The following is a 115,343-nucleotide window of genomic DNA, read 5'->3' as shown; positions in this document are numbered from 1 at the left end:
ACGCTCACCACAGCTTCAGCACTGGGAACGCTGGTTGGGCTTGGCGTGATCTCCCTGCTGGGCGAGATTACACACAGGCGCCTGGTCATGCTCGGCAGTCTGGGCACCATTGGAATCATTACATCCATATGGGGGCTAGTCCCCAGCTTCCCCTTCGCGCTTGCTGCCGTATTTGTATCCGGTGCCCTGGGGCCCTTCTTCGGATCGTTAAGCTCCTCCCTGCACGGGCGGCTGGTTCCCGGAAATCTTCAGGGACGGGTGAATTCCATCCGGTTTCTGATTGGCGGCAGCCTGACGCCCTTAGGCGCTTTTGCCGGAGGGGCCATTGCCGAGGCCTACGGCATCTCTGCCCTGTTTCTCGCCGCAGGACTGCTGCCGGCTGTATTTGCCGGAACCGCCCTGCTTCTCCCCGGCCTCCGGATGCTCGATGGTGACCTGTCAATGCTTGAAGCCAGACATTTGCCGGACCGCAGGCCTCCCGCCGCGGCTTCAGGCGTTTTAGCCAAAAGGTAAGCCCGCCTCCACGGGGACACAGGATATGACTTGATCCGCCCAGTGTTCGGGGCGATCCATATTTCCCACACCAAACAGGCGATACCCGTGTCATTGGAGTATCGCCTGCAGGCTGGAGCTTTTTAAGCAACCAGGGTTATTTAGGACTAATCAAATAGTTCATCTTCCGTGCTTCTCACATAATGGCTTGTATCCCCGTGCAGCAGGATCTCTGCGGTCCCGTCCGTAAAATCAATCCGGCACAGGCAGGTAGGATAAATATAGGGCAGATCCCATAGCTTCTCCATGGCCCTCTCTTCAAAATAAGCCATCAGCACTTTGATAACCACCGTATGGGTAACAATCAGGATGCGCTGCCCCTCATGTGCGGCCACAATTTCCTGCAGTTTGTCCAGCGCACGCTTCTGCACACCGGCAAAGCTCTCGCTGCCTTCCACCCTGAATTCCTCCGGGTTCTTCCAAAAATTAAAGTGCTGCACCGGGTCCCTGGCTTCGATCTCGCCGGAGTCGCATCCTTCCCAGACCCCCATGCCAATTTCCTTGAATTCATCGCAGGCAGTTAGCGGGATGTCCCGCTCCCCCCGGATAATCTCCGCCGTCCGGTATGCCCTTGGGCTTGAGCTTGAGTATACGAGGTCCAGCGGCTCCTTTTGCAGCCCCGCGTTCAGCCACTGTGCCTGCTGCTCGCCAAGCGGCGTAAGCGGTGAATCGAGATGCCCCTGCATACGGTTCTGGACATTCCATTCTGTCTGACCGTGCCGGGTAATAAATATTGTTGTTACAGTCAAGAGTCCACACTCCTTTTATAGTCCGTCCTATAAGGTATCAGTCACATTTGGTCTCCTAATTTCAAAAAATTGCCCGTAACTGTGCTGAAGAACTGCTCTTCCCAGCCGCATACGCAACCTGATCCATTACCCCCGCCTCTGCTCCAGCCATTTCACCGCATAGTCCACGATCTCCCGCTGCGGAATGAGCTGGGCTTCTGCTGCGGCAACTTTTCCATATGTAATCTGTCCCGTCTCTTGTCCAAAGTCCCTGCCAATGGCGGCAAAATCATCCGAATTCCAGTTATAGTCCCTGAACTCTACCCATTGTCTGGCCCCGTCAACCAGCATGGGTGCTCCCGCAGTTACTTCCTGTTTCCCGGCATACTCCGCCCGGTATTCGGCCAGATGCAGTGAGGTATTGCTGAGGCTGTCTATGCCGAGCAGCAGTACGCTTCCTTTCAGATCATAGATCCGGGCCAGAGGCGATTGTTCACCAAAAGCGTACTCCAGCGCATGCCCATCGATAATCTCATCCCTGTGTCTGCCCCAGGCGGCAAAAGAGCTTATCGGATGGCTGCTGCGCTTCACACCTTTTTGCTTGCGGAAGGTTTCGGGAATCACGCCCATCCCCCGCAGCAGCGTGAGGTCCGGGTCATAGGCCGGCATATGTTCCCGGATGCCCTGCCACCATGCTTCCGGAACTGGCGGGTTGCTCCAGCCTGACGGATCGGTCAGGTCCGAGGACTGGGTCGGCATCACCAATGTCCCTTCATCCCCAAGCACCTGCTCCAGCGCCAGAATAACCGCCACCGGCCCGCCTGCCACCCACTGTCCCAGCGATTTGAAGGACGAATGCAGCAGCAGCGTCATCCCCTCCTGCACCCCCAGCTTCCGAAAATCCGCAGCCAGCGACTCTACAGTTATTAATTCTCCTTGAACTTCCTCCACTCGAATGTTCCACCTCAGCTTTCTATACCTGTGAATCTACTCCTCTGCAATTTGAGAGGATAGGTGGAATTTCTCCCACTAATTCTTCTCATAACAAACTTCATCCGCATTTAGTGGGAATTTGTCCACTTAAATTCTCTGTAATCGTTAAAATATCTCCAAATTCGCTGTTCGCTGAAAATTTAAGCTCCCTTTTTCCACCTAATTCAAAAAAAGAGCACAATTCCGTCAAATTAGTTGTACTAATTCCCACTAACAAAAAGTTAGTTAAAGTAACAGCCGATTTCCAGAGGCGAAGCGGACATTATTCGGTGCCAAAGAGGTATCTAGATTCGGCGAGTTCCCCATCATCAGCGCTGCCGTCAGCAGCGTCCCCCTGGCCTCAGCCAAACTCTGGCGGCCCCGGCTTCTTACAATTCCTTATCTCCCGTTCGTCCCGCGTCACGCTCCAGCAGCAGCTTGGCGCGGTATTCGCCGGGGGAGATGCCTTCCAGTTCCTTGAATACACGGGCGAACTGCTTGCTGTTCTCGAAGCCGACCGCTTCGGAGACACCGGCCAGCTTGATGCGGTTCTCGGAGAGCAGCGCTTTGGCGTGGCGGATGCGGACTCTTTTGAGATACAGGACAAAGCTCTCTCCGGTGTAGGCCTTGAAGGCCTCACTGAAATAAGAATAATTAAGCGACACATAGTTGCTGACCATCGCCATATTCAGCGGACGGGCATAATTTGCCTCAATATAGGCCAGCGCTTCCTCCATATCGGTATGCTCGGTGTGAGCGGATCTAATTCCTATAATATATTCGTTCACCGTAATGAGCAAATGCTCAAGTGTCCGGTAATAGTCGTGAAAATGGCGGAAATTATACAGATTGCCGACTGTGCGGTACAGCTTCAGCACCTCTACCGAAGCCTCCCCGTGCAAACGGAAAACTTCGTCCAGCACCCGTTCATTGATGCTCCGGCCCACATGCTCAAGATACGCCAAATCCAAATGCTGCAAATGCTCCAGCTGAAAAATAGCGCCCAGCAAGCTTTTGATCTCCTTCTCGCGTTCGGTCCCCAGCATGTTCAGCAGCTTGCGCAGCTCCTCCTCCGGCGCCGGAAACTGCAGCCGCCCTTCGCGCAGATCCGCATAGTCTATGAAGCTGGCCTGTGGCGGAAGAAAGGTATACTGCAGTGCGCGGCAAGCTTCCTTGTATCCGGTACGGAAACCGTCCGGATTCAGGACTTCGCCGCCGATGCCAAGGAGCAGCTCCTGCAGGCCCTTTGCCGCAGCCTGCCGGGCCAGCTCCCGGAATGCCTCCTTGCCGCTTCCGACCAGGACCAGCTTTCCTTCCCAGTCCGTCAGAATCTCAGTAAAACGTCCGGAGAGCGGTCCGCTCATCCGCTCAATCAGCCCTTGCACTTCCTCCGGCTTCATCCGCGTCCCGTCGTTATAGTAGAAGTTCAACACTCCAACCGTAAAAGGAACCGGCAGCTGTTCCAGTTCCTGCTGCTGCTCCAGCGACGGCTCCACAGGCTCCTGCATCAGCAGACCGCGCAGCCGGGCGGTCCGCAGCTCCCGGCGGTAGCCCTCAGCCTCCTGCGCAAGCCTCCGGGAGCTGGACTCCTGCTCCTTCCACTCCCGGCTGATCTGCTCCAGAACCCCGAACAGCTCCTCGCGCCGGATCGGCTTCAGCAGATAATCCTTAACGCGGTAGCGGATCGCGCTTTTGGCATATTCAAAATCATCGTAGCCGCTCAAGATCACGACCGCCGGCCCTTCACTGCCGGGCTCCGCTTCTGCGGACAGCCGCTCCAGCAGCGTAATGCCATCCATCACCGGCATGCGGATGTCGGTAATAATGATATCTCTGCGTTCCTGCTGATACAGCGCAAGCGCCTCTGCACCATTTCCCGCGAGCGCGATGCTGTAGCGGGACGGGTATTCCCGCTCAATCATGGCCTGCAAGCCCTGGCGGATCATCTTTTCATCATCTATAATCAGCAGCTTCTTCATGTCTGTCTATCCCCTGTCAAAAGAACTTTGGGCAGCGTCATGAACACTGTCGTCCATTCCCCCGCTTGACTCTGCACTTCCAGCCCGTAGGCTTCCCCGTAGAACAGCTGCAGCCGCTGATGCACATTCCGGAGCCCTATGCCTCCCCCTCTGTAACCGCCAGTTGAAGCACCTGAAGCATCTGCCCCCGGCTCCTCCTTGGCATATATGGAGCTGTGCAGCTCTGTCAGCCGTTCCGGAGTCAGCCCGAACCCGTTATCGCGGATAGCGATAAAGATATCCCCATCGGCCTCCGAGATCTGGATGCGGATCGAGCGGTTCTGAAGCTCTTCCTCTCCTGCTGCCCAGGCATGCTTCACACTGTTCTCCACCACGGGCTGCAGCGACATCTTCAGCACCTCCAGCTCCAGATAAGGAGCATCGACCTCCAGTTCCAGTAGAATCGGGTACTCAAACCGGATATTCATCACTTCAATGTAATTCTCGATATGGCGGATTTCATCCCGCAGCTTCACATACTCCCCAGACCATTTAAAGTTATAGCGCATCATGCCGCCAAGCGAAGTCAGCGCATCGGAGATGCCCCGCTGATTTTCGATTTCGGCCAGCATTTTAATATTTTCCAGGGTATTATAGAGGAAATGGGCATCGATCTGGTTATGCAGCGTGCGCAGCTCAGCCTCCTTGGAGAGAGCCTCCTTGTTCACAGCCTGGGCTACCAGCGTATTAATCGTGTTCATCAGCTTGGAGAAATGATGGGCCAGCTCCCCGACTTCCCCGCCGCCGCGGATGCTGAATCCCGTATACGCTTCCCCTCTCCGCGCTTTTTTCATCGTCTCGGTCAGCCGGCGCAGATTCTTCAGGATAAAGGCATTCAGCACATAGGCAATAGCTGTAACCAGAACAATAAAACCGATATTGAGTCCGATAATCAGATTCCGGGTATGCGATATATCCTTCATAACCCCTTCCATGGATACCACGTTGACCAGTGAAGCACCGATCTCCGTCAGCGGGGTATGAATCAGCAGAAAAGAGTTGCCCTTCTCCTTATAGTGGATATCCCACTCCCCGGTCTCCGCATACTGCTGCAGGCGTCCGGCAATCGCTCCGGTCAGCTGCGGATTATCCTGCACAAAAGAATGGTCAGCGCGGGTAAACAACTGCAGATCTTCGCCCGCGATGAACATCTGCGACTGGTTGTCGCGCACATCGGTATAGGTTTTCGGCGTGAACCGGCTGAGCAGCATATCCACCTGGATCATCCCGACATGATGGCCGGCCGGAATGCTGATCTCGCGCAATAAAGAGACCTTTGGCTGCCCCTTCGGGGGATCGCCCGAATAACGCTGCATGAGGTCAGGGTCTTCATTTTGAAAAGACCACAGCTCCTGCCCCTCCAGCTTTAGGGCTTTTTGGAACCATGGCTCCATGGATACCCGTTCCTCCCGGAAAATAATCGGCCAGAGCTCGTGAACCTCCCCGCTTCCTGAATAAAGGCGCAAATGCTCAATATTGGGATTGTTGATTTGGATTCTGCTCAGATTCATAAAAGTCGTCGTATTGAAATCAATCAGTTCTCCGAGGGAGGGATCATGCTCATTGAGCAGATAATTCTGGACCGCCTTGTCGGAATAGGCCATCTGCGCTGCCCGCTCCATGGCTTCGATCTGGTTGAGAATATGCAGCTTTTCCATTTGCAGCAAATAGCTGTTTTTGTCCACGGCATCGCGGACATACGTATTGTTGATCGATTTGTAGGAATAGAGGGAGACCAGCAGACACGGACCCAGAATAATAAAAATATAGGCCGCTACCAGCCGGCTTTGCAGCGATCTTCGTCCCCACCAATAATTGAAGGAGCTCCATAATGCCCCTGTTTGTTTGTGTATGCTCACCTGTGCCCTGTACACCTCACCCGACGTACATCCTTATATTTGAAGAAAATAACCCAAAAGCCCGCGGTCAGCGGGCAATTGGGCATCTGTATAGAAGTTACATTCCGAGTTTCTTTTTGTTCTCTTCATATTTCGTCTGGCGGTAAGCGTCGAAGGTCGCCTGGCCTTCCTTTTCCTTCTTCGCCAGATAGTCGCTCCAGAGCTTATCGAACTCGGCATCGGAGGACGCCATCAGCAGCTTCGGCAGCGTTTTACCGCGCAGGTTTTTGAGCTTGGTGGCAATTATGCCTTCAGGCGAGTTGCCTGTAGGATCAATTTGCTGGAATTCTGAAGTGTTTTTAGTTTTACCGCGGGTCCAGTCTTCCAGCTGTTTGAACGGCTCAACGGACTTCGGCGCCCATTGGTCGGTGATATTCGTATTTTGCAGCATCCAGAACGTGAAGGCCGAACCGTATTTCTTATCAAATGCCGAGCGGTCCTTGTTCATCAGATCAAAGGCTTCGGGAAGAAACTGGTCTTTGCCGTCAATTGTATCATAGCTGACCCCTTTTTCGCCCAGGTAAAGATCCTTATTGCCTTCTTCACTGTTTAGGTAGCTGAGGAATTTAATGGCACGGGCTTTGTCCTTAACATCCTTGGAGATCAGGGTTACGGTCCAGCCGGCGATGCTCGGGCCGTTCAGCGCCGGAGGGTCCAGCTTGGTATTCGCAGGTCCGTCTATAGCGATATAGGTTTGTTCAGGGTTCTTTTGGAAAATAGTACCGAGCTGGGAAGCAAAGTCCGTCCGCTGATAGAGCATGGCGAAATAACGGCCTTGCGCAATCTTTTCTTCCATTTGAGCACGTTTGTCGATAAAGATATCCTTGGCCAGCAGTCCGTCCTGGTTGGCCTGGCGGAGCGTTTTCATCCAGCGTACATATTCAGGATCGGTTTCGCGGTCATACACTTTGCCGTCCTTTTCCCAAGGAATGTTCAGGAAATTCTGAATGTAGCCTTCCAGCGAGTCGTTGCCGTTCTCAGTGAACTCATGCAGACCGAGCGGAATAATCGGCTGGCCGTTGATCTCAGGGTATTTCTCTTTCGCCATTTTCAGCGCGTTCAGGAAACCCTCTGGTGTGCGCATATCCGGACTTCCAATCGCTTCGTAAATATCCTTGCGGACCACAAAGGTCTGGTTGGAGACATAGTTATCGCCATATTTTTTATAATCGGCAGGTGAGGAAGAGGAGTTCGGGTAACCGTATACATTGCCGTCCGGCTGCGTATACCAGCCCAGCTTGTCGGCATCCGACACCTTGAAGAAGTAAGGATCATATTCTTCAGCCAGTTTGTTCAGCGGCAGGACCAGCTCGCCTTCGATCATCTTCTTGATCGCGTCTTCCCAGAAGCCCAGCGTAATGAAGTCAGGCAGCTTGCCGGAAGCAATCAGCGTGTTGAGCTTCTCATTCTCATTCCCTGCGGGAACGATAAAGTTGATATTCACACCGGTCTTTTTCGTTATATATTGGGAGGTAGGATCTACACCCCATTTATTCGGAAACCAGGCAAAATTCAGATACCAGTCGAACGTAATCGGTGAGGTATCGCTTTTCCAGCCCGGCTCATCCGCCGAGACCGCTGACGCTGTCGGGTCTGCCGGTGCTTTGGTAGCCTCAGCCGCATTGGTTGCGCCTCCCGTGTTATCCTTGCCATTGTTTCCGGCATTATTGCCGCTTGAACAGCCCGTTGCCGAGAATGCCAGCATCAGCCCCAAGAGCAGCAGCACCATTGCTTTTGGCTTGCGTTTCATGCCCATGCTTATTTACCCCTTTTCTAAGATTGTAGTAAATTAATTATAAGCTCAACTCCGTCACCCGCATGTGTCCGGGCGCCGGAGGAGTTACCTGGTTGTACCTTCGTTTGCTCCAAGACCTAACCTCAGCCCTTGATTGAGCCTATCATCATGCCTTTCACGAAATAGCGCTGCAGGAACGGATAGACGAACACAATCGGGAGCGTGGTGACCACCATCGTCGCCAGTTTGATGGACTGCGAGGTCACGCTTTTGGTAAGACTGCTGCCCTGGACGGCCACCATCATCTGATTGGAGCTGGACTGGGCCACCACCCGGAACAGATAGGTCTGAATCGGCTGCAGATCGGGATTGTTGACGTAGATAATGCCGGCAAAATAATCATTCCACTGATACACCCCATGAAAGAGGGCAATGGTAGCAATAACCGGCATGGATACCGGAAGCACAACCCGGAGGAAGATGGACCAGTCATTCGCTCCGTCAATCCGCGCGGCCTCCTCCAGCCCCTCGGGAATCTCCCGGAAGAAGGTCATGAAGATAATAAGATCGAAGAAGCTGAACATTACCGGAATAATATAGACCAGGAAGTTATCCAGCAGATGCAGATCCCTGTTCAGCAGAAAGGTCGGGATCAGTCCACCGTTGAAGAATAAGGTAATCGTGCCAAGCAGGATATAGAACTTGCCGCCGATCAGCCCTTTGCGTGAGAGCGCATAAGCCACCATCGCCGTGAAGAACACATGCACGAATACCCCCAGCACCGTCTTGGCTACGGTAACTCCCATGGCCTGCATGATGCCGGGGCTTGCGAACACCGCATCGAAATTCTTCAGGCTGAACACGCGCGGCCACCAGTATATCCCGCCCTGCATGGCGTCATTTCCGTCATTGAAGGCATTGACCAGCACGTACCAGATCGGGTAGAGCGTCAGGAAACAGACACACAGCATAATCAGATTATTGGCGATATCGAACAGGGCCTCGCCCTTCGTCTTGCGTTTGAGAGCAAACATGTTAAGTCCTCCTTGTCTAGAACAGCGACGTATCGTTGATTTTTTTGGATACCTGATTGGCAATCAGCAGCAGAATCAGTGCAATGACCGCCTTGATCAGAGTGACCGCCGCAGAGTAGGAGAAGCGGTTCGAGACAATACCTGTATAGTAGATGTAATAGTCGATTACGTTGCTGGCGCTGTCGTTAAGGGAGTTGCGCAGGACCAGAATCTGGTCAAAGTTGGAGTTCAGCACACCGCTGACTGCCAGAATGAACAGGATGCTGATTGTCGATTTAATCGCCGGCAGGGTGACAAACCACATTTTCTGAAAACGTCCGGCTCCGTCGATGGTCGCGGCCTCATACATTTCGGGGGAAACCCCGGAGATCGCTGCCAGGTAGATAATTGCGGACCAGCCAAGCTCCTTCCAGATATCGGAGGATATAATGATCGTCCAGAAATAGCTGGGCTCGGCGAGATACGTAATCGGCTGATCGATCAGATGGAGCGACAGCAGAATATTGTTCACAATCCCCACATCCGCCAGCCAGGTGGCGAGAATTCCGCCCAGCACTACCCACGAGAGGAAATGCGGCAGATATGAGATCGTCTGGATCGCTTTCTTGTACCTTAAGGAACGGATCTCGTTCAGAAAAAGGGCGAAAATAATCGGCAGCGGAAATCCGATCAACAGCTTGATTAAGCTGATGCCCAGCGTATTCTTGATAACATTGACCAAATCCTCGTCATCCAGGAACTCCCTGAAATGCTCCAGCCCCACCCACGGCGCTTCGGCAATGGATCTTACGATGTTGTACTCTTTGAAAGAAATAATCAGCCCATACATCGGAATATAGTTGAAAATGATCATCCAGACCACGCCGAGCAGGGCCATCGTCTGTAAATGCCGCTGGGCCAGAAGCCGCCTCCACAGCGGGCTTTTTGGACCTGGACCGGTTTCGATTTTTGGCGAAAGAAGCGGTTTCATCGCCGGATTTGCTTCGGTGCTGCTTTTGTTCTCCATCATATGGCCTCCAGAATCTATCTCTGTTTTTGCTTTGAAGCGCTTACAGCTCTATGTGTTTATTGTATAGGCTTTCAGTCGGGGGTGTAAGGGCTGAGATTTCGTATTTGGGGGCTGATTTTTCGGCTATAGGATTTGAAGGTGAAAGCTTTGATTAAGGGCAAGAGCGCAACTGCGGGGAATGTTTGGACTTCCGGTCGCTGTTGTATCCAGATTTCTTGATTTATACCGCTTTAGCGGATGAAATCCGGATACAAAGGCGAACGCTGCCGCTCCTACAGTTCCAAACTTCCCCTCCGCTGCTTCACCCTTAATCCGGTTTCAAAGTTCAAATGATATAGAAAATCAGGCGGGAGCAAAAAGGCAAGGGGAGGGCTGTGCAGCCTCCCCTTGCCTTTACTGGACCCATACTGCTGAATCCACCTCGCTTTGCCTGGCTTCAATGGGTTTGATTGCCACCTATGCTCGGTGGCTTCTATAGCTTCCATGGTTTCAGTAACTTCGGTAGCTCCAGTACCTCGGTAACTCTAACAGCCTAGCTTCAACAGCTTCGGTGGCTCCGGCAACTTAGGTAGCTCCGAAACTTCAGTGAATCTAGTACTTCGGTAGCCCAATTGAGTGTGGCTTTTCGGCAGATACCACGCGCGCTCATCTTGGTCTTCTCATCTTGACCCTCCCGCAGCGGTTCTGGTCCTGACCCGCGCGTCTTCCTAAGTGGAAAAAGGATCACTAATTCGTCAGATTCAGCTTCCAGCTCATCTTATGTGGGAAAAAGTAGACTTAATCCAAGCCCCAAAACAAAAAAATGAATAAATAGAGCAAATTAAGCATACTTTTTCCACCTAAATGCCCAAAAACCTTATAAACGCACAAATTAAGCTCCCTTTTTCCACCTATATAGAGTGAACTTAAGATATTAACATTAGGGACTTCGTCGGGACTCCGGAGAATGTTTGGACTTCCGGCCGCTGTTGTCTGCAGATTTCTTGATTGTTACCGTTGTTCGCGGTAGAAATCCGCAGACAAAGGCGGACGCTACCGCTCCTACAGTTCCAAACTTCCCCTCCATCCCTTTTCCCTTTTGTTAGTTTTTCAAGTTCACTCTATATAGCTCTGAGTACATACAAGAATTCAAGCCACCCGTCAAACGGGTGGCTCGGAAATTGCATATAGAGGTACATGTAAGATTAATTTAAGATTCACGAAAGACAGCTGAAAGATTGAAGGGATATCTTTGATTCATACGTCAAACCAAAAAAGAGACAAGATCAGGAGAAGAGGTAAAGAGAAATGAAAGGAACTACTTGCACTAAAATTCAAACCCTAATGATCATACTGTTGATGGTCGCAGGCAGCGTACTGCCCTTGCTGCAACCGGGGACGGCCCATGCGGAAGCAGCTCCACATGCTGTAGACACGGCCCGGATTGATACTTTTGTTGAATCGATGCTGGAGAAGCTGGATTTTCCCGGCATGGCGGTCGGCATTGTGAAGGGAGACCAGATCATTTACACCCAGGGATATGGACATTCAGGTCCGGATGGACAGCCTGTTACACCGCAAACGCCCTTTATTCTGGGCTCCAGCTCCAAATCGTTTACGGCGCTGGCCATCATGCAGCTGGTTGAGCAAGGAAAGATTGATCTGAATGCACCGGTGCAGCGTTATTTGCCGGAATTTGAGCTTGAAGACAAGGACGCGTCCAAAACCATTCTGGTCCGGCATTTGTTGAATCATAGCAGCGGAATATCCACTTTTCATGGCCGGACAGCTTTTACCAACACGGCATCTACTATTGATGAACTCATACATGGGCTAAAAAACACACCCTTAACCGAGCCGGTTGGCTCCCAGTATCAATATTCTAATGCAAATTACGATTTACTGGGCGGAATTATCCAGGCCGTTTCCGGCGAGTCTTATGCAGAATATATACAGGACCACGTGTATTCTCCTCTGGACATGAAGAACAGCTATACATCTACACCTGAGGCGAAAAAACACGGGTTGGCCACAGGATACAAGTCCATCTTTGGTTTTATGGCCCCTTTTGAGCAGCCGGATAACCCGTCTATGCTCGCATCCGCTTATCTGATTTCAAGCGCAGAAGATATGAGCCATTATTTAGTTGCTCAACTCAATGGCGGAAAGTTCCACGATATCAGCGTGGCTGCCACGGAAAGTGTTGCACAGATGCATCAGCCGGCCATAAAAGACCCTGCCACCGGCGGTGAATATGGCATGGGCTGGGAAATCGTGCATGGTGTTGTTCAGCATGCGGGTGATGTTGAAAGCTTTCACGCCGATATGAAGCTGGACGGGGACATAGGTGTTGTGGTATTAATGAATGCCCATGATTATGCGGTCCGCGCCTTTAAGCTAGGCATGGTTGCTGACGGAATTCTTGCAATTATGCATGGACGGGAGCCGGTGGATGATGCGGGAAGCATTACCGGCACCTATATTCTGATTGATGTGATTAGTGCGGCAGTGATGATTATGCTGGGAGTATCGGTTTTTAATCTGATTAAACGCAAGAAAAGCTTTAGACATACCCCGCTGCGAATCATCCTGTTCGCGTTCTGTCTGGTTTTGTTTAATGCAGTGCTGCCAATTGCTGTTTTATACGGCTTTAGTCATACCTTTGCTCCATGGAGTGTGGTGTTCTCCTTTTTGCCCGGACTTGGACATCTCGCGTTTGTCCTGAGTATTCTTTCACTCGTGATCGGGGCTGCCAAGCTGATTGTACTGATGCATAATCTGCGTCTGCACAGAATGAAGGAGAGCGGGAACACGATGTGAAATTCCACTAAGCATTCCCGCATTACTTCTATTCCAGCACCGCCCGGATTTCGGCGATGTCCCCCCGGCGCAGCGCCTCAGCCTCAGCACCGCGCAGCAGTGCTCCGGATATACGGCTTACGGTGCCGTCACAGTAGGCCAGCGTCAGACTCTGGATTAACGCCCCTCCCTGACCGAAGGTGTCCAGATGGCGGGGGTTGTGGTAAGTTACCTTGGTATGGCCCAGGAAGGTGAAGGACACCTCTCCCTGCTGATCAAACAGCCAGCCTGGGAGCGCCGGTGCTAAGGACACGGCCAATTCTCCGTCAATAACCGTGAACACATGGCTTCCGGCCATCATCGTCCGCCACATGCTCAGGAACTCTGCGGTGGAACCGCTAAGTCTGGCGACGAAACCTCTTCCATGTGTCCCCGGGTCCGGATTGCCGCCTGTAGCGATGAAGGAGGAATTCTCCAGCGTGCTTCGCCCATAGACTGCCGGGTCCAGGAACGGGATGAGCGAGGTTTTCAGCTCCCCGTAGAATTCCTCATAAAGCCCCGCCTTCAGAAGCTCCAGCAGATATTTGTAGGACATATGCAAAAAGTTCGACTCCCGCTCCAGCCAGCCCGGCGTGAACGCCCGCATCCGCCCAATCTCATTGGATTCTTTGTCCAGGGAGACTGAAGTGCGGTACATCGACGTGACCGGATCATACAGTTCTGTTTGCTTGATCCGGTTATAGATATCCCGCGCCTCGCCTGGGCTGTCGAGTGTTTTCAGCCAGCGGGCCGGCCCTTCCAGGAAGTGCGGCAGCGCAAAGGCTTCGAACTCCTCCACCACCGCTTTGGGCAATCCATAGCCGCTAATTACCGGCTGTCCGTTCTCATCGGTCACCGCCTGAAACCGCGTCGCTTCAAAGCGGAAATAGGTTGGAACCAGTCCCCCGCCCATTTCTACAGCAAGGCCGATACCGATATCAAGCTTGCGCAGGAACCGGCCAAGCGCCTCACGAATCTCCGTAAGGGCTACCGGCTGTTCTTCCCCGGTGATGCCGAAACGTATACGTTCGCGGTAGAATTCACGTGCGGATGCTACGGTGTGCCAATAGTCAAACTGCGCAATCTCCCCGGCCAGTATGGCGGTTGTGGCGTTGTGCACCTGCTCAAGCAGCAGAGACATTTCGACCGGAAGTTTAGCGGCTGAACCAACAGCTTCAATCCCGTTCCCGCTGTTCTCCAGAACCTCCAGAAGAAAGACGATCATCCGCTTCAGCTCAAACGTCTCGCTCATACCTGAACCGAATAACCCCGGCAGGCCGTTCATGGCGTCGTTCCAGCCCGGCTTGTTGCCCTCCATTTCCACGCCCATGCCATACGGGTCGAGCGTAGCAAATTTGTTCAGCGTGAGAGACAGCATCTTCACGAACAGACTGGTGCGGTAGATGTCTCCGTGACCGCCTTCCGTACGGAGCCAGTGCGTCTCCGAAGCCTTCCGCTTCAGCCGGTGCAGCTTCTCTTCATCCTCCAGCAGGGCGCCGTATTGCCGGACCTTGCCGTCACTCAGCACATATTTTTCACTGCGCGGCAGCACATAGGCCGGGCTGTCATAGAACGAATAGGTCTCGTCTCCGAAGAGCAGCTCCTGTCTGCGTTCAGGGAAAATATCCAGATACCCCTCCACCAGATCGAGGTTGTAGGTCCAATGATCGGACCAGAAGCCTTCCCCGAAGGCGGCTTCGATGTGCTGCTGCGACAGGGCCAGCACTCCGCTCAGGAATTCCTGCTCGCCTGTCTTCAGCGTGACGCCATGGTCGGCAATGTAGTTGATCAGCCGTCCGGGAGTGAACCGGCCTGCACAGAGCTTCACCAGCTCCTCCTGGTGATCGGCAGCCGCCGTGTGAATCCATTCCGCAAGCTGCGGCGCCTTACCCGGCAGGATTTCAAAGGTTGTTCCCTGCACACTCAGCGGATTGTAGCCATCCGCCTGGATCAGGCTGTAGAACATCTTGATATTGAAGCTCCCAACCCGGGGATTGAAGAATACATCATTGCGCCGGTTCTGGTTCATGTCGCGGAAATTCCCGTTACCCTGGGAGTAATATTCCGGTGCCAGCGAGAAAAAGTTATAATCGCGTTCCATGTCCCCATGCTTGCGCGAGAAGAGGTGCACGACAAAGCCTTCTCCCCCGTTGTCGAAGATGAATGGATAACCGCCGCGCAGGAAATTGTCCAGATAGGACTGCCGGCAGTAGGCATCAAATATAGGCGAGGCGGTACGGGTTGCAATGTCCTCCGTCAGCCCGTCGGTCAGGCTGGCCGATTCCAGGGCTTTGGACGTAATATATTCATCACGGCAGAGGGCTTCCGCTTTCCGGTTGATTTTATCAATGTCGTTCACATGCCCGATAATGGTGTTCAGGATCAGCTTGCCGCCCGGAGCGAGGGTCCGCGCCACGCCGCTGAAGCCGCAGGGAACCTTATTGACGGGGTATTGGGGCTGTGCAAGCAGCTCTGCCAGCTGCAGACCGGCAAAACGCTCCGGAAAACCAAGCGAAGTATTGCCTCCGAACACCGTCTCGAAGTCCACAACCGGAGCCAGCCGCTCTCCTTCTGCCGTAAACGACAGGTAGAAATGGCCGCTGCGGATTTCACTGACCTGCGCATCATCATTCGTGCTGGAGCGCAGCTTGTAGAACGGAATTCCGTTCTCCAGATTGTATACCTCCATCCAGCTGCGCAGCAGATTGCCGATCTCCTTATATCCGCTGTTCTCCACACCGTACGGCAGGATCTCCGGCAGACCGTCCAGCATTTCAAGCTCAAGCTCCCCGCCTCCAACATTCTCAAGCTCCACACGCCGGACCAATGCCGCATAGTCATCACCAGGCAAATTGAAGTAGTGGACGGTTGTCTTAAGTCCATACCCGGCGTGGGATTCCTCGATGGTCAGCCCGTTCGGCAGAATCGTCATCTTGCGTTTCGCCTCGGGATCAGGCCGCGCCGACTGGAACGGCTCATACATTTCCGGGACACCCTTTATCTTGATAAACGTGCGGAAGCCGGAAGAGGCTACGTTCTTATAGGAGATGTTCGCCGGAGAAAATTCCATAATCGGCGAGTTTTTGTCGCGCACCCCAAAGCTGCAAATCCCCTGGCCCCGATTGACATAAAAGGTCCACATCGGAATCCCCTTCAGTCCCGCAAGCCCGGGCAAAAAACTGGCGAAGGGCTTCCCCTCATGAAACTGCTCGATCACAAATGTACCGGAATCAAAATAATAATGGCTCATAAACCTGCCTCCTTAATATTATGGCTGTTCCTATAAAACCCGCATAACCCAGAAGTGCCCTAACGCATTTAAGAAATGACATGTGTTGCAATAGAGTGCGGCGGCAGCTCGCATTCGGCCAGCTCACCCCCCAGTCCCAGAGTTACGCTGCGCACATGCTCCCCCTCATTCATAAGCACTACAGCGAGGCTGCCGTCCGGATTTCGAAAGGCGGTGGACAGCACGCCCTCAGCAGCGGATTCCAGTCCGATGCGCACAGCCCCGGGAGCTATAAATTTGCTGAAATGCCCGATGTAGTAATAGGAGCTGTTGTAATGCACCTCATCGGAAGTCGTATCGGCAATCACCGGAGCATCACAGAAATTGCCCACATGATTCGGCCCTCCGGTCTCGTCAAGCACCAGGTTCCAATCCAGATAGCCTTCCGTCCAGGCGTTTAAATCACCGATCATATTCCGCCCGTAACGTTCACCGGTGAACCATTCGCCCAGCCGCACACCACCCTCCTGGCAGCCTTCCGTGAACAGCAGATGCTTTTCCGGGAAAAGCTCATGCACCCTGGCCACCTTGTCGAACTCCTCACCGCCATACCAGTGAATGCCTGTGCCCCAGACATACCGGGCCGCCTCGGGATCGGACAACACCGTCGAAGCGCGTTCGACCATGATATCGCGGTTATGGTCCCAAATGACGATGTTCACATCCGCCATTCCCGCCTCATGCATTACAGGGCCCAGATGGTTTTTGACAAAATCCCGCTCCTCCTCTGCGCTGTACACACAGGAATCCCAGGTCTGAACAGCTGCCGGCTCATTCTGCACCGAGACAGCCCAGACCGGTATGCCCTCCCTGCGGTAAGCTTCAATGAATTTCGTGTAATACCGCGCCCATACATTCGCGTATTCCGGCTTCAGCGAACCGCCATGGTTCATCTCACCGTTGGTCTTCATCCAGGCCGGAGGACTCCAGGGGGAAGCCAGCATCGTAAGCGGGCCGCCTTTGACGTCCATTGCGTCTTTAATCAGCGGAATCACCCACTGATGGTCATGGGAAATATCAAAGGTCGCCAGCGCTGAATCTCCATCCTGCACATAGGTATAATTGCCTAGCGCGAAATCACAGCTGTGGATGTGCACACGTCCCATGCTGTAGTTCAGTCCTTCCTCCGGGTGAAAATAACGCCGGATCACCTCTGCCCGTTTCCCGGGGCTCATCCGTGACAGCGTGTAGGCCGCAGCTTCCGTAAAAGCGCCGCCAAACCCAAGTATTTGCTGGAACTCCCGTTCCGGCAGCAGCTGCACATCGGCCTTCTCCCCGGTGTTGCGGGCTCTGAAAACAATTCCTTCTCTCGGGCTTAGACGCTCCCCCGTATCCTTGGCGGTAATCACTGTACGAGCTTTTGTCATTTCAGCCATCTCCTTTATTTTATATATCATAATCGAAACCGGTTTCGATTATTTCGAAAAAAAATGCGCGCCCGGCAGAACCGTCTTATTCTCTGCCCGGCGGCGCGCAGGAGTCCCGCACAACCACTTCAACAGGAAGCATTAGCGCTTCCTTGTCTTGCCCTTTGCCGTCGATGGAGGCGATCAGAATCTCAGCCGCCCGTGTCCCGAGCATCTCCGTATCCTGCCGGATGGTTGTAAGCGCGGGGGATACATACGCAGCAAGCTCGATATCATCATAGCCCATCACCGAAATATCCGACGGAACGGACAAGCCTTTGTCTTTGGCTGCCATCATGGCGCCGAGCGCCAGCAGGTCACCCGAAGCAAATACAGCCGTCGGACACTCCGGCAGTTCAAGCAGCTTCAGCATTGCATCATAGCCGCTTTCTCTGGAGAAAAAAGCGCCCTCGGCAATATAGCCGTCCGGCACGTCAAGGCCCAGCTCCTCCATGGCCGCTATGTACCCCAGTTCACGCTCGCTTCCCGGAAAGGAGTTCCCGCCTCCGGAAATGTGGCCGATCCTCCGGTGCCCCAAGGACGCCAGGTAATTGACCGCCAGCAGTGCTCCCGCCCTGTTATCCGAGCAGACTGTATGGGACTGCGGCGTATTATAATCCAGAATAACCGTGGGAATATCACTTTCCAGCAGCTCCAGGAAATAAGGGTCGTTATAATCGGACAGGAACACTACAACCCCGTCCACCCCGCGAATCCGGCAATTCTCCAGATAACCGCTCTGCTTGCCGCCGACATCCTTGGAAATGAACATCAGCGCATAACCTTTGGCTACCGCAACCTGCTTGAAGCTCTCAATCACCGCGCTGAAAAATGGATGGCGGATACCCGCCCCGGTCCCCTCAACAAACAGCACACCGATGGTCCATGACTTCTTGGTCGTCAGGGTACGAGCATGCGCGTTGGGCAGGTACCCCATTTCCTGCGCCGTCCTGAGAATTTCCTGGCGTGTCTTCTCCCGCACATCGGAATAATTGTTGAACGCCTTGGAAACCGTGGTTGGCGAGTAGCCGGTTTTTTTGGCAATATCATAAATCGTTGTCAATCCGGTTCACTCCCGCCGGCCCACAATGAAAGCCCTTTTATATTCACTGCCATTCTAACGCCTTTGGGCGCTGCCGTCCAGCACAAAATATCTCTGCACCGAAGGCAGCAGCGTAACAATCTGTATCAGCATTCCAAGGCTCATATAGCAAATATGGATCAAAGAAACGGTGTTCAGCATATACGTCTGGACCATGATCCAAATAATCTGCCCGAAGCCGATGTACAGGGAGAGGGACCATGCGCTATGCAGCGTTTTGAACGGAGTCAGCGCAGCCGCCCATGTCCACTGCGGTTTCTTGACCAGGCCATACAGCACCAGCAAGGGCAGCAAGCCAAAGATCACCAGCAGCAGCAAGCCCGGGACTACAAAATTCACAAAAGGAGATCTTTCCAGTATAGAAGCTGGCATTCCGATCATTTCTCCGCTGGGATCGGCCAGCAGCGTCAGCCCTCCCGCTATCGCTCCAAACCCCAAAAAAGCCTGAAGAATATACAAACAAATGACGGCCCCCGGCCTCTTCTTATGTTTCTCCATTCCTGCTCCCCCATTCTCAAAAAAAGATAGCTTGGAGCGTCCCATGATCCGGCATCCGTAAGCCTCATAAGTAAAGCTTACAGGTTTTCCCGCCTGCCTGCCAAGACAGATGTCACAAATTAGGAGACAATCTGCTTATTCCGGCCGCTGTGTGAACCCCTGCGCTTTGCGCTATACTAAAGTTACCATAAAAAAAGAAGGGAATGGACTGGCGTGCTGCATGCGTCCTTCCAAATACGCTTATGACCGATACCAATCTGCCATTATCCAAACAATGTGCTTACTGCAAGCAATATAAACCGCTCACCGAATTCCGCAGACGCACGGGCAAGCGCTCCAAGGGCCAGTCGCGCCGGGGCGCCTGCCGGGAATGCCGCAAGCTGCGCGAGGCCGGGAATGCCCAGATGCAGCTGCAAGTAAAAGGGACCCCGGCCCTCAAGGAAACCAAGACGTCCCATACCTCAACCGGAAGCAAGGGGAAGACGCGTCCGCGCGCAGCCGATCCCCGGCGGAAGGCTCCGCAGCTGCGGGGTCCGAAGCCTGACCCGCAGGATGCCTCGGCCCTAGTTCCGTCCGCCAAAGGTATGATTCTGATGCGCGGCCACAGTGACAAGGGCCGCCGCTGGCATCAGGAAATTGATCTTGAGCTTGCAGTGACGCTCGTCAAAGAGCATGCCGCGGTGGTGGTGAACCGCCGTACGATCCGCCGCCTGTACAGCAACAAGGATTTCCGGGCCTACATTCTAACGAGGGACAATTATACCTGCCATTTCTGCGGCCTGTACGGCGACACCATTGACCATCTGCTGCCGCGCGCCAAAGGCGGCCACACCACGCCGGACAATTGCGTCTGCGCTTGTAATCTATGCAACCAGAGCAAGGCCGACCAGTATGTGGAGGAATTTATGGGGCGGTAACCCGCGGGAAGAGCGAATCTGCCGGCGGCTCTATCAACAACGGCATTTCTGCCGTTGTTCCTGCCTAATTCCTCCGACAGCTCTTCAACAACGGCATTTCTGCCGTTGTTCCTGCTCAATTCACTCGGCGGCCCTCCAACAACGGCATTTCTGCCGTTGTTTCTGCCCAATTCACTCGGCGGCTCTCCAACAACGGCATTTCTGCCGTTGTCGAAGCCCAAGCAGTAAAAAAAGCGCACCCGGTCCGGGAAATGCTGTTCCAGAGACCAGCACCCTGAGCACGGAGCGCTTTTTAAATTTACGTAATATGCTTGACCCGTCCGACTTGGCCGTCAGCCAGCCGTACCTTGATCCCGTGCGGATGGCGGGGCGAGTTGGTGAGAATGTCTTTGACCACGCCATGTGTAAGTTTGCCTGTGGCCTGGTCCTGCTTCAGTACAATATCCACCTCAAGTCCGGCGCGGATATCCGCTCTAACTTGCCCGTTCATGATGCGCTCCCCTTTCTTAAGTTATAATGGAGTTACTATTACGGATTAAGGATAAGGATGAGACAACAATGGCCTTCGGAATTAACAGAGAAGAATTAACCCGCTGGAAACAGGCGGTTACCGCAGGAGAGATAGCTTTCCTGACCCATTATTGGCTGGATCCCCGTTTCCCAGGAATGACTACAGTAACAAAAGTCGGCTGCAGCAATCTGTCCCGCCTGAGAAGCTGGTGCGAGCAGCACGGGCTGCCTTCCCAGTACATTCATAACCGCAGGCCCTTCCCGCATTTCGATCTTATGGGACCGAAGCAGCCGGAAATCCTCCGGCAGGAAGGACAATGGGAGCAGCTGGAAAGATTCCATCTGCTCTAACCCGCAGAGCAAAAATAGGCGATGCCAGAAATCATAAAGACCGCAGGCTATTTCTTGTTGCGCAGATCCTTCATAATCTTCCGCCCGGTCGGGGTCTGGGCCAGTCCGCCCCCGGCCGTCTCCCGGTGCTTCTCCGGCATGGCCGAGCCAACCTCCAGCATCACCTTGATGACCTCGTCGGATGGAATCACGCTGCGTACCCCGGCCAGCGCCATATCAGCGGCGGCCAGCGCCGTAACGGCACCGAAGCCGTTGCGCACGATGCAGGGAATCTCCACAAGTCCGCCTACAGGATCACAGATCAGTCCGAGTGTATTTTTGAGCGCGAGGCCAACGGCATGAACGGCCTGCGCCGGCGTGCCGCCGCGCAGCTCGGTCAGTGCTCCCGCCGCCATCCCGATGGCCGAACCCACCTCAGCCTGGCAGCCTCCCTCCGCTCCGGAGACGAATGAATTATTGGCAATAACATACCCGATAGCTCCAGCGGCGAACAGACCGGATACCACGTAGTCATCGTCCCAGCCGAAACGCTCCTGGCAGCTCAAAAACACGCCGGGAATAATTCCGCAGGAGCCTGCTGTCGGCGTGGCAATAATGCGGCCCATCGACGCATTGACCTCCGATACAGCCAGCGCATAAGCCATGGCCTGGCCGGCAGGTCCGCCCAGACAAGGCTCGTCTGCCGCATTGTAAGACGCAACCCGCTGGGCATCCAGGCCCGTCAGACCACTGCGCGAGGTAGTATTCTCTGTCATGCCGCGGTGTACAGCTTCCTTCATTACCCCGTAATACTGGCTCATGGTGGCGAATTCCTGTTCCTTGGAACGGCCGGATTCCTCGCTCTGTTCCTCCAGCATCAACGCGCCGATGCCCATTCCCCGCTCCTCACATAATACAGCCAGCTGGCTTAAGGTTTGAAAATTCATGGTGTGTTGTCCTTCCCTTTCTGTTCTAGCGCGGATTCATTCAGATCCACCACTTTGACCGATTTGACAGCAGACAGAGCCCTCAGCTCATGCAGCAGCCCCGGCGTCGCCGCCTCATCCAGCTCCAGCACCGTGAGTGCCGCACCACTGCGATTTTTACGGTCCAGCGACATGTGTCCAATATTGAACTGGCCTTTGCGCATCACATCAGTAACACTGGCCAGCACTCCAAGGTAGTCCATATGATGAATCAGCACCGTCGGATACATTCCTGTAAGCTTTACTCCAAAGCCGTCAATATCCACAATTTCAATATTTCCGCCGCCGATAGATATTCCTGTAAGTGTCAGTTCGGTCCCTGTCTGCGCACCAACCAGATGCAAGCGTACCGTATTGGGATGAGGGAACAGACCCGTTCCTTGACCGAAAGAAATCTCCATCCCTGCCTCGGCTGCCAGTTCTATGGAATCAGGCAGACGGGAATCATCCGTAGCGAAATTCAGCAGGCCCCCGGCAATCGCCCGGTCGGTCCCATGCCCTTGATACGTAGCGGCAAAAGAACCGAAGAAAGTCACCTCGGCCTCACGCGCCGGCTCTCCCAGCACCTGCCGGGCAGCCCTTCCGATCCTTGCTGCACCTGCTGTATGCGAACTGGAGGGTCCGACCATGGCCGGGCCAATAATTGAGAATACATCTTTGAACCGCATTGTTCAGACCTCCACCTATCAAAATTCGACAATATACTTTTCCATTATATTATACTGCAGCTGCGTAAAAGCTACACCATTACATTGTCTGTTACTTAAAAGGTGTTGCTGGAGAACAGGACAATACCGTCCCGCTCCTCCCAGCCGATGCGTGTCCAGAAGCTGCGGCCGAGAGCGTTGCTCTCAATGACCATCAAATGGCATTTTTCGATCCCTTCCTGAAGCAGACTGGCCAAGCAGCGGGATACCAGCTCACGGCCAACGCCCTGGCCGCGGCCGTCCTCACTGACAGCAACGTGATACATATACCCTCTGCGTCCGTCATGCCCGCACATTGCAGTACCGGCAAGCGTCTTGTCCCCGTTCACCGCTACCTGGCTCATTCCCGGATTGCGCTCCAGATAGCGGAGTATTTCTTCCCGGGAGTCCGCCCCGCTGAGGTTCATCCCCTCGGTATTCTCCCATAGCCGGTAGGCGGCTTCGTAATCATCGGCAGTCATTGGTCTGTAATTCATGGTTTTTTCTCCAATTCGTTGTTTTATATGTAGGGTTGAGCCCGTCTGCACACAGCATTGAATTCCGCCGGATTAAGCCTGCCAAGCACCAGCATTTCTTCATAAGGGTCACCTTCGAGCTTCAGCAGCTTGGCGAACGCAGGCTCTGTCTTCATTCCGCCGGACTTCAGGGCGCGGATATTCTCTGTGAAGCCGGGTCCGAGCAGCCTCAGTATCCGTCCCTCCACCTGCATATGCAGCCAGGCATTCTGTTTTTCCGTGGCCAAGGGCTGTCCAAACAGCTCAATCGGCCAACCGCCCGCCGAAAAATTAATTTTGGTGCGGACAACCCCCTCCACTGTACGGGTCACCGCATAAAAGCCCTCCAACTGACCGAAATGACACCGGGCCGTTTCGATAAAATTCCGGGGTTCATGCACCTCACAAATAATATCAAGATCGCTGCCTTCCACCTGAATCCCCAAGGGCACTGTTCCTGCCAGCCGCGGATGATATTCTGCCAGCAGTTCCATGATGCGCAGCTCCCGCAATAATTGCCAGACCTCTTTCAATACTGCATTACCCGCATTATCCGCTTCATCCTCTCCATGGCCCAGACCGCAGTCCATTTCTGCCATGCTTCACCTCCTGTCTAACTAATCGGACTCATCCTGCTTATGTGCCGGAAAAAATACCACTAATTTGACTAAAAGTGACCGTAAGGGATGAATTGCACGAATTAGGGGTACAAAATCCAACTAAAACCTTTTGCAGCCAGGATTTCAGCGAAACGGGGGCAGGCAGGAGGAGGCGCACGCTTTTCTGGGCGCATGCATAAAAATATACAGAATCACAGAATGCACCTGAGGAGTGTCGCTAATGAATCCTGTATATCCCTATTACGGAGAGCGTACGGTCTGCCGCGTGCAGCCTATTTCCTTTCCCCCTCAGCATCAGGACCGCCAGCCGGGACTGGAGAGTCTGATGCATCCCCGGCCAATCAGCGAAAACCCCGACAGTCGCGGCAGCGGAAAGCTGGACGGCAAGGTTGCGCTGATTACCGGCGGAGACAGCGGGATCGGGAAAGCCGCTGCGATTGCTTTTGCCAAAGAAGGCGCGGATGTCGCCATTGCCTACCTCTACGAGGCGTCCGATGCCGAAGCCACACAGCGGCGTATTGAAGAGCTGGGACAGCGCTGCCTGCGGATTCAGACCGACTTACGGTGTAAAGCAAACTGTACCCAGGCGGTGGAGCATACCGTGCGGACCTTCGGCAAACTGGATATCCTGGTCAACAATCACGGGGTACAGTATCCGCAGCAGAGCCTCCTGGATATCTCCGAGGAGCAGTTGTACGAGACGTACCGCACGAATATTTTTCCGTTCTTCTTCCTGACGCAGGCCGCGCTGCCGCATCTGCGCACAGGAGCTTCCATCATTAACACCGCATCCATAACCGCTTACCAAGGCCATAAGGAGCTTATTGATTATTCATCCACCAAAGGCGCTATTGTCACGTTCACCCGCTCCCTCGCCCTCTCGCTTGCCGACAGCGGAATCCGGGTCAACAGCGTGGCTCCCGGTCCGGTGTGGACCCCGCTGATTCCGTCCAGCTACTCCGCCGAGGAAGTCAGTGTGTTCGGTACCGATACCCCCTTCAAGCGGGCCGCCCAGCCCTATGAGCTGGCTGGAGCCTACGTCTATTTGGCCGGACCCGATTCCACTTACGTTACCGGAACCTGCATTCATGTTAACGGAGGGGACATGGTGACCAGCTGACCGGCTGCCGTGTTCACTTCCCTGAAAGGATGTTATTCATGAACAAATTGAAGGATTACGATCTTCCATCCGTGAGGCTTAGCGCAGGGATGTATGCCCTGACGAAGCTGTCTGCTGCCGGGTTGACATTTATGCTGGTCTCCCTTGCTATGCTCGCATTCCCGCATACCGGTGGTGTGCCGGAGGGCTGGCCGACCTCGGTGCCTTATGCCATCTATGCCTACGGACTGCCGGCCGCGCTGGTATCCGATGCCCTGCTGCGCATATTCCGCTTCACTTCGCTCCCCCCGGCCCTTGTGCTGTACGCGGCCTGCGGCTATGGCGCTGGCGTATGGCTGGCCGCGGAGCAGGGCGGGGACGCTGTGGCCTGCGGGATCGCCGGGATTTTTGCATTGCTGCTGTTCCGGCTTGCGCAGCTGGCCGGAGAACGGCAGCCGCTCCTGCTTCCGGTATTCGCCCTGTTTGTCCCGCTGATCTGCCTGGTGCTGTTCTGACCTGTGCTTATAGCGCAAGAACCTGCCGCTTAGCTGCGTTGTGTATTGCGGGCCAAGAGTCAGGTTAGAATGCAACGTTGCACCTCATAAGTATAACAGCGCCTTGTCCCTCCCGGATCAGAGCGCCTCAATGATATCTCCGGCGATCAATGCCGACGGATCATGGCGCTGGCGGGCAGCCCGTTCACCGGCCAGGCCGTGCAGATAGACGCCAAAGGCCGCTGCCTGCGCAGCATTGAGCCCTTGTGCAAGCAATCCTGCTATGATGCCAGTCAGCACATCGCCCGCACCGCCCGTTCCCATGCCCGGATGGCCTGTGATATTCACATAAGCCTCTCCTTCAGGCGTTGCGACCACTGTATGGGCCCCCTTCAGCACAAGGGTTACCCTGTGTTCCCGGGCATAAGCCAGCGCCAGACCAATCCGGTCCCGCTGCACCTCAGCCGTGGATATTCCAGCCAGCCGGGCCATTTCCCCCGGATGGGGCGTCAGGATCACCGGATGGCAGCGGCTTGTCCAGGAGCTGTAATCACTGTCGGCCAGAATGTTTAGCGCATCGGCATCGATAACCATTGGAGCAGCGATGCCTTCCCACAGCGCCCGCAGCCACTCCTGATCGCCTGCAAACCGTCCAAGCCCGGGTCCCACAGCAGTGACATCCCTGCCGGTGCTTAACCGCAGCACTTCTGCGGCAGTCCCGGCGCTCCAGGTGCCATTCTCTCCGCCGGCCGCTGCCAGCATCAGCTCCGGGGCTGCGCCGATGACATAGGGCAGCAGCATCGCAGGCAGCGCCCAGGTCACCAGGCCGCAGCCAGCGCGCAGGGCGGCGCGGGCGGCCAGCAGGCCCGCCCCGCTCATGCCAAGGCTTCCGGCGGCCAGCAGGACATGCCCGTAGGTGCCCTTGTGGCCCTCGGGCGAACGGCGGCGCGACACGTCGACCTGCAGACGTGTCCGCAGCACCTCCGGCGTCAGCAGGCTCACCGGGACGCCGCCCTCCCGGGCCAAGGCAGCGGGGATGCCGATGGAGCGGACCACCACTTGCCCGGCGTTGCCCGCGCCGGGATATTGCAGCAGCCCGCGTTTGAGGAACGCGAGGCAGACCGTCACTGCCGCATGAATGCAAGGCTCATGCGCCTGGCCCGTGTCCGCATCCAGCCCGCTGGGGATGTCTGCGGACACAATGGGTTTGCCGCTGCTGTTCGCGGCGGCAATCAGCTCCGCATAGGCACCGCGCGGGGCGCCCGCGCTGCCGGTGCCGAGCAGCGCATCCACGATGCCGCTGTATGCGGCAAAGTCTACCCGGTCCCGGCCGTAGACTACGGCGGGCAGGCCCAGGGCTGCAGCGGCATCACGCTGCAGGGCGGCTTCGCCGGCCAGCGACTCCGGCGCGGCCGCGTACACCAGCGTGACGGCGATGCCCGCCTCACGCAGGTACCGGGCGGCGGCCAGTCCGTCGCCGCCGTTGTTGCCCTTGCCGGCGAGGACAAGCCAATGTCCCGCGCCGGCACCCCCCAAGGCCAGCGCGTTATCCCCGCTGACCGTGAAGCCCGGCGGCTTGATTCCCGCGCCGCCGCCAGCGCCAGCCGTCCCGGCTGCTTCTGTCCCCGCATCCCCCCGGGGACTTCCGGCAGACCCGCTCCGGCTGCGGCACAGCTTAATGATCTCCTCCGCAATGGCCCGTCCGGCATTCTCCATCAGCGCCACCGCCGGAATTCCTAGCCGTTCTATCGTTTCACGGTCCAGCTTCCGCATTTCCTCTGCAGTAACCACGTACATCTCGTTCCCTCCCTGCGTGATCAGATTACTATATGAATTGCAGTTCTGTTATGGCAACACGATTAAATCACTCTTCGGTGAGCGCGTCAACACCCGGCTTGCGTCCGTTCCGACCAGAACATCATCCTCTATCCGGACTCCTCCAATACCCGGCAGGTATAAGCCCGGTTCAACGGTTATGATTGTATTTGCAGCGAACTCGTGATCAAGCCGGCAGCTGATGTAAGGCGCTTATGTTCTCTATAATCAAGGCTATGCGCATCCCAATACCCGCTCCTCCAGTTCCAAACTTCTCTTTCGCCACTTTTCCCTGTTTGTATATTTTTTTCAAGTTCAATCTATATAGTATGTTCTGCGATTGGAGAGTAATTTGCTTCTGCCAAGTGGAAACGGCTGCGCCGTCCTTTTAAAGGACGGGATGTTTCAGCGAGAAATAGAAGGATAATTTATAGTGTGAAACATATAAATTCTTATATTTGAACCAAAACGGCTGTGCCGTCCTCCATGGGATAGCGCAGCCGTCCTGGTTCTAGCGTTACCTGGAGAACGACTCTTCATGAATCCTACGGCAACTCTTTAAGTGGAAAAAGGTTAACTAATTTGCCGGAGTACTCTATCCCCGGGCAGATGAAGTGGAAAAAGGGACACTAATTCAGCCCATTTCGCCATTGGACAAGGAATATGGCCCAATTTATACGAAAATAACTTTGTCGCTTCACAGCTCGAAAGTAAATTTTGCTTTAAAGATCCCCTATATCGGAACTTCATTTTTTTAAAAAGTGGGTATCATGTAATAGGTGTCAGTTCCACTTGGTAGCCTAGCTTTTGAAGTTTTTTAATCAGGTAATTTGCGGTCTGCTCTGGGGTGTTCAGATATTCCGTCCCCAGCTCGGTATAGGGGACTTTATCCCGAAGCATCACATACATGATTCGGATCATTGCATGGGCTAAAGCGACGATGGCTTTCTGTTTTCCTGCCCGTTTCACGATCCGACTGTACATAGCGGAAAGCCGATTATTCTTGGTCTTGCTCGCTGCCCAAGCGCACTGGACGAGTACGGCTTTCAGACCTCGATTCCCGCGTTGGTTCTTTTTACTTTTTTTTTACCAGCACTCTCATGATTGGCCGGACACACCCCGACCCAAGAGGCCAGATGGGCTTCACTTGGAAAAGGAGACATGTCGGTACCCAGTTCCGCCACGATGCTCGCCGCAGCATCCGTGCTCACGCCTGGAATGGTATCCAGCAGTTCAATTTCCTTCATGTAGGGTTGCACCAGTTCCTCAATTTCAGCTTCCAACGTCTGCATTTCACTCTCCAGATACTGCAAATGATCCCAATGACGCCGGATCATCTTCCGGTGATGCAGGCGCAGTCGGCCGTTCAATGCCTCAACAAGAGAAGGCACCTTCATCTTCAGCCGGGTATGCACCAGCTTGCGGACCTCATGCACCTCCAGCACTTCGCCATTCACAATCGAGTCCAGTAGCGCACGACCAGAACGCCAAAAAGATCGGAGACATACGTGGTCAGTTTAATGTTGGCATCTTGTAGAATTTTGTGAATCCGGTTCTTTTCTTGCGTCGCGTTTTGCTTAAGCTTGCGCAGATACCGGGTAAGGTCACGCAAATCGCGGATGGGCTCGTCCGGGACAAAGCTTCCCTCAATCAAGCCGCAGCGGTGGAGCTTGGCGATCCACTCGGCATCCTTGACGTCGGTCTTCTTCCCGGGCATATTGCGGATGCGTTGCGGGTTGGCCAGCGTGATCGTACAGGTGCTTTCTAGAATGTTCCACACGGGTTTCCAAAAGACCCCTGTACTTTCCATGGCAATCTCGGTACATCCCTGCTGCTCCAGCCACTCCTGTAATCTCAAAAGCTCGCGGGTCGTGGTTCCAAACGTCTCGATCACGGACTTGGGTTTCTTCTCCAGGGGGCCACTCAGTAGACAAACCACCACCGTCTCCTGATGAATATCCAACCCGGCACAGCGTTCACGAATGGCATCCATATTCCCTACCTCCAAGCTAAAAGTATGCGTGGATCATGCAACCTAAAGAGGTGAAATTTTATACACGTGCTCGTGGCAACACTCGGCGATCCTCGTCGTTGCAGTTGGTCAGATTAGGTTACGGGATGTTTCACCAATATTGAATCGACCTCTGATCCACAGCACGATTTTACCAAATATATACTCTGACTTCACCTGATTTTCATGACCGACGGTGGCCGCCAGGCCATGGGTGATTAGGTATACTTTTTCCACTTAAACCTCAGGATTTCTTAATTTTCGGAAAAATAAGTTCCCTTTTTCCATCTATATAGAGTGAACTTAAGATCTTTACATTAGGGACTTCGTCAGGATTACGGAGAATGTTTGGACTTCCGGCCGCTGCCCATCTGCAGATTTCTTGATTTGTACCGCTGTTCGCGGTGGAAATCCGCAGACTGCCTATGCTGAAGATAGCGAGCTTTCCTATGGAAAGCTTTTAGGCGGACGCATTCGCTCCGTAAGTATCCAGACTTCCCCTCCATCCCTTTTCCCTTTTGTTAGTTTTTCAAGTTCGCTCTATATAGCACCTGCGAAGAAACCGGTAAGTAATTGCTATTTGGTATTAGGATATCTAGACCGGCTCCCCCGTCAGAACTCGGCCTTTACCGCTCCAACAACGGTATTTCTGCCGTTGCTCGTTACAAATTCGTAAATCAGAACCACCCGTCCAACGGGTGGTTTGCTCTTGGGGTATAACCCCTTGTTGCCAAACTGCGCCTAAAGACGCTAGCCTGACAATAAATCGTTCAGGCTCAGTGTTGTTGTCCCTTTCACTTACCAGTTAAACTGGTTTACTTCTTCTTGCTACTGTTTCTACTGAACGGGTCTTCGTATTCTTTCACACTCAATTTATCAATCGCTTGGTCATGTGCTTCTTGTTCACGTATATATTTTGCTACTGTGGCTTCATTTAGGCCTACCGTGCTGACGTAGTATCCCTCCGCCCAAAATTTGCGATTGCCATACTTATACTTTAAGCTGGCATGCTTCTCAAATATCATCAGGGAGCTCTTCCCCTTCAGATAGCCCATAAACGAGGATACTGAGATTTTGGGTGGGATCGCTACGAGCATATGTACATGATCTGGCATCATGTGACCTTCGATAATATCGACTCCCTTGTATTTACATAAACGTTTGAAGATTTCGATCAAGTCTTTTCTCACTTGATTATAGATCTCTTTCCGTCTATACTTCGGGGTGAATACAATGTGGTATTTGCACATCCACTTTGTGTGAGCCAAACTGTAGCTCTTGTTTGCCATCTAAGACCATTCCTTTCCAATTGAGCCTGAACATCTCAATTTTATCGGAATGGTCTTGGTGGTCAAACCCTACATCCCTCCACCCGCATAGCGGGTGGTTTTTTGTTTCGCGCGTTTCACGCACTCAACTGGCTAAAGCCTAAATAAGGGAGTAAGCTTCGCTTCCCCCAAAACATATAAACCCTTATATTTCCAAAAAAACAGCAATTCTCCGGGTAACGGAGAATCGCTGTTTTTTGGTCTTGTTACATTGTTTAGTATCCCACCGTAAACCGGGTCCGGCTGAAGTTTCCTTCCTCCAGCTCATCAATGACGGCTACGGCAAAATCCTCCACGCTGATGCTGCTGTCTCCGTTCTCATCCACCACCAGGCGGTCCAGGCCGATGCGGAACTGTCCGGTCCGGCGGCCGGGGCGGATCACGGCAGGCGGACTGAGATACGTGTAGTCCAATGAAGAGGCGCTATAGATTTCATAGGCATGTCCATGCGCCTCCGCCAGCGGCCGGAACTTCTCGGGGAACCCCGGCGTATCCATCAGCTGCTCGCCTGATTCCGTCTTCAGGGTCCCCGCTCCGCCAATTACCAGCAGCCGCTCCAGGCCTGCAGCCTGCATGCCCTCCAGCAGACTCTCCGCCGCACGCAGCAGGTCGTTCTCCCGCCCGGCTGCGGGACCAAACGCACTGATCACTTCTTCATGCCCGCGTACCGCCTCTGCTACCGTCGCCGGGTCCAGAATATCTGCTGTAGTGACATGCAGGCGCTCATGTTCCAGCTCCAGTGAAGCCGGATTGCGGACCGCTGCGGTGACCTCATGTTTTCTTTTTAGCGCTTCCTGCACAATGGCTCTGCCGATGGTTCCCGTTGCTCCAAAAACCACAACATCCATACCAGCACCCCTCACTTTCTCCAGTTGTATGTCTATTTCACATTCTCTTCAATAACGTCGTGGGACATTCCTCAGCGCCGCAGGAACATTCCCTGCGAATCAGCCATGCTGCTTTTTCTTGCTACAATATACTGCAGTGTTGCCTGCATTGCTGTTACCAATATATATGACGGCACCGCCGTCAAGCAAGAGAGTTCCAGCCGATACACAACATGATGAAACATTATCCACTGTTGAACGTACAATGACTCAAAGCCGCTGTTCTTTTACAGCCGGAATATTCTCTGCCCTTATTCTGGGGTAAACTGTGGAATAGGATGTAATATTATGCCGAAAGGTTGGGTGAAGTCATCATGACTCCAATAGGGAAGTTGTTCAAATGGGGTACATTTGTTTATGAGGCTTTTCTGGCGCTGCCGTTCATTGGGGGAGCTTTTGTTGTTGCGAATGCCTGGGCGCCGCTGGGTGTTGCATTCCTGCTGCACGCAGTAGCCGTAGTACTGCTGTTGAGAGAGCGTGGACCCATTGCCGGCAACGTGGTCGGGATCATCACCTCGGTTGTCGCTTTGATTCCTTTTGTCGGCTGGATTATGCACGCTGTTACTGCAATCATTCTGCTTATTGAGGGAATATCCGCCTCGCGGCGCACACCACGCTACTAACAGGGAAGCTCAGAATCACATAAGAAGGAGTACTGTCACCAGCCATGATAAAAGGATTGTACGAAGCACATCTGCCAGTAAGCAATCTGGAGGTTTCCATTGAATTTTACAAGAAACTGGGATTAAAATTTGCCTGGCGCGATGAGGAGACGGCTTTCTTTTGGATTACGGAGGGGAAAAGCTGGGTTGGACTATGGGAAGGGCGTGAGGTTCAGACTCCGTATCATCCTTCCTTAAGGCATATAGCCTTTCAGGTCACTTATGAGGATCTGAAGCATTCACTCGCGTGGCTGGAATCCATTCAGATTGAGGCAGTTCCCTTCGGGAACAGAAGCTCTGTAGAGCCGTTTATCCGGCCTCATCAAGGCAATGCATCGGTTTACTTCAATGACCCTGACGGCAACAGCCTGGAGCTGATGTGTTTTGTCGAGGTACCCGAAGAGCTGAGGACAGTCACAGACAAGCTGTCTTTTGAGGAGTGGGAGACGCTGACCGGCAGATCCGCGGACTAAAAGAAGTTATACTCATTTAGAATTAAACGGCTGCGCTGTCCTTCACTGGACAGCGCAGCCGTTTGGTTTTTTGGGTTTATGGTTGCCTTGATCCCCATCTATATAGAGTGAACTTAAGATATTTACATTAGGGACTTCGTCGCGACTACGGAGAATGTTTGGACTTCCGGCCGCTGTTGTCTCCAGATTTCTTGATTTGTACCGCTGTTCGCGGTGGAAATCCGCAGACTGCCTATGCTGAAGATAGCGAGCTTTCCTACGGAAAGCTTTTAGGCGGACGCATTCGCTCCTACAGTTCCAAACTTCCCCTCCATCCCTTTTCCCTTTTGTTCGTTTTTCAAGTTCGCTTTATATAGCGGAGCAAATTACAGTATCTATTGAATAATCTACATACTTCCGCGTTTTATTTTATGGCTTCTTTTTAAGCAATTCCAAAGCCCGGTTCATCACCGGGTCCTTGCCGGCATCAATATCGGCTTGCTTGATCATGATCTTTTCATCCGGCGGCAGGCCGCGCTGCTCGTAATTAGTGCCGTCAGGCGATGTATAGCGTTCGTTGCTCAGGGTGAATAACTGTTTGTTCGGCAACAGTCTAAGCAGCATGTCCGAAAAGTATCCGCACGTCTTTTCCCCGATAACCGTTACTTTGTCCAATGCTTTTAAGGCCATCGTCCCTGTCTCGCCGGCGCTTACCGTCATCGGACTGGTCAGCACCACAATATTGTCAGCTGAAAACTGCTTTGCTCCCGGTTCGATATATACCTGCGTAGGCTTGGAGAATTGCTCGTATCCGCCTGTTCGGGCCTGTTTGGCATACGCCAGCGTGCGTTTCTCGGCAAACAAGCCGGCTATTTTCAACCCGAAGAAGTCCTCGCCCCCCTCATTAAAGCGCATATCGATCATAAAGTTGCGGCAGTTCGCCAGATCCTGCACCATTTCCGCCAGCGCTTGGTCAATTTTCTGCGGATCGGACTCGTCAAAACCAATCAGCTTGATGTAAGCGTCGCCGCTTTTCGTTTGACCATAAACAATGCGCCCGTCGAGCTTGCTCTTTACCGCCCCTTTCATATATCCGTCTTCGACGTTTCGTTGCATCGACTTCGAATTGGCTTCGAAAAATTCCTCCCGCTCAACTTTGGACTTGGAGAAGATCATACCCTTTTTACCGAATATGATGCTGTGTCCGTCGTTTAGTTTTTGGAACATTTGCGTCAAAATGTCCTCCAGTTCCTTCTCGGAGGTAGCGGCGCCAACTTTGGGCCGATACTCTTTGTACACCTCTTTCCAATTCACTTTGACGAGCGGAAAGAAACTGAAATTTTCTTCAAAGGATTGCCAGAATACTTCAAAATTTTGCACGGGATCATTGCTGAATCCGTTATACTTCACCTTGGGAAGATTATCGATCCGTTTGAGATGCCGCACGTACCCCAAGCCATCGGTCAAGCTGCCGTTAACGAAGCGGCCCATCAGAAATCGCGGGGCATTAAATTGCTTCTGGAATTTGGTGTTGCCGTAAATTTCATTAATATAAATGTCGCCGTTGTTCTCGATATTTCCTTTCCCGAACGGTACCAAGCTGTCCTTGGTGTAGCTGTAGACCTTAACGGATTGGCCTTCTATATCGAATATATGGCCATACCCTTCCGATTGCCAAAGCTGGCGCTCGGCGGTTGCGGCTGCGGGAGGCGGCTGCGTCCGGTTCTCCTTCGCCTGGACATAGGTTCCCGACATGCTGAATGTCAGGAGGGTCAAGATGGCAATCAATACTTTCATTTTTGGTCCTCCTTCTGATCAAAAAATACAAAATTGGCTTTTCGAGGATAGTATAAAGCCCGAATTTGTCCTCAGTTTGAACGGAGGATTACAATTCGGGCTTTGTATCTTCGAGGGGAAGTGAGATCGAGAAGGAGGTTCCGTTCCCTAATCTGCTGGACACTTCGATTTTTCCATGATGAAGATCGACAATCCGCTTCACGATGGAAAGACCGATTCCGTTGCCGCTAATATTGCGTTTTCTCGCTGTATCCACTTTGTAGAACGGTTTGAAAATTTGGCTGATTTCCTCCTCAGGTATGCCGATTCCATTGTCCGTCATTCGGACGACTGCGCTCTCGCCTTTCTTGAAGGACTCCACCATTATCTTCCCATGATCGGCGGTAAATTTGATGCAATTGCCAAGCAGATTGTTCCACACCTGATTCATCTTGTCTTCATCCGCCACAATGGTTATCGGCTCCAGCATAAGCTGCATATCCAGATTGCGGGCAGACCATTGCGGTTCCAGGCGAATGGCAGCTTTGCGCAGTTGCTCGTCGAGACGAAACTTTTGCAGGTCGGGCTTTGCATGCTCGTGCTCCAGGCTGGTCAATTCCAGCAGATCGTCGCACAGCCGGGACAGCCTGTCGCTCTCCTCGTCGATAATATTCAGCATCTGCATACGGGTTTTCCCGTCCATGGACTTGATCTTCAGCACACGGGTATATCCTTTGATCGACGTTAGAGGAGATTGGATTTCGTGGGATACATCGGAAACAAACCGCCGACGAAGCATATCCAGCTTTCCCAATTCAGCCGCCATCGCGTTAAAGCTTAGGGTAAGCTGTCCAATTTCGTCGCGACGTTTGGTAGACAGGCCAACGTTAAAATCGCCCCTGGCCATTCTTTGCGTTGCATGGGTCAGCTTCCGCAGGGGCCTGACCATATACCGCGCAGCGATCAATACCAGAATACTTCCCAAACCGAGAGTAAACAGCTGCTGATACCGGATCAAGGAATCGATTTCGTCGAGAAAAAAAACGGTCTGGGTCGTAACCAACAAGGCGTGCGGCGAACCGTTCAGCGCAAAAGGCAGGCCAACCGTAATCTCGTCATCCTCGCTGGACCCGTTGCGATAAATTTTGTTTTGCTTGAGCACTTGCTGCAGATACGGTTGGTCCTTCTGCCGGTCTGGAGCAGCGCTCCCCGGGTTCAGCAGCGTTCCCAAGCTGTCATAAAACCGTATCTTATAAAAGGGCATAGAATTGCTTACTTCCGCGAAAGCCTTCGCATCCTTCGGAGCCAATTTCTTATATAATTGAATGATCATTTGGGCATTGCCAATCATCTTCTCTTCCACGATCGCTCCAATATGGCTTTTGTAGAAATAGCTTTGAACGAAAAATCCCGAGAGCAGGCTGACTATGACGACCCCCAGAAACGTCAACACGACGCGGGCATAGAGCGAGTTAATCATGATACACCTCCAGACGGTAGCCCATGCCGCGCATCGTTACGATGCGGAAATCTTCGGCATACTGCTCGAACTTGTCGCGCAGACGTTTGACATGCGTGTCCACGGTGCGTTCATCCCCATTGAAAGCGTAACCCCAGATGTCGCGGATCAGCATGTCGCGCGTAAAAATTTGCCCGGGATAACTGGCCAGTTTGTAAAGCAGCTCAAATTCTTTTAAAGGAAGAGTCCATTCCCCGCCCGTATCGGAAAAGTGAACCTGGTAGCTCGTTTTATCGAGAATGACCCGACCGAGCTTCACGATATGGGAGGTAGCGATCCGATACCTTTTGAGTAGCGCCTTGACCCGCATGACCATCTCCATCGGATCAAAAGGTTTGGTCAAATAATCGTCCGTCCCCAATCGAAAGCCTTTGACTTTGTCCAGCGACTCCTTTTTGGCCGTGACCATCAGCATCGGCTTGTCCCCGGCCTCCCGCAGCTTTCTGCACAGCTCCCAACCGTCCATGCCGGGCATCATAATATCCAAAATGATTAAATCAACGGAATGATGCAAGTAATAATCCCAGGCTTCGAGACCATCCGTTTTCTCTACGACGTCCATGCCTTCGTCTCTTAATAACAGCCCTGCCAGTTGGCGGACAAAGACGTCGTCATCCACTACCATAATCGTCGGCAATGTTCATTCACCTCGTACTAACTTTCCCTGCCATGAGAAAAGCATCTATTCGAAGCCCGCTCCGCGAGGTTCGTTTATTCTAATTTCGACGGTGTGGAAATGAATTCCTTTAGTTCAACCTATATAGATAAAACAGAGCATGAGAAATAACGGTAAGTGAACTTCAGGTACCTTTAGTGTAACTTATTAATATGGAGCCGATATGAAAAAAAAGACGATACTCATTCAAGTTTCGAATGAAATATCGTCTTTTTGCTTGTTGTCACTGGACGAAAGGGCGTTACTCCTTCATCAGCTACAATTTTGCATAACTGCTTTCGCTTACAGCGCTTCGTTTCCTTAAGTATTCTATCGGGTTTAATTTCGACATGAGTCCGATTGTAGATATAAGGGCCGTACGCTTCACCCTCGTCCCGCAGAACGGGAATCGGTCCGCCGGCTTCCGGCCTCTCCACTATAACGTGCATTTGCAGTGCTGTTCTCAAAACGCTTGCGCTCGGTCCGCTCCATCTGCACAATTTGCCCTTCATGCACCACGATGTGCAGGGAACCGAATTCCATATTGTCCAAAAGCTCCGCAATCCGCGCAAGCCAAACCTCATCCACTTTCAGTGGCTTAGCCATTCTCCAGCCTCCCTTTCCCCGGACAGGGGGATTCTCCACCAATCCCGTCATAACCAACCTGTATACTATGGTTTAACTTAGCATGGAATCAAAAGGGCTGTCAATGCGCATTTTTGCGTGTAAGCCAGCTTTTTACGATCATCGTTACCAAAGCGAGCAGCAGCAGCAGCGAAGCTACGGCGAAGGAAGCCGAGAACTGATATTCGTTATACAAAATTTCAACATGCAGCGGCAGCGTGTTTGTCTCCCCGCGAATATGCCCCGATACAACGGATACTGCACCGAACTCTCCCATCGCCCGCGCATTGCAGAGGATAATCCCGTACAGCAGCCCCCATTTGATATTCGGCAGCGTTACGCGCCAGAAAATCTGCCAGCCATGAGCCCCGAGAGTAATCGCCGCTTCCTCCTCCTGCGTGCCCTGGTCCTCCATCAGCGGAATCAGCTCGCGGGCCACAAAAGGAAAGGTCACAAACAATGTGGCAAGCATGATGCCCGGAAGGGCAAAAACAATCTTAATGTCATGGGCGCTGAGCCAGGACCCGAACCAGCCGTTCGAGCCGAAGACAAGCACAAAGATCAGCCCGCCGATGACCGGCGATACGGCAAAAGGCAGGTCAATCAGCGTAATCAGAAACCCTTTGCCGCGAAAACGGAACTTCGTCACTGCCCAAGCCGCCATTACCCCGAACACGGTATTCAGCGGCACGGTGATTGCAGCAACCAGCAGCGTCAGCCGCAGTGCTGAAGCGGCATCAGGATCGGTCAGCGCCGCCAGGAAGACATCCCAGCCCCGCTTCAGCGCTTCTGTCAGCACCACGATCAGCGGCAGCGCGATCAGCCAGAACAGCACAAGACCAGCCGCTGCGACCAGCACCCACTTCACGGCAGAGGATTCCGTGGTTGCAGGGGAAGCCGCACTCCGGTGCGGTCTGGGTGCAGCCATAGGGACAGTACCAGCCATAATTTTACCTCCTGAATTATTGGTCTCATTATCGCGAAGTCTTGCGGGCCCAGCGCTGCAGCGTGTTAATGACAAGCAGCATCAGGAAAGAGATCAACAGCAGCAGCAATGCTACTGCGGTCGCCCCGGCATAATCGAACTGCTCCAGCTTCGACATGATAAGCAGCGGAGCAATCTCTGTGCGCATCGGCATATTGCCGGAGATGAATACCACGGACCCGTATTCCCCGATCCCCCGGGCAAACGCCAGCGCAAAGCCGGTAAGCAGCGGCGGGATCAGCTCCGGGATTACGATGCTGCGGAAGGTCCGCCAGCGTCCCGCTCCCAGCGTTGCCGAAGCTTCCTCCATATCCCGGTCCAGGTCCTCCAGCACCGGCTGAACGGTACGAACGACAAAGGGAATGCCGATGAACATCAGCGCAAGCGTAATGCCCAGCGGTGTGAAGGCGATCTTAAGCCCTAACGGCTCCAGCATTGAGCCGATCCAGCCATTTTGCGAATACAGCGCCGTCAGGGAGACACCCGCTACAGCTGTCGGGAGCGCAAACGGCAGATCGATCAGGGCGTCGAAGATCCTTTTGCCCGGAAACTCATAGCGTACCAACACCCAAGCCAGCAGCAGTCCGAGAAAAGCATCGGCCAAGGCTGCCATTGCCGCAGTGCTCAAGCTGACCCGGTACGAAGCCAGGACGCGCGGGTCCGTCGCGATATCCCAGAATTTGGCCCAGCTCAGTCCCGTCGAATTAAATATCAGTGCCGATAGCGGCAGCAATACGACAAGACTCAGATAGAGCACGCTGTAGCCCATCGTAAGCCCGAAGCCCGGCAGCACCTTGCGCCGCACTGGAGCTGTAGTGGTGACATTCATTGACCTGTTCATCCCTTTCCTGCCTTCGGCTAATGGGCCGATCAGCCTCCATACACAAACTGTTTACTGCAAATCCTGCTGCTCTTCTTCGGATGTCAGCCGTTTGGATTATTATTTGGCGCCAGGCACGTAAATTTTGTCGAAAATCCCGCCGTCATTGAAATGCTTCTCTTGGGTTTCTTTCCAGGTTCCGAATTTATCTGCGAGTGTGAACAGCTTGATCTCAGGGAATTTGTCCTTATATTCCTCTTTCACGCTCTCCAGGGTCGGGCGGTAGTAGTTGTCGGCAGCGATTTTTTGCCCCTCTTCGGTGTAGAGATACTTCAGGTAGGCTTCGGCTGCCTCACGGGTGCCTCTTTTGTCCACTACCTTGTCTACTACAGCCACCGGCGGTTCGGCCAGAATGCTCTCGGACGGGTTGACGATTTCGAATTTATCCGGGCCCAGCTCCTTGATCGACAGGTAGGCTTCATTCTCCCAGGCAATCAGCACATCGCCGATTCCCCGCTCTACAAAGGTTGTGGTCGCCCCGCGCGCTCCGGTATCCAGCACGGGCACGTGCTTGAACAGCTCCTGGACAAATTCCTGCGCTTTGGCTTCATCATTGTTGTTGTGGTCAAGCGCATAGCCCCAGGCGGCAAGATAGTTCCAGCGTGCCCCTCCGGAGGTTTTCGGATTCGGCGTGATGACTTCCACACCTTCTTTCAGCAGATCCGGCCAATCCTTGATGCCTTTGGGGTTGCCTTTGCGTACGAGGAATACAATCGTCGAGGTGTACGGGGAGCTGTTATGCTCGAATTTGCTTTCCCAGCCTTCATTGATCAGCCCCTTGTCCTTCAGTGCGTCAATGTCGTAGCCCAGGGCAAGAGTGACCACATCCGCCTCCAGGCCTTCCAGCACCGCCCGGCTTTGCGCCCCGGAACCGCCATGCGACTGTTTGACCGTAACCTTCTGGCCCGTTTCTTTCTCCCAATAGGCGGAAAATGCCTTGTTATAATTCTCGTATAGTTCGCGTGTCGGGTCGTAGGATACATTCAGCAGCTCTACCGGATCTTTTGCCGGAGCCTTGGTAGCCTCTGCTGTTGCAGCCGCATTGCTTGCTGCCGGTGCATCTGTTGCTGGGGCCGCCCCATTGCCTGAATTGTTATTGCCGCAAGCGGCAAGACCTGCTGTCAATAATAATGCGAATCCCGTGATTAGTCCCTTTTTGATCCCTTTTTTCATCACAGCCACTCCCCTGTTATTGTCTCTTGACACCCCATGAAGTTCCCGTCAGTCAGCATTGTTGCCCTTCAGCAAAAAATAGACGGAGGAAGGCCCACTTGTGGCAGGTCAAACCGGTCCTGTGGACACGTGTCTGCGAGCTATAGCGGGCGTTCCTCCGTCTGTACGGTAAGAACTTATTCAATTATTCCTACCCATTTAGTAGGTTATAAAGATATAATACTGAAACCTCTGCACCCTGTCAAACCTTTTTTTCAAAATAGCGAAAAGTCTTTATCAACCGGCCTGACGGCAGCATGTGGCGGCTGTTCCTGCAAAAATCACTTGTTATTGCGGCACCAAAGTAATATTATTGCTACATCTTATAGGTCAAAAAACAGCTCAAAAAACAGGTTAAAAACATAGGCTGAAACGTGTGAAATCAGCGCAATTACCGGGGGAGACAATCATGGGAATGAATCTGGAATATGTGCCTGTACCTGCACCCGCACCGGCGCCGCAGCGGCCAAGGCTGCACAAGCGTATCCTTTGGGAGCTGGCAAGGCGCATTCTGGACACGTACCGCTACGATACACAACTATGGCGGACGGCGCTTGCCGGCCCCTGGTTGATATGCTTTTTGGTGTTTGCCGCAGCTGTTCTGGGCATCCCTACCGGACTCGGAACCGCCGCCGATGTGATGCTGGCCACCTGTGCGGCAACCCTGGTCCTGGCTTGTGCCGGAAATATTCTGGCCGTAATGCTGGCCCTGACCGGACTGCCCATCCCGCGCCTCTATGCGGGCTCTTTATTGAGCGCTTCAGGAGCTGTCCTGCTAGTCTTCTATTATGCCGATCTGGAGCTTGAGGCCGCAGCCGCCGTCGCTGGAATCGCCGCCCTCCTCGGCGGCCTGGGCGGTCTGGCCATCGGGCTGCTGCGCAGGCGCCGGTTCACCATGGGCCTGCTGCTGGCAGCCGTCGTGCTCGCTTCTCCGCTCGCCCTCTCTACCCGGGGCAATGGCGACACCTCACCGGAGGCGAGCGTATCAAACGGAGGCCCTGCTCCCATCGATGCCGAAAATCCGGGGGAGCCGGGGAACTATACTTACCGCAGCTTCACCTATGGCAGCGGCCAGGATCTTCACCGGTCCGAGTATGGCGATGAGGCTGAGCTTACCACTGCTACGGTGGATGCCTCTGCTTACATTACAAGCTGGCCCAAGCTGCGCACCTTATTCTGGGGCTTCGATCACAGCTCCCTTCCTGTAAACGCCCGGGTCTGGATGCCCGATGGTGAAGGACCTTACCCGCTCGTGCTGATGGTGCACGGCAACCATATGATGGAGGATTATTCCGAGGGAGGGTATGCCTACCTGGGCGAACAGCTGGCCAGCCGGGGGTTTATCGCGGTGTCTCTTGATGAGAACTTTCTGAACTATTCCGCCTGGTCGGGCATTCCGGATAATGATTTCAAGGTGCGGACCTGGATGATTCTGAAGCATCTGCAGCAGATCGGCATTTTTGCGGAGCAATCCGGCAACCCCTTCTATCAGAAGGTGGATTATAGCCGGACCGCCCTGCTCGGACACAGCCGGGGCGGGCAGGCCGTAGCTATGGCTGCGGATGCCGGCCGCTGGTTCAAGAATGACCCTGCTCTTGCCGCCGCCGCACAGTTTCACATCGCTTCGGTTATCGCACTCGCTCCTACGGACAAAGCCATTGATAACCAGCAGGCCCGGCTGGAGGATGTCAATTACCTGACTCTTCAGGGTGCCCGCGATGGCGATGTGCATGATTTTTACGGTGACCGGCAGTATATCCGCTCTTCTTTTACAGGAGCTGCTTCGTCCTTCAAAAGCTCGCTGTATATTGCCGATGCCAACCACAGCCAGTTCAATACCAGTTGGGGGCTGTACGACCAGTCATTGCCGGCGGGATTGTTTCTGGACCGCACGGATATTATGGACGGGGACGCGCAGCGGCAAATCACCAAGGTCTATGTCACCGCCTTTCTGGAGGCTACTCTGGACGGGAAGGAAGTCTACCAGGACCTGTTCCGCGATTACCGCAGCGGATTGCAGTGGCTTCCCGGCACCGCATACTATAACCGGTTCCAGAGCGGCGGTAATATCGTTGTAGCCACCTTTGATGAGGACCGCAACAAGAACACCGTCACCGGCGGAACCGCGGAAGCAGCAGGGCTAGCCTGGAGGGAGGAGGTCGCCAAGGACCGGGAATCCAAGAGCAAAGCTACTTATGGGCTCGTGCTGGAGCACAGTACAAAGGGCGGCGGAGAGGGTTACTACCGCATCAGGCTGAAGAATAGCATCGCCAGCGGGCTTGCCGAGTCCGGTGCTGCCGGACTAACCTTCTCGATGGCTAACCGCAATGCCGACAGCAAGGAGACGCCGGATGCGGTACAAGCGGCGGCCTCCCCCGATGTGGAAGTTGAGCTGAAGGACGGCAATCATGCAGCAGCCCGTCTTCCGCTGAAAGAAGTGATGGATATTCTGCCTCTCCCGCAGACCCGGTTCACACTCCTCCCCTGGCTTGAGGAGCGGATGAGCGACGGCAAATACGGCGATCTCTCGGAGGCTGTATTTCAGACCTACGAGCTGCCTTTTGAACGTTTTATTGAAGTAGAGCCCGGGCTTGACCCGGATAAACTGAGCGAAATCACCTTCTACCTGCAGGGAGAGGGCGATAAAATTATGCTGGATGATATCAGCTTCTACCTTAAAGGCATCAGTATGGAAGGGTCCAAGCAAACCGCTATTATACAATGAGCAGAAAGATAACTTCATTCGAAAGCAAAAAACGGCTGAGCAGCCCTTAACTGGACCTCAAGCCGTTTTGTTTTTTGGCAGGCGCTCAATAACCTGAACTTGAAGGATATCAGATTCAGGTCGGGAGATTCTATTGCATATTCTGCAGCAGATTCCCCCTATAATCCAGCCGGACAGAAGGCGCTTCCGGGTTACAACGGCTTCAGGCAGACCGGTGATGTGAGATCCAGCTCATTGCCGGTAGGGATGAGCCTGCCGGTCTCACTGTCGATTCTGAAGGAGACAATGTTATCACTGTTCTGGTTGGCCGCGAGCAGCATCCCGCCGATAATGGCGAAATTGCGCGGCGTCCGGCCTCCGGAGATGACCCAATCCTGCGCTTCCAGCAGGCCCGTGGACGGGTCGATATGGAACAACGCAATGCTGTCATGCCCGCGGTTGGAGGCGTACAGGAAACGGCCGCACGGCGATACATGAATGTCGGCGGCAGTATCATCGCTGCCGGCGGCATAATTCTCCGGAAGGGAGCTGATGTTCTGCAGAATTTTCAGATCAGCAGACTGCTCATCATTCGCGAACACAGTGATTGTGCTGTTCAGCTCATTAATCAGGTACAGCCATTGTCCTGACGGATGTCCGGCCAGATGGCGGGGACCCGAACCTGGCGGAAGCAGAACTTCGCGGCGGGTAGCCAGCTTGCCGTCTTCCACACGGTAGAATACAATCTGATCCAGCCCCAGATCGCAGACAAGCACATGCTGTCCGGACCGGTCAGGAATGACCGAATGGGGATGCGGCGCTTCCTGCCGGTCTTCACGCAGTCCGGACCCCTCATGCTTGACCTGGGCGGACATTTCCTGAAGCGAGCCATCGGCATTCACCGGAAAAATGTTAACGTTGCCTCCCGAATAGTTAGAGACAAATATGTAATCCTCTTGCGGGGAAATCGACACGTAACACGGAGCGCCGCCATCCGTTGGTCTGCTTCCCAGAAGGCGCAGCGCTTTGCTTCCGGGCTCAATGGCATATGCATAGACCTCGCCTTGATCCTTCTCACTTACGGCATACAGCACAGTCCCTGTGCTGTTCACTGCCAGGTAGGACGGATTCTCAATCCCCTTCGTACTGTTCAGGATTCTCATTTCCCCCGTATCCTTATTCAAAGCCCCCAGAATAATCGCATTTTGATCAACACTGTTGTAGGTTCCTGCATAAAATAGAACTTCATTAGGCTGTTGCATGGGCAGCGGCTCCTTCTATTGTATATTGGCGCGTAGTATTACTTACTTCATATATACCCTTAAGTTAAAGGAATACACCTCAGGGTTCCGCACTTTTTTCACTATAACATGTTTATGTACCCGCTACCTCACTAGGTTTAAACAGCATATTTCTGGACATACTTGAATACTAATTATAAGGCTGCCGACAATATTTGACACCTGGTTTAAACGTCCGGCATGAGGTTAATAGTAACCATCGAAGATAACAAAACATAAAGGAGCTGAAGCACAATGAGTTTTCTGTGGATGTTGATTGTTGGTGGCGTCATTGGTTGGTTGGCCGGTCTGATTATGGGCAGAGATATTCCGGGCGGTGTTATCGGCAACATTATCGCCGGTATTCTCGGTTCTTGGCTCGGCGGCATGCTGCTGGGAAGCTGGGGACCTAAGATCAGCGATTTCTATGTTTTCCCGTCACTTATCGGTGCGATCGTCCTGATCTTTATCGTCAGCCTGATCCTCCGTTCGGTTGGTGGACGCAGCCGTTCTTAAGGACTAACCTTATATACAACCAGACCTGCCTAGCAGGGCTGGCATCTACACCCGCCAAGGCCTTCCTTGGCGGGTTTCTTGCGGCTAAAGCTAATGGCTTCAGGAGAAGCAGCTGCACAATTCCCGCTGATACGGGTTCAATGTTTTGCCTTCTTTTTTCTGCTATAATGGAAAAATAAGTGACACAAATCACAGAGAGGAAAGTGAATCATGGGCAATATCAACCCTTCACTTTTGCATGTCGGTTCCACTCTGGGGGCTGTATTCATGGCGCTGATGGTCATTTTCATCCGCCTGAAGGCCAGTGCGCGCCCGGTAACGATCCGCAAAATATGGATTCCCCCGCTGGGCATGTCCACCGGTTTTGCCATGTTTGTTGTTCCCGAGGTCAGATTTCCCTGGTGGTGGGCGGTTGCGGCTTTTCTGGTCGGCTGGTTTATTTTTGCCTACCCGCTGATGCGCAGCACCAAGTTTGAAGCACGGGAAGGCCTGATTTATGCCCGGCGCTCCAAAAGCTTTGCCTTCATCCTGCTTGGGCTGCTGCTGATCCGCACGGTGCTGCATGAGTTTATCAATCAATATGTATCCATTCCGCAGTCAGGCGGGCTTTTTTTCATATTGGCCTTCGGCATGATCCTGCACTGGAGAGTATTTATGTATAAGCGTTACATCCGGATGGTTCCACCGCACGCCCATACCCCTGAGCCCGAGGCTGACAATATCATCTAAATGGTACAACAACCCTGCAAAGTGGGACTATTGCCTGGAAGCTGATTCAGACACTTTGCAGGGACCCCGATATATACTTTCTATATAAACTGAACTTGTGATTTTCTATTTTCGTAGTGGTCGTGACTCCAGAGAATGTTTGGACTTCCGGCCACTGTTGTCTGCAGATTTCTTGATTATAACTTGCTGTTCGCGGTTGAAATCCGCAGACAAAGGCGGACGCTACCGCTCCTACAGTTCCAAACTTCTCCTCCGCCACTTCTCCCTTCATTGTAATATTTTCAATTTCAATCTATATAGTTAAAAAAAGAGCATTCGGGACCTCGTTGCCCCAAGAATGCTCCTTCATTTTTAATGGATCATTCTACGGTACATTGTCATCTTACATTCCCCCTTCTCCTCTAATATGCATATACTACTAGTAATCCGCCTAGTCATTTCTAACCTCCCATGTCACTTTCGGCCAAAATTGCACGGGTCGGCCAGCTTTTTTGTGTCTGATGTCAGGTAACTTGCGATGAGATCAGTTAGAATATAAGCATACTTTTAGAGAGTGGGGACAAGACAATTGAAAAGTAAATCAAGAAAAGTGGCGATCGTCGGCTCGGGAATGGTCGGTTCCAGCTGTGCCTATTCCATGGTCAATCAGGCTATATGCGACGAAATCATGATGATTGACCGCACTTATGACCGCGCCATGGCACAAGCGCTTGATCTCTCGCACTGCATGGATTTCACCGGAACACGCACCAAGGTATATGCCGGCACCTCCAGCGATTGCGCCGGAATGGACGTTGTCATTCTGACAGCAGGCGCCAATCCCAAGCCGGGACAGAGCAGACTGGATGTTCTTGATGCTGCGGCTGTGATCACCAAGGACATTGTTACCGAAATTATGGCCGGAGGGTTTGACGGCATCTTCGTTATCGCCGCTAATCCTGTTGATATTGTCACCTATATGGTATGGAAAATTTCCGGCCTGCCCCGCCACAGAGTCATCGGCACCGGAACCTCTATTGACTCCTCGCGGCTGAAGACGCTGCTGTCGGAGGTCTTTACCATCGATCCCCGCAGTGTCAACGGCTATGCGCTCGGCGAACACGGCGAGTCCCAATTCGTTGCCTGGTCCCATGTGACCATCGGCGGCAAACCGATTTTGCAGATCATGGAGCAGCACCGGGAACGGTTCAGCACACTGGATCTGGAAGACATCGCCCGCAAAACCAAGGATGCCGGCTGGGAGATTTTTACGCGCAAGGGCTCAACGCATTTTGGCATCGGCAGCGCGCTGGCCTTCATCACCCGCTCCATCCTGAATGACGAGCACAAAATCATTGCCGTCTCCGCCATATTGGACGGGGAATACGGCCAAAGCGGCGTATGCGCCGGAGCACCGGCCATCATCGGCAGCGGCGGCATACAGGAACTGCTGGAGCTGAACCTGAGTGCAGAGGAATCCAAGAAGCTTGAGGCCTCCTGCAGCATTATCCGCCGGGGCATCGAAAGCCTGCACCTCAAGTAGAAACGGTCTAACATAATAGAAAACACCCCTGGGCTACACACGGCAGTGTGCAGCGCCCAGGGGTGTTTTTGTATCTTTTAAGTAAGCTTAGCGGAATTTCTCAATCTCGCCTTTCAGCGTGGACATCATCTCATTGAGGGATTTCGCCGAGTCAACCACCTTTTTCATAAGCTCCATTTGTTCTGAAGAGGCGTAGGATACCGCCTGGGCATTCTCCGCCGAATCCTTGGCAATGGTCAGCATATCGGAGACAGAAGCCGTGATTTCCTCGGTTCCCGCAGACATTTCCTCGTTGATGGCGGAAACGTCCTGGATCTGCATCGAAACTTCACGGATAGAGGAACGGATATGTTCAAAGGATATCCCCACATTTTTCATTTTGCCCATGCCGTCGCCAATCTCGGCGATGCTCTTTTCCATGGACTGCGCAGCATTGGTTGTGGAGGCCTGAATCTGCTTGATCAGATCGACAATATCAACAATTGAGGCATTGGTGCGTTCAGCCAGCTTCTTCACTTCATTCGCCACGACGCCGAAGCCCCGTCCATGCTCACCTGCGCGGGCCGCTTCTATTGAAGCGTTGAGCGACAGCAGCCCGGTCTGATTAGCGATCTCGGAGATAACATCGATGATTTGTCCGATATGTTCGGATTGCTGCGTCAGGGTCTGGATCAGATCAGCAGTTTGGCCTGCGGTTGTCGTGATGACCGTCATTTGTTCAAGCGTGGATTGAATCTCCAGATAGCCGTTTTGCACCTCTGCACTTACCGTTTCCGCCTGATCGGACACACTTACGGAGGATTCCGCGATTCGCTGCAGTCCCACAGCCATTTCTTCGGTAGCCCGGGCCGACTGCTCTGATCCCTTGAACTGCTCCTCCATGCCCTGTGCCACCTCCTGGATGACGGTAGCAATTTCAGCAGAGGTATTGGAGGAATGGTTGGCGTATTCCAGCAGCCCTTCGGCGGCGGCAGCTACCTGCAGCACAGTGGCGTCAATCGTACCGACAATTCCGGACAGTGAACTGACTGTATCATTGATGCTTTTGCTCATCTGGCCGATTTCATCCCCCGAACGGACTTCCACCCTTTCACTCAGATGGCCCTCGGCCACTCTTTTCATGACACCGGAGATTGCCACAAGCGGCTTAACCACCATGCGGGTAAGATAGAGTGAAATCAAGGTCACCAGCAGGATGATACCGATGATTAACAGGGTCGCCAAGCGCTGGGCCGCATTCACTTTGGCAAAAATCTCGCTTTTCGGCACATTGATCATCAGCTTCCAATCCGTACCGGGAATGGTCTTGTAATATGTAATAATTGTCTTTCCGTCTTCACCTGTATAGGTCTCCGAACCGCTTTCGCGGCTGAGCATGGCGGTGACAGCCTTCTTCAGTTCCGGCTCCTTGGCATAGTCCGCCATATTCTTACCGATCCGGCTCATATCGGAATACGCGTAATAGTCCCCTTTGCCGGAGACTACATAGCCGTAGCCGCTCTCAGCCACATGGATGCTTTTACTCATCTCATTTAAGATATCGGGTGTAACCGAAAACGCAATTGCTCCGCTGAATTGCTGCTTCTTGTCCACAACAGGAACGATCAGCGGAATGATGTATTTTTTGAGCGGTTCCAGGTACGACATATCCCCCATTGCCGGCGCCAGGGATTCCTTGGCTTTTAAGAAGTAAGCAGATTTCGCCATATCGGCCGTCAGGTTCATCGTATTGGTCAGCAGGCCATCTTTGTTAATGACACTGTAGCCTTCCGATTGGCTGTCACTCTCTTCCAGGATCTTAACCACCGGAAAAATACTTTGCGGCTGCGCGGTGTCGAACTCCGGATGCTGCGCAATAAGCTCCTGCACGGCCGAGGTCCGGCTTTTCAACCACTCATCGATGCGCGAGGTGTTCATCTCCAGTATTTTAGTGGCCAGCTCTTCGCTGTTCGACCGGGTCACGCCGCCAAAATACTGCACAAAAAAGATGGTCGTCCCCAGTAAAGGCACAATGGCAATCGCAAGAATCACAAGCGACCATTTGGTTTGAACAGATGCTGATTTTCTTTCTTTTGCTTTCATTTTCATTTTTTCCGGTACATCTGACTTATCCACTATAGTTCCCCCCAGCAAAACTGATAATGATCTTCCATATGCTGTAAATCTATAGTGTTATATCGGCAATAATAGACATGGACCATTAGTTCCAACATAAAAAATAAGACTCAAGACCCACATTATGGAATCCTGAGTGCTTATTTTTTTCGTATTATATATTTGCTTGCCGTGACTATTGCCCAAGGTTCACACGGATTTGGGAACCTGCAGGGCCCGGACGCTGTTCAGCACCGCAAGCACGGTCACACCCACATCCGAGAAGACGGCCTCCCACATCGTGGCAATTCCGAAAGCTCCCAGCAGCAGGAATAATGCCTTCACCGCCAGGGCAAAAATAATATTCTGCCAGACAATGGTCCGCGTGCGCTTGGCAATGCTGACCGCTGTGGCGATTTTTGACGGTTCATCCGTCATAATTACGATATCTGCCGCTTCAATCGCCGCATCCGAGCCCAGCCCGCCCATAGCAATGCCGACATCCGCCCGGGCCAGCACCGGAGTATCATTAATCCCGTCGCCGACAAAAATAATCTTCTCCCGCTGTGATTTTTCCCGCTCCAGCTTCTCGATGGCTTCGACCTTGTGCTGCGGCAGCAGTTCAGCGTGAATCTCCTCAATCCCCAGCTGCTGCCCAACGGCTTCCGCAACCGGGGAGGCATCGCCCGTCAGCATGACGGTTCTGTGAATTCCAAGCCGCCCAAGTGCCTGAACCGCCTGAAGGGAATCCTCTTTCACTTCATCAGCAATGACCAGATACCCCGCATACTGCTTATCAATAGCGATATGGACCACTGTTCCGTTCTGTTCCGGCGTCCGGCTGGCAATGCCTTCACGCGCCATCAGCCGTGCGTTCCCGGCCAGTACCGCCTTGCCCTCCACCATAACGGCAATGCCGTGGCCGGATATTTCATTGTAGTCCGCTATAGCACCGCCGGGAATTTCTTTGCCGTAGGCCGCCCGGATCGACTCCGCAATCGGATGGCTGGAGTGGCTCTCGGCATACGCGGCAGTCCGCAGCAGATCGTCCTCCTTAAAGCCCTCCGAAGGGTAGGTCCCCGTTACCTTGAATTCGCCTTTGGTGAGCGTTCCGGTCTTATCAAACACAACCACCTTAACATCGTTCAAGGCCTCCAGGAAGTTGCTGCCTTTGACGAGAATACCGCTCTTAGAGGCTGCGCCAATGCCGCCGAAGAAGCCAAGCGGTATCGAAACGACCAGCGCGCAAGGGCAGGAGATGACGAGGAATACCAGCGCCCGGTAGATCCAGTCTGAGAAAGTGGCTCCGCTCAGTACAAGCGGAGGGATTACAGCCAGCAGGAGCGCGGTGATAACCACTACAGGTGTGTAGCCTCTGGCAAACTTGGTGATAAAGTTTTCTGTTTTTGCCTTATTGTTGGAGGCGTTCTGCACCAGCTCCAGGATTTTGGAGACAGCTGATTCTCCAAATGTCTCAGTAACCTCAATCGTAACCACACCATTGCGGTTAATAAATCCGCTCAGCACCTTGCTGCCCGGTTCAGCTGCACGCGGAACCGATTCCCCGGTCAGCGCCGAGGTATCCATCATTGCGCTGCCTTCAAGTATGGTTCCGTCCAGCGGCACCTTCTCCCCCGGTTTAACTACAATATGATCGCCAATCCCTACTTCTTCCGGCGCAACACGTCTTAGATTTCCGGCTTCCTTCAAATTAGCGAACTCGGGGCGGATATCCATCAGCGCCGTAATGGAGCGGCGGGAACGGTTGACCGCCATCCCCTGGAACAGCTCGCCAACCTGATAGAACAGCATGACGGCTACGCCTTCGGGGTATTCTCCAATAGCGAAGGCCCCTATCGTTGCGAGTGCCATCAGGAAATTCTCGTCGAAAACCTGGCCCCGGACGATATTCCGGGCAGCAGACCAGACGACCTCGCCGCCAACAATCAGATAAGCGGCCAGGAAAATCAGCAGCTCCGGGATTCCGCTGACCGGCAGGAACATTCCGGCTGCTGCAAGGATGCCTCCGGCTCCCAGGCGCAGCAGAATGCGGCGGGTATCGCCTTCCCCATGTTCGTGGCTGTGCCCGTGCGCATCATCGTGAGCATGGGCTTCGCGGCTGTGCCCGTGCTGCGGGCTGGCGTCTGGTTGCGGGTTCCTGCGCAACCCTGCCGGCTTCACTTCCTTGACCTTCACGTGAGGTTCAAGGATGTTCACCGTCCGCCGGGCTTCAGCGGACACTGCCTCGGCATCGGCTGCCGCAGTTTCCAGGGTCATCATCTTCATGGTGAAATTCACCGAGCAGGACGTTACTCCTTCGATTTTCTTGACCTTATTTTCGATTTTCATGGCGCAGTTGGCACAGTCCAGTCCTTCGAGCATCCACTGGCGTCTCACATTTCCTTGAACCACATTCAAAACACCCATCTCCCTTGTTCAAACCTATATATGAGTATTTGTTCATATGTTTACTTACACACATTATATGCCCCTCAATCTTGAAGTGTCAATGCAAAAACAGCATAGTTTTCCAATTCACTCACCAGCAGGAGCTGCCCTGCCTCACAGAACTGAAGTAGAAGCTTTATTGGGTCTTCAGGCTGCAGCCCTTCTATACCAGAAACCATCACTGTCCCCCGTTGCATATTCATTGGCTCCTGAAGCACCCTGTAGTTATGATGAACATAGGCAGCCCCTGTTCGCGCACCGCGGGTTAGCTGGTAAAAGTATCAACAATCCCTCTCCCCGGTTCCTCAAATAGTAGGTAATATAAGCTGAATTTAAGAATGATGTCCGGCTAGTGGACAAAAGCCTAGTGGATCAAGAAGTTCGCCATGCTGCAGATTGGATTCTTAAGTTCACTCTATCGGGTTGGATTCTTAAGTTCACTCTATATAGTTGGAAAAAGTATCACTAATTCCTCTCGCCTGTCCCCTCGATGGGAGTTAGGTGGAAAAAGTACCACTAATCCGGTCGAATATGCCCACATGGAGGTAATTGTCTCGAATTAAGTGAACAAATTCCCACTAAAACCTTTGAAAGCCCTGAATTTCGAGAAATTAGTTATACTTTTTCCACTTAGCACCTTCCCCATAACCATAATAAGTTCCATGCACTCACAGCTTGTCCGCTTCAACTCGTACAGGTATACGTTTCCGCGTGAAGGAGAAGGATAATTTACGTCGCAAGGCTTTTACGCCGCAAGACTCTGACTTCATAATTATTAAGAGAGAGCGCGCGCGTACAAGAAAACCCCTCGGAGCTATAATAACTTACAGCTGCAGACCATTTATCCCTTGAAATCTGCTTTCATCCCGTTTAATATTAACATATGAGCAATCATTCATATGTTTTTTCACGGAAAGGGGTCATTTTTATGAATAAACACAGCCGTCAAGGGCATACCCACGAGCTTAATGAGCAACACGATCATCACAAGCATAATGAGCAACACAAGCAACACGAGCAACACGAGCAACACAAGCATAACGAGCACCATGAGCTTAACGAGCACCGTGGGAAGCAGAAGCATGTACATAATGACGGGCACGGGCACGGACACAGCCATTCCGGTCATTCCCACACACACTCCCACGCGCCCAATAGCAAAAAGGGACTGCTGATCGCCCTGATCATTACCGGAGGCATTATGTTCCTCGAATTCTTCGGCGGATTAGTTACCGGCAGTCTGGCTCTGCTCTCGGACTCCGGGCATATGCTGAGCGACATTGCCTCGTTGGCCTTAAGTCTTGTGGCAATGATTTTTGCCGTCAAACCGCCTTCATTGAAAAATTCATATGGCTACTACCGGTTTGAAATTATGGCTGCATTATTCAACGGTGTTACGCTGTTTGTGATTGCCGGATTCATTATCTGGGAGGCCTGGCAGCGGTTTTTTGAACCACCGGCAGTGGCAAGCGGCACTATGATGATCATAGCGGCTGCAGGGCTTTTAGCTAATCTGATCAGCGCCTGGTCTCTTATGCGTAAAAGCGATGCCAAAGACAACATCAACATACGCAGCGCCTATCTGCATATCATGGGTGACGCCCTCGGCTCCGTCGGCGCCCTGCTGGCAGGGTTAATCATGAATTTGTTCTCCTGGTATGTTGCCGATCCAATTATTAGCGTACTGGTAGCTCTGCTTATCCTTAGAGGCGCCTGGGGAGTTCTGAAGCAGGCTTTCCATATTCTGATGGAGGGGACGCCGGTTTCCGTCAATACCAATGATATCAAAGCAGCCTTATTGAGCATCGACGGGGTTGAAGGTGTCCATGACCTGCATGTCTGGACCATCACATCCGGACTTGATGCACTCAGCGGGCATCTGCTGATCAAGGATCACGCTGACCCCCATAGCATACTCCAGCAGGCCATTAATGTAGTGGAGGATAATTTTGCGATACAGCATACAACACTGCAGATCGAGAATTCTTCCCTGAAACACGGGGAGCTGCGGGTGTAGCATTAACATAAAAATGGACAACCGGCAAGCTCCGGTTGTCCTGTACTGTCAAAGGCTGCCCCTCAAGCCATCGGGGGCAGCCTTCTTTATCTATTCATGCCGGATATGCTCATGTGTCTGCAGGAAAATCTGCTCCACATGCGTGTCGTTCAGCGAATAATACACGGTTTTGCCTTCCTTGCGGCGTTTCACGATCCGCAGATTGCGCAAATAGCGGAGCTGGTGGGATACCGCCGACTGCCCCATATCCAGGATGGATGACAAATCGTGCACACACAGCTCTCTTTGCGACAGGGCATAAATCATCCGTACCCTTGTTGGATCACCCAAGGCTTTGAACATCTCCGCCATTTTGTCCGTTGTCCCGCGGTCAGGCAGGATCAACGCCATAGATTCCGGTTCCAGCTCCGAACCATTGCATGTATTGTCGCATTCTTCCAGTGCTGCTGGCTCCATGCTCCCGCCCTCCTCCATCTGTTCACCCGGCTTCATCACCCGGTTAATCGAAGCTTCTACGATTAATTATAACAAAACTTCACCTGATGTCCATGGAACAGACGGGGATGGGAAGAGTTGCAAGCAGCAGCGTTGTCAGGCTTAGACAGCTTTACGCCGGAAGGAGAGCAAGCCGACGGCCAAAAATAAAATCAAACTGCCCAGTACAACGGTCATCAAGCTCTCCAGCGGTAAATTAAAAGCTCCAAAGCGGTCCTCCCCAAAGGGAGACATGGCCAGCATAGGCTGAAGCCAGGGATCATAAGGTCCATAGGTGCTAGAATTGGCAATCAGCATATTCGGCATGGTGAGGGTCACATTCAGCGCGAGCGGAGCCCCGAAGCTGCTCCAGCTCTGGGATATCGCCAGCTGCAGCGCAGCCAGCGGCATGCAGGCCAGCCAGCCGCCGAAGCTGCTTGCAAGGAACATCGTCCAGGGAATCGGCACATCTACACCACGCAGCGCGCCTACACCAAGCACCGCAGCAAAAAACAGCAGCTGCACAGCAGCCAGCAGCGCCATAATCATAGTATATTTGGCAAGATATACGGAAGTTCGCGTAACCGGCAGGGCCAGCAGCTGTTTCCAGCCTCCGTCGGCATGCTCTGCCCGGCAGATCAGCGCAGCAAAAACCCCTGACAGCACCGGCAGAAAGAACATGGCATGAAACAGCGACATCACACTAAGCAGAACTTCCCAGGTAACCGGCTGCCCCCCTTCCTGCATATTGGCAAGCGCTCCAATGGGTATTGCCACCGCCGGACTCCCTATAACCAGCACCCAGACATAAGATCTGGACATTTTGAGTCTTTCTGCGGACAAAACTCTCCAGAAGCTCCTCATGGTCAGTTCACATCCTTTCGCGCAAAATGCACAGCGCCAGGCAGCAGCACGAGCAGACCCAGCAGCAGTCCCGCGCCGCTGAACAGCCAAGGGCGTGAAGTACTCCAGGCGAGGGCAGGCCAGGACAAAGGAACCCATTCGGACAGGAACGTCGAGAAGAGGCTCAACAGTGACAAGGTCAGGCCAAGCGATACAGGCAGCGTCTGGTTGCGGCTCGACAGGGAGAGCCACAGCTGCAGAGCAATCACAGGAAGTGCAGCGGCATAAGAAGCAAAGCCAATCCGCAGCACATCCGCATAGGGAACCGGCTGTGAACCAAAACCAAGCAGCAGACCCAAAACTACCGTTCCTGCAGACAAGAGCGCGCAGGAGACGGCGACAAGCAGCAGACAGATCAGCAGCTTAGCCATGAATACTGCGGTCCGGGAGATGGGCAGGGCCAGCAGCTGCTTCCAGGAGCTCATCTGATGCTCCACATTCGCCAGCAGCGAGCAGACCAGCGTTCCTCCCAGATACAGCGCCACGGGCACAAAGTCGGCCAGGTTAGACAGCAGTCCGCCCCACAGGTCGGATTGATACTCTCCTGTCAGATAATCATAGCGCATGCCGAAGTTCAGCCCCTGCATGGCAAGGAGTCCCAACGGGCCGAGGAAGACCAGGAACCATAAGCCCTTGCCGCGGATTTTCAGCCAATCCGCCGAGAGCGAACGCCACATCATACGGATTGGCCTCCTTCGACGACCTGAAGGAAAAATTCCTCCAGCGATTGTCTGTGTTCCTCCACGCGGTAGATGGCATGGCCGTTTTCGACCAGCTCCTTGATCAATAGCGCCACCCGGACATCGCTCATCCGGGGCAGGGTGATGCGTCCTTCCTGCAATGTGCCTCCGCAGCCCCTCCGGTTGGCCAGAATCAGCGCTTCTTCCGGCTCTGAAACGGCAAGGCGCAAATCTCCGGCCGCCTGCTGCTGCAGTTGGGCGATCGTGTCCTGATACACCATCCTGCCGGCACGGATAATGCCGACCGTTCCAGCCATCTGCTCAATTTCACTAAGGAGATGGCTGGATACCAGAACCGTAATCCCCTCTTCCACGGGCAGCCGCTTAATCAGCGAGCGGATCTCCTGAATGCCTGACGGGTCCAGTCCGTTGGTAGGCTCGTCCAGAATCAGCAGCTCGGGGCTGCCGAGCAGTGCGGCGGCGATGCCAAGCCGCTGCTTCATACCCAGGGAGAAGCCCTTCACCGGACGCTTTTCTTCACCTGTTAAGGATACAATCTCAAGCACTTCAGCGATTCGGGACTTTGGCACATCCAGAATGCGGCGGATTGCCTCCAGATTATCCAAGGCGCTCAAATGCCCGTAATAGGAAGGCGATTCTACAAGCGAACCGACTTTCCGCAGGATTTGCAGCTTATTCCGTTTCAGATCCTGGCCGAAAATGTTAATGCTTCCCGAAGTCGGCTTAATCAGCCCCAGCAGCATGCGGATGGTGGTTGTTTTGCCCGCACCGTTAGGCCCAAGGAAGCCGTAGATTTCCCCTTTGCCTATATTCAGATTCAATTGCTCCACCGCAGCCCGGCCACGGTATTCCTTCAATAAATCTCTCGTTTCTATCACTGTTTCCGTCATTTTCTTCACCTCGGTAACCAGCATATCGTTCCAAGGTTAAAAGCACGGCGCAGCCAAGTTTAAATTTTGTTTAAATTTCCATGCGGCAAACTTAGGATAACTATAGTAGTGCCTTGCTTGGTGCTGTCCACCTTCCATCCCAGCTCCATCCGCTTCAGCAGCAGATCAACAATCGATAAGCCCAGGCCTGCCCCTTTGGACTCGGAGCCGCTGCCCAAGCCCTGGCCGTGGTCGCGGATGACGATGACGCGTTCGCCCTCCCTGTCCTCCACGGCCACTCCCACGTATAGTCCGCTCCGCGCATGGCGGACTATATTCTGGAACAGATTATCCAGGATGCGGCGGAACCAACTTTCATCCACGTTCCAATACAGCGGCTCCCCCTCCAGATCAATCTCAATCCGGAACCCTTCCTTCTCCCACAGCGGATACCACGCCGCAGCACTTTCCCTGAGCAGACGCAGGATGTCCTTGCGCTCCGGTTTCAGGGTCATCCGTCCGCTGCTGAGCAGATTGTAGGACAGCAGATTTTCGATCAGCACACCGAGGTTTTCAATCCGTTCATCCATCAGTTTCAGGGATTCCTGCCCCCGCCCGCTCAGCTGCTCCTTGCCAAGAATATGCAGGTGGCTGCGGATCACAGTGAGGGGGGTCCGCAGATCATGCGACAGATCGGAGACAAGACGCTTCCGCAGCCCCTCTTCCTCCGCTTCACGCGCCCGGCTGGCGGCAAGCTCGGTTACCATGGTATTAAAGGCCGTCTCCAGACGGCCAATCTCATCGGGCTTGCCCGGATCAATCAATTGCGGCACACCGTCTTTTCCGGTGAAGGCCATGGCCGTCTCCAGCCGCAGCAGTCTTTTGCGGATCTGGATAAAGAACAGCAGGGAAACAACCATGAAGCCTGTAAAAAGCACAAACATCACCAGCGTAAATCTTAAACTCATACCGTCGAAATAATGCCGCTCTATGAGGGCGTCGGGAATTTGCATGACCATAAAACCTTCTCCGGCTTCAGCACGGTCCCCCACAAAAGCGACAATATTCATTGGCTTTGGATTATACGCCATGCTTTTTTTCATGAAGGAAATCGCCTGTGCAGCGGTCCACACCGGGGGGATAGGGCGCCGTTCATTCTGCTGCCAAAGCTGCGGATCAGCAGACTCCAGCGACAGCCGGGTTCGCCCCTCTCCATCCACCCAAAACATCGCAGCCAGGCTGTAGGCGGAGCTTAACGCCCTTAGCCGGTTATTGATTCTCTCAGGGGAGCTGCCAAGCAGACCTTCCGCTTCCTTATGCCAGATTTTTTCCAGTTCCGAAATGTCTTGATACTTCTCATATTCCTTCGGCACACCTTCCTGCACCGTATTCAGAGTCAGTGGAATGATCACCAGCACAGCGGGAATGAACAGCAGCGCCGTAATAATAATCAGCAGGTAACGTGAGAGGAGTGAAGCGTGCAGCTTGCGTAAAGAACCCGGTTGTCTCATGCTCTCACCCGGTAGCCGATTCCCCGGACTGTCTCAATAATCTCCGGAGCAGCCGGATCAAGCTCTAGCTTCTCACGCAGATACCGGATATGTACCATCAGCGTCTTGTCGCCTTCTATGTAGCTTTCTCCCCAGACCGCCTCATAGATCTGCTCCTTCGTCAGTATCTGGCCGAGATGGCGCAGCAGATAGGAGAAGATCTGAAACTGCTTGCCGGTAAGCAAAATTTCTTTGCCGCTGGCTGCCTCTATAATCCGGTTGTCCCCTTCGTACACCATCAGATGCTTCAGCTTCAACGGGATGGACAGGACAGCGCCCGTCCGTCTTAACAGTACTTCGATCCGCGCCGCCAGCTCATCCGGGTGAAAAGGCTTAGTCAGATAATCATCGGCGAACTCCAAGCCCTGAAGCTTGTCATCGATGGATGTCCGCGCGGACAGCATCAGGATCGGCAGGTTCGGATACGCCCGCTTCAGCCGCTGGCCGACAGTGAAACCATCCAGCCCGGGCAGCATGACATCCAGAATGACCAGCTGGCAGCCTGCCGCAGCCTCTACAGCACCCTCCCCGCTCTCCAGCCAGCGGACAGCATATTCCCGCTCCCGCAGATCGGCGGAAACGGCGCTTCCGATCTCCCGGTCATCTTCAACATACAGCAAGGTAACACTCATATAAGTCAAATCCTTTCCGTGATTCTGGAAAAAGCAAAAAATGGCTCCGACATCCTTTGGGAGCCTTCAGTTTTCGCCTGCCGGGTATCTTATGTTTCTCCTAATAATTTATACCGCTCCTGGCGGTAGGATTCCAAACAGCTTATGCTTACGATGCAGGCTTTCCTGCGAATAATTTCTTGTTCAACAAGTTCAACAAGAAATCCCCGGGACGGCACAGAACACCAGTTGCGGACCCGGGAATGAATATTCCCGGCTACTGCAGCGCAAGTATACCATGATTTCCCGTAAGCCAGCCACGGCCCGATAAGTAAATCAGCCGGACAAGGGGGCCCCATTCCCGTTCCGATCCAGGAACAAAATCGCCCTGGCGGGGAATAACAATTCAAAGCGTGCACACCCCTGGCCCAGAAGCTGAGGTTAGGACATACGTTGTTGACCACCTAGTCCTCCTGCACCGCCTATATCAATGACCTAATTTCCTAAACGCTAAAAAAGCCATCCCGGAACCGTGAGGTCCAAAGATGGCTATAAGGTACCCCGAAGAGGGTGTTAACCATAAATAAGGGGTTCGTTCACTTTCTTTCCCTATTTGCCGGAAACAGCGGCCGAACCTTCCCAGACCCCATGCTGCTGGTCCTTGCCCATATACTCAATTCGCGTCGGCTGCAGCTCAAGGATCACATAGTCGGGGTCATCGGGACCCTTGAACCATTTCTCCAGCTCTGTGTTCCATACTTGGGAACGGAGGCCTTCATTTTTAGTCACGGCAACGGTGGCTTCGATTTCAAGCACATCCTTGCCGCCGCCCTGTTCATATCCAAGCAGCAGAAAAGCATTCGGATTATTCCGCAGCTCCTCTACCTTATGTGTTTTGCGGTTGGTAGCCAAATAAATCTGAAGTCCGTCATGAAATACCGCCATATAACGCACCTTAGGTTTGTTGCCGGCTTCTATCGTGCCGAAGGACCCGAACTTGTTGTCATCCAGCGTCTTGATGATCGTCTGCTCCAGCTCTCTGTTATCCATTGACGACATAGCTCCTTTCTAATCTTGTGAATATAAGTTGATATATCCACACCCGCAGTTTGGATTTATGATAAACACGTTGCTTATAATAGTGTACCCGTACTGAGGGTATTGAATCCCGCGTCCAGCCATAAATCCATAACCGAAAGGGACCCCGGGGCTTGGCCGCTTTTGCAGCCCTGCTGTTCCTGCTTTAGCGTGGCAGACTGGAAATTAGGGTAATATAGACCGTGTAATTATCCTGTGTATAAGGGTGGAACCCATGATGCCTGAACTTAACCCGGCAGATGCCGAACCAACACTACATACCGCGCTGCTGCAGTTTATTTTCCCCTTCTCCCTCAAAGAGGGTGAGGACATGAATCTAATCCGGCAATTGACGCAGGATGGCTTCACCCGGTTTTTTCTTAACAACAAAGAGTTGGAGGACGCTTATTACGGCGAAGGCTACTGCGTATCCCATGAAAAAATGGAGCGCAGCTACCTCCCGTTTGCCGCCCATGTGCTGTTCCCTCGGGAGAAGGACAGGGATTCCTTCCGCCGTTTTTCCCGGGTCAACAATCTGTCCTGCAGGCTGGATATGCCCGCGCAGTCCGTTCATTTTCAGGTCCTCTCTACAGATGTGTTCATCTGTCCTTTCGAGCTGGGCTTCCTGACCATCAGAATCCGTATAGAGGAGGAGGTTCTCCCCTTCAGTATTGCCCTGGAATTCGCTGACCGCTTCCGCACGCTGGAGGATGTCTCCTACCAGGACAAACAGACCACCATTCATTGCCATGACAGGTCCTTTAAGCAAGTAGAGGATTTTGTGTTCCGGCATCTGGCGCGCGGACTGGAGCCTTTTCTGGACCCTTCGGAAATCAATGGGGCGTATTTCGAAACCCTGCCGTTTTTTGTGGATGAACGGATGCTGGTTCAAGCCTTTTACGGCTTTGACCGGCGGGAGGAAGCGGAGGGGATCAGCGAGGCGCTGCGCTACCGGGCTTCCCAGCTGGACGGTCTGACTCCGGAAGGCAAGCCCCTCATCAGCGCCAGCGATCCCGATTATATTGAGGATTATTGCCGTGAGCATTCCTACAGCCGCTGGGGACCGGATACCTACTACATGACGAATGAGCAGACATTCTGCTGCCTGAGCCGGGCTGAACCCGGAATTGCCACCCAGCTTGTGAACCAGATGTATGGGGAATACTATTACGGGCTGCTGCTGAGTATTTTTCACAAAATAGTATTGCTGAAGCTGGCCAACATGCATTCCCGCCTGCGCATCAACCATGATTATGACGAAATTGAGAAGCTGATTTTTCTGATCAACAAGTTCTCGGCCAAATTTTATTTTCTCGAGCTGATATCGCAGACCCAGGGGAGGGAGATTTTTTTCCAGCTCCGCAAGGTTTACGGCAATGATGCCCTGTTTGAAGAGGTCAAAATGACCCTGAATGACCTGTTCCAATATCAGGAGAAATTCCAGGCCAAACGCCGGGATACGCTGCTGATGATCCTGACGGTGTTCACGGTAGTCAGCGGTATTTATGGCATGAACCAGGTGATCGAAGACCTTAAGGGCAAGATTGAATGGCGCAAGATGCTGGAGTACTCTCCCTTTGAATATCTGGCGCTGTTTGTCGCCTTAACGGGCATTGCCGTCAGTATCGGCCTGAGCCTGAAGCAGCTGTGGAGCGGAATCCGCAGCCGCCGCAGAAAAAGATATCAGGGGCATGACTGACTGTCTACAAGCAGAAACGGCTGCGCCGTCCTCCACGGGACAGCGCAGCCGTCTTGGTTCTAGCGTTACCTAGAGAACGACTCCCCATGAATCCTACGGCAACTCTTTAAGTGGACAAAGGGACACTAATTTGCCGAAGTACCCTACCCTCGGGCAGATGAAGTGGAAAAGGGTCACTAATTCAGCCCATTTCGCCATTGGACCAGAAAAGTAGCCCAATTAGATTTACTTTTCCACTTCAATCTCAGGATTTCTTAATTTCCGGAAAAATAAGTTCCCTTTTTCCAACTAGCACCTGCGAGGAAGCCGGTAAAGACGGATCGCCCTATGCCTTCGCGATCGATCCGCAGCCGTTACGGACAGGAGAGCCGTTATGGATAGAAGATTCGGCTATTCCGCAGGACGGACTGAGATGCCTTTATTTTTCCCTTTCCCCTTTATTCCAGGCTCATTCGAACGTTATAACGGCTCCTGAGTCCGTAACTGTAGATAAAGTTAGATTTTTGGCAAAATAAGGGGTCCTCAGTCCGCATCGGTCTGCGGATGGAACCCAATCCTACTGCATCGCTTATATCCTGTGTGGCTTCCAAGACATCCATGCTTTTTTTTGCACTGTATAATTTCCTATACAATGAAATAAGGGGGGGAAGTCGCTTCCCCCAAAACATATAAATTCTTCAAAAAAAAGAGCCCGCAAACTACAGCAGGCTCTCCAGCTCCCGGCACGCTTCGGCATACGCAGGGGCAAGCTTCGGCAGCACCAGTGCAGCCGGTTCATATTCACCCTCTCTGGCATGGCGCTCAACCGCCGCGCATAAATGGGCGAAGTATTTCGCTCCAATGCTCAGGCTGCCCGATTTCAGGCCGTGGGCCACGGCCCCCATCTCAGGAAGATCCCTGGCAGCAAATGCTGCCTCCAGGGCCGCCAGCCGGAGCGGCGTGTCATCCTTGAACATCTCCACCAGCGCCTGAAGCAGCTGCGGCGCCTCTTCCCCGTCCATTTCCCGGATTCCGGAAATCGTATCCGCATCAAGCACCGGGATATAAGGCCCGGGGCTGAACCATCTGTCCAGAAGCTGCCTCAGCCGCTCCAGGTTCAACGGCTTAACCGCCCAATCGTCCAGACCCGCCTGGAAAAACTGTGCCCGGCCCTCCTCCGACCCATCCCCGGTCACCCCGATGATGGGAACTCTCGGCCTTGTCCCGGACGACTCCAGCTCCCGGATTCTACGGACCGCTTCCCCTCCATTCATGCCGGGAAGCCTGCTGTCCATCAGAATAAGCCCGTACTCGCCCTGCTGCCAGGCTTCGATAACCTCCTTGCCGCTGCTGACCAGCTGCACATCTGTAATGCCCAGCTTCTTCAACTGCAGCAGCAAGAGGGTACTGTTCAGTCCGTTATCTTCTGCAACCAGCACCGGCTGCCCGCTGAAGCAGGGTTCCGGCAATACCGCTTCGCCCCCGGGAGATGATTCCTTCAGGCTTAGCGTTTTATCCAGGGCAACCTCAAACCGGAAGGTGGAACCCCGGCCGGGGGCGCTGTCCACTGTAATCGTTCCGCCCATCAGCTCCACCAGGGACTTGCAGATAGACAAACCAAGCCCCGTGCCCTCCACTGCCATCGCCGATTCGCTGCTGATCTGTGAATAGGGCCGGAACAGCGCAGCCTGATCCTTCAGTGAAATGCCGATGCCCTCATCCCTAACCGCGAAGCAGAGGTGCTGCCGGGCCGCATCCTCTTGTACCAGGCTCACAGTCACTTCCACTTCGCCGTTCTGTGTGAACTTCAGTCCATTTCCCACCAAATTGATGAGGACCTGAAGAATTTTCGACGAATCCCCGCTTAGGGTATGGTCTATACTGTCCGCAACCTGCCACTTCAGAACATTCCCGCGCTTCGCGGCAGCCGTAGAGAGCAGCCGGACCACGTGCTCAAGCAGGTCACGCAGGTTGAGCGGTGTCTTCTCCAGCTCCATTCTGCTGGCTTCAATCTTCGAGATATCCAGCAGGTTGTTGATCATCTGCAGCAGGTATTGCGCGGATTCCCGGATGACTTCCAGATGAGCCCGCTGCCCGTCCGTTGCCCCCTCGGCCTCCAGAAGTTCGGTCATTCCCAGAATGCCGTTCATCGGCGTGCGGATTTCATGGCTGATTGTAGCCAGAAACAGGCTTTTCGCGCGGTTGGCCCGCTCCGCTTCCTCCTTCATCTCTTTAAGGCCTGCGCTCTTCTTCGCAAGCAGCCGGTGCATCGTAATTAATTCATTATTCATCGCGGAGAATTCTGCGAGGGTCTGTTCTTCCCTCTGCTGCCCCAGGATCAATTGATGCGAGAGCTGCTCAATTGTTTCCCTCAGTTTCCGGACTTCCTGCTCGTGGTCGGCCATTTCCATATCCCGCCTTTTGTAAGTTCTCTGGGTGCTAGTTTTGGGAAATCAGCTGTGATGCCACTTCCAGCGCCCCTTTGGCGTCCGGGGCATAGCCGTCGGCTCCAACCTTTTCCCATAATGTTCTGTCAATATTAAACGGCATTCCGCCGACTAGAATTTTAATGCGGTCCAGCCCGGCATGCGTACGGATCGAGGCAATCAGACGCTGGACCTCCGACACATGATAAGCCATGGTAACCGAGACGGCCAGGAGATCTGCAGGCTGCTCTTTTAAATAGCGGATCAGTCCCTCAGCAGGCATATTGGAGCCCAGATAGCAGGTGTTCCAGCCCTCCATTTCGAAGAAATCAGCGAGCATACGCAGCCCGATTTCATGCAGCTCCTCGCCCACACCGACCGCTACCAGCGTTTTGCCGCCTGTCTGTGCGGCCTGAATCCAACGCGGGTAGAGCTGGGAGATGATGCTTTGGGTACAGGCTGTACAGTAATGCTCCTGGGCTACAGTAATGCGGCCAAGCTGCCATAGACGGCCAATCTCATACTGGCTGTTCTGGAAAAGATGCAGATAGAGATCACGGATAGGCACACCGCCCTCATGCAGCCCCAGCACGAACTCCGAAGCCTTACGGCGCTCACCGGCCAGAAGCAGCTTCAGGTACTCCTCTGCCTCGCGATAATAGGGCTTTTCCGGCTGAAGAAAGGTAGGCAGGCTCTCCTCTCCGCGCGTATGGTGAAGCCCCATGTCAAGATAGCTTAAAATCAGCTCTTTTTCCGGCGTTTCCACCTGGGAGCTTATAGCCTCCTTCATCAGATCCAAATTAATCTGCAGATCTTCGGCCGTAATCTTATACTGGGCGAGCAGCACCTTCAACCATATAATATAATTTATAAACAAAAGCGGGCTATCCAGCGCCACACTTTGGGCCAGATACCGGAAATGATATAGAGAATCCTGTTTGGTTCTTGCTACTCCCGAAGGGCCGAATCTTTGCCGCAGCTCGGGCTGCCGCTCATACTGACGTAAAGTGACTTCTTCCGCCAACTGCTCCGCTAGCGCCTTCAGCCGTTCCCCGGCATTTTGCTGGTCAGCGAACATAGGGTCACTCCTTTTTCTGAAACGGAATTGTAGAGCCTGTCCGTATTATAACATAAGGCCAGGTTACCCCGGCGGGCCTGGACGTTCTTGGCAGATTGCCGCTATTTTGGCAGGCGGCTACTGGACAACCCCGCAGGCGACAGCTATAATACACCGTAAGAACACAGCAATTTTACCCATAACTTCATAGTACCAGGGGGGCTGGAATTGGCCGGCTGAGAGTGTATCCCGCGAAGATACTGACCCTTATACCTGATCTGGATAATGCCAGCGTAGGAATCCATCACCCGCTATTCAGCCCAATTGGCCTAAGCGGTCACCTAACGCAACTGCAGGCGTCCCGATCTCCGGGGCGCTTTTTTTGGTATGGACATCATCAGAATTTGGAAGACTGGGGAGAGCTGGAAGGAGAGAAGAAATGGGAGTCAAAAAAACACTAATGCTCTGCATCAGCTGCATGCTGGTCATCGTAATGGCCGGCTGCGGCAGCAATAATGCAAATTCCGGGGGGAATAGTGCTGCTCCATCCGGAGACAGCACCGCCGCGCCCGAGGCTACCGCCTCAGCGACGGACGCTCCAAAAGAGCTGACCAAGATTAAGGTCGCTCTGGACTGGACGCCGAACACCAACCATACCGGCCTCTATGCAGCCAAGGAGCTGGGATATTATGCGGAGGAAGGCCTCGATGTAGAAATTGTGCAGCCCGGTGCCGCCGGTGCCGACACGATGGTCACCTCAGGCGAAGCCGCTTTTGGCATCAGTGCCCAGGAGGCGCTGACACTGGCCCGGCTGCAGGATGTGCCGATCGTCTCGATCGCTGCAATCATCCAGCATAATACCTCGGGGTTTGCCGCTCCGAAGGACCGCAATATCAAGACGCCCAAAGACTTTGAAGGCAAAACCTACGGCGGCTGGGGCTCTCCCGCAGAAGAAGCGGCGATGAAAGCAATCATGGACCCTGAAGGCGGCGATGTCAAAAAGGTGAAGCTGGTCAATATCGGAGAAGCCGATTTCTTCACTGCCGTGAAACGCGACATCGATTTTGCGTGGATTTTCTACGCCTGGACCGGCATCGAAGCCGAACTGCGCGGTGAGCCGGTTGACATGCTGTATTTGAAGGATTACGCGCCGCAGCTGGATTACTATACACCGGTTCTGACCACCAGCGAAAAGGAAATTGCCGAGCATCCGGAACTGGTGAAGGCATTCCTTGCGGCTACAACCAAAGGCTATCAGTATGCAATCGACAAGCCGGAAGAAGCTGCCGCTATCCTCTCCAAGGCTGTGCCGGATCTCGATCCCAAGCTGGTCCTTGCCAGCCAGAAATGGCTGAGCCCGAAATATAAAGACGATGCCGCCCGCTGGGGAGAGCAAAAAGCAGAGGTCTGGAAGAATTACGCCGACTGGATGTACGGCCTGAAGCTGCTGGACAAACCGCTGGATGCCGCTTCGGCATTCACCAATGATTATTTGCCGCAAGGCCAGTAATTGTACTGTGCACATCCTACAAACTACAATACCAAACCTGAAAGGATCTGATTGACATGGCCAATACCCTGCTCAGCATTCAAGTCATCCCTAAAACTCCGAACAACGAGGATTCCATTCCTTATGTAGACAAGGCTATTGAGGTGATCCAGCAATCCGGTGTCAAACACCAGGTCAACCCGCTCGAAACCACGATGGAAGGTGAACTGAGCGAACTGCTCGAAGTGGTGCGCCACATGCATGAGGCACTGATCGCATCCGGCAGCCCCAGCGTCATCTCACAGATCAAGATCGCCCATAACCCGAGCGGAATCAGCATGGACAAGCTGACGGAAAAATACCGGCCGTGAGATCGTACTGGAACCAAATCTGGCCGCCCCTTGTGGCGGTCATCTTTTTTCTGGGGGCCTGGCAATTGGCGGTTTCCGTGTTCCATGTGCCTTTCTGGATGCTGCCAAGCCCCGGAGATATCGCCCGTGAATCCCAGGGCAACGCCTCGGGCATTTGGGCGCATACGGCTGCTACGCTGCGGCTGACCCTGATCGGCTTTCCTGTCGGCACAGGGGTGGGCCTGATTGTGGCTCTGGTGCTGCATTTAGTGCCCTGGCTGAAAAGAGCGCTGTACCCGCTGCTGATTCTCAGCCAGAATGTGCCATCGATTGCCCTCGGACCGCTGCTGATCATCTGGTTCGGGTTCGGGCTGCTGCCCAAAATCGTCCTCATCACACTTGTCTGCTTCTTCCCGGTTGCCGTCGCCGCCATGGGCGGGCTGGCTCAAAGCGACCGGATCATGATGAATTATATGAAAATGGCCGGGGCCAACCAATGGCAGATCTTCACCAAGCTGGAGCTGCCCGGCTCCCTGCCCTCCCTGTTCTCGGGCCTGAAAATCTCCGCAACCTACGCGGTCATGGGCGCGGTGGTCGCGGAGTGGATCGGCGCGGATAAGGGCATCGGCTACTACATGCTGCTGCAAAAAGCCTCCTACCGCACAGACCGTATGTTCGTCGCCATTGTAATTATTGTGCTTCTTAGTCTGGTGCTGTTTGCCCTGATCGCACTGCTGGAGAAGTGGCTGGTCCGCTGGAAGCCGCGCAAGGCCTCTTGATACCGACTGTACATTACGTTACAGACGCTAAAGATTGAACGATTTAGGCTCTCTGGAAAGGAGTGGATAATCATGACTCGTATTACGGATACCAGGCGCGAAGGAGCAACAGGCTCAGGTGCTGGTGGTCAGGAACGGATCTCATCCGGGCAATTGGCCGGTGCTGGCGGGGGTCAGGTTGAGGGGGAGCAAGCTGGTGCTGCTCGGAAGGCCGGACCCGGTAGCGGCCGGACTGAGGCAAAGCAGGCTGGAGCGGCCCGCATGGCCGAAGCGCCGCCCGCGCTGGAAGTAAACGGCGTAACCAAAGCTTTCTTCCACCGCCGCCGTGAGACCCTGGTGCTGGACCAGGTCTCGCTCAAGGTGGAGCCACAGGAATTCGTCTCCATCGTCGGCCCCTCCGGCTGCGGCAAAAGCACCCTGTTCCACATTATCGGCGGCCTGGAGCAGCCTGATGCCGGAACTGTTAGCATGAACGGCAAGACCGTCACCGGACAGCGCGGTGAAATCAGCTATATGCCCCAGCAGCCCGCGCTGTTCCCGTGGCGGACCATCGAAGACAACGTCCTGCTCGCGGGTGAGCTGAAGGGCGAGCCGCGGGCTGAAGCGCGGGCCGCCGCCCGCCACTGGCTGGACAAGGTCGGCCTTGGCGGATTCGAACGCGCCTACCCGCATATGCTGTCTGGCGGCATGCAGCAGCGGGCCGCTTTTCTGCGGGCGCTGCTGGCGCCGCAGGAGCTGATGCTGCTGGACGAGCCGTTCAGCGCGCTGGATGCGCTGACGCGCAGCGAAATGCAGCGCTGGCTGCTGGAGCTGTGGGAGGAGAACCGCCGCTCCGTGCTGTTCATTACCCACAATATCGAGGAGGCGCTGCTCCTCTCCAGCCGCATCTACGTCTTTTCCGGACGTCCCGGCTCCGTCCTGCATACCGTCGAGGTTCCCTTCCCGCGTCCGCGCCGCGAGGAAATTACGGAATCCCCCGAATTCCTGCAGCTGAAGCGCCAGTTATCCCAATGGATGCGCGAGGAGCAGGCCAAGGCTGCCAAGACTGCTAAGACTGCTAAGACTGCTAAGACTGCCAAGACTGCCAAGTAAGCCTGCGCCATTGCAGACGGCAGCTCCCGCAGCTTGAAATTGGGCTGTCCAGGCACAGCCGCAATAAACAGGCCCGGCTGCCCTTTATATCAGGGCAGCCGGGCCTGTTCTTCTATACTTTGTCAGCATTTAGTGGGAAAAAGTATACTTAAATCTGCGCATAACAAGCATATTGATGGCGTAAAGTAAGTTGTGTACCAAGATTTGGAGCCTAGCAGGCAACAAAAAAGTAGGGTATTCTCGGGATTGCGAAACCACCAAGAAAGGAACCCTACTCGATGACTATTGTACCCGAAAATATGCTGAATAATCTATTTGAAAATCTTGTCACTACGTTTGTCAAAGACCACCTGGAATCCATCATGAGGGCTGAGATTCAGTACTTCATGGAGAATGAGCAAGTGGGTGTACGTAACAGCCGCAATGGATATTACAAGCGGGATCTGCATACCAAATACGGTCATTTGGAGGATCTGGAGGTGCCTAGAGACCGTAAAGGGTACTACCAGACCCAAGTGTTCGAGCCCTACCAACGCAGAGACGGCTGGCTGGAAGAGGCGGTCATCCAGATGTACAAAAGCGGCATGGGTACACGGGACGTGGCCCGTTTCATTGAAAGTATGTTCGGCAGTCATTATTCCGCAGCGACCGTGAGCAACATTACGGCTACGGTGCTGGAGGATATTCAGAACTGGCAGTCCCGTCCGCTCGCCAAACGCTACGCTGTGATTTACCTGGACGGGCTGTACGTGAAGCTCAGACGCGGGACCGTCAGTGGGGAAGTCATCTATTTTGCGATGGGCATCGACGAAGAGGGACATCGTCAAATCCTTGGGTTCTACGTCGGTGGTCAAGAGAGTTCAAACGGCTGGCGGGAGGTCCTCAAAGATCTGTACAACCGCGGAGCGCAGGAAGTGCTTCTGGGTGTATTTGACGGACTCCCGGGCCTGGATGCCGCCTTTAAAGAAATGTACCCCAAAGCGGATGTGCAGCATTGCGTGGTGCACAAGGTACGGGCCACGTTTCCCAAAATCCGGGTCGAACACAAGACTGACGTCATTGAAGCCCTGAAGACGGTATACACCGCGCCGGATGAGGAGGTAGCCCGGGCCGCATTCGATACCGTGAAAGCCAAGTGGAGCAAGCTGTACCCGAAGGAAATAGCCTCATGGGAAGAACAGTTGTCCACGCTGCTGACATTCTACAAGTACCCTGTGGAAATCCACAAAGCGATCTACACGTCGAACCCGATCGAGCGAATGAACAAGGAAATTCGGAAGCGACTCAAGCCCATGAACAGTCTCACGAACATGGATGCAGCTGAGAAAATCGTATATTTGGAAGCAACGGCCTACAATGAACGGTTTGCGGACCGAGTGGTGCCTGGGTTTGGGATGGATACGGTGAAAAAGGAACTCAGCAAGTTATTTGACGAACGCTATTCGATGGCCGAACCACAGGCCGCAGAGTAGAGCGTTTGCAGGGTTGTGGGTGCGGGGGTACCCCCGCACCCACAACCCCCCTACACCCTAAAAAGATACAATCCAAAGAGATACTCTACTCTTACACAAACTTCTTGACACTACCAGCATATTTGATCATTAGTGGGAATTAGTATAACTAATTTGGCTCCCGAAGCCCATTCGATGGTCAATAGCCTGAATTAGGTGGAGAAAATCCCACTAAATCCTAAAAACACGCAAATTCCAGCTATTTAAGTGTACAAATTCCACCTAACTTCTCCCGCATTCACTTTTCTCCTACTTCCCGACTTTGTGGCTCCCAGCTTTACTTGGCTTCCAAGTTCCACACTTCCCGATTTTCTAACTCCCAGCTTTACTTGCCTTCCAAGTTCCACACTTCCCGATTTTCTAACTCCCAGCTTTACTTGCCTTCCAAGTTCCACACTTCCCGACTTTCGGCTCCCAACTTTACCACCTTCCGGGTTCCACACTTTCCGACTTTCTGACTCCCAACTTTCCTGCTTTCCATTCTTCACACCTCTAGATCCAGCCCTTCTCCTCCGCCAGCCGCACGGCTTCAATGCGGCTCTTCACTTCCAGTTTGTTCAGAATCTCGGATATGTAGTTGCGGACAGTGCCATAGGAGAGGTGCAGCACAGCTGCGATCTCCCCGGCGCTCTGGCCGCCGCCGGCCAGCTTCAGGATCTCCCGCTCCCGGTCAGTCAACGGGTTTTCTTCCCGCAGGCTGCCGAAGACAAGCTCGGGAGACACCTCCCGGTGTCCGTCCATCACCCGGCGGATCGCATCCGCCAGCTTGTCTACCGGCTCATCCTTGAGCAAATACCCTTGAATCCCGGCCTTCACACCGCGCTCCAAATAGCCCGGACGGGCAAAGGTGGTCAATATAATGACTTTGGTGGCGGAGCCTTTAGCCTTCAAGGTTTCCGCTACCTCCAGCCCGCTTTTATAAGGCATTTCGATGTCCATCAGGCATACATCCGGCTGAAGCCGTTCAATGACAGCCAGCGCCTCCGCCCCGTCTCCGGCTTCTCCTGCCACTTCAATATCATCCTCCAGATCCAGCAGCGAAGCCATGGCCCCGCGCAGCAGGCGCTGATCTTCAGCAATCACGATGCGTATCATGCGGTCACCCCATCCTTTCTTTCCTTGACTACTCTCGGGATGGCTACAGCCAAGACCGTCCCCCCCTTTTCACCTGAACTCAGCTTCAAAGAGCCGTCAATCAATGACAGCCGCTCAGCCATCCCTTTCATCCCGTTGCCTTTGCTCCGACCATGGCCTTCCTGCTCCTGCGGGTGCAGTCCAACCCCGTTGTCCTCAATGGAAATCTGCACTTCTCCCTCTGTCACCGCAAGGGCAATGCGGCACCGGTCCGCTCCACTATGCTTCACAATATTGGTCACCGCTTCCTTGATGCAGAGACTTAAAATATTCTGTGTGAGGTCTGATACACCCTCCAGTGCAGCATCCCCCTCGACCTCCATGGCTATGTCTGCTGTACGCAGCATCTCCCCTACTTCCGCCAGCTCTTCAGCTACGGACACGGCCCGCATCTCCGACACCAGCTCACGGACCTGGCGCAGCGCCGCGCGTGAAATCCGCTGGATCTCCCTGGCCTCGGCCTGCGTGCGTCCGGCATCCTTGGCGGCAAGCTTTTCCACCAGCTGGCTCTTGAGGGTGATCAGCGACAACGTGTGCCCCAGCGTATCATGCAGGTCCCGGGCAATCCGCATCCGCTCCTCGCGTTTAACCAGCTCCTTGATGACCTCATTGGCCTGGTCAAGCTCTTTTTCCAGCATTCTCTTACGGTGCAGTGAGCGTATGCCAAACGGGGAGACCAGCATAATAATCATGAACGGGTACAGGAACAGCAGATCTTCCAGAGCCATTCCCCAGGTAGCCGTAATCAGCAGGACAAGCACCATGGCCGCAAAAACAGCATAAGCCATTTTATAATGCTTCTCTCCTGTGTACCAGCCGATGAAATTCGCGGTAAAGAAGCCCATAAACAGGTCATAAGGCGTATAGGCTGCACTTAGAATTACAATAATCAGCATCTGCACAGCCAACCACAGCGTAAAAGCTCTGCCGGTGGCCCAATACAGCTGCCGATAGGTCACAGCGAACAGGGCCAGCATTGCCGCACCAAACACCAGCTTGATTCCATGCTCCTCTTGCAGATTGATGACCGGGAACAATAAGTATATGAGCCACATATAAGGGAAAAAGCCGAATCTTTGCGGAAACAACCGGAACTGCCTGCGCGCCATAGTAGATTACACCGCTTCCTGTTTTTTTCGGATATAGACCGATAGTAACATAAAGACAGCCAAGTATCCGAGTAAAATCAGGATATTGCTCCATTGCGGATAACCCCCGCCAACAATTTCCCAAGCCCCCTCCCCGTAATTATAGGAAGGCAGCCAATGGCCGATTCGCTGCATCACCTTTGGCAGAATCTCAAGCGGCATCCACATGCCTCCGGCAACCGCCAGCCCCATATAGAGCACGTTGCTGACACCGCTCGCCGTATCGGCCCGTTTCATGAAGCCCACCAGTGTGCCAAGCGCGAGAAAAGGCAGAGAGCCCGCCAGAATCCATAATCCGCTCAGCACCCATTGTCCAGGGGTCAGCGCTACACCGTTAATCAGATATCCCGCCACAAAAATGCAGAGCACCGAAAATAGGTGCATAATGGTCTGGCCAAACATTTTACCGGCAAAATAGACGGAAGACGGCAGCGGGGTAATGCGGATAAATGTGTTCCAGCCCTGTGTCCGCTCCTGGACCAGCCGGATGCCCAGCGTCATTATAGCGGACCCCATTACACTGAAGGCGGCCATGGACATCAGGTAGTGCGCCTGCCACTTTGATACATCATCCGTCCCTGTATTCACTACTCTGGTGAAGATGAAATAGAACAGGATCGGCATCAATAAAGACCAGAATACATAATAGGGATTGCGGAATATCCGCAGCATTTCTGCTTTGCACTGCATGGCAATAAGTCTCATCATTTCATATCCTCCTCGTGGTTGCGGGTCAATTGTTCGAACGCTTCATCCAAGCTTCCCTGGTGGATGCGCACATTCTTCACGGCAAGTCCGCCTGTAAAAATCGCCCGGAGCGCCTCGTCCGTATTTTCTGTTGCCACATGGATACGGCCGTCCTTGTCATAGCAGTCTATAACGGGCGCCAGCTTAAGCAGCTGCCCGCGCAGCGTTGCCGCATCTCCGGCCGGCAGGAAGGACAGCGACTGCTTGACCATTCTCGCTTTAATCTCTTCCGGGCTGCCATCCGCTACAAGCGTCCCCTGGCTGAACAACAGAATCCGGTCGGCAATCTCCTCAGCCTCCTGCAGGTAATGGGTGGTGAACAATATAGTTGTTCCCCCCGCAGCCAGCTCCCGCACCGTGTCCCAGAAGTGCCGCCGGGCCGTGGTATCCAGGCCGACCGTCGGTTCGTCCAGGAACAGCAGCTGCGGATTTCCCGCCAGCGCCAGCGCAAAGGCCAGGCTGCGCTTCTGGCCGCCCGAGAGCTTCTCGGCGTAGCGGTTCAGATCAGCCGGAGCGAGCCCTGTCGCCCTGACCAGAAACTCCATATCCATCGGCTGCGGATAATAACTGCGGATCAGAGCAATGATCTCGCGGACCTTCAGCCGGTCCATGACGCTCACCTCCTGCAGCATGGCCCCGCTGCGCTCCCGTACCTTCACATCCTTTGGAGAAAGTCCGAATACCTTCACTGTGCCTTCCGTGGGCGCAAGCAGCCCCAGCAGCATCGACAGCATGGTTGTCTTGCCTGCGCCGTTTGGCCCGAGTACTGCTGTAATGGAGCCTTTGCCGATGGTGAAGCTGATGCCGTCGACCGCCTTTTTATCATTAAAAATCTTGCTGACCCTGTTCATTTCAATCACATGGCTCATGTCTGATTCCTCCGTCACCGTATGTTTTTGCTGTACTTCCATGGTATTAAAGAACGGAAGATGACATCAGTATGGACTGTCATTTTTTTCGGGTGACAACTGTCACCTGAATTTTATTTCCGGACTTTTGCAACCGCGATTCCCTTAGAAGCGCATCAAAAAAAGCCTTCCTGCCGGCGCCCAGCGCTGACAGAAAGGCTTACACCATCCGGCCTTATTTCTGCATAAACCCTTTTTGCAGCAGAAACTCCTTCATCTGCAGGCGCGAAGGCTGGGCAAGACGCCCCGCCATCATCTCGGACCAAGGCGTATCCTTCTGCCCTCCGGTCCGCTCCCGCATGTAATCCCGTGTGACCTCATCATAGACCTTAACCTGCTCTACCGAGGCATCCGCCTGATAGCCGTTATGATGCAGCACAGCCTGAAGCGGAAGGCGCGGACGGATGCCGTTCACTCCCGCGGGATAACCCAGGCACATGCCGAAGACCGGATAGACCAGCTCGGGCAGGCCCAGCAGCTCCGACAGCTCTGCGATATTATTGCGCACCCCGCCAATATACACGATGCCAAGGCCCAGCGATTCCGCCGCAACCGCCGCATTCTGCGCGGCAAGCGCCACATCGACGGTGGCCACGATCAGATTTTCTGTGGACCCCACATAGGAAGCTGCCCCCTGCAGGTGCGGGCCGCTGATCTCCCGCAGCCGGTACAGATCGGCACACCAGACCAGGAACACCGGGCACTGTTCAATATAGGCCTGATTGCCGGACAGCTTGGACAGCTGCGCTTTCAGATCCGGCTCCGTTACGGCAATAACCGTGTAGGCCTGGACATTACTTGAAGTGGAAGCCATCTGGCCTGCCCCGATAATAGCTGCCAGCTGCTCATCACTCACGGGCTTGTCCTGAAACTGGCGGACGGAGGTGTGACGGTTCAACAGTTCAAGGGTTTCGTTATTCGGTTTCACAATAGTTTCGCCTCTCTTTTGTCAGTTATAGGCATATTATGAACATAAATGAGTGTTCAGACAACAGGGACAGCACGCTCTACCACCCGCTCCCCCGTGCCGCCTCCTGGGCAATGGTCCTGACACCTTCATCAATCTGATCCAGCCGGGCACGGGAAATGCTGATGCGCAAGAACTTTTCCCGGTTCCGGTAACCGGATAGATAGAATCCGTTGCCGGACACGACGCTGATTTTCCGCTCCGCCAGCCGCTTGACCAGACGTTCCAAATTCACGGCTACCGGCAGCTTGAATTGCAGGTAAACGCCCGAGCTGGCCGCAGACACCTCAATCAGGCCTTCCGTATTGTGCCGCGCAAGCGCCTCATATACCGCTTGGATTCTTTCTGCATACATAGCTTTTATTTTGTGCCTATGGTGCCCGTACATGCCGTTCTTAATGTACACCTCAAGCGCTGCCTGGGATAACAACGAGGTGTCCGTATATCCTTTATAGGCCCGGAAGGCCTCCAGCAGCGGTTCCGGCACCACAGCCGCACCCAGCCGGAGGCCCGGAAAAATGATTTTGGAGAAGCTTTTCAGATAAACGGTATGTGAGGTCTGTTCATACGCAAATATAGGATCAAAACGCTGCTCGGCACCCAGATCGGCCATGTAATCATCCTCCACGATGTACACATCGTATTTGCCGGCTAGTCTGGCAATGGCTTTCCGCTCCTCTGTGCTGTAAGACGTTCCAAGCGGGTTATGATATCTGGGCATGGTATAGAAAAATTTAAATCTGCCGCTTGCGAATTGCGCCTCCAGCTCCCGCAGGTCAATGCCGGCTGCCGAACGGGCGATCCCGCTCACGGGCAGTCCCTCCGCCTCCAGATACCGGAGATAAATATCATAACCCGGCTGTTCAACCAGGATCTCCGTCCGGCCGTTCGGAAACGGCATTCTCGCCAAAATCTCCAGTGCCTGCTGGATACCCGAAGTGATAATGATCCGCTCCACCTTGGCAAAAACCTGATACTCCGCCAGATGCGACACCAGTGTATGCCGCAGCGTATCCAGTCCCAGCGCATCCCCATAGGTGAACAGGTGGTACTTGTACCGGTCAATCGCTTTGTTAAGGCAATGCTGGAAGTCCAAATACGGAAATACATTCAAATCCGGCGAAGCCGAGGCAAAATCAACTATTCCGCTGCCCCCGCCAGGGCCCGGCTCTTCTGACTGTTCCACCATGTAATAGCCGCTCTGTGGAACCGAATAAATCGCGTGTGTTCTCTCCAGCTCTCCATAAGCCCGCAAAACGGTGCTGACACTGCAGCTGTAGAATTCTGCGGCACTGCGCACGGAAGGCAGCTTTTGCCCCGGGCTGTACTGTCCTCCCTTGATCCGCTTCTCCATATCGGATAGGACCTCAAGATACTTTTTCACGGCACGCCTCCCCTCGCCTTCCTCACAGGATTTGCTTCATATTAGCATTGTTCTTGTTCAACCATTATACAGGAATCAGCAAACTGTACCGGTACAGTAACGGAAAACTGGTATTGTTGGGCTGCGGATTTCCCTTTAATTTTAAATAACAGATAAGACGTTTATACGATCCTGTCATGTTCACACAAAAGGGAGATGCACCTATGCAGCAACAAGGACTCAAGCTGGCTTATATCTTTGCCGTGCTCAATGCGGTTATTATCGGATTCTCATTTTTGTTCACCAAAGTGGCGCTCGGCCATGCCGGGCCGCTCGATACACTAACCTACCGCTTCGCCGCCTCGTTTGTGGTAATGTCGGTCCCTGTCGCCTTCGGCTGGGTCAAAGTCTCCTACCGCGGCAAACCCATTGGCCGGGCGCTGCTGCTGGCAGCAATGTACCCGCTCGGATTCTTCACCCTTCAGGTCTTCGGACTCCAGCACGCCACCTCTGCCGAGGGAGGGATTCTTTATTCGTTTACTCCGGTCGTGACGATGATCATCGCCTCTGTATTCTTGAAGGAGACAACGACCCTGCTGCAAAAGCTATGTATTTTCCTGTCAGTATTTGGCGTTGTGTTTATCTTTGTGATGAAAGGGAGCAGCATTCAGCTGTCCAATATGACCGGGATTGTGCTGTTATTCCTGACTTGTCTGGCTTTTGCCGGGTACAGCGTGCTGGCCCGTTCGCTCTCCAGGCACTTCAGCCCCGCTGAGCTCAGCTACCTGCTGATGGGGATTGGCTTCGCCACATTCCTGATTCTTTCGCTCACCGGACATGCGGCCAGCGGAACGCTCGGCGGTTTTCTAAGCCCGCTCAAGAGCGGCACCTTTATCCTGTCTGCTGTATACCTGGGGGTCATAGCATCCCTTGTCACCACCCTGACCTCAACCTATATTTTGTCCAAAATCGAAGCTTCCCTCATGAGTGTGTTCAGCAATCTCTCGACCATCGTCTCCATTGCAGCCGGAGCGCTCTTCCTCGGGGAAGAGATCACAGTGTATCACTGGATCGGATCATTCCTGATTATAGCAGGGGTAATCGGCACGAACCGGCTGGGCCGGAAAAAGACAGAAGCCAGACCCGGCGGTGACCGGACGGTGCCTGTCAGCAGGTGAGAAGCTGCTTACATCATGGAGTATATACGCTCATGCAGAGCAGAAAAGCCTGAGTCCTGAAACTGGCGGACAGAAGTATGCCTGTTTTTACAGCTCAAGAGTTTCAATCGTTGGTATCCAAAAAAAGAGTTGTCCCGCACCCTTCCCGGCTGCGGACCAACTCTTTATTGATAATTGCGGGTTACGATTGCCCGGTGATGATCTGCTCTGCGAGTGATACCAGTGCTTCCTTTGTAATCTTCCCTTTGGAGACATAAATAGTATAGCTTATCTTGGTTCGGGAATCTGTCCATTCCAGATACTGCGCATCCTGGCTGTTGTTAACCCCCGGAGAGTTGGCTGTCTTATACTTAAGCGCATCTCCGGCCTTGTAAGTCAGGTCCTGCCCCTCCACCGACAGCTTCTCCGGCTCGGCCAGGGATGGGACGTATTCTATACTGGAGTCCAGTGTCCCGGCAGGCTCGGCAGTGATGGACAGAAATGCCCCGGCTTGCCGGGAACCCTCGCTGCCATGGTAAGTCAAGGTCACACTCCAGCGCTTGTCGGTCATTTTTTTGACAAATACCGTTTTGCCGGATGCTTTTCCTTCCGCTACAATCTGCTCGCTCAGCTTCTGCCCTTCAATAGAATCAGGTTTCGGTTTAAAAGCGCTCAGATACGCGGACTTGAATTGAAAGTCTTCGGGCGCTTGCTCCAGTTGCAGGAAAGGGGTCTTGAGGACTTGCGCCTTCTGTACATATTCCTGGTAATTTTTAAAAGGCAGGCCGTACGAGAACGCCTGATACGAAACTCCGCCAGGATTATACTTTTTATCGTTCACGTACACATAATAAATTTCCCCGGGCTTCTTGGTCTGAAGTCGGATCGCGTCAACCTGGGCCTGGATCTTCTTCGTGGTCTGCTGTGAGCTGGCCGCAGCCGCGGATTTCGTTGAGGACTTACTCCCGGATGCCGCACTGGCAGAACCGTAAGCGGAACCGAGCAGCAACGCCAGGCTGGCCAAAGCAATAGCTGACTTTTGAAATCTCATCGCATATTCTCTCCTTCAGGGCGTGAGGCCCGTTCTAAAATAGGATAATGAGTTACATACATATACAACAATTCATCTCTCGTTATCGGGACATCATGTGTCATTATTTTTTGCTATGCAGCATGCTGGCTGCTACATTGATCAACTCCTGCCGGGACAGAGGGCTGTCCTTGCTGTCGGACAGGGAATAATAAGCACCCTGACCCTGGACCGAATCTAACCAGACTAATCGTTGTGTATATTTATGACCGCCCTCCGCCAACGGCTTCATATAAATCATTTCTTTCCCTGCTACCACAACATTCTCGTATTTCTCCATGCCATATGTGTTGAATTGGGCCGTACCCAGCCGAAGAAGATCCGTGGCCTGGATATTGATGCTCTGGCCTTCTGTGGTGGTGTATGACACCTTGACCGAGCTCGCCCCGGCCGCATGGAATCTCTTCCATACCAGCTTGTAGCCCTCTCCCAAGTCTATAGCCTTCATTACTGACATTTCTTCTTTTAGCCGGAGATACGCCTCGACTCCGCTTTCAGACTTGTCTCCGGAAGTAGTTTTGGACGGATTGGCCAGCAGCAGGGCAATATCCGTTTCAGGAATAATCTCTCCTCCGCTGAATGCATAGCCTTTAGGTACATATTCCGGCTCGGGAAGTACCGGGTCTTCCTGCTCCGTACTCTTGACTCTGAAATCAGAGTAACTGTCATAATGCAGCGGATTTACGGCACTTCCGGTTGAAGGATTAGCGGATAAATCCTTACCGACCAGAAAAACCCCCGTTTCTCCCGGTAACAGCTGCTGTTCCACCCATTTTTTTGCCTCCTGATATTTCCGGGTTTTCACATCCTCTTCCGGCTGAACTACCCCCGGCTGCACCGGCGTCTCCTTCAGCTGAATGCGAAATTGGGTAACCGGGTCTTCAATCTCTTCATAATCCTTCACGGTGTAAGGAATATCTGCCGTCTGATTGTGAATATCAGCATACCAGTAATATGTGGATCCCAAGAAAAGAACTGCCAGCAGGGAAACGGACACCGCCAGTGTTCTGCTGTGGAATATCAGCCTTTTGCGGACGGCGCGGGCAGGAGATTCTTCTATACGTTGCATCACCTCGGAGGATTCCCCGGCGCCCGGGGGAACTGCATCAGCCTTTACGTTTCCGTATTTCTCTGTGATGATGTTCATCACCCGTTGCCGGACATCAATAGCTTTGGCATCACCTGATGCATCGTAGCTTCTCAGATTTTGTTCTTCTGCAGTGTGCTGGCTTTTGTGCATTCTCCTTCCTCCTTTTCTGATAACTCCATGAATGCTTTCAGCTTGTGCCTGATCCGCCCGTACCGTTTCTTGACCGCTTCCATGTTCTTGCCCAGAATCTCACCGATTTCCTCAAAGGATTTATCCTCAAAAATACGCAGAATCAGCAAATTCCGCTCTTCCACCGTTAGCATTTCAAGTGCCGAGGCGAGCGGTTCACTGAACATGGTGTCCTCTGCTGCAAGTTCGGCGCTCTCTGCCGCAGCCTCCCGGCCAAACAGGCGGCTGACCTGCCGCTGCAGCTTGCGCCTGCGTAGCAGATTCAAGCAGTGGTTGTAGGCAACTTTGTACAGCCAGGAGGTGAAGCTTCCCTTGGGCTGATAATACCTGACCTTTTCGAACACCTTAAGCATGATATCCTGCACCGCATCCTCGGCTTCTTCCCGGTTGCTTAACAACCGCAGGCAATACTTATAAATCCGGTTCTGATAAGTATCGATAATATCCGCAAATATGTAGACCTCGCCCGCTTGTATCCTTGCGATTTTCGTTTCAATGCTCTCTATGGAATTCACGGATTCCCTCCTTCCACCCCTTCGCCAGATATAACACCTACGCTCCTGAAATCGGGACATAGACCGAGCCTAACCCTCATATATCCTGGAATGCATGGAACATTCAGAACAAAACGGCTGCGCTGTCCTTACAAGGATGGCACCCGTTTCAGCGAGAAATAGAAGTAATTTAGAGCGCGAAGCATATAAATTATATTTGAACAAAATCACCCTGGCGGGTAAATAAGGGTCCTGAAGGTTACGAAATCCGCATTGTTGTATAACATGCAGGATTTTCGTCCATTTGGTGAAGCCGCGCCTACATTGTTGTACAATTCACAAGATTTTTGTCCGGTTAGCGTAATTAGGACACAGATTGTTGTAAATCGTACAAGATGTCCACCCATTCGGCCTGCTTTAGACACACTTTGTTGTATTCCGTGCAGGATTTTCGAGGGTTAACCCTTTATGTGTCCTTCAGCAATTCCAAGTGGAAAAAGGATAACTAATTTGCTCAAACACCTTGTTCTCCGCAGGTTAAGTGGAAAAAGGATAACTAATTTAGCACATTTCGCCCTTTATCAGGAAATACGGCCCAATTAAGCTCCCTTTTTCCACTTAGATCTCACAATTGTTGATTTCCGAGAGAAATAAGTTCCCTTTTTCCAACTAGCACTGTTCACCTGCTTCTTAGCCAGCGTTAGTTGGAAAAAGGCGATCGAATCTGGCTGATTTCCACCCTTTTGAGTGAATTTGCTTAGCGAACAGTATACAAAATGCTTATATTATAAAAAAAGCCAAGCTCCGTAAGACAGGAGACTTGGCGTGCTTATTCTAATTACAGCTTCACCCGCTGCAGACGCAGCGCGTTCAGGACGACCGAAACAGAGCTGAAGGCCATGGCTGCCCCGGCCAGCCACGGGGCCAGGAAGCCCAGGGCGGCGATCGGGATGCCAATCGTATTGTAGGCAAGCGCCCAGAACAGATTCTGCTTGATATTCCGCATCGTTCTGCGGCTCATCATGACCGCATCCGGGATGCTCATGAGATCGCCGCGCATCAGCGTGATGTCCGCCGCTTCCATCGCCACATCGGTCCCGGTGCCGATAGCCATCCCGGTATCCGCTGTCGCTAGGGCCGGCGCATCGTTGATGCCGTCGCCGACCATGGCTACCTTGACTCCGCCGCTCTGCAATCTGCGGATTTCCGCGGCCTTGCCCTCCGGCAGCACCTCGGCCAGCACTGTCCGGATACCGGCCTGCTCCGCGATGGCCTGGGCTGTGATCCGGTTGTCTCCGGTGATCATCACCACTTCAATGCCCATGTCATGCAGCTTGGCGACCGCTGCCCGCGAGGTTTCCTTGATGGTGTCGGCAACCGCTACTACCCCGGCGATCACGCCCTCCACAGACACAAGCATCGCAGTTTTGCCTTCCTGCTCCAGCTTCGTCATGAGGGGCGCCCATGGTCCAGGCTCCGCACCGCCTTCCTCCATCATCCTGCGGGTGCCTACACTTACGGTCTGCCCGCCAACAACTGCGGTGATCCCGCGGCCCGGCACGGCCCGGAACTCCCCGGCTTCCGGCAGTTCAAGACCTCTGGCGGCGGCACCGGCAACAATCGCATCAGCCAGCGGATGCTCCGAGAGCTTCTCTGCAGCCGCCGTAAGGGCCAGCAGGCGGTTCTCTGCGGTCTCTTTGCCATGCGCTGCAATGCCGGTGGTCGTCAGAATGTCCGTCAGCACCGGCTTGCCGCTCGTAACGGTACCTGTTTTATCCAGCACGACCACCTGAATCCCCTGCGCCGCTTCCAGATGCTCTCCGCCCTTGAACAAAATGCCGAACTCCGCCGCACGCCCCGATCCGGCCATAATCGAGGTCGGCGTAGCCAGACCGAGCGCGCATGGGCAGGCAATAACCAGCACGGCAATAGCATTCTCCAGCGCCTCGGCGAACTGGCCGGGAGCGCCCCAGAGGAACCAGATCACAAAGGTCACAGCGGCAATCCCCACAACAATCGGCACAAAAATGCCGGAAATCACATCGGCGATCCGCTGAATCGGCGCTTTGGAGCCCTGGGCCTCCTCAACGACTCTAATGATCTGTGCAAGCGCGGTATCCCGGCCTACCTTGCGCGCTTTGATCCGCAGCATGCCGTTTTTGTTCAATGTCCCCCCGATTACAGAGTCCCCCGGTTTTTTCTCCACCGGAATGCTCTCTCCGGTCAGCATGGATTCATCCACGGAGGACAGCCCTTCGACAACCTCTCCATCAACGGGGACCTTCGTTCCCGGCTTCACCAGCACGATGTCGCCCGGAATGACTTCCTCTACCGGGATGCTGAGCTCGGCACCGTCACGAACAACCAGTGCGGTCTTGGCCTGCAAGCCCATCAGGCTGCGGATGGCATCGGAGGAACGGCCTTTCGCCAGGGCTTCGGACCATTTGCCGACCAGAATCAGTGTAATCAGAACGGCGCTGGTCTCATAATACATGTCAACCGTATGACTCATTCCACTCATGCTCAAAGAGTCTATGGTCAGATACAGACTGTAGAAATAGGCTGCTGAGGTGCCAAGCACCACCAGGACGTCCATGTTGGCGCTGCCGTTTCTCACCGCTTTATAGGCGCCGACATAGAATTTCCAGCCGATAATGAACTGCACTGGTGTAGCCAGTGCCAGCTGAAACCACGGGTTCATCAGCAGCTCTGGCGTCCAGATCCATTCCGTAAAGGAGAAATGGCCCGCCATCGCCCAGAGCAGCGGAAACGAGAGGATCGCTGAAATTATCCATTTGTTCCGTTTGTGCCGGATCTCCTGCCCCCGCTGATCGGCTTGCTCCTTGCGGTCCTGCTTCAGCGTTGCCTTATAGCCGATACTGCTGACCTTCTCCATAATCTCGGACACGCCAATGCTCCCTGGCGCGTACTCCACATGCGCCGTTTCCAGCGCCAGATTCACATTCACTGCCGCAATGCCGGGTGTGCGCCCCAGCACCTTCTCAATCCGTGCAGAACAAGCCGCACAGGTCATGCCCGAAATATCAAAATCCGCCGATTCCTTGCGGGTATCATAGCCCAGCGAACGGATCTTCTCCTCGATTTGCGGCACGCCTGCAACAGCAGGGTCATAGCCGACGGTCGCCTGCTCCAGCGCCAGATTTACATTGGCCTTCGACACGCCCTCCATGCGGGAGAGCCCTTTTTCAATCCGTGCTGCGCAAGCAGAACAGGTCATCCCTGTAATCTGCAGAGTAGTCTGCTGCAGCGGGGTTTCCGCTGTCTTTTCCATACCCTCCACCTCCATACCCCCTTGGGGTATAATATTTTGTAAAAGAAAGGGCATTGGCGCCTCTGAAATCACAAGGATTCCCCGCTCCAAGCCCTTATATGCGCAGTTCCAATCAGACTACGTCGTAGCCCTGATCTTCAATGGCCGCTTTGATCGTGCTGAGGCTTACTTTGTTCTCATCATAATCTACAGCTACCGTCTTGGCCTGCAGATCCACCTTCGCTGCGGCACCCACACCGCTTACCGCCTTCTCTACCGCACTGACACAATGACCGCACGACATTCCTTCTACATTCAACGTTACATTAGACATTGATTAACCCTCCTAAAAGTTTTATGGAGCATTGCTTTGGAAGCATCTGCTTAGTTTAATGGAACACTTCCTTCGGAAGCAGCCCCTTAAGTTTATCAGCTTAGCTCCCGTGCCTTATTTCATCAGCTTGTTGACCGTGACCAGCAGCTCGTCGATTACTTCATGCTCCCCGGCCTCGATCCGCTCAATAATACAGCTCTTCATGTGCCCTTCCAGCAGCAGCTTGCCGACACTGTTCAGGGCAGCCTGGACTGCCGCCAGCTGGTTGAGCACATCATCGCAGTAGGTATCGCGCTCGATCATCCCCTTAACGCCGCGGATCTGGCCTTCAATCCGGTTGAGCCGGGTGGTAAGCCCGCTCTTGAATTCCGCTGAATGATGACTTTTGCGTACGCCGGGAGCAGAGGTATGACAATCGTCTCCGCAGGAATGCCCCGCGTGCTCTTTCTCATTGGTAGACACAGGAATCAGCCTCCTCAACATCAATATAATATACCCCCCATGGGTATGTCAATACTTTCGTTCTCTTTTCCGCACTTTCCCGAACATCCACTACATTTGTCATGATTTAGCAGGAGTTTCTTTTCAGAAAGCGAATGTATACCTTAAAGGCTCCTTTGAACCCGCCTAATGAAATTCCAGTAATTTCGGATAAGCAGGCATACTCCATTACGACGCAAAGGAGGGGCAGCGTTGTTCAGACGGATAAACAGCGGCTTCTTGCACAACAGAACACTTGTACTCCTTTATCATATGCTTGATCGGGCTAGGCTTGTTTGTTATTTACAGTGAAGGTTCTTTTCTGCATTTCTCATTTTCCGCCTGGGGCTGGATTACCGCCATGGCGGGAGCGGCTGTAATCCTGACCGTCTTCACCTTTCAGCTTCCCCCGCAAGGAAACGGGCTGTCACTCGACTCCTCCGTTTATTTAGCCTGCATTTTTATTTTCGGCCTCTCCTTCACCCTTATGGTACTGCTGCTTAGCTCCCTGGTGCTGCTGTTGCTGGAATGGGGCAGTACGGCGGGGAAGCACATCAATAACTTTTCCATTTATTGCATCATGATTGCTTCAGCTTCATTTATCTTTACCGCCCTGGGCGGGATGCAGGGACCGCTGCTTAGCAGCCACCTGGAAGCTTATGTAAGCGCTATGGCTGTATATTTTATCCTCAATACCCTGCTGATCGGCTTCTATTATTACGTTGTTTTCCATAAAAATCTGTACAATACCCTCAAAGGGATGCTTACTGACACTATCCTCGCCTATGCCTGTACGCTGGTGCTGTCGCTGGTCTTGACGATTCTGCTGTACCATAATCACATGGTTGGCCTGGGCCTGTTCCTGTGCCTCAGCATTCTCATTTCCTATTCCTTCAAGCGGCTGTTCAGCATGTACCGTGATATTGAGGAACGCTTTAACCGCGACCCGCGAACAGGGCTGTTCACCCATAGTTATTTTGAGCAGGCGCTGGAAGAGGAGATGAGCAGCTCAAAGATCAGCGGCACCGCCCTCTCCCTGGCGATGATCGATATCGATGATTTCAAAAAGTACAATGATCACTTCGGCCATCTCAAGGGGGACGGGCTGATCGTTTTTTTGGCGGAGCTGCTGAAAAGGGAGACGGAGAACACGAACATTATTGTGTCCCGCTATGGCGGGGAAGAATTCACACTGCTGATGCCGGGCTATGATGCTGCGGCGGCCAGAAACTTTATGGAGTCCCTGCGCAGAACCCTTAACCATTCCCGTTTTGAAGGGAGTGAAATTTTTCCCCAGGGCTGTCTGGCCTTCTCTGCCGGCATCGCCGCGTACCAGCCGGATGTCCATTTCAAATCAGAGCTTGTAGACCATGCCGACCAGGCGCTCTATTATGCCAAAAAACAAGGCAAAAACCTCGTTCATACCTATGGCAGCCAGTCACTGCTGGAGCAGGATATCGATTTCAGCCAGGATGTGCGCGATATTGAGCAGCAGCTGAACCTGTTTATGTACAAGGACCTGGAGACCTTCAAGCACTCCAAACGCGTCTTCCGCTATGCGATGGACATCAGCGAGCTGCTGAATCTGGACACCCTCTCCAAAAGGCAGTTTACACTCGGCGCACTCATTCATGACATCGGCAAGCTGGAGATCCCCTGGGGAATTCTGAATAAAAAGGACAAGCTGTCGCTGGAGGAATGGGAAATGGTCAAATGGCATGTCACCTGGGGCAAGGAAATGGCGCTGACCAACGAAAAATTCAAGGATCTGGCTCCTTATATCGAGCTGCACCACGAACGCTATGACGGCAAAGGTTATCCCTACGGCTTCAAAGGCGATGAAATCCCCCGGCTATGCCGCATGCTGACCATTATCGACTCCTTCGACGCAATGACCACCGAACGGCCCTATCAGCCGACCAAATCGTTCAAGGAAGCTGTTGTTGAGCTTCGCGCCTGTGCCGGAAGCCAGTTCGACCCTGAGCTAACCGAACTTTTTATCCGGTATATTGAAAAAAGAGAGGTGTGCGGAAGCGAAGCGGCAATCTAGGCGGATCGGTTATGAAGCTGCCGCATTTTTGGAATACTTGGTTCTACTGCCGTTCTTCCCTATGGGCGGCGGTTTTTTGTGCTTACCCCTTGATTTCAAGGCATCTGGACAGGCAAAAATCCGTTAAAATTTTTATAAAAAAAAGCTTGCTACCCTATTCAAATTTGACTATAATGAGGCTCACGAAACTTTTTCAGAAGGAGTCTGCAAACATGCATAGTAAAGAAAGCAACCTTAAGCTTGTAGTTGTCGGCTTGCTGCTGGGTATCCTTATGTCCGCTATGGACAATACCATCGTAGCTTCAGCTATGGGCACCATCGTTTCCGAACTGGGCGGACTCGATAAAATCGTCTGGGTGACCTCGGCCTATATGGTCATGGTTATGGCCGGAACGCCGATCTTCGGCAAACTGTCCGATATGTATGGCCGGAAGCGGTTTTTTATCTTTGGCCTGATTGTATTCCTGGCCGGCTCCGCCCTGTGCGGAACGGCAACCAGCATCACCCAGCTCAGTATCTACCGGGCGATTCAAGGGATTGGCGGAGGCGCGTTAATGCCGATTGCCTTCACCATTATGTTCGATATCTATCCCCCCGAAAAAAGAGGCAAGCTGACCGGACTCTTCGGCGCGGTCTTTGGCATTTCCAGCGTGGTAGGTCCTCTTCTCGGCGCTTACATTACTGACTATGTTGGCTGGCAGTGGGTGTTCTATATCAACCTGCCCATTGGCGTTATCGCGTTTATTCTGGTCACTCTGTCCTACAAGGAATCCGTCACCCACTCCAAGCAGCGTATTGACTGGGGCGGCGCCTTCACGCTGGTGGGGGCAGTGATCTGCCTGATGTTTGCCCTGGAGCTGGGCGGCAATCAATATGCCTGGGATTCAGCGCAAATTATGGGCTTGTTCGGCGGCTTTGCCGTGCTGCTGATTGTTTTTCTGTTCATTGAACGGGTGGCGCCTGAGGCGGTCATTTCCTTCTCCATGTTCCGCAACCGGCTGTTCGCCACCAGCAGTATCCTGGCGCTGTTCTATGGCTCTGCCTTTATCGTTGCCACAGTTTACATCCCGATTTACGTGCAGGGGGTATACGGCGGATCCGCTACTAACTCGGGTCTTGTTCTCATGCCCATGATGATCGGGTCGGTCATCGGCAGCCAGACCGGGGGACTGCTGACCACCAAGACCAGCTTCCGCAATATCATGCTGCTGTCGGCTGTCTGCTTCGTGGCCGGGGTATTCTCTTTGAGCACGCTGGCCCCGGATACCTCCCGGCTGATGCTGAATATGTTCATGGCGCTGACCGGCTTTGGCGTAGGGTTCTCCTTCTCCGTGCTCAGCATGTCCTCAATCCATCATTTCGACATGCGCCAGCGCGGCTCCGCCACTTCGACCAGCACCTTTATGCGGTCGCTGGGCATGACGCTCGGCATTACGATCTTTGGCATTATCCAGCGCAACAGCTTCACAAATGGATTGAGCGACGCCTTCGGTGCAGGTGCCGACACCTCATCGTTCGGTGATCCGCGCGCGGCCCTGACCCCTGAGGCCAGAGCCCAGATTCCCGCTCCCGTACTGGAGAAAATCACCAATGCGCTGTCCGGCTCAATTGCCCATACCTTTCTGTGGGCGCTGGTTCCCGCTGTGCTCGGATTTGTGTTTGTCCTCCTGATGCCGGGCGACCGTCTTACGGTTCGCAGCAAAAAGCAGCAACCTGCCGATGGGCAGAGGTAACCTGCCATGTCGATGAAAATGGTAATTCTCGGCCTGCTGCTGGAACGGAATATGCATCCTTATGAGATTAAGCTGGTGATGAAGGAACGGACAATGGACCGGAACATGAAGCTGCAAATGGGGTCTTTGTATTATGCCGTCGACAAACTGGCCCAAGAAGACCATATCGAAGCCGTAGAGGTGATCCGCAGCAGCGACCGTCCGGACAAGACTATCTACCGCATTACGGATAAAGGCAAGACCCTGTTCGAGCAGCTTGTGCTGCAGCAGATCAAAAAAAACGATCTGATCTTCCATCCGTTCTACACCACACTTGCGTTCTCACGGCATATCGATCCGAGCAAGGTGGAAAAGCTCCTGGAAGAGCGGATTCGCGAAACCGAACACCAGGTGAACTATGCCTATCAGGTCTATGAGGAGCATATTCCCACCGTTCCCCGTTCGTCGCTGCATATGATGTATGGCAAATACGAGCATAGCCTGACCGAGCTGAAATGGCTGAAGCGTCTCTACGAGGACGTGTCAGCACGAAAGCTGAATGATATCGGCACACCGCTTGATCTCTAGCCCGGCGGCATTGCTGTTTTTGATTCGGATGGCATCTTTACCACAAGAGAAATACACTATGTATGGAAATGGGCCCCCTGAGGGCCTTTTCCTGTTTACAGGGGAGATAATCCGTTTATTAAAGAGCAAACTACCGGAAACCGGCCGGCTTGCCAGTGACCGCACAGCCCCGGTTCCCGGACACTTCCAGAAAGCGAGGCGAAGACGCATGGACAAAGACAACAAGCTCCAAGGAGACAAGCGGGACCATCCCGAGCAGTACCCTACAGAGAACCCCAGTCTGTTTGATCTGGATGAAAGCGAGCGCAATGTTGATCCCATTCCGGTGGAGGATTTGAACCTGGAGAAACAGGAAGAGAAGGACAAGGAAGGGACCAAACACCGCTCTTCCAGCGACAAGAAGTACCATACCGGATTCTGAAGATGTACAATACTCTTTGAGCTGCAATTCTATTGTCACGGAGGGATCATCTTGCTAAAAACGCTGCCGCTGAACAAACGCAGTATCCCCGCCAGCCGCATCGCCCTGGGATGCATGGGGCTTGGCGGAGGCTGGGACCACGAACCGGTTACAGCCGAAAATGTGAAGCAGGGCCATGAGGCGGTGGAAGCCGCGCTGGCCATCGGCATTAACTTTTTTGATCATGCCGATATCTACACCCGCGGGAAAGCCGAGAAGGTATTCGGACAGATTTTCAAGGAGCGTCCGGGGCTGCGGGATGAGATCATTCTGCAATCCAAATGCGGAATCAAGCTAATGGAGCCGGGTGACCGCTCCAATGTGTTCGACTTTTCCAAGGAACATATCCTGAACAGTGTCGATGGAACCCTCACCCGCCTGGGAACGGAGTATATCGATATCCTGCTGCTTCACCGGCCCGACCCGCTGATGGACCCTGAGGAAGTCGCCGAGGCGCTGCACCAGCTCAAAGCGGCGGGAAAGGTGCGCCATTTCGGCGTCTCCAATATGAGCGCCGCCCAGATCAAGCTGCTTCAGGCCTATTGCGATGAACCCTTCATCGTGAACCAGCTGCATATGAGCCTGGCCAAAATCAGCTGGGTCGATGCCGTAATCAGTGTCAACCGGGAGCCCTGGAAGGATATCACCTTTCCTGAGGGCACCATCGAGCACTGCCGGGCAGAGAACATTCAGCTTCAGGCCTGGGGGCCGCTGGCCCAGGGGATCTTCAGCGGCCGCCCTCTGGAAGGGCAGCCGGAGAATATCGTGAATACAGCCTCCATGGTCAAGACGCTGGCTGAGGAAAAAAACACTACGCCCGAGGCGATTGTCCTCTCCTGGCTGATGACGCACCCGGCTGCAATCCAGCCGGTCATCGGCACGGTAAATCCTGGGCGGATCGCCGCTTGCAGGGATGCCGGCAAGCTGGAGCTGTCCCGCAGGGAATGGTACGACCTGTACGTCAGCTCGCGCGGCGAGAAGCTGCCTTAATGGCAAGCATGTCTCTTGCCGATGGCCCGGCTCTCTCAATGAGGGCTGGGTTTTCTGTGTTAGTGGCGGATTCCTCTCCATGATGGGGGCGGGATCTAAGGTTTTACAACCAAGATGGCTGCACCGCTCCTCACTGGGCAGCGCAGCCGTGTTGGATTATAGATTCAGACGGCCTGGCCGCCCCTTATCGGATGGACTGGTCTTTCGCCCAGACCTCCTAGATCACCCAGACCTCCCAGTTCCCCAGTTCGCTTAGTTCGCCCAGACCACCCAGTTCGCTTAGTTCGTTTAGTTCGTTTAGTCCCCTAATTCGTTTAGTTTGCCTAGTTCGCTTAGCTCGCCTAGTTCGCTTAGCTCGCCCATTCCTCCAAGGCCCCCAGTTCCCCAGGCCCAAGTGGAAAAAGTAAACCTAATTTCCCATCATCCTGCTTTCCCGTAAGTGCTAGGTGGAAAAAGGATAACTAATTTGGAAAATCGGCACCTTTACCGCCGAATTTGCTTAAATTAACTATACTTTTTCCCACTATTCCCTACTGGAGAAGCTTTTTCGTCCATTTTAAGTGGACTTATTCCACCTCACTATGTCTCGGCTCCCGTGAGCCTAACCCTGCCCTGTTCTGGATTACCGCTCCCTCCTGCGGCCGCACGGGCAATGGCGTCCGACGACATCGCTTTTGCACTCTCGCCCACTTCCCGCCAAATCAAAGGTACTTTTACCTCTCATTTGCCCCTGCCGCCTATTTCGAGCCAAATCAAAGGTACTTCTACCTCTCATTTGGCCCTGTCGCCCATTTCTGTCAGTCTCCCAGCCGACTGTCTACTCCCTCAATCCACTCCCCATCCAACGCCCTCCAGATGTTCCTCATTAGACAGACGTCCCCTCTTCTCTCGTGTTCTTAATCAAGAACATTTTTTCGAAAAACAGCGATATTACCAGATATCCGCAGATAATCAATAATACATGGTCTTTATTGCGAACATTTAGACGAAATCAGCATTTTTCTTTTCCCTGGTCGGCAGTGTATGATTTCCTTACGAAATCGTTCTTAATTAAGAACGAATATAGCGAATAAGATTCTTAGGAAGCTATGAGAGGGGGACCCGCCTCTGTACCCCAGATCCGCCAAACGGCGTAAACGAAAAAACCATAAAAAAGGTCTTCGCATCCTGCAGTCCAGCATGGCCGTATCCGTTCTGCTCCTGTACACCTCCGGCCAGATAGGCAGTACTTACGGAGGGTTTAGCAGTACCGCAGAGACTGCGGGTACCATTGGCTTTTGCAAGGTATTCCCTGAATCCGTCAAGCAGCTGCTCAATGAGTTGAAAGACCATCTCAATGCGGCTGCAGCTTTAAAGGCATCTTTGAAAAATTACACTCCACAGGCAGGCGTTCCGGGCATTTCCGGAGTGGAGTCCATGTCTTTGGAGGAGCTTGAGATAGCCGAACACGAGATTTCAAGGCAGATGGCAGAGCTTCAGTCGGATCTGAATGCCATCGACGAACAAACGGCGGCTAACAACGAGAATTGGAATTTAATTCATGCAGAGATCAGCGCGGCAGCTGCAGTCCTGGTGCAGATTGGAGGCTATATGATCGACCTGGATCCCAATTGTCTGGAAATCAGGGATGAGCAGTTCTTTAACGAGCTGCAGAGCAGTGTAAACCAAAGCGGCGTGCTCTCCGAATCCTTCAGTGCTTCCATAACCGGAATTGTCAGCTACCTGAGAGCTATTCAGAACAACACAGCTCCATCCCCGTCAACGGTTAACGAGGCTGTTTACAACCAACTTCATTTTAGCGCGGAAGAACCCTTGCAATCCTTACCGGTCCTGACTCCATTTATCCAGCCTCCGGGAGATCTGTCCAATGAGCTGATTTCATCATACGGGCAGTTGGAGACTGAGCTGAACAGTGCCAGGGAGGCAGTAACCGCAGATATATCAGGATTGGAGCTCCAGCAGCAGCTTCTCAGCCAGACCCGGAGCAAGCGGCTTGAAGAGCTTGAGAAAGCCCGCCAGGAAGCCCTGGAAAAGGCCAAAAAAGATGAAGAAGCAAAACTCGACCATGAGAAGCAGCAAAAGGAAAAGGAAGAGAACGCCCAGGCCGAACCAAAAGCCACACCGGAAGCCTCACCTGGGGCCACACCTGCGAGCACACCGGAGGCTGCACTTAAACCAACTCCTATAGCCACACCGGAAGCTTCACCTGAAGCTACTCCTGAACCTGAGGCAATACATGCCGGAGCTTCTGGAGAACCGATAGCCAGCACCACTCCGGCACCAGCCGCCGATAACCCAATCACAACTCCGGATGGAGACATGACCAAAGCAACTGCCCAAGAACTACAGGCAGCAGAGACTCCGGTTCCGGGTCCGGACACGACCGCATTGCCTTCGGAACCATAACTCATTAAAGGTGGAAACTGACATGCTTATCAAAAAAATACTCAGCCATACATTATCCGCAGTGATGGTTTTGATTTTCGTGGTGCTGGCAGCAGCCGTAGTAGTGTCCAGAGCCTCGGGGGGTGAGCCTGCCCTTTTCGGCTATGAGATCAAAACGGTGCTATCCGGTTCGATGGAACCTGGCATTCAGACCGGCTCCATAGTCGCCTTAAAGCCCGGAGGAGATATGACCCGCTTCAAAAAGGGCGATGTCATTACCTTCATGAGCGAGGACAACATTCTGATCACTCACCGCATTGTGGATGCTTCTGCAAAAAATGCTGCGGGAGAAGTGGTCTATCGTACAAAAGGCGATAACAATGATGCTGTCGATATGACGCCTGTCAGTTCGGGGAATGTTGTAGCCGAGTATACCGGAGTCACCGTTCCTTATATAGGATATGCCATGAATTTTGCCGCCTCCAAAGCCGGCAGTGTGGTCCTGATGATTGTGCCCGGACTGCTGCTCCTGCTCTATGCACTCTACAGCTCTTGGAAGGCACTGAGCGCCCTTGAGAAAAAAAACACCGCGCTCCCCCAAGCGCCGCCGGGAACTGACATACAATCCTGAACAGATTGTCCGCTTCCGCCTACGAAACGGAAGATACAATAATACATTTATCAACAGCTACACAAATCAGAGGAGGAATTCGAATATGGGTATCAAAAAAACATTGGGTCTTGGCATCGCATCGGCAGCACTCGGTTTGTCTTTGATTGGCGGAGGGACCTTCGCATACTTTAGTGATACTGCAACAAGTACGGCTACCTTCGCAGCAGGCACACTGGATCTGAACTCCGATCCTTCCGTAATTGTGGATATCCAAAACCTGAAACCGGGCGACACCGTAACCAAAACTTTTAAGCTTAAAAATGACGGAACCTTAGATATCGGCTCGATTCTGCTGAAAACCACCACTGAGGTTACAGATACCCTCGGCGACAACAACGGTGTCGATCTCAGCAAATTCATCAAGGTTAAATTTCTGAAGAACAACGATAAAGGAACGATCATCTCACCGGAAGTTGTGGTATATGAAACTACACTGGACGCCCTGAAGGGTCAAACCCCGGATCTGGTCAAAAATACCGGATGGGATCAAATTCTCACTGAAGCTGACGGCATCAAAGCACAGAGCAGCGACAGCTTTTCGGTCAAGTTCGAATTCGTGGATACTGGCGAAGCACAAAACTATTTCCAAAAGGATAAGCTGAAGCTGACCTGGAATTTCGAAGCCAAACAAGGCCCTAAAAAGGATTACTAATTCATAGCGGACTGCATTTTCTGAAGCAGCCTATCCTGATTCCGAATCCGGAAGCAGATTAGGCTGTTTTCCCTTGTAGCAACGATTTTTGTCCGTTGTAAGGAAATTTGTTATACTGACAAGTGGAAACGGCTCTGCGTCTTACGGGCGGCACCCGTTTCGGCGAGAAATATGAGGATGATTATTGGCGTAACCGTATAAATCCTTATATTTTAACAAAAAGTACGGAGGGGCGTTGTAATCGTGCCGGATAATATGGGAAGTCGCATCCACCATCTCCGTCTGGAAAAAGGCTGGTCCTTATCCGAACTGGCGGACAAGGCTGATGTTGCGAAATCATACTTAAGCAATGTAGAAAGAAATATTCAATCCAACCCCTCAATCCAATTTATCGAAAAAATCGCTGACGCGCTCCAGGTTTCCATCCACAGTCTGCTCTATGGCGAACCTTCGGATGCTGACGAATCCTCCCTGGACGGCGAATGGTTCCGGCTTGTCCAGGAAGCCATGGCCTCAGGTATAAGCAAGAGGGAATTCAAAGAGTTTCTCGATTACCAAAAATGGCGGCTGGAGCAGAAGGATCAATAATGGCGGTCATCCGCAGGCTCCAGCGATACAGAAAAGGGCACAGCGTATGATTGCTGTGCCCTTTTCTGTATGTATTTCCCCATAATAAACGCTCTACATCGCCTGCAATGCTGTTTTTTCGTTTAAAAACCGGCGGATTTCATCCGCCTCGATCCCTGCCTTCTTGGCCGACATCAGCAAATACACCCATTCTAAATCCAGATCACCCGTCAGCAGTTCTCCGTCATTCCCCTGGTTGGACTTATCCAAGAATATCTCCTCCTAGAATTTATGCGTCCCCAGGCAGTCCGGCCGTCGTAGTAGCTCCAGCATCTCTACAGTAGACCCGAGACTTTGTGTCCCTGCCTTTCGGCAGGTTTACCCTTTACTGGACCCTTTACATGAAAGGATCTGGTTAGAAACCATGAAACCGTTATCCGCAATAACATTATACAATATCTTACACGAAAAGTGTGTCGTTATTTGGAAATTTTTTATGCTAAGTAGTGCAAAAGAATAGCTTTTTTTGCTAACCTTTGTCCAAAAAATATGTCTTAAGAAGCTGTTGATGAACATTTCCGATTTATACATAGGTCATTGTTACTAGTTGAACCGGCTGCAAATCCTGATTCTGCAACCAATATCCGTTCTTCATCATTTCCGGACTGAATCATGCCGTTTTGCGAACGGATTCCCCGAAAGTATGAATTGATTACACGTCTTGAAAGTAGCACAATAAGATGTGAAATGAAACCGTAAACATCGCAGCTCCACTGGGCGCTCAAGCCACCATGCGGCCACGTGGAGTTCATCCGTTAGGAGGATGTATTCATGGCAGTTAAAGAGCCCTATAACGAATCCATTTGGAGTAAGTATCACGGCCCCAATCTGGGCTATATTCAAGAGAAATATGAGCAATTCGTTAAAGATCCCTCTTCAGTAGAACATCATTACCGTGATCTATTTACTGTTTCCGGCCCTCCTCCGCTTGCTCCGGATGCCGTACCGGCCCCGCAGCCGGCTCTTTCGGGAGGCACCGAGTGGCTGAGAAAGGCCGTAAGAGCTTCCAAGCTAATCGCCAATATTCGTATATATGGCCATATGGCCGCTAATATCGATCCGCTTGAGCAGGGGAATAACCCTATGGCGAAATGGCTGGATTATGAAACCTATGATCTCACCCGCGAGGACCTGATCGCTATGCCCGCCTCGCTGATCTGGGAGAATGCGCCGGCGGATGTTCATACCGCCTGGGACGCGGTTCACCGGATGCTCCAGGCTTATACGCAGACTATCGCCTACGAATTCGGGCATGTGCACGACGAACAGGAGCTGCGCTGGCTGAACAGCCAGGCAGAGTCCACAAGCTCTCCGGCCCCTCTGAATAATGCCGAGCGCAAGGAGCTGCTGAACCGCCTGATCCAGGTAGAGCAGTTCGAGACCTTCCTGCATAAAACCTTTGTCGGCCAAAAACGCTTCAGCCTGGAAGGCAATGATGCGCTGGTGCCTATGCTGGACGAGATTGTCCGTGCCGCCGCGCATGATGGAGCGGAACATATCCTGATGGGTATGGCCCACCGCGGACGCCTGAATGTGCTGGCTCATATTCTCGGGAAGCCCTATGATATTATTTTCTCGGAATTTCATCATTCCCCCAACAAGGAGCTGTTCCCTTCCGAAGGCTCCATGGGCATTAACTACGGCTGGACGGGTGACGTGAAATACCATCTGGGCGCAGACCGTGCCGTGCGCGAAGGTGAGACCGTCCGCACCCGCATTACACTGGCGAACAACCCGAGCCATCTGGAATTCGTCAACCCGGTTGTTGAAGGTTTTGCCCGCGCAGCTCAAGAGGACCGGAATTCTCCGGGGCTGCCGCAGCTTGACACGAACAAGGCCATGGCGGTGCTGATGCACGGGGACGCTGCTTTTCCTGGTGAAGGTATTGTCGCCGAAACGCTCAACATCGGCAAACTTAAAGGGTATTCCAATGGCGGCACCGTGCATATTATCGTCAATAACCGGATCGGGTTCACCACTGAAAGTGAAGATTCCCGTTCCACCCATTATGCGAGCGATCTAGCCAAAGGCTATGAAATTCCGATCGTTCACGTGAATGCCGATGATCCGGAGGCCTGCATCGCCGCCGTCCGTCTGGCCAGCGCTTACCGCAGCCAGTTCAAAAAGGATTTCGTCATTGACCTGATCGGCTACCGCCGCCACGGCCATAATGAAATGGACGATCCGGAGACTACCCAGCCGATTGTATACAGCAAAGTGCGCAACCATCCTACTGTGTACCGGGTCTATGCAGAACGCCTGCAGCGTGACAATATCATCAAGGCAGATGATGTGAAGCAGATGAACCTTGAAGCGGAGAAAGTGCTGCAACAAGCCTACGATCTGATGAAGGATGGCAAACACAAAAACGGTGAAACCAAGACCTCCGTTCCGGTACAGAGTGAAGCCTCCCAGCCGCAATCCACGGCAGTGCAGCTGGAACAGCTGCAGAGAATCAACCGCGAGCTCCTGACAGTGCCGGACGGCTTCAAGGTCTATCCGAAGCTGGAGCGGATTCTGCAGCGCCGCAAGGATGCGCTGAATGACGGGGAACGGATCGACTGGGCCCTGGCCGAGACACTGGCCTTTGCCACCATCCTGAAGGATGGCACACCGATCCGGTTAAGCGGCCAGGATTCCCAGCGCGGCACCTTTGCGCACCGCCATCTGGTGTTGCACGACAGCGAGACGGGCGGATTGTTCTCCCCGCTGCACCAGCTTAGCGATGCCAAGGCTTCCTTCGGGGTGTACAATAGTCCGCTCTCGGAAGCCTCGGTACTGGGCTACGAATACGGCTACAACGTGTTCGCACCCGAAACCCTCGTGATCTGGGAAGCACAGTATGGCGACTTCGCCAATGCCGCACAGGTAATCTTTGACCAGTTCATCGCTGCCGGGCGCGCCAAATGGACGCAGCGCAGCAATCTGACGATCCTGCTGCCGCATGGCTATGAAGGCCAGGGACCTGAGCATTCCAGCGCGCGGCTGGAGCGGTATTTGCAGCTCTCCGCAGAGGAGAACTGGACCGTGGCGAACCTAAGCTCTGCCGCACAATATTTCCACCTGCTGCGCCGCCAGGCCGCTTTGTGCGGCAAGAGCGATGCTCGCCCGCTCGTGATCATGGCCCCCAAGAGCCTGATCCGCAACCCGCGCAGCACTTCCTCCGGAGCCGAACTGGCTTCGGGCGAATTCCAGCCTGTACTGCCAGAACCGCTTCTCGGCGGCAACCCCGGCGGAGTCAAACGGCTGGTGGTGTGCAGCGGCAAGGTGACTCTGGATCTGCAGACCGAGCTGGAGGCTGGCAAAGACCAGGACTGGTCGTGGCTGCATATCCTCCGTCTGGAGCAGCTGTATCCTTTCCCTGAACGGGAACTGGCTGCGCACTTGAGTGCACTGGGCTCGCTTACAGAAATCGTATGGGTGCAGGAAGAACCGAAGAACATGGGCGGCTGGAGTTATGCCGAACCCCGGCTGCGGGCCATCGCTCCGCAGAACGTCAAGGTGCAGTATATCGGCCGTCCGGAGCGGTCCAGCCCGGCCAGCGGTTATGCTGACGTGCATACTTTTGAACAGCGGCGTATAGTTACAGAAGCCCTGAAATTGAATTCGCAAGTACAAGCGGCTGTACCGTCTTCCCGCTAGAGGGCGGTGTCACGATAATGAAACTATTCTATTTGGGGAGGTAACGGCCTGTGTCCGAAATTAAAGTACCCGATTTGGGCGAATCCATTTCCGAAGGAACCATCTACAAGTGGCTGGTAAAAGAAGGCGACACGGTCGGCCAGGGGGATGTGCTGGCTGAGCTGGAGACCGACAAGGTCAACCTGGAGATCAGCGCGGAGGAGGACGGTGTCATCTCCTCCCTCCTGCGCCAGGCCGGCGAGAATGTGGCCGTCGGCGAGACGATCGGCATCATCGGCAGCGGCGCCGGCACGGCAGGCGCTGCTGCGCCGCAGGCCGCTGACGGCGGCCAGCCGGAAGCGGCGGCTGTGGGCAGCAACGCGCCAGCCGCGGCCGCGCCGGTTGTTCCCGCCGCACCGGAAGGAGCGGCGGCAGGCACTGCGGCCCTGGCTTCGCCGGGGGCGCGCAAGCTTGCGCGGGAGCGGGGCATCGACCTCGGCGAGGTCAGCGCCCGCGACCCTATCGGCCGGATTGCTGCGGCCGATGTGAAGGACCACGGCGCAGCCCGGCCGGAGGCCGCTGCGCCAAGCGCTCCGCCGGCGGCAGTGAAGCCGGCTCCGGCGAAGCCTGCGGCGGCGGGCTCTGCGCCGCAGGAGGACGGCAAAGCCGTCGAGCGCAAGCGCATGTCGCGCAGACGGCTGACCATCGCGAGCCGCCTCGTCGAGGCGCAGCAGACTGCGGCCATGCTGACCACCTTCAACGAGGTGGACATGACCGCAATCCTCGACCTCCGCAAGCGGCGCAAGGATGCCTTCAAAGAGAAGCATGATGTCGGACTCGGCTTCATGTCCTTCTTCACCAAGGCCGTGATCGGCGCGCTCAAGGCCTATCCGCTGCTGAACGCTGAGATCGACGGCGAGGATCTCCTGATCAAGAAATACTACGACATCGGCATTGCCGTGTCTGCCAAGGAAGGCCTCGTAGTGCCGGTTGTCCGCGACGCGGACCGTCTGAGCTTCCCGGAAATTGAGCGGCGGATCGGCGAGCTGGCCTCCAAGGCCCGCGCCAATACGCTCAGCCTTCCGGAGCTGCAGGGCGGCACCTTCACCATCACCAATGGCGGGGTATTCGGATCGCTCATGTCGACACCGATCCTCAACACCCCGCAGGTCGGCATTCTCGGCATGCACAAGATCCAGCTCCGTCCGATCGCCCTGGACGAAGAAAGAACCGTCAACCGCCCGATGATGTACATCGCGCTGTCCTATGATCACCGCATTGTAGACGGCTCCGAAGCGGTTAGCTTCCTCGTAAAGGTCAAGGAGCTGCTGGAAGATCCTGAAGCGCTGCTGCTGGAAGGGTAGCCTTGCCTTTAGAAGGCTAAGCCTGTATAACTCGGGGACATCAAATCACCACAAATCTAGGGATAATTTCATTCAAGGGGGCTGTGCGGACCGTTGCAACGTTCGCATAGCCCTCTTTTCGCTATAACACCGGCTTTCTGAGGACTTCTTGCGTCGGCATCCCTTTCGCAACGTTACCCGGCAGATGGGCAAGTAGAATTTCTCCACCTAATTTCCCAAAATTCGCACATCAGGGAAGATTAGTGGGAATTTCTCCATCTAATCCAGGAAATTTAGCCCCATACGGCCACTTTTAGCTGAATTAGTGATACTTTTTCCCACTAAATTTATTTTCAGACCGGCTGGGCCAGGATTAGTGATACTTTTCCACTTAAACGGAGTGAGCTAAGCAGCCAAAGTTAAATCAATGGCCCCGACTTCGCAAAGTTTGTGGAAGCCGGGGCCATTGTACACTTTTATGTCTATAGCTCCATGAGTTAGGAGGGTGCAGCCGCTCTGTCTGCATAAGGCTCTCCATGAGGCTCTCCGTGGGGCTCTCCTTGAGGCTTTACATGAGGCTTTACATATGAGGCTCTCCATGGGATTCTCCATAAGGCTCGCTCTCTACGGGGCTCTCCATGAGGCCCCCTGCCCCCCGTCCTGTCTACAACCCGCCCTTCATCAACTCTCCCGCCAGCTTCAGCAGCTGCTCCTTGGTCAATATCCGGTCCCCGTGGGTGGTAAGCGTATAATACGCATCCTGCGCTTCGTTGTACCAGTTCAGATAATGGTAGCTGAAACCCGGCTTGATATCCGGCCTGTCCACATGATTGTAGACTATATCCCGCCTTCTACCTTGAGCTTCTCCGGCTTGTTCCCCGGCTCCTGATATACCTGCACTTCGCCCCCATGAAGCAGGGTGGCACTAAGATCGATAAAAGCTCCTTGCCTGGTATATTTCGCCTGCACACCTACCGCTTCAGTCCAAGGCACCGCCTTCATGAACAACAGATTCCGCTTCTGATCCTGTTTCGCCTCGTCAATCAGCTCACTTAATGTCTGACGGTAGAACGGGCTGCTGTCCAACTCTGCCTTTGTAGGATATCTGGGATAAGCGGAATAGTCTGTTATCCGCTGCTCCTTGTAGGCAAACTGCAGCAGGCTGCCCGATCTCTCAGAGAGCGGCTCCCCTCTGAAATAATAGGCAATCTGCTCACCCGACTTGGCAAAATCCATCAGCTTCCACTCATACGGGTAATAAGCGGCCATCCTTTTCGGCTTAAGTAATTCTGCACATTTTACAACAATATGAGTGCTGATTAAGCCAACTAGGTGGAAATCCTGCACATTATGCAACAACGTGAGTGTTGAACAGGCTGGACAGGCTGAAATCCTGCATTTTGTACAACAAATAATGTTCTTGGCGCCTTAAACGATAGAAATCCTGCATTCTGTACAACAAAATCTGATTCGAAAGCTTCACCGCCAAACGTATAAGCTTCACCCATCAAAGGAGCTTTGTCTTGTGAATATAGGCTCAGTGCGCTTACCTCATCTAATCATTCCGGCAAAATTGATAGTTCAATCTATATAGTTTTCTTCTGTACATCATTTCACAGAAGCAGCCCCGCTGTCCTTCCATAAGCCTGTATTATATCCGTGCAGGCAGCACAAAAAAGAGATACCCACCCCCGTCACGGTGGTCTGGATATCTCTTTTTCGAATACTATTCTCTTTGTCTAGTAATGTACTTCAAGCCGGCATAAATCTATATATGGCTCAAGCCGTACGCCGTGAAGGCTTCAGGCTTATTCCCTTTTCTCTGGCCTGCTTCTGCACCGGAGGCTTCAGGGAAACCGCAAGGATACAGGCCAGGATGCACAAGAGGCCGATGACGGTGAAGGTAGGCTTGAAGCCGCCGAGGAACGCAGCGACGAACGAGCCGGACAACGCGCCGATCCCGAAGCCCTGGTAGACGATGCCATAGTTCTTGCTGTGATTGGCAAGGCCGAAGAAGTCGCCAACAATCGCCGGGAACACCGTAATGTTCCCCCCGAAGCAGAAAGCAATGGCAGCCACACAAGTGAAGAACAGCCCATAGCTTAGGGTGGCGTAGCTTAGCGTCAGCGTCGCGATGGCAGTGACCAGAAGTGTGGCGCTGACCAGCTTCAGCCGGCTCATCCGGTCAGACAGCGCTCCAAGAATCAGCCGTCCGGCGGTATTGAAGATAGCGATCATTGCCACGGCATTGGCCGCCGTAGCGATATTCAGCCCTGCAAGCTGAACGCCGATATCCTTGACGACACCAATCAGGTAGAGGCCGCTCATGCATGCGGTGAAAAAGACCACGAACAGCAGATAGGCTTCCTTGGTGCGGAGCATTTCTTTGACGGTGTAGTCTTTCGCCGCCGCTGAAACGGCGGCACCCGAAACACCAGCAGTTGAAGGAGCTGCTGACCCCGGAGCCGCTTGTACCTGTACGGCCACAGGCGCTTCCCGAACCAGCATCGAGCCGATCACGATCATGGCCATGACCATAAGGCCCCAGTACAGAAAGGCATTTGATACTCCTGCGGAATCAATCAGACTGCCGTTGATATATTTGAAGAGCAGGCTTCCTGTTCCATAGGCACCCACCGATACACCGGAGATTAAGCCTTTGTTCTTCGGGAACCATTTAATCAGATTGGACAGCGACGTAATATACGCTGTTCCGTCCGCATAACCAACAACTACACCGGCCAGCAGGTACAACATCGGAAGGGAGCGGGCCTGTGAACTGAAGATCAGACCCAGACCCAGCATAATCCCTGCGGCAGCGGTCAGTCTGCGGAGCCCGAGCCGGTCCTGCAGTTTCCCCGCAAACAGTGTCGCGAAGGCCAGGGCAAAGCTGGTAATGGAAAAAGTTATCGAGACAGAGCTGAGCTCCCAGCCGAATTTACTGACAAGCTGCGCATTGAACAGGCTCCAGGTATAGATCGTGCCCAGTCCCATTTGCATAATCACTGTACCTAACACAATGAGCCACCGCTTGCTGCCCGCTATAGTCGTCATGGACAATTCCTTCTTTCTCTCTATTGATCGCTTCGAGGCTTTCTTTGCCTCTTCATTGTAGCGAACTTGCACTTTCTTGAGAGAAATCCGGAATGAGATGACATCTACAGGGAATGAACTGCCGTTAAATGCGCATGATCTGCCTGAATTCCTTCACCTTGCTGCGGCTGACCGGCACTTCAAAGTCCAGATCACGCAGCCGGAGCAGGTAGGTATTGTTGAACCAGGGGATAATTTCCTTGATTTTGGACAGGTTCACCAGATACGAACGGTGACAGCGGAAGAAGCGGTCCTGCGGCAAACGGCTGTGAAACTCACTGATGCTGAGCGCCATGTTGTACTCTTCCCCTTTAGTAATGACACTTGTCGTTTTCTCCTGAGCGGAAGCATAATAGATCTCATCAGCATCGACGACGATAATCTTCTCATTTTTCCACAGGTTGACCTTGTCGCTCAGCTTCACATGCTCCTCTTCCCCTTGATGTCCGCGCGCAGCAAATGCCACCTCCAGCTTATGCAGCATCGCCTTGATCCGCGTTTCGCTGTAAGGCTTCAGAATATAGTCGAAGGCTTCGATCTCGAAGGCCTCGGCAGCATGTTCCTTGTACGCGGTAATAAAGACGATATAGGGCTTGACCGAGAACCGGCTGATATTCTGGGCCAGCAGCACACCATCGATGGAAGGAATATTGATATCCAGAAAAATCACATCCACTTCCTCCGTCTGCAGATACTTCAGTGCGTCCAGACCGTCCTCGAACTCTCCGGCAATCCTTATGGCGCTGTTTGCTCCGATCAGAAAGGCAAGCTCCTGCCTTGCCAGCACTTCATCCTCTACAATTATCGCTCTCATCGCTGCTCCTTTGTCACGTCAAAATAAATTTCCGTCCCCTGATCCAGCCGGTGGATCGTCAGGCCTTTGCCGTAAATTAGCTTCACCCGCTGATGCACATTGTACAGTCCTATTTTGTGATCCGGCATGTTTCCGCTGTAGACCTTCCCGATCGTTTCCTCGCTGATCCCTATACCGGTATCGGTAATGCCGATCCGCACCGCGCTTCCCAGATCTTTTACCGAGATGGTCACCGTACCTTGGCCTCTCACCTTCAAAATGCCGTGAACAATCGCATTCTCCACCAAAGGCTGAATAATCAGACTGGGAATACGCACCTCCAGCTCGTCAATCTCATATTCCACAGCCAGACGGCTGCCGAAGCGCGCTTTTTCAATCTCCACGTACTGCTGGACCTGCTGGAGTTCGCGCCGGATATCGATGAATTCGTCGGTCAGCTCCAGATTGTAGCGCATATAGCCCGACAGATTGACGATCAGCTCCCGCGCCTTATCCGGGTCAATGCGAATGGAAGAAATAATGGCGTTCAGCGCATTGAACAGAAAATGGGGATTAATGCTTGTCTGCAATGCCTTCAGCTCCGCCTTGTTGGCCATCTCCTTGATGTCCTCCACCCGCGACACTTCCATTAGCGTCGAGATGATCTGTGACAGCCCCACCGCCATTGCCTGCAATGAATAAGTGATTTTGTGGGCTTTGGTGTAATAAATTTTAAGCGCACCTGTGACCTCGCCCTTCTCTTTCAGCGGAATGATAATCAGCGAACGAATCGCCCGGTTCATATACTCCGTATCATCGTCGCGGATCGTAATCTCGCCGCTGCGGAGCGTCATCTTCGTCTCTTCACTGATAATCTCATTCGTCTCGGCATAATACTCCTCTCCAACGCCGACATAGGCGCGGATGTAGCGGGTATCGGTAATGGCTACCGCGTCGGCTCCAATGTCCTCCTTAATAATCCCGCAGATGATGCGGAGCGACTGGGGAGTGATGCTGCGAAAATAAGGCAGGGTCTTATTGGCAATATCCAGAGCCAGCTTGGACTGCTTCGCGGCAATCCGTTCCTTCTCCCCTTCCACGCTCTGAACGAGCAAGACTATAAGACCGACACTGATCTGGCCGGCAATCATCGGAAAAGCGATCTTCGAAACGATATCCACACCAAGCGACGCCGGATTGGCCATGACCAGAATCAGCACCATCGTCAGCGCTTCACAGGCCATCCCGGCCAGGATGCCCGCAATCCAGCGGTGCTCTGCCGAAGTACGGCGGTAAATGACACCCGAGACCATCCCCGCTGCAATACTCGTAATCAGGCAGGGGACCGAAGTAATTCCGCCAATATCAATCAGAAAACGGTGAACTCCGGAAATGACCCCGGTGATCAGGCCCACCCAGGGACCGAAGAGGATTCCGCCGGCGACGATAGCGATGATCCGCACGTTCACCAGCGACCCCTCGACATTAATCCCCGTGTAGGTCCCGAAGATCGCGAACAGGCTAAAGATTACCGTCACCATCGCCAGCTCCTGGGGAGCATAAGCTCCCTGGACAAAAATCTCTTTAAACCGCGGCACCCGTGTCAGCACAAAGAGGCACATCAGCAGCAGCGCCGCTCTTTCGAACAATTGCAGCAGTATCGTCAGGTTATGCTCCACAGTTACGCCTCCAAAGGTCAATCTACCGGTTCATTATAAGAGTGCTGCTCCAGATTAGCAATTTATCCGCTGTTCCTGCAATTCCTTTTATAATACCCCTCCTTGCAGATTCAGTCTTATAATAAGAGAACTTGGGGGAATAAACCCAGAACGTTTTGTAAAACCGATCTATATTACTAATCTATATTATGGAGGTGTTGATTTGCGGATACATCATGAATTGGACCTGCTGCGGGTTGTAAAAGAAGACCGCTGGATGATGAACATCCTGGCTGCTGTGAGGGATTTGCATTTGCCGGACTCCTGGGTCTGCGCCGGTTTTGTGCGTTCCAAAGTGTGGGATGTGCAGCACGGGTTTACCGAAAGAACCCCCTTGGGGGATGTGGATGTAATCTATTACGACCCGGACGATATCCGTGAGGAAGTGGAAAAATCCTGGGAAGCGCAGCTGCGGAGCACAGCTCCCTCTGTCCCCTGGTCGGTCAAAAATCAAGCGAGAATGCATACAGTTAACGGCCTCGCGCCATACTCCTCATCCACAGACGGCATGTCCAAATTCCCTGAAACGGCAACCGCGCTGGGCCTTGCCATGGATGAGTATGGAGAGCTTAGGCTAGCCGCTCCGCATGGGGTTTCGGATGCGCTGGAGCTGACCGTCCGCCCGTCGCCGCACTTCAGGGCGAATTCGCAGCTGCATCCTATCTATGAGGCACGGGTTGCCGGGAAGAACTGGCAGGCCGTCTGGGATCAGCTGCAGGTGCTTTCCGTACGGGAGAATTAATCCAAAAGACAAGAACAGCACATCGTTGATAACACTGCTATATAGAGTGAACTTAAGATCTTTACATTAGGGACTTCGTTGGGACTCCGGAGAATGTTTGGACTTCCGGCCGCTGTTGTCTGCAGATTTCTTGATTTGTACCGCTGTTCGCGGTGGAAATCCGCAGACAAAGGCGGACGCTACCGCTCCTCCAGTTCCAAACTTCCCCTCCATCCCTTTTCCCTTTTGTTCGTTTTTCAAGTTCGCTTTATATAGGTGGAAAAAGGAAACTTATTTCTCCCCCAAATAAACATTCGTGAGGTTTTAGTGGAAAAAAGGAACTTAATCAGGCCATATTATCCTGTCAGGAGCGAAATGAGCTGAATTAGTGATACTCCACTTGGCTACCGGGACGCAGGGATACTCGAGCAAATTAGTGATACTTTTTCCACCTAACGGAACCGGAAGATACGAACGCTTCTTACACAAACGTCCTGACGCTGCCAGCAGACTTTCAAAAACGGCATTTCTGCCGTTTATTCTTAAAAATCTCTTATCCTAACAATTTCCCATACATACAAAACGCACCGCCGTCCGCGAAAAAAGCTGCCTCATCGCAGACAATTCTACTCTAAGACAGCTCTTCATGTTCCTCACCGTTGCTTAAGCCGCACGCTCCTTCTTACCCCAGCATTCCCCGCGCAATCCATACCCCGGCCGCTCCGGCCTGGGCCAGGCCGCGGGTGATGCCCGCGCCGTCACCGCCACAGTAGAGGCCTGAAATTTCAGTTTCCAGGTTCTCCGTAAGCTTCGGACGGGCCGAGTAGAATTTGGCCTCCACGCCATAGAACAGTGTATGCTCGGAGGCGATGCCCGGAGTGACTTTTTCCAGGGCCTCCACCATTTCGATCAGGCTCTTCATTGTGTTATAAGGCAGCACCAGCCCGAGATCGCCAGGCACCGCTTCCTTCAGCGTAGGCTCCAGAAAGCCTTCTTTAATCCGGGTTTCGGTGGAGCGCCGTCCGCGCAGGATATCCCCGTATTTCTGTACAATGACCCCGCCGCTGGACAAATCATTGGCCCGCTTGCAGATTTCCCGGGCATATTCATTCGGCTTGTCAAAAGGCTCCGTGAAGGTATGCGAGACCAGCAGCGCAAAGTTGGTATTCATGGAACCCAGCGCAGGGTCCTTGTAGGAATGGCCATTGGCCGCCATCACGCCGCTGTGGTTCTCAACAACAACATGTCCGGAAGGATTGCTGCAAAAGGTGCGGACACGCGTGCCTACAGATGTATTAAAAATGAACTTTCCTTCATAGAGATGCTCATTAATCTCTCTCATGACGACATCCGAGGTTTCCACCCTTACACCTACATCGACCTGATTGTTGTACATCTTGAGCCGGCGCTTCTTCAGGACATCCGTCAGCCAAGCAGACCCGTCGCGCCCCGGTGCGATCATCACTTTGTCCGCCGCATAGCTCTCGCCGTTCTTCAGTGTAATGCCCGTAACCCGGTGCTTGCCCTCTTCCTTAACCGTAACAATATCCTGAACCTCAGTTTTGAACAGCATATCGATCCGTACCCGCAAATATTCGTATATGGATTTCAGGATTTCCAGGTTCTGCTCTGTGCCGAGATGACGCACCTGCGCCCGCAGCAGCTTAAGCCCGGCGGCGTATCCCCGCTGCTCGATGCCCCGGATGCTTTCGGTGGTCGGATCGGTAATTACCGGTGTGGCCCCATGCTCCAGATTGATGGCATCTACATACTGGATCAGCTCCAGCACTTTGGAGGGTGCCAGATAATCTGTCATCCAGCCGCCAAATTCAGTGGTGATATTGAACTTTCCGTCACTGTATGCGCCCGCTCCCCCAAAACCGGCGGTAATCGAACACGCAGGCAGACAGCCGGCGAATTCCTTGCGTCCCGAGGCCGGAGGGCAGAGTTTGATTTTCTCCTCCAGAATCGGGCAATTGCGCCGGTATATATCATGGCCTTTGTCTACCAGCAGCACCTTAAGCTCAGGGGCCTTGCGCGTCAATTCATAGCAGGCAAAAATTCCAGCCGGTCCGGCACCCACGACAATCACATCATATTTACTCATTGGTTTCTCTGTTCCTCCCAGGAAGAAACGGTATCGCTGTCCTTTATTTAAGTTGAACTTTAGTTTTACATTGTGGGTATAGACGTCACTGCGGGGAATGTTTGGACTTCCAGCCGCTGTTGTCCCCAGATTTCTTCAATGGAACCGCCTTTTGCGGTTGAAATCCGGTGACAAAGGCGGACGCTACCGCTCTTCCAGTTCCAAACTTCCCCTCCGCATTTCTACCCTTTTATGAATTTTTAAGTTCATCTTATCTAGCAAGGCCTCGTCCGTTTCTGCGATCATAATAGTTCTTGCAGAACGCAGCACAAAAAATCCCGACCACTTCATAGGTATGCCAAATGCACCCTATTCGTAGCCAGGAATTTACGGTTCCCTGTAGAGACCCCCAAACCTTATCTTTGAGGATATACGAACAGCTAATCATTGTTTGTTGAGCCACTTGAAATATTACAGAACATAGACGAATGTGTCAAGGAGGTTTAGCTCCCATAATTCGTGTTTTGCCCGTGTTATACATAATAACTATCTATACAATGCTAAACAATAGCCAAAACACGAACATTTTCCCCGGAGTAACCCTTGTGTCATTCTTTGGAGGAAAAGCGTGATTATTGTCGAATATATAGATATATTGCCACTGGAAAAGAGGAACATCTTATGCATATCCCACCACCTGCTCCTCGCCAAACGTATTGGAACCGCATGATCCTCAACGCTTTCTGGCTGGTACTGCTTGTCCATCTGCTCACTCAGACCGTAATCTCTTTGTCCATGCAGGGGGATGATCCCAGGTTATCGGGCAAAAGCTACCTGTTCGGCAATGTACTGCTGCCCGACATTATGATACTGGGAACCCTGCTTGTACTTGAGGCCATTTATAAATGGCGCCCCCTGTTATCGGAAATTTCCAATGTTGCCGCAAGCCATTTGATCGCGATAGTGATGATCTTAAATTTAAGTGATGTTTTCTATGTGAAGCCGCTTATCATGCTAATCCCTTTGCTGGTATCCATGCTCTATTTGAGAAGCACCTACTTGAAAGCCACTTCCATTTTATGTGTGACGTACATGATCCTGCTGCTGTTGGATACTTCAGTCTATGATAATAGCTTGCGCATCCAGAATATGATCATCGCATTCATCTTGACCGGAACTGCACTTGCGGGTTTTGCCCTCATTGCCCGGGGGCGTGATCTGATGCAGTCTCTGGAGAGCTCGCTGAAATCGGAGCAGGATTTGCGCATCCAGAATATCATCATGGACCGCCTGTCGAAGGTTGATCCTTTGACCGAACTGTATAACCACAAGACCTTTCACGAATATCTGGGCTGGCTGATTGAGCATCAGCAGAGCAATCCTTTTCCCATGCAGCTGGCGGTGCTGGACATCGATAACTTCAAAAAAGTAAATGATCAGTACGGGCACTGGGTCGGAGACATTGTGCTGAGACAGGTTGCCGGGATCGTGCTGAAGCATATCGGCGCAGATGATTTCGCCGCCAGGTATGGTGGCGAAGAATTCGTTGTGATTCTGACCGCCAAGCCGCTGGAGGATTCCCGCAGGATCATGACGCAGATTCTTCACGGCATTGCCGCATTGCCTGTTGCCGAGATGGATGGAAACTCCGTAACCGTCAGCATTGGCATGCATGACTATGCCGGAACAGACTCCAAAAGCTCTACCTTTCAGCAGGCGGACGATGCGCTGTACGAGGCTAAAAAAACAGGAAAAAATAAAATTGTCGTTGTCTGATTCAGGCCGGACAGCTTACAGAGCCGCCAAAGCCAAAAAAAGCCTCCAGAGCGGATATGCTCTGGGGCTTGTTTGGCATTACAATTTTATTCTGATGGTATTACTGTGAATACCCCGGCCCATGACGTCTCTGCGGCTCCAGCAGTTCAATGACTCCGCGCTGCGGTACTGGACGGCTAATCAGATAGCCCTGCACCTTGTCACAATCCGCTTCCTTAAGGAATGCCAATTGGTCGGCATCCTCCACTCCCTCTGCGACAACGTCCAGTCCCATTTTGTGTCCCAGAATAATAATAGTCTGCACAAAGGACTGGCTGTACCCCTGGTCTGCCAAAGAGTCGATAAAGATTTTGTCCATTTTGAGTGTGGAGATCGGCAGCTGCTGCAAATAGCTCAGAGAAGAGTAGCCTGTCCCAAAATCATCAAGAGCGATGCGGATTCCGCGCGATTTCAGAAATTCCAGCTTGCTTACCGTGTTTTCAAAAGATTCCATAAAGATAGACTCGGTAATTTCCAGCTCCAGGCAATTTGGCGCAAGCCCGCTTTCCTCCAGACTGTCCAGCACAATATCCACAAAATCATCCTGCAGCAGTTGAATAATGGAGATATTCACTGAAATTTTGTAGGGAAGGCCTGTGCGGTCATTCATGCTTTTCATAAAAGCGGAGGCTTCTCTAAGCACCCACTCCCCGATATAAATGATTAGTCTGGAGTCTTCGGCAATTTTGATAAAGGAAAGCGGAGACACAAAGCCCAGCACCGGACTGTTCCAGCGGATCAGCGCTTCGAAGCCCGTAATGAGCCCCGTCTTGATCTCCACCTGCGGCTGGTAATGCAGCTCAAATTCATTGTTGTTCATCGCACTGCGCAGATGCTTCTCAATGTTCATCCGTTCATTAAATGACATGTGCATGGACTTATCGTAAACCACAAAGGTGTTTTTCCCTTCCTCCTTGGCCCTGTACATGGCAACATCGGCATTCATCAGGATTTCCTCCGTAGTCTCCCCGTCTTCAGGGTAGAAGGAGATTCCGATACTCACGGAAATATACAGGTTGCTCTCGCCGATCAGAAACGATCTGCGGAAGGAGCGGAGGATACTCTCCGCCAGATTCAGCACCTCTGCGCGGTCCTCCACGTCTTTGATAAACACCACAAATTCATCCCCGCCAAGCCGGGACAGCATATCCCCCTCGCGCATAACCGACTGCAGCCTTTCACTGGCCTGGCGGATCAGAATATCTCCCGACTTGTGGCCCAGGGTGTCATTGATATATTTGAAATTATCAGTATCCACGAACAGAAGCGCCGCTTTCCCTCCCGGACGGTGGAAATAACTCTCCATGGTGTCCAGCAGAAGGATGCGGTTGGGCAAGCTGCTGAGTGAATCCATATACGCCAAACGGTGCATATTTTTTTGATTCTCCAGCAGCATATCGTATTGGCCCACAAGCTCCTCCTGCGTGGCTGTCAACTGCTCATAGGTAGCCTCCAGTTCCTGGTAGCTGTTGCCCAGCTGGAACTCGGCCTGCTTGCGTTTGCTGATATCGATTAGGGAACCCAGGAACAGCACAATTTTGTCCTTGGGGTCTACAATTGCCTTGCCGCGCACTTCAAACCAGACATAACGGTTGTCCTTAGTGCGCATGCGGTACTCTATTTCATAGATCGGCGTCAATCCGGCCAGATGCTCCTGGCGCGCCTGGCGGGCCGGTTCTTGATCATCGGGATGAATAATGCTGAGAACGCCGTCTTCGAACGAGTTGATCTCCTCCTTCGTATATCCCATCACCTCATACCAGCGTTCCGACAGATTGTACATGCCGCTCTCCCAATCCAGCTCCCACATGTAGGCACCGGACCCTTCGGATGCCAGCCGGAAGCGGCGTTCGCTGGCTTCCAGCTTGTTGAACTGCTCCTGCAGTTCCTCTTCAGTGGCCGCAAGCTCTTCGTAGGTAGCCTCTAGCTCCTGGTAGCTGTGCTGCAGCTTGAGCTCGTTCTGCTTGCATTCTTCAACGTCCATCCCGACCAATACGAAGATATCCTCCGCCTGCGTGTCCATCCCCTGAATAAGGGCAGTCCGGAAGGAGAAGTACCGCGCTTCAGGTGAATGGTCCGGAAGCTTCAGCTCCACATTGCTGACATAATCCTGGTAGACGGCTCTGACAAGCAGCTCTCTAAGCGCTGCGGCCCCGCCGGAGAGGCCGGGGATCTCATCGAGGTTTGCACCGAGCACATCCTTCTCTTTCAGTCCTGTCATGCTTGCCGCATACTGGTTGAACCGTATAATCCGCTTATCGGCATGCACCGCCCATACGATCATCCCGCTATGCTCAATCACATCCCTGAAAAACGCCTGTTCCGAATGAATGGTCCGCCGAAGATGCCTGATGTATATTCTGAGGGCAGCGATCACAGTAACCAGGAGAAATAGACCGATGACAATGCCGGAGATCACCCGGCCGCGGATCATCGATGTGTAATTCTCGGAATGGGTGAAAAAATATTGCTGATACAGCTCTTCAAAAGCCCCCGACTGCTGAAGCCGGTCAAGCCGGGCATTTATGTAAGTGACTAGCTGAGGTTCGGACTTGCTGATGCCGTAAGCCACATCCTGGGGGTACAAATTACTCAATCTGCGGACAATATTGCCGGTCAGGCCCTGTTCAACGATTAAGTAGTCCACCACCTCCTGATTCTCAAAGAGCAGGTCAATCTCGCCCTTCTTCAGGGCTTCCAGCGCTTGTGGTACTGTTGCATACTGTATGTATTGGGAAACATCTGTTTGATTGCGCAGCACGGTCTCGGAATATTGTTTCTTCCCTACGCCGACTTTATAATTTTTCAGGGTGCTTAGCTTGATCTCTTCTTGGAGCGCCTGCCGGGAGTATACGGAGATATAGCTTTTGAACACGGGCTTGGAGAACAGGGTGTCCTTCTTGCGTTCCTCTGTTACGGCCATAAGGCCTGTAGTATCAATCTCTCCCCGGGTCAGCCGTTTGTATGTTCCCTCCCATTCGCCCGTACTGTAATGAATTAAATACGACTGCTTCTCAAAAATCATACTCGTCAGGTCTATATCGAAGCCGGTCAGGTACCCGTTCTGAAGGTACTTGTATGGCGGATAACCCAGTTCAGCCTGATATCGTATTTCCTGTCTTTCGGCGTGAGCGGATGCAGGGGGCGCGAGCATGAACACAATGCTAATCAGAAGCAAGAGTTGACACCGCTTCATCGCAATTCTCCTTTTTCAAGAAATCAGCTAACAGCACTTATAACAAGCTTTATTCGACAAAAAATGGTATGTTTCCTGCAAGCGGTCCCCCTCAGGGTGATAAAATATGCAAAATCTGCCGATAAAATATTTATTCAAAAAAACGGATATCCTTTTATTTTTTATATTGCTTTTTAGGTAAAAAGTGTGGATAATAACAGTAACGGTTGATAATGATTATCATTATTGAAATAAAGGAGACTGAACACCCATGAACGCAGCCACTACCCGCACAGCATTGAAGGTTGACGATTATCTGGATCTGCTCAATCTTGCTGTAAAAGTTGGAGATTTGAAATGGCAAAAGGAAATCAAATCCAGGTTACAATATATACTCTGTCTGGAAACCAGATAGCACTTATGCAGTTACGCCGCACTTCCCGGTCAGGGAAGGCGGCTTTTTTAATGGCGCAGGAACAGAAATAGGCCTTAGGATGTTTAATGATATAATGTAACAAGCAGCATAATATACAAGCAAATAGTCTACCTGCAGATCGGAGCGTGCCAGCTTGAAAAAAACCTTTGTCTTGTTTCTGATGTTCAGCCTGCTATGGATGCCTGATATGTACGCGGCGGGAATTCCCGCCCGGCAAGGAATAGTTACCGATGAGGCCAGCCTGCTCACGAAGCAGGAGACAGCCGCTATTGCAGCAATTGCTGAGGGAGACCGCTATACCATCCAGGTGCTGACTGTCGATTCTCTGGATGGGGCTGAGTCCGGGGCCTATGCCACTGACGTCTATGATTCCTGGGACCTGACGCCGCGGGATGTTCTCCTTCTGATCTCTGCCGGAGACCAGAAGGTTGAACTGAACTTCAACAATCCGGGCCTGCAGGGATATATCAACTCCTGGTCTCAGGCCCAAGGTGGAGCTTTGGATACAGCAGCCATCACGGGACTGCTGGACACGTATTTTAATCCTTATGCCCGGGAAGGGGATTTTGCCGGGGGAATCCGTTCCATGATTCAGAAGCTGCACTCCTTCGGCGGCACCGGCAGCGGTGCGACTTCAGGCGGCGGCACAGTCGGTACCACAGACAGCGGCGCAGCCGGCCGCAGCAGCTCAAGCCCCGGGCTGCTGAAGATGGCCGGCATTGTCATTGGAATAGCGCTGCTGGCATTCATGCTGTATGTGCTGTTCACCGGCCTGCGCAGACGGGGGCAGCTCCGCAGCCAGCAGGAGCAGCTGGCCGGCTTGCTGGTCCGGGCGAACCGGGCGCTGGAATCCCTGCAGCCGTTCCAGGGAATTGTCCAAGGCAAGACGGGGGAAATGGTCGAGGGAATCTCCAAGCGGCTGTCTGCACAGCTGGTGGAGATCTCCGCATTGCAGAGCAGCCAAAGCTCGCAGCCTCCCTTCTACCGTCTGAAGGCGCTCCGGGCTGCCAGCTCACAGCTGCAGCAGACTGAAACAGCGTTCCGCTCCACGCTGGAGGAAGAAGAGCAGCGCATTGCCGTAATCAGTGATGCGGACCGCAACGTCAAGCAGCAGATTACCGAACTGAAGAAGGAAGCGCCTGAACTGAACCTCCAGCTTCAGAGTGCAGTCAAGGAGACCGGCTACGAGCTGCAGGAAATTGCCGGGGATCTGAAAGAGCTGGCTGAAGAGACCGCCAAAGCGGATGAGCTGGAGCTGTTCGACCCGATAGCCGCACAGGATATGACCGGGGAGGCGCAGGAGAAGCAGGCGCAGATCGAGCAGGATCTGCAGGATGTCGATACGTATGATGACAAATTGAATGGCTTTCCCGGCATTCTGGCGGCTGCCCGCAGCACCATTGCGGCAGTGATCGAACAGAATTCCCTCCACAATATGAAGGTCAAGCCTTACGAGAATCTGGAGCAGGCCTCCGCAGCTGCGGCAACACTCGAAGCTCCCCTGCGCAGCGGAGACATGGATGAGGTGCGCAAAATCGCCGCCCGCATGGATACCCTGCTGGGCGATGCCATTGCCATGACAGAGCGCCAGGCCCTGATCCGCCAGAACAACCTGAGGGATTTGGATACGGTCCGCAGCCGTTGGAGCGGGCTGTCTCAGCGGCGCAATGAGCTGCACAGCCGGATCGCCGAAGCCCGCAGCCGGTTTGCGGAGCATCATCTGGCTCCGCTTGAGGAAGTGCTGGAGACTGCGGGAACAGAGCTCCGCCAGGGGGCGGGAGAAGTTCCGCAGATCGAGACCTGGACCAGTGACCAGCGGGGGGAATATGACAATGCCCGCAATAGCCTGGACCAGCTGCTCAAGCTTCAGGAGGAAACCGCCCGGAAGTTCGACAATGCCGGGGAGAGTCTCGATATGCTGAGCCAGCGCCTGGCTAACGTCACACGGCTCCTGTCTGAAGGACAGGAGCGCGTAGACGCGGCCCAGCGGCGGCTGCAGAGCAAGGGAATCGCCTCCATAAGCCAATTCCAGCTCTCCCTGCTCCCTGAGTATGGTGAACTGGAGCAGCTGCTTTCCCTCCGGCCTTATAACCTGGATGAGCTGGAAGCGGCTGCACATGCCTACGAGTCCCAAA

At 53.2% G+C, this 115,343-nt stretch carries 101 protein-coding genes and 3 riboswitches (2 of these 104 running past the window's edge); of the genes, 37 read left to right on the top strand and 64 right to left on the bottom strand.

The genetic code is table 11. The annotated features are described in order from the left end of the window. Positions 1–513: the final stretch of an MFS transporter gene (locus PRIO_RS02875; protein ID WP_046501075.1), read on the top strand. Its footprint begins 765 nt before the window's first position; the window shows 513 of its 1,278 coding nt (coding positions 766–1,278); its start codon lies beyond the left edge, outside the window; the stop codon is at positions 511–513. Between the two features lie 146 nt (positions 514–659). On the opposite strand, the gene PRIO_RS02870 is transcribed toward PRIO_RS02875, so the two are convergent. The 7 genes from PRIO_RS02870 to PRIO_RS02840 form a co-directional block, all read right to left on the bottom strand. After that, a complete protein-coding gene (locus PRIO_RS02870) occupies positions 660–1,301 on the bottom strand; it encodes a histidine phosphatase family protein (protein WP_046501074.1) in 642 nt (213 codons plus the stop codon). A 126-nt stretch (positions 1,302–1,427) separates the two neighbouring features. Then, positions 1,428–2,231 (bottom strand): AAC(3) family N-acetyltransferase, encoded by an 804-nt coding sequence (locus PRIO_RS02865; protein ID WP_020426424.1) that lies wholly within the window; start codon positions 2,229–2,231, stop codon positions 1,428–1,430. Positions 2,232–2,641: 410 nt separating this feature from the next. Beyond that, positions 2,642–4,231, bottom strand: coding sequence for a response regulator (locus PRIO_RS02860; protein WP_020426425.1), 1,590 nt, complete (start codon positions 4,229–4,231; stop codon positions 2,642–2,644). Continuing rightward, positions 4,228–6,129 carry a cache domain-containing sensor histidine kinase gene (locus PRIO_RS02855; protein ID WP_231869809.1) on the bottom strand — a complete coding sequence of 634 codons (1,902 nt, stop codon included), beginning with the start codon at positions 6,127–6,129 and terminating at the stop codon, positions 4,228–4,230. Before PRIO_RS02855 ends, PRIO_RS02860 begins: the two co-directional genes overlap by 4 nt. 97 nt (positions 6,130–6,226) lie before the next feature. Next, positions 6,227–7,924, bottom strand: coding sequence for a type 2 periplasmic-binding domain-containing protein (locus PRIO_RS02850; RefSeq protein WP_020426427.1), 1,698 nt, complete (start codon positions 7,922–7,924; stop codon positions 6,227–6,229). Between the two features lie 122 nt (positions 7,925–8,046). Further along, positions 8,047–8,937 (bottom strand): carbohydrate ABC transporter permease, encoded by an 891-nt coding sequence (locus PRIO_RS02845; RefSeq protein ID WP_020426428.1) that lies wholly within the window; start codon positions 8,935–8,937, stop codon positions 8,047–8,049. Between the two features lie 16 nt (positions 8,938–8,953). Next, on the bottom strand, positions 8,954–9,943 hold the full coding sequence (locus tag PRIO_RS02840; protein WP_020426429.1) for an ABC transporter permease: 990 nt from the start codon (positions 9,941–9,943) through the stop codon (positions 8,954–8,956). A gap of 1,326 nt (positions 9,944–11,269) precedes the next feature. Between PRIO_RS02840 and PRIO_RS02835 the strand changes: the two genes are divergently transcribed. Beyond that, positions 11,270–12,745, top strand: coding sequence for a serine hydrolase domain-containing protein (locus tag PRIO_RS02835; RefSeq protein ID WP_167345577.1), 1,476 nt, complete (start codon positions 11,270–11,272; stop codon positions 12,743–12,745). Positions 12,746–12,773: 28 nt separating this feature from the next. On the opposite strand, the gene PRIO_RS02830 is transcribed toward PRIO_RS02835, so the two are convergent. From PRIO_RS02830 to PRIO_RS02815, 4 genes are all read right to left on the bottom strand, one after another. After that, a complete protein-coding gene (locus PRIO_RS02830; protein WP_020426902.1) occupies positions 12,774–16,013 on the bottom strand; it encodes a hypothetical protein in 3,240 nt (1,079 codons plus the stop codon). Positions 16,014–16,081: 68 nt separating this feature from the next. Next, entirely contained in the window at positions 16,082–17,419 is a 1,338-nt protein-coding gene (locus tag PRIO_RS02825; RefSeq protein ID WP_020426903.1) for a glycoside hydrolase family 30 protein, read from the bottom strand. A gap of 85 nt (positions 17,420–17,504) precedes the next feature. Then, positions 17,505–18,521, bottom strand: coding sequence for a LacI family DNA-binding transcriptional regulator (locus PRIO_RS02820; protein ID WP_046501071.1), 1,017 nt, complete (start codon positions 18,519–18,521; stop codon positions 17,505–17,507). A gap of 54 nt (positions 18,522–18,575) precedes the next feature. Beyond that, a complete protein-coding gene (locus PRIO_RS02815; RefSeq protein ID WP_039785013.1) occupies positions 18,576–19,058 on the bottom strand; it encodes a hypothetical protein in 483 nt (160 codons plus the stop codon). Between the two features lie 242 nt (positions 19,059–19,300). On the opposite strand from PRIO_RS02815, the gene PRIO_RS02810 reads away from it, so the two are divergent. Both PRIO_RS02810 and PRIO_RS35895 read left to right on the top strand, forming a co-directional pair. Further along, a complete protein-coding gene (locus tag PRIO_RS02810; protein WP_046506345.1) occupies positions 19,301–19,975 on the top strand; it encodes an HNH endonuclease in 675 nt (224 codons plus the stop codon). Between the two features lie 54 nt (positions 19,976–20,029). After that, complete coding sequence (locus tag PRIO_RS35895) at positions 20,030–20,203, top strand: hypothetical protein (protein WP_167345576.1); 174 nt, start codon at positions 20,030–20,032, stop codon at positions 20,201–20,203. Between the two features lie 70 nt (positions 20,204–20,273). Here the strand turns inward: PRIO_RS35895 and PRIO_RS02805 are convergent, their stop codons facing one another. Then, positions 20,274–20,465 carry a YwbE family protein gene (locus PRIO_RS02805; protein ID WP_020426781.1) on the bottom strand — a complete coding sequence of 64 codons (192 nt, stop codon included), beginning with the start codon at positions 20,463–20,465 and terminating at the stop codon, positions 20,274–20,276. Between the two features lie 68 nt (positions 20,466–20,533). Here PRIO_RS02805 and PRIO_RS02800 point away from each other — a divergent pair, with 68 nt between their 5' ends. Beyond that, positions 20,534–20,836 (top strand): hypothetical protein, encoded by a 303-nt coding sequence (locus PRIO_RS02800; protein ID WP_020426780.1) that lies wholly within the window; start codon positions 20,534–20,536, stop codon positions 20,834–20,836. Between the two features lie 47 nt (positions 20,837–20,883). On the opposite strand, the gene sdaAA is transcribed toward PRIO_RS02800, so the two are convergent. From sdaAA to PRIO_RS02780, 4 genes are all read right to left on the bottom strand, one after another. Next, positions 20,884–21,762 (bottom strand): L-serine ammonia-lyase, iron-sulfur-dependent, subunit alpha, encoded by an 879-nt coding sequence (gene sdaAA, locus PRIO_RS02795; protein WP_020426779.1) that lies wholly within the window; start codon positions 21,760–21,762, stop codon positions 20,884–20,886. Continuing rightward, the gene (sdaAB, locus tag PRIO_RS02790) at positions 21,759–22,469 is read right to left on the bottom strand and encodes an L-serine ammonia-lyase, iron-sulfur-dependent subunit beta (RefSeq protein WP_020426778.1); all 711 of its coding nucleotides are present in this window, start codon (positions 22,467–22,469) and stop codon (positions 21,759–21,761) included. The genes sdaAA and sdaAB overlap by 4 nt, the downstream gene beginning before the upstream one ends. Before the next feature lie 95 nt (positions 22,470–22,564). After that, a complete protein-coding gene (locus PRIO_RS02785) occupies positions 22,565–22,984 on the bottom strand; it encodes a GNAT family N-acetyltransferase (RefSeq protein ID WP_020426777.1) in 420 nt (139 codons plus the stop codon). A gap of 23 nt (positions 22,985–23,007) precedes the next feature. Continuing rightward, positions 23,008–23,601: a DUF4269 domain-containing protein gene (locus PRIO_RS02780; RefSeq protein ID WP_020426776.1), complete on the bottom strand. Its 594-nt coding sequence runs from the start codon at positions 23,599–23,601 to the stop codon at positions 23,008–23,010. Between the two features lie 241 nt (positions 23,602–23,842). Between PRIO_RS02780 and PRIO_RS02775 the strand changes: the two genes are divergently transcribed. Beyond that, positions 23,843–24,742: an SDR family oxidoreductase gene (locus tag PRIO_RS02775; protein ID WP_020426775.1), complete on the top strand. Its 900-nt coding sequence runs from the start codon at positions 23,843–23,845 to the stop codon at positions 24,740–24,742. A 38-nt stretch (positions 24,743–24,780) separates the two neighbouring features. Then, on the top strand, positions 24,781–25,236 hold the full coding sequence (locus PRIO_RS02770; protein ID WP_046501068.1) for a hypothetical protein: 456 nt from the start codon (positions 24,781–24,783) through the stop codon (positions 25,234–25,236). A gap of 117 nt (positions 25,237–25,353) precedes the next feature. Here PRIO_RS02770 and PRIO_RS02765 read toward each other — a convergent pair whose 3' ends face one another. The 7 genes from PRIO_RS02765 to PRIO_RS02745 all read right to left on the bottom strand — a co-directional run bounded on the left by PRIO_RS02765 (position 25,354) and on the right by PRIO_RS02745 (position 31,217). Further along, entirely contained in the window at positions 25,354–27,012 is a 1,659-nt protein-coding gene (locus PRIO_RS02765) for a bifunctional ADP-dependent NAD(P)H-hydrate dehydratase/NAD(P)H-hydrate epimerase (protein ID WP_046501066.1), read from the bottom strand. A 48-nt stretch (positions 27,013–27,060) separates the two neighbouring features. Next, the gene (locus tag PRIO_RS34610) at positions 27,061–27,192 is read right to left on the bottom strand and encodes a M24 family metallopeptidase (RefSeq protein ID WP_269451295.1); all 132 of its coding nucleotides are present in this window, start codon (positions 27,190–27,192) and stop codon (positions 27,061–27,063) included. 606 nt (positions 27,193–27,798) lie between these two features. After that, positions 27,799–28,014 carry a hypothetical protein gene (locus PRIO_RS36525; protein WP_052741404.1) on the bottom strand — a complete coding sequence of 72 codons (216 nt, stop codon included), beginning with the start codon at positions 28,012–28,014 and terminating at the stop codon, positions 27,799–27,801. A 62-nt stretch (positions 28,015–28,076) separates the two neighbouring features. Further along, on the bottom strand, positions 28,077–28,487 hold the full coding sequence (locus tag PRIO_RS36520; RefSeq protein ID WP_231869808.1) for a transposase: 411 nt from the start codon (positions 28,485–28,487) through the stop codon (positions 28,077–28,079). Beyond that, positions 28,484–29,023, bottom strand: coding sequence for an IS110 family transposase (locus PRIO_RS36515; protein ID WP_231869713.1), 540 nt, complete (start codon positions 29,021–29,023; stop codon positions 28,484–28,486). The genes PRIO_RS36520 and PRIO_RS36515 overlap by 4 nt, the downstream gene beginning before the upstream one ends. Before the next feature lie 833 nt (positions 29,024–29,856). Beyond that, entirely contained in the window at positions 29,857–30,330 is a 474-nt protein-coding gene (gene tnpA, locus PRIO_RS02750; protein WP_020426871.1) for an IS200/IS605 family transposase, read from the bottom strand. Positions 30,331–30,584: 254 nt separating this feature from the next. Beyond that, positions 30,585–31,217, bottom strand: a complete 633-nt coding sequence (locus PRIO_RS02745) for an NAD(P)-dependent oxidoreductase (protein ID WP_020426583.1) — start codon at positions 31,215–31,217, stop codon at positions 30,585–30,587. Between the two features lie 353 nt (positions 31,218–31,570). On the opposite strand from PRIO_RS02745, the gene PRIO_RS02740 reads away from it, so the two are divergent. Both PRIO_RS02740 and PRIO_RS02735 read left to right on the top strand, forming a co-directional pair. Continuing rightward, entirely contained in the window at positions 31,571–31,879 is a 309-nt protein-coding gene (locus PRIO_RS02740; RefSeq protein ID WP_020426584.1) for a hypothetical protein, read from the top strand. Between the two features lie 44 nt (positions 31,880–31,923). Then, complete coding sequence (locus PRIO_RS02735; protein ID WP_020426585.1) at positions 31,924–32,391, top strand: VOC family protein; 468 nt, start codon at positions 31,924–31,926, stop codon at positions 32,389–32,391. A 408-nt stretch (positions 32,392–32,799) separates the two neighbouring features. Here the strand turns inward: PRIO_RS02735 and PRIO_RS02730 are convergent, their stop codons facing one another. From PRIO_RS02730 to PRIO_RS02700, 7 genes are all read right to left on the bottom strand, one after another. Then, on the bottom strand, positions 32,800–34,167 hold the full coding sequence (locus PRIO_RS02730; protein ID WP_020426586.1) for a S41 family peptidase: 1,368 nt from the start codon (positions 34,165–34,167) through the stop codon (positions 32,800–32,802). An 88-nt stretch (positions 34,168–34,255) separates the two neighbouring features. Next, complete coding sequence (locus PRIO_RS02725) at positions 34,256–35,626, bottom strand: sensor histidine kinase (RefSeq protein WP_020426587.1); 1,371 nt, start codon at positions 35,624–35,626, stop codon at positions 34,256–34,258. After that, positions 35,619–36,302: a response regulator transcription factor gene (locus PRIO_RS02720; RefSeq protein ID WP_020426588.1), complete on the bottom strand. Its 684-nt coding sequence runs from the start codon at positions 36,300–36,302 to the stop codon at positions 35,619–35,621. The genes PRIO_RS02725 and PRIO_RS02720 overlap by 8 nt, the downstream gene beginning before the upstream one ends. 402 nt (positions 36,303–36,704) lie before the next feature. After that, entirely contained in the window at positions 36,705–36,926 is a 222-nt protein-coding gene (locus PRIO_RS02715) for a YezD family protein (RefSeq protein WP_020426589.1), read from the bottom strand. A gap of 100 nt (positions 36,927–37,026) precedes the next feature. Beyond that, positions 37,027–37,890 carry a sulfate ABC transporter permease subunit CysW gene (gene cysW / locus PRIO_RS02710; RefSeq protein WP_020426590.1) on the bottom strand — a complete coding sequence of 288 codons (864 nt, stop codon included), beginning with the start codon at positions 37,888–37,890 and terminating at the stop codon, positions 37,027–37,029. 28 nt (positions 37,891–37,918) lie between these two features. Continuing rightward, a complete protein-coding gene (gene cysT, locus PRIO_RS02705) occupies positions 37,919–38,770 on the bottom strand; it encodes a sulfate ABC transporter permease subunit CysT (RefSeq protein WP_407944480.1) in 852 nt (283 codons plus the stop codon). 99 nt (positions 38,771–38,869) lie between these two features. Continuing rightward, on the bottom strand, positions 38,870–39,982 hold the full coding sequence (locus PRIO_RS02700) for a sulfate ABC transporter substrate-binding protein (RefSeq protein WP_020426592.1): 1,113 nt from the start codon (positions 39,980–39,982) through the stop codon (positions 38,870–38,872). A gap of 448 nt (positions 39,983–40,430) precedes the next feature. On the opposite strand from PRIO_RS02700, the gene PRIO_RS02695 reads away from it, so the two are divergent. Next, complete coding sequence (locus tag PRIO_RS02695; RefSeq protein ID WP_020426593.1) at positions 40,431–42,746, top strand: alpha/beta hydrolase family protein; 2,316 nt, start codon at positions 40,431–40,433, stop codon at positions 42,744–42,746. 191 nt (positions 42,747–42,937) lie between these two features. On the opposite strand, the gene PRIO_RS02690 is transcribed toward PRIO_RS02695, so the two are convergent. Next, complete coding sequence (locus PRIO_RS02690; protein ID WP_020426594.1) at positions 42,938–43,987, bottom strand: lactonase family protein; 1,050 nt, start codon at positions 43,985–43,987, stop codon at positions 42,938–42,940. 273 nt (positions 43,988–44,260) lie between these two features. Here PRIO_RS02690 and PRIO_RS02685 point away from each other — a divergent pair, with 273 nt between their 5' ends. The 3 genes from PRIO_RS02685 (at position 44,261) to PRIO_RS02675 (ending at position 46,772) form a co-directional block, all read left to right on the top strand. Then, positions 44,261–44,521, top strand: coding sequence for a GlsB/YeaQ/YmgE family stress response membrane protein (locus tag PRIO_RS02685; protein WP_020426595.1), 261 nt, complete (start codon positions 44,261–44,263; stop codon positions 44,519–44,521). A gap of 210 nt (positions 44,522–44,731) precedes the next feature. After that, on the top strand, positions 44,732–45,250 hold the full coding sequence (locus tag PRIO_RS02680) for a CcdC family protein (protein ID WP_020426596.1): 519 nt from the start codon (positions 44,732–44,734) through the stop codon (positions 45,248–45,250). 568 nt (positions 45,251–45,818) lie between these two features. Then, a complete protein-coding gene (locus PRIO_RS02675) occupies positions 45,819–46,772 on the top strand; it encodes an L-lactate dehydrogenase (RefSeq protein WP_020426597.1) in 954 nt (317 codons plus the stop codon). A gap of 87 nt (positions 46,773–46,859) precedes the next feature. On the opposite strand, the gene PRIO_RS02670 is transcribed toward PRIO_RS02675, so the two are convergent. The 3 genes from PRIO_RS02670 to PRIO_RS35890 all read right to left on the bottom strand — a co-directional run bounded on the left by PRIO_RS02670 (position 46,860) and on the right by PRIO_RS35890 (position 51,511). Then, on the bottom strand, positions 46,860–48,860 hold the full coding sequence (locus PRIO_RS02670; protein ID WP_039786039.1) for a methyl-accepting chemotaxis protein: 2,001 nt from the start codon (positions 48,858–48,860) through the stop codon (positions 46,860–46,862). A 216-nt stretch (positions 48,861–49,076) separates the two neighbouring features. Beyond that, positions 49,077–51,278: a heavy metal translocating P-type ATPase gene (locus tag PRIO_RS02665; RefSeq protein WP_046506335.1), complete on the bottom strand. Its 2,202-nt coding sequence runs from the start codon at positions 51,276–51,278 to the stop codon at positions 49,077–49,079. 80 nt (positions 51,279–51,358) lie between these two features. Beyond that, complete coding sequence (locus PRIO_RS35890) at positions 51,359–51,511, bottom strand: hypothetical protein (RefSeq protein ID WP_020426601.1); 153 nt, start codon at positions 51,509–51,511, stop codon at positions 51,359–51,361. Between the two features lie 731 nt (positions 51,512–52,242). Between PRIO_RS35890 and PRIO_RS02655 the strand changes: the two genes are divergently transcribed. Next, positions 52,243–53,331 carry a cation diffusion facilitator family transporter gene (locus PRIO_RS02655; RefSeq protein ID WP_081487106.1) on the top strand — a complete coding sequence of 363 codons (1,089 nt, stop codon included), beginning with the start codon at positions 52,243–52,245 and terminating at the stop codon, positions 53,329–53,331. 90 nt (positions 53,332–53,421) lie between these two features. Here PRIO_RS02655 and PRIO_RS02650 read toward each other — a convergent pair whose 3' ends face one another. The 7 genes from PRIO_RS02650 to PRIO_RS02620 all read right to left on the bottom strand — a co-directional run bounded on the left by PRIO_RS02650 (position 53,422) and on the right by PRIO_RS02620 (position 59,489). Continuing rightward, a complete protein-coding gene (locus PRIO_RS02650; protein WP_020426604.1) occupies positions 53,422–53,787 on the bottom strand; it encodes an ArsR/SmtB family transcription factor in 366 nt (121 codons plus the stop codon). Between the two features lie 141 nt (positions 53,788–53,928). After that, the gene (locus tag PRIO_RS02645) at positions 53,929–54,669 is read right to left on the bottom strand and encodes an ABC transporter permease (protein WP_039786047.1); all 741 of its coding nucleotides are present in this window, start codon (positions 54,667–54,669) and stop codon (positions 53,929–53,931) included. Between the two features lie 2 nt (positions 54,670–54,671). Then, positions 54,672–55,388 (bottom strand): ABC transporter permease, encoded by a 717-nt coding sequence (locus PRIO_RS02640; RefSeq protein WP_020426606.1) that lies wholly within the window; start codon positions 55,386–55,388, stop codon positions 54,672–54,674. Further along, positions 55,385–56,299: an ABC transporter ATP-binding protein gene (locus PRIO_RS02635; RefSeq protein ID WP_039786061.1), complete on the bottom strand. Its 915-nt coding sequence runs from the start codon at positions 56,297–56,299 to the stop codon at positions 55,385–55,387. The genes PRIO_RS02640 and PRIO_RS02635 overlap by 4 nt, the downstream gene beginning before the upstream one ends. Before the next feature lie 59 nt (positions 56,300–56,358). Further along, positions 56,359–57,789, bottom strand: a complete 1,431-nt coding sequence (locus tag PRIO_RS02630) for a sensor histidine kinase (RefSeq protein WP_020426608.1) — start codon at positions 57,787–57,789, stop codon at positions 56,359–56,361. Then, positions 57,786–58,460, bottom strand: a complete 675-nt coding sequence (locus tag PRIO_RS02625) for a response regulator transcription factor (protein ID WP_020426609.1) — start codon at positions 58,458–58,460, stop codon at positions 57,786–57,788. Before PRIO_RS02625 ends, PRIO_RS02630 begins: the two co-directional genes overlap by 4 nt. A 588-nt stretch (positions 58,461–59,048) precedes the next feature. Next, complete coding sequence (locus PRIO_RS02620) at positions 59,049–59,489, bottom strand: pyridoxamine 5'-phosphate oxidase family protein (protein ID WP_020426610.1); 441 nt, start codon at positions 59,487–59,489, stop codon at positions 59,049–59,051. Between the two features lie 262 nt (positions 59,490–59,751). On the opposite strand from PRIO_RS02620, the gene PRIO_RS02615 reads away from it, so the two are divergent. Then, on the top strand, positions 59,752–61,215 hold the full coding sequence (locus tag PRIO_RS02615; RefSeq protein ID WP_039786053.1) for a hypothetical protein: 1,464 nt from the start codon (positions 59,752–59,754) through the stop codon (positions 61,213–61,215). A gap of 698 nt (positions 61,216–61,913) precedes the next feature. Here PRIO_RS02615 and PRIO_RS02610 read toward each other — a convergent pair. Then, complete coding sequence (locus tag PRIO_RS02610; protein WP_046506332.1) at positions 61,914–63,599, bottom strand: ATP-binding protein; 1,686 nt, start codon at positions 63,597–63,599, stop codon at positions 61,914–61,916. Between the two features lie 34 nt (positions 63,600–63,633). After that, positions 63,634–64,698 carry a cobalamin B12-binding domain-containing protein gene (locus tag PRIO_RS02605; protein ID WP_020427432.1) on the bottom strand — a complete coding sequence of 355 codons (1,065 nt, stop codon included), beginning with the start codon at positions 64,696–64,698 and terminating at the stop codon, positions 63,634–63,636. Between the two features lie 184 nt (positions 64,699–64,882). Then, positions 64,883–64,994: riboswitch (TPP riboswitch) on the top strand. Between the two features lie 122 nt (positions 64,995–65,116). On the opposite strand from PRIO_RS02605, the gene PRIO_RS02600 reads away from it, so the two are divergent. The 6 genes from PRIO_RS02600 to PRIO_RS02580 all read left to right on the top strand — a co-directional run bounded on the left by PRIO_RS02600 (position 65,117) and on the right by PRIO_RS02580 (position 69,859). After that, positions 65,117–66,187 (top strand): ABC transporter substrate-binding protein, encoded by a 1,071-nt coding sequence (locus PRIO_RS02600; RefSeq protein WP_020427433.1) that lies wholly within the window; start codon positions 65,117–65,119, stop codon positions 66,185–66,187. A 56-nt stretch (positions 66,188–66,243) separates the two neighbouring features. Then, positions 66,244–66,537, top strand: a complete 294-nt coding sequence (locus PRIO_RS02595) for a thiamine-binding protein (RefSeq protein ID WP_020427434.1) — start codon at positions 66,244–66,246, stop codon at positions 66,535–66,537. Next, on the top strand, positions 66,534–67,295 hold the full coding sequence (locus PRIO_RS02590; RefSeq protein ID WP_039787017.1) for an ABC transporter permease: 762 nt from the start codon (positions 66,534–66,536) through the stop codon (positions 67,293–67,295). The genes PRIO_RS02595 and PRIO_RS02590 overlap by 4 nt, the downstream gene beginning before the upstream one ends. A 118-nt stretch (positions 67,296–67,413) precedes the next feature. After that, positions 67,414–67,587: a hypothetical protein gene (locus tag PRIO_RS35885; RefSeq protein ID WP_231869807.1), complete on the top strand. Its 174-nt coding sequence runs from the start codon at positions 67,414–67,416 to the stop codon at positions 67,585–67,587. Next, complete coding sequence (locus PRIO_RS02585) at positions 67,557–68,387, top strand: ABC transporter ATP-binding protein (protein ID WP_046506328.1); 831 nt, start codon at positions 67,557–67,559, stop codon at positions 68,385–68,387. Before PRIO_RS35885 ends, PRIO_RS02585 begins: the two co-directional genes overlap by 31 nt. 278 nt (positions 68,388–68,665) lie before the next feature. Beyond that, the gene (locus PRIO_RS02580; RefSeq protein ID WP_020426247.1) at positions 68,666–69,859 is read left to right on the top strand and encodes an IS256 family transposase; all 1,194 of its coding nucleotides are present in this window, start codon (positions 68,666–68,668) and stop codon (positions 69,857–69,859) included. Positions 69,860–70,101: 242 nt separating this feature from the next. Here the strand turns inward: PRIO_RS02580 and PRIO_RS35880 are convergent, their stop codons facing one another. The 7 genes from PRIO_RS35880 to PRIO_RS02545 all read right to left on the bottom strand — a co-directional run bounded on the left by PRIO_RS35880 (position 70,102) and on the right by PRIO_RS02545 (position 76,186). Beyond that, positions 70,102–70,386, bottom strand: coding sequence for a hypothetical protein (locus PRIO_RS35880; RefSeq protein WP_046501050.1), 285 nt, complete (start codon positions 70,384–70,386; stop codon positions 70,102–70,104). A gap of 4 nt (positions 70,387–70,390) precedes the next feature. After that, positions 70,391–70,993 carry a response regulator transcription factor gene (locus PRIO_RS02570; RefSeq protein ID WP_020426801.1) on the bottom strand — a complete coding sequence of 201 codons (603 nt, stop codon included), beginning with the start codon at positions 70,991–70,993 and terminating at the stop codon, positions 70,391–70,393. Further along, the gene (locus tag PRIO_RS02565; RefSeq protein ID WP_020426802.1) at positions 70,990–72,141 is read right to left on the bottom strand and encodes a sensor histidine kinase; all 1,152 of its coding nucleotides are present in this window, start codon (positions 72,139–72,141) and stop codon (positions 70,990–70,992) included. Before PRIO_RS02565 ends, PRIO_RS02570 begins: the two co-directional genes overlap by 4 nt. Positions 72,142–72,147: 6 nt before the next feature. Beyond that, positions 72,148–72,885 (bottom strand): ABC transporter permease, encoded by a 738-nt coding sequence (locus PRIO_RS02560; protein WP_039786295.1) that lies wholly within the window; start codon positions 72,883–72,885, stop codon positions 72,148–72,150. Next, complete coding sequence (locus PRIO_RS02555; RefSeq protein ID WP_020426804.1) at positions 72,885–73,796, bottom strand: ABC transporter ATP-binding protein; 912 nt, start codon at positions 73,794–73,796, stop codon at positions 72,885–72,887. The genes PRIO_RS02560 and PRIO_RS02555 overlap by 1 nt, the downstream gene beginning before the upstream one ends. A 214-nt stretch (positions 73,797–74,010) precedes the next feature. Next, positions 74,011–74,763: an oxygen-insensitive NADPH nitroreductase gene (gene nfsA / locus PRIO_RS02550; RefSeq protein ID WP_020426805.1), complete on the bottom strand. Its 753-nt coding sequence runs from the start codon at positions 74,761–74,763 to the stop codon at positions 74,011–74,013. A gap of 79 nt (positions 74,764–74,842) precedes the next feature. After that, positions 74,843–76,186, bottom strand: coding sequence for an aminotransferase-like domain-containing protein (locus PRIO_RS02545; RefSeq protein ID WP_020426806.1), 1,344 nt, complete (start codon positions 76,184–76,186; stop codon positions 74,843–74,845). A 203-nt stretch (positions 76,187–76,389) separates the two neighbouring features. Between PRIO_RS02545 and PRIO_RS02540 the strand changes: the two genes are divergently transcribed. Further along, the gene (locus PRIO_RS02540; RefSeq protein WP_020426807.1) at positions 76,390–77,343 is read left to right on the top strand and encodes a DMT family transporter; all 954 of its coding nucleotides are present in this window, start codon (positions 76,390–76,392) and stop codon (positions 77,341–77,343) included. 181 nt (positions 77,344–77,524) lie between these two features. Here the strand turns inward: PRIO_RS02540 and PRIO_RS02535 are convergent, their stop codons facing one another. The 6 genes from PRIO_RS02535 to PRIO_RS02510 form a co-directional block, all read right to left on the bottom strand. Beyond that, positions 77,525–78,373 carry a hypothetical protein gene (locus PRIO_RS02535; RefSeq protein WP_020426808.1) on the bottom strand — a complete coding sequence of 283 codons (849 nt, stop codon included), beginning with the start codon at positions 78,371–78,373 and terminating at the stop codon, positions 77,525–77,527. A gap of 103 nt (positions 78,374–78,476) precedes the next feature. Further along, positions 78,477–79,652, bottom strand: a complete 1,176-nt coding sequence (locus PRIO_RS02530) for a hypothetical protein (RefSeq protein WP_020426809.1) — start codon at positions 79,650–79,652, stop codon at positions 78,477–78,479. Then, positions 79,613–80,206 (bottom strand): RNA polymerase sigma factor, encoded by a 594-nt coding sequence (locus PRIO_RS02525; protein WP_407944479.1) that lies wholly within the window; start codon positions 80,204–80,206, stop codon positions 79,613–79,615. The genes PRIO_RS02530 and PRIO_RS02525 overlap by 40 nt, the downstream gene beginning before the upstream one ends. An 817-nt stretch (positions 80,207–81,023) precedes the next feature. After that, complete coding sequence (locus PRIO_RS02520) at positions 81,024–83,477, bottom strand: heavy metal translocating P-type ATPase (RefSeq protein WP_020427221.1); 2,454 nt, start codon at positions 83,475–83,477, stop codon at positions 81,024–81,026. Positions 83,478–83,589: 112 nt separating this feature from the next. After that, complete coding sequence (locus PRIO_RS02515) at positions 83,590–83,790, bottom strand: copper ion binding protein (protein ID WP_020427222.1); 201 nt, start codon at positions 83,788–83,790, stop codon at positions 83,590–83,592. A 114-nt stretch (positions 83,791–83,904) separates the two neighbouring features. Next, positions 83,905–84,273 (bottom strand): metal-sensitive transcriptional regulator, encoded by a 369-nt coding sequence (locus PRIO_RS02510; RefSeq protein ID WP_039786745.1) that lies wholly within the window; start codon positions 84,271–84,273, stop codon positions 83,905–83,907. Positions 84,274–84,547: 274 nt separating this feature from the next. Between PRIO_RS02510 and PRIO_RS02505 the strand changes: the two genes are divergently transcribed. The 9 genes from PRIO_RS02505 to PRIO_RS02465 all read left to right on the top strand — a co-directional run bounded on the left by PRIO_RS02505 (position 84,548) and on the right by PRIO_RS02465 (position 94,368). Further along, positions 84,548–86,320 carry a bifunctional diguanylate cyclase/phosphohydrolase gene (locus PRIO_RS02505; protein WP_407944478.1) on the top strand — a complete coding sequence of 591 codons (1,773 nt, stop codon included), beginning with the start codon at positions 84,548–84,550 and terminating at the stop codon, positions 86,318–86,320. Positions 86,321–86,532: 212 nt separating this feature from the next. Further along, on the top strand, positions 86,533–88,053 hold the full coding sequence (locus PRIO_RS02500; RefSeq protein ID WP_020427225.1) for an MDR family MFS transporter: 1,521 nt from the start codon (positions 86,533–86,535) through the stop codon (positions 88,051–88,053). Between the two features lie 6 nt (positions 88,054–88,059). Then, entirely contained in the window at positions 88,060–88,620 is a 561-nt protein-coding gene (locus PRIO_RS02495) for a PadR family transcriptional regulator (protein WP_020427226.1), read from the top strand. A gap of 208 nt (positions 88,621–88,828) precedes the next feature. Beyond that, positions 88,829–89,041: a hypothetical protein gene (locus PRIO_RS02490; protein WP_025705674.1), complete on the top strand. Its 213-nt coding sequence runs from the start codon at positions 88,829–88,831 to the stop codon at positions 89,039–89,041. Between the two features lie 51 nt (positions 89,042–89,092). Beyond that, positions 89,093–90,070: an aldo/keto reductase gene (locus tag PRIO_RS02485; RefSeq protein ID WP_020427228.1), complete on the top strand. Its 978-nt coding sequence runs from the start codon at positions 89,093–89,095 to the stop codon at positions 90,068–90,070. A gap of 1,179 nt (positions 90,071–91,249) precedes the next feature. Continuing rightward, positions 91,250–92,476, top strand: coding sequence for a hypothetical protein (locus tag PRIO_RS36365; protein ID WP_020427229.1), 1,227 nt, complete (start codon positions 91,250–91,252; stop codon positions 92,474–92,476). Positions 92,477–92,498: 22 nt separating this feature from the next. Beyond that, positions 92,499–93,086 carry a signal peptidase I SipW gene (gene sipW / locus PRIO_RS02475; RefSeq protein ID WP_020427230.1) on the top strand — a complete coding sequence of 196 codons (588 nt, stop codon included), beginning with the start codon at positions 92,499–92,501 and terminating at the stop codon, positions 93,084–93,086. An 85-nt stretch (positions 93,087–93,171) separates the two neighbouring features. Then, positions 93,172–93,780, top strand: coding sequence for a TasA family protein (locus tag PRIO_RS02470; protein ID WP_020427231.1), 609 nt, complete (start codon positions 93,172–93,174; stop codon positions 93,778–93,780). Between the two features lie 255 nt (positions 93,781–94,035). After that, on the top strand, positions 94,036–94,368 hold the full coding sequence (locus tag PRIO_RS02465) for a helix-turn-helix domain-containing protein (protein ID WP_036706095.1): 333 nt from the start codon (positions 94,036–94,038) through the stop codon (positions 94,366–94,368). 93 nt (positions 94,369–94,461) lie between these two features. Here PRIO_RS02465 and PRIO_RS34595 read toward each other — a convergent pair whose 3' ends face one another. Continuing rightward, complete coding sequence (locus PRIO_RS34595) at positions 94,462–94,617, bottom strand: anti-repressor SinI family protein (protein WP_020427233.1); 156 nt, start codon at positions 94,615–94,617, stop codon at positions 94,462–94,464. 29 nt (positions 94,618–94,646) lie between these two features. After that, positions 94,647–94,740, bottom strand: a riboswitch (cyclic di-GMP riboswitch). Positions 94,741–95,178: 438 nt separating this feature from the next. Here PRIO_RS34595 and PRIO_RS02460 point away from each other — a divergent pair. Beyond that, on the top strand, positions 95,179–98,049 hold the full coding sequence (locus tag PRIO_RS02460; protein WP_046501041.1) for a 2-oxoglutarate dehydrogenase E1 component: 2,871 nt from the start codon (positions 95,179–95,181) through the stop codon (positions 98,047–98,049). A 50-nt stretch (positions 98,050–98,099) separates the two neighbouring features. Beyond that, positions 98,100–99,392 carry a 2-oxoglutarate dehydrogenase complex dihydrolipoyllysine-residue succinyltransferase gene (odhB, locus tag PRIO_RS02455; protein ID WP_046501039.1) on the top strand — a complete coding sequence of 431 codons (1,293 nt, stop codon included), beginning with the start codon at positions 98,100–98,102 and terminating at the stop codon, positions 99,390–99,392. 643 nt (positions 99,393–100,035) lie between these two features. Here the strand turns inward: odhB and PRIO_RS35875 are convergent. From PRIO_RS35875 to PRIO_RS02435, 5 genes are all read right to left on the bottom strand, one after another. Then, positions 100,036–100,197 (bottom strand): hypothetical protein, encoded by a 162-nt coding sequence (locus PRIO_RS35875; RefSeq protein WP_020425848.1) that lies wholly within the window; start codon positions 100,195–100,197, stop codon positions 100,036–100,038. Between the two features lie 11 nt (positions 100,198–100,208). Further along, positions 100,209–100,640 (bottom strand): hypothetical protein, encoded by a 432-nt coding sequence (locus tag PRIO_RS02450; protein WP_020425847.1) that lies wholly within the window; start codon positions 100,638–100,640, stop codon positions 100,209–100,211. A 510-nt stretch (positions 100,641–101,150) separates the two neighbouring features. Beyond that, on the bottom strand, positions 101,151–102,425 hold the full coding sequence (locus PRIO_RS02445) for an L-lactate MFS transporter (RefSeq protein ID WP_020425846.1): 1,275 nt from the start codon (positions 102,423–102,425) through the stop codon (positions 101,151–101,153). Positions 102,426–102,549: 124 nt separating this feature from the next. Further along, the gene (locus PRIO_RS02440) at positions 102,550–103,278 is read right to left on the bottom strand and encodes a LytR/AlgR family response regulator transcription factor (RefSeq protein WP_020425845.1); all 729 of its coding nucleotides are present in this window, start codon (positions 103,276–103,278) and stop codon (positions 102,550–102,552) included. After that, on the bottom strand, positions 103,275–104,879 hold the full coding sequence (locus PRIO_RS02435) for a LytS/YhcK type 5TM receptor domain-containing protein (RefSeq protein WP_197545436.1): 1,605 nt from the start codon (positions 104,877–104,879) through the stop codon (positions 103,275–103,277). The genes PRIO_RS02440 and PRIO_RS02435 overlap by 4 nt, the downstream gene beginning before the upstream one ends. 259 nt (positions 104,880–105,138) lie before the next feature. Here PRIO_RS02435 and PRIO_RS02430 point away from each other — a divergent pair, with 259 nt between their 5' ends. Continuing rightward, a complete protein-coding gene (locus tag PRIO_RS02430; RefSeq protein WP_020425843.1) occupies positions 105,139–105,717 on the top strand; it encodes a nucleotidyltransferase family protein in 579 nt (192 codons plus the stop codon). Between the two features lie 661 nt (positions 105,718–106,378). Here the strand turns inward: PRIO_RS02430 and PRIO_RS02425 are convergent. Beyond that, on the bottom strand, positions 106,379–107,803 hold the full coding sequence (locus PRIO_RS02425; protein ID WP_020430824.1) for an NAD(P)/FAD-dependent oxidoreductase: 1,425 nt from the start codon (positions 107,801–107,803) through the stop codon (positions 106,379–106,381). Between the two features lie 335 nt (positions 107,804–108,138). Beyond that, positions 108,139–108,238, bottom strand: a riboswitch (purine riboswitch). Positions 108,239–108,463: 225 nt separating this feature from the next. Between PRIO_RS02425 and PRIO_RS33650 the strand changes: the two genes are divergently transcribed. After that, the gene (locus PRIO_RS33650) at positions 108,464–109,558 is read left to right on the top strand and encodes a GGDEF domain-containing protein (RefSeq protein WP_020430825.1); all 1,095 of its coding nucleotides are present in this window, start codon (positions 108,464–108,466) and stop codon (positions 109,556–109,558) included. Positions 109,559–109,658: 100 nt separating this feature from the next. Here PRIO_RS33650 and PRIO_RS33645 read toward each other — a convergent pair whose 3' ends face one another. Continuing rightward, positions 109,659–112,775, bottom strand: a complete 3,117-nt coding sequence (locus PRIO_RS33645) for an EAL domain-containing protein (RefSeq protein WP_231869806.1) — start codon at positions 112,773–112,775, stop codon at positions 109,659–109,661. Between the two features lie 268 nt (positions 112,776–113,043). Between PRIO_RS33645 and PRIO_RS35870 the strand changes: the two genes are divergently transcribed. Further along, the gene (locus PRIO_RS35870) at positions 113,044–113,187 is read left to right on the top strand and encodes a hypothetical protein (RefSeq protein ID WP_020430828.1); all 144 of its coding nucleotides are present in this window, start codon (positions 113,044–113,046) and stop codon (positions 113,185–113,187) included. A 154-nt stretch (positions 113,188–113,341) separates the two neighbouring features. After that, positions 113,342–115,343: the 5' portion of a TPM domain-containing protein gene (locus tag PRIO_RS02405; RefSeq protein ID WP_020430829.1), read on the top strand. Its footprint extends 260 nt past the window's final position; 2,002 of the gene's 2,262 nt are visible here — the first part of the coding sequence; it begins with the start codon at positions 113,342–113,344; the stop codon falls past the right edge of the window.

The sequence above is a fragment of the Paenibacillus riograndensis SBR5 genome (genome assembly GCF_000981585.1).
Taxonomy (GTDB): domain Bacteria; phylum Bacillota; class Bacilli; order Paenibacillales; family Paenibacillaceae; genus Paenibacillus_AQ; species Paenibacillus_AQ riograndensis.
The sequence above is the reverse complement of the archived record's forward strand: the minus strand, read 5'-3'. Positions and strand labels throughout refer to the sequence as shown.

Excerpts from the sequence above, each read along its gene's own strand:
- PRIO_RS02860 (WP_020426425.1), bottom strand. The coding sequence starts at position 4,231 with ATGAAGAAGCTGCTGATTATAGATGATGAAAAGATGATCCGCCAGGGC.
- PRIO_RS02850 (WP_020426427.1), bottom strand. The coding sequence starts at position 7,924 with ATGGGCATGAAACGCAAGCCAAAAGCAATGGTGCTGCTGCTCTTGGGG.
- PRIO_RS02845 (WP_020426428.1), bottom strand. The coding sequence starts at position 8,937 with ATGTTTGCTCTCAAACGCAAGACGAAGGGCGAGGCCCTGTTCGATATC.
- PRIO_RS02840 (WP_020426429.1), bottom strand. The coding sequence starts at position 9,943 with ATGGAGAACAAAAGCAGCACCGAAGCAAATCCGGCGATGAAACCGCTT.
- PRIO_RS02835 (WP_167345577.1), top strand. The coding sequence starts at position 11,270 with ATGATCATACTGTTGATGGTCGCAGGCAGCGTACTGCCCTTGCTGCAA.
- PRIO_RS02830 (WP_020426902.1), bottom strand. The coding sequence starts at position 16,013 with ATGAGCCATTATTATTTTGATTCCGGTACATTTGTGATCGAGCAGTTT.
- PRIO_RS02825 (WP_020426903.1), bottom strand. The coding sequence starts at position 17,419 with ATGACAAAAGCTCGTACAGTGATTACCGCCAAGGATACGGGGGAGCGT.
- PRIO_RS02815 (WP_039785013.1), bottom strand. The coding sequence starts at position 19,058 with ATGGAGAAACATAAGAAGAGGCCGGGGGCCGTCATTTGTTTGTATATT.
- PRIO_RS02810 (WP_046506345.1), top strand. The coding sequence starts at position 19,301 with ATGACCGATACCAATCTGCCATTATCCAAACAATGTGCTTACTGCAAG.
- PRIO_RS02805 (WP_020426781.1), bottom strand. The coding sequence starts at position 20,465 with ATGAACGGGCAAGTTAGAGCGGATATCCGCGCCGGACTTGAGGTGGAT.
- PRIO_RS02800 (WP_020426780.1), top strand. The coding sequence starts at position 20,534 with ATGGCCTTCGGAATTAACAGAGAAGAATTAACCCGCTGGAAACAGGCG.
- sdaAA (WP_020426779.1), bottom strand. The coding sequence starts at position 21,762 with ATGAATTTTCAAACCTTAAGCCAGCTGGCTGTATTATGTGAGGAGCGG.
- sdaAB (WP_020426778.1), bottom strand. The coding sequence starts at position 22,469 with ATGCGGTTCAAAGATGTATTCTCAATTATTGGCCCGGCCATGGTCGGA.
- PRIO_RS02785 (WP_020426777.1), bottom strand. The coding sequence starts at position 22,984 with ATGAATTACAGACCAATGACTGCCGATGATTACGAAGCCGCCTACCGG.
- PRIO_RS02780 (WP_020426776.1), bottom strand. The coding sequence starts at position 23,601 with ATGGCAGAAATGGACTGCGGTCTGGGCCATGGAGAGGATGAAGCGGAT.
- PRIO_RS02775 (WP_020426775.1), top strand. The coding sequence starts at position 23,843 with ATGAATCCTGTATATCCCTATTACGGAGAGCGTACGGTCTGCCGCGTG.
- PRIO_RS02770 (WP_046501068.1), top strand. The coding sequence starts at position 24,781 with ATGAACAAATTGAAGGATTACGATCTTCCATCCGTGAGGCTTAGCGCA.
- PRIO_RS02765 (WP_046501066.1), bottom strand. The coding sequence starts at position 27,012 with ATGTACGTGGTTACTGCAGAGGAAATGCGGAAGCTGGACCGTGAAACG.
- PRIO_RS36525 (WP_052741404.1), bottom strand. The coding sequence starts at position 28,014 with ATGTACAGTCGGATCGTGAAACGGGCAGGAAAACAGAAAGCCATCGTC.
- PRIO_RS36515 (WP_231869713.1), bottom strand. The coding sequence starts at position 29,023 with ATGGATGCCATTCGTGAACGCTGTGCCGGGTTGGATATTCATCAGGAG.
- tnpA (WP_020426871.1), bottom strand. The coding sequence starts at position 30,330 with ATGGCAAACAAGAGCTACAGTTTGGCTCACACAAAGTGGATGTGCAAA.
- PRIO_RS02745 (WP_020426583.1), bottom strand. The coding sequence starts at position 31,217 with ATGGATGTTGTGGTTTTTGGAGCAACGGGAACCATCGGCAGAGCCATT.
- PRIO_RS02740 (WP_020426584.1), top strand. The coding sequence starts at position 31,571 with ATGACTCCAATAGGGAAGTTGTTCAAATGGGGTACATTTGTTTATGAG.
- PRIO_RS02735 (WP_020426585.1), top strand. The coding sequence starts at position 31,924 with ATGATAAAAGGATTGTACGAAGCACATCTGCCAGTAAGCAATCTGGAG.
- PRIO_RS02730 (WP_020426586.1), bottom strand. The coding sequence starts at position 34,167 with ATGAAAGTATTGATTGCCATCTTGACCCTCCTGACATTCAGCATGTCG.
- PRIO_RS02725 (WP_020426587.1), bottom strand. The coding sequence starts at position 35,626 with ATGATTAACTCGCTCTATGCCCGCGTCGTGTTGACGTTTCTGGGGGTC.
- PRIO_RS02715 (WP_020426589.1), bottom strand. The coding sequence starts at position 36,926 with ATGGCTAAGCCACTGAAAGTGGATGAGGTTTGGCTTGCGCGGATTGCG.
- cysW (WP_020426590.1), bottom strand. The coding sequence starts at position 37,890 with ATGGCTGGTACTGTCCCTATGGCTGCACCCAGACCGCACCGGAGTGCG.
- cysT (WP_407944480.1), bottom strand. The coding sequence starts at position 38,770 with ATGAACAGGTCAATGAATGTCACCACTACAGCTCCAGTGCGGCGCAAG.
- PRIO_RS02700 (WP_020426592.1), bottom strand. The coding sequence starts at position 39,982 with ATGAAAAAAGGGATCAAAAAGGGACTAATCACGGGATTCGCATTATTA.
- PRIO_RS02695 (WP_020426593.1), top strand. The coding sequence starts at position 40,431 with ATGGGAATGAATCTGGAATATGTGCCTGTACCTGCACCCGCACCGGCG.
- PRIO_RS02690 (WP_020426594.1), bottom strand. The coding sequence starts at position 43,987 with ATGCAACAGCCTAATGAAGTTCTATTTTATGCAGGAACCTACAACAGT.
- PRIO_RS02685 (WP_020426595.1), top strand. The coding sequence starts at position 44,261 with ATGAGTTTTCTGTGGATGTTGATTGTTGGTGGCGTCATTGGTTGGTTG.
- PRIO_RS02680 (WP_020426596.1), top strand. The coding sequence starts at position 44,732 with ATGGGCAATATCAACCCTTCACTTTTGCATGTCGGTTCCACTCTGGGG.
- PRIO_RS02670 (WP_039786039.1), bottom strand. The coding sequence starts at position 48,860 with ATGAAAATGAAAGCAAAAGAAAGAAAATCAGCATCTGTTCAAACCAAA.
- PRIO_RS35890 (WP_020426601.1), bottom strand. The coding sequence starts at position 51,511 with ATGCAACGGGGGACAGTGATGGTTTCTGGTATAGAAGGGCTGCAGCCT.
- PRIO_RS02655 (WP_081487106.1), top strand. The coding sequence starts at position 52,243 with ATGAATAAACACAGCCGTCAAGGGCATACCCACGAGCTTAATGAGCAA.
- PRIO_RS02650 (WP_020426604.1), bottom strand. The coding sequence starts at position 53,787 with ATGGAGCCAGCAGCACTGGAAGAATGCGACAATACATGCAATGGTTCG.
- PRIO_RS02645 (WP_039786047.1), bottom strand. The coding sequence starts at position 54,669 with ATGAGGAGCTTCTGGAGAGTTTTGTCCGCAGAAAGACTCAAAATGTCC.
- PRIO_RS02640 (WP_020426606.1), bottom strand. The coding sequence starts at position 55,388 with ATGATGTGGCGTTCGCTCTCGGCGGATTGGCTGAAAATCCGCGGCAAG.
- PRIO_RS02635 (WP_039786061.1), bottom strand. The coding sequence starts at position 56,299 with ATGACGGAAACAGTGATAGAAACGAGAGATTTATTGAAGGAATACCGT.
- PRIO_RS02630 (WP_020426608.1), bottom strand. The coding sequence starts at position 57,789 with ATGAGACAACCGGGTTCTTTACGCAAGCTGCACGCTTCACTCCTCTCA.
- PRIO_RS02625 (WP_020426609.1), bottom strand. The coding sequence starts at position 58,460 with ATGAGTGTTACCTTGCTGTATGTTGAAGATGACCGGGAGATCGGAAGC.
- PRIO_RS02620 (WP_020426610.1), bottom strand. The coding sequence starts at position 59,489 with ATGGATAACAGAGAGCTGGAGCAGACGATCATCAAGACGCTGGATGAC.
- PRIO_RS02615 (WP_039786053.1), top strand. The coding sequence starts at position 59,752 with ATGATGCCTGAACTTAACCCGGCAGATGCCGAACCAACACTACATACC.
- PRIO_RS02610 (WP_046506332.1), bottom strand. The coding sequence starts at position 63,599 with ATGGCCGACCACGAGCAGGAAGTCCGGAAACTGAGGGAAACAATTGAG.
- PRIO_RS02605 (WP_020427432.1), bottom strand. The coding sequence starts at position 64,698 with ATGTTCGCTGACCAGCAAAATGCCGGGGAACGGCTGAAGGCGCTAGCG.
- PRIO_RS02600 (WP_020427433.1), top strand. The coding sequence starts at position 65,117 with ATGGGAGTCAAAAAAACACTAATGCTCTGCATCAGCTGCATGCTGGTC.
- PRIO_RS02595 (WP_020427434.1), top strand. The coding sequence starts at position 66,244 with ATGGCCAATACCCTGCTCAGCATTCAAGTCATCCCTAAAACTCCGAAC.
- PRIO_RS02585 (WP_046506328.1), top strand. The coding sequence starts at position 67,557 with ATGGCCGAAGCGCCGCCCGCGCTGGAAGTAAACGGCGTAACCAAAGCT.
- PRIO_RS02580 (WP_020426247.1), top strand. The coding sequence starts at position 68,666 with ATGACTATTGTACCCGAAAATATGCTGAATAATCTATTTGAAAATCTT.
- PRIO_RS02570 (WP_020426801.1), bottom strand. The coding sequence starts at position 70,993 with ATGATACGCATCGTGATTGCTGAAGATCAGCGCCTGCTGCGCGGGGCC.
- PRIO_RS02565 (WP_020426802.1), bottom strand. The coding sequence starts at position 72,141 with ATGGCGCGCAGGCAGTTCCGGTTGTTTCCGCAAAGATTCGGCTTTTTC.
- PRIO_RS02560 (WP_039786295.1), bottom strand. The coding sequence starts at position 72,885 with ATGAGACTTATTGCCATGCAGTGCAAAGCAGAAATGCTGCGGATATTC.
- PRIO_RS02555 (WP_020426804.1), bottom strand. The coding sequence starts at position 73,796 with ATGAGCCATGTGATTGAAATGAACAGGGTCAGCAAGATTTTTAATGAT.
- PRIO_RS02540 (WP_020426807.1), top strand. The coding sequence starts at position 76,390 with ATGCAGCAACAAGGACTCAAGCTGGCTTATATCTTTGCCGTGCTCAAT.
- PRIO_RS02535 (WP_020426808.1), bottom strand. The coding sequence starts at position 78,373 with ATGAGATTTCAAAAGTCAGCTATTGCTTTGGCCAGCCTGGCGTTGCTG.
- PRIO_RS02530 (WP_020426809.1), bottom strand. The coding sequence starts at position 79,652 with ATGCACAAAAGCCAGCACACTGCAGAAGAACAAAATCTGAGAAGCTAC.
- PRIO_RS02520 (WP_020427221.1), bottom strand. The coding sequence starts at position 83,477 with ATGGAAAAGACAGCGGAAACCCCGCTGCAGCAGACTACTCTGCAGATT.
- PRIO_RS02515 (WP_020427222.1), bottom strand. The coding sequence starts at position 83,790 with ATGTCTAATGTAACGTTGAATGTAGAAGGAATGTCGTGCGGTCATTGT.
- PRIO_RS02510 (WP_039786745.1), bottom strand. The coding sequence starts at position 84,273 with ATGTTGAGGAGGCTGATTCCTGTGTCTACCAATGAGAAAGAGCACGCG.
- PRIO_RS02500 (WP_020427225.1), top strand. The coding sequence starts at position 86,533 with ATGCATAGTAAAGAAAGCAACCTTAAGCTTGTAGTTGTCGGCTTGCTG.
- PRIO_RS02495 (WP_020427226.1), top strand. The coding sequence starts at position 88,060 with ATGTCGATGAAAATGGTAATTCTCGGCCTGCTGCTGGAACGGAATATG.
- PRIO_RS02490 (WP_025705674.1), top strand. The coding sequence starts at position 88,829 with ATGGACAAAGACAACAAGCTCCAAGGAGACAAGCGGGACCATCCCGAG.
- PRIO_RS36365 (WP_020427229.1), top strand. The coding sequence starts at position 91,250 with ATGGCCGTATCCGTTCTGCTCCTGTACACCTCCGGCCAGATAGGCAGT.
- sipW (WP_020427230.1), top strand. The coding sequence starts at position 92,499 with ATGCTTATCAAAAAAATACTCAGCCATACATTATCCGCAGTGATGGTT.
- PRIO_RS02470 (WP_020427231.1), top strand. The coding sequence starts at position 93,172 with ATGGGTATCAAAAAAACATTGGGTCTTGGCATCGCATCGGCAGCACTC.
- PRIO_RS02465 (WP_036706095.1), top strand. The coding sequence starts at position 94,036 with ATGGGAAGTCGCATCCACCATCTCCGTCTGGAAAAAGGCTGGTCCTTA.
- PRIO_RS02460 (WP_046501041.1), top strand. The coding sequence starts at position 95,179 with ATGGCAGTTAAAGAGCCCTATAACGAATCCATTTGGAGTAAGTATCAC.
- PRIO_RS02450 (WP_020425847.1), bottom strand. The coding sequence starts at position 100,640 with ATGGCCGCTTATTACCCGTATGAGTGGAAGCTGATGGATTTTGCCAAG.
- PRIO_RS02445 (WP_020425846.1), bottom strand. The coding sequence starts at position 102,425 with ATGACGACTATAGCGGGCAGCAAGCGGTGGCTCATTGTGTTAGGTACA.
- PRIO_RS02440 (WP_020425845.1), bottom strand. The coding sequence starts at position 103,278 with ATGAGAGCGATAATTGTAGAGGATGAAGTGCTGGCAAGGCAGGAGCTT.
- PRIO_RS02435 (WP_197545436.1), bottom strand. The coding sequence starts at position 104,879 with ATGTGCCTCTTTGTGCTGACACGGGTGCCGCGGTTTAAAGAGATTTTT.
- PRIO_RS02425 (WP_020430824.1), bottom strand. The coding sequence starts at position 107,803 with ATGAGTAAATATGATGTGATTGTCGTGGGTGCCGGACCGGCTGGAATT.
- PRIO_RS33650 (WP_020430825.1), top strand. The coding sequence starts at position 108,464 with ATGCATATCCCACCACCTGCTCCTCGCCAAACGTATTGGAACCGCATG.
- PRIO_RS35870 (WP_020430828.1), top strand. The coding sequence starts at position 113,044 with ATGAACGCAGCCACTACCCGCACAGCATTGAAGGTTGACGATTATCTG.